Genomic DNA, 97,072 nt, shown 5'->3' with positions numbered 1-97,072 from the left:
CTGTCAGCGGCCATGAAAAGCTGCCCATAGGTGGCCAGGGAATGACCCGCTGACGGCCACAAGGACTGCCCAGTGATGGCCACCGGCTCTGCCCGGTGCTGGCCATCTGGTTTGCCCGCGCTACTCGTTGCCCGCCGCGTCGTGAGACGGCGGGGGCCCCTTCCCCGGGTTGGATATCGGTGTCGAATCGAATCCAGCGAGGAAGAGGCCCTGAATGAAGGATGCCGTAGAAACCATGAGAATACTCAGTGCCTATGACCTGACCAGGTCATTGCGGGGTGCCGCCGAGTTGACCGGTTGCTCCCACCACACCGTGGCCCGGCTGGTGCAGGCCCGCGATGCCGGCCAGGCCCCTGGAGCCGGAGCCAGTCGCCCGAGGGTCACCGACGCGTGGCTGCCCAAGATCGAGGAATGGGTCGAGGCCTCCACCGGGCGGATCCGCGCCGATGTCGTGCACGACAAGCTCACCGTGATGGGCTACACCGGCTCGGAGCGTTCCACCCGCCGGGCGGTGGCGGAGGTGAAGGCCGCCTGGCGGGCTGGGAGGCGGCGGGTGCACCGGCCCTGGATCACCGAGCCCGGGGGCTGGTTGCAGTACGACTTCGGCGATGGGCCGGTGATTGACGGGGCCAAGACGGTGCTGTTCGTGGCCTGGCTGGCCTGGTCTCGCTTTCGGATCGTCATCGCCCTGCGTGATAGGACGGCTCCGAGCGTGTTCGCTGCCCTGGACCGGTGTTTCCGGCTGATCGGGGGTGCCCCGACGTATGTGCTCACGGACAACGAGAAGACGGTGACGGTCTCCCATGTGGCCGGGGTGCCGGTGCGCAACCAGGCCACCGTGGCGTTCGCGGCGCACTACGGGGTGGAGGTGCTGACCTGCCGGCCGGCGGACCCGGCTGCCAAGGGCGGGGTGGAGAACGCGGTGAAACTGGCCAAGGCCGATCTGGTTCCGAAGGACACCAACCTGCGGACCGAGTACACCTCGTTCGCCGAGCTCGAAGAGGCATGTCAGTCGTTCATGGCCCTGGTCAACGCCCGGGAGCACCGGGTGACCCGCCGCCGCCCGGCCGACATGCTCGCCGAGGAGGCTGGCGCGCTGCACCGCATCCCCGCCACGGCGCACACCGTCTCCTACGGGGTCGGACGCAGGGTGCCGGAGAACACGCCGATGGTCTCCTTCGAGAACGCCCAGTACTCGGTGCCGGCGCACCTGCTCGGGGCCGAGGTCTTCGTCCGCCATCACGGCACCGGCCCGGACTCGCAGGTGGTCATCATGCACGCCGGTGCCGATGGTCCGGTGGAGGTCGCCCGGCATCAGCTGGCCCGGCCCGGGTCTCCGGCCATCGACGACGCGCACTTCCCCGGCCACCAGGCGGACAAGGTGCCCGGGGACTACACCCCGACGCCTCGTTCGGCGGCGGAAGCGGAGTTCCTGGGCATCGGGGCCGGGGCGAGGACCTGGCTGGTGGAGGCCGCCGCGGCCGGCACGGCGCGGATCGGCCAGAAGATGGCCGAGGCCGTCACCCTGGCCAAGCTGACCGGCACCGACCAGGTCGACAAGGCCCTCGGGGTCGCCGCCGTGCACCACCGCTTCGCCCACGGGGACCTGTCCTCCCTGCTCACCGCCGCCGGCCACCGCACCGGGACTCACGCCGCGACGGAGGAACGGTCCCTGACGCAGGGCACCGCCGGCTGGGCCGGCCTCGGCACCACCAGCACCGAGGGGGCAGCCCGATGAGCATCACGACCCCGAACACCACCGCACCGGCGCTGCCGGCCGAGCTCGAGGCGCTGATGCGGCAGCTGAAGATGCCCCACGCCCGAGGGATCGCCGCCGAGGTCCTGGCCACCGCCCGGGCCCAACGCTGGGAACCGGCCGAAGTCCTCAAGGCTCTCTTGACGGAGGAGACCGCCGGGCGGGCCCGGTCCATGCTCGCCGCCCGGCGCAAGGCCGCCGGATTCCCCACCGGCAAGACCTTCACCACCTGGGATGAACAGGCCTCCTCGATCCTGGCCCCCACCCAGCAGTCCCTGCGCACCCTGGAATGGCTCTCACGCAGGGAGAACCTCGTGGTCTGCGGGCCCTCCGGCACCGGCAAGACCTTCTTCCTCGAGGCCCTGGGCCAGCAAGCCGTCGAGGAGGGCCGACGGGTGGCCTGGTTCACCCTTGAGGACCTCGGGGCGATGATCCGAGCTCATCGGCCCGATGACACCATCACCAAGGCCGTGGCCCGGATCCTGCGCGCCGACCTGGTCATCATCGATGACATCGGGCTGCTGCCGGTCGCCGACGATGCCGCCGAGGGCCTCTACCGGATCGTGGACGCCGCCTACGAGAAACGCTCCGTGGCCATCAGCTCCAACCTGCACCCAGCCGGTTTCGACGAACTGATGCCCAAGACCCTGGCCACCGCCACCGTGGACCGGCTCCTGCACCACGCCCACGTCTGCCAGACCACCGGAGACTCCGTGCGGATGACCCAGGCGATGGCCGGGAAGGGAGTCATGCCACTGAACTGATCCCATCACGGTGGCCAGCATCACCACCCAAGCGGGCAAACCAGCTGGCCACCAGTGGGCAGTTCTGATGGCCACCAGCGGGACGAAACACTGACCGCCTATGGGCAGAACTCAACGGCCCTTGACACTCGCCCGCAGGCCCTCCGCGAGCGAGGCGGCGAGGGTCGACTTGCCCGCGCCGGGAGCGCCGGTGATGCCGAGGATCGGGCGGGGCGAGCGTGCGCGTGAGCCGGCGGGCGTCACGGTGTCGTTCACGCGGGCCAGCTGCGCCGCCAGCCCGACAAGGTCGGCGGGCGCGGAGAGGTCGTTCACCGGGCCATCCTCGCTGATCGGTGGGACTCCCCGCGCGGCGAGGTCTCACTCGAGCCACCGAGGTTGCGCGGTATCGACCGTCCCGAGTCTCCTGGACGGCTCACGAGTGCCCTGGGGCCCGCGTGCGCACCGGTAGCGCCCGTCGGGCCAGCCGCGCCAGTGGCGACGGCTCCTGGTTCCACGACGTCGCGTCGGTGGGGTCCCACGCATACGCGGGCACGTCGTCGTCCAGCAGGTCCATCAGGCGGGGCGCTGCGAGCTCGGTCGCGGACCACCGGAACAGCGCAGGGATGCGCGGACGGATCACGCCGACGTCGAGGAGCCGACCGAACCCGTGCTCGATGGCGACCACTGATTCCACGTCGTCCCCCAGCGGGTAGGAGTCGGGCAGGACGCGCGAGAGCGACATGAAGATCCCGGTCATGCCGAGGCGTGGATCACCGAGCAGGCGGGCCACCGGCGCCGACCATGACAGGGCGAGGCGCGGAGCGGCGACGAGCGCGTGCGCGTAGAGCACGCGCACCAGCACGAGGTTGAGGAAGAAGCGCTCGATCCGGTCCTCGTCCTCGGCGAGCTCCCGGTGCTCGAGGTAGCCGGCGACGACAGACGCGTTGTGGGCCCGGTACCAGTTCCGGGCCGAGGGACGACGCGCGAACGCGGCAGCCAGGGCCGCGCTCGACGTCGACGGGCGAGACCCCGGGTAGGTGATCATCGCCCGCCCCTCGGCGGTGTCCAGCAGCAGGCGCTCGTTCACCGCCCGCCACCACGGGCTGCCCGGCTGTGTCGGCATGCCCGCGAGGCGTGGTTCTCCCGGGCCCGGGGTGGCGCCCTCGGTCGGATTGAGAAGACCGCGGCCCACCTGCCACCCCATGAAGGCCAGCGCGGCACGCCGGAACGGCAGGTGCCTCGGCCTCGCCGCGCCAGCGGGTTCGTACAGCGACGCCATCAGGCGCAGGCGCTCCGACGGTTCGTCACGAACCGCCTCCACTCGCTCGCGGGCCCAGTCCGCTGCTGGAGCTGCCACCGGTGCCTGCTCTCAGTCGACTCGTTGCGGGGGTCGGGCGCCGAGTCCTACGCGGCACACACCGCTCCCCCTGCCGTCACGTGCCCCTCGCTCAGCTCGGACGTGCCCGCGAGGGTACGCCGACGACGACGAACCCCTGCGCGCGGTGCGCGACCCACCCGGGCGAGGCGACGCCGTCGGACGCTCCTGGTGAACGACCGAGCGCTCCCCCACCCGGATCGGGTGGAGGAGCGCTCGGTGTGTGTCGGACCGGAATCCGCTCACTCGTCAGGAGGAGATCCGCTCACTCGCCATGTGAGTGAGGCGGGCGCATCCCTCCTGGATCAGCGGCGGACACCCAGGGTGTCCGTGCCGTCGCCGTCCCAGTCGCCGACGAAGACCTCGTCGCCGGAGCGGCCGTAGTTCTGCTCGATCTCGGCCCAGCCACCCTGGAGGGCGTTGGACATGAGGTAGAGGTTGCCGCGACGCGAGGCGAACGTGTCGTTGCCGTCGCCGTCCCAGTCACCCACGAGCACCTCGTCGCCCGCGCGGCCGTAGCCGAACTCCGCGTCGGCCCAGCCGGACTCGAGCGCGTTGGAGACGAAGTAGGTGTTGCCACGACGAACCGCGAAGGTGTCCACGGCGTCGCCGTCGTAGTCACCGACGAGGACCTGGTCGTTCGCACGGCCGTAGTCCAGCTCGGTCTCCGCCCAGCCCGACTCGTGCGAGTTCGAGAGGAAGTAGCCGTTGCCGCGGCGCACGGCGAAGGTGTCCACGCTGTCGCCGTCCCAGTCACCCACGAGGACGTCGTCGGACGCACGGCCGTAGGTCAGCTCGACGTCGGCGTCGCCACCGAACAGCGAGTTGGTGAGGAAGTAGGCGTTCCCGCGACGCACGGCCAGGGTGTCCTGCCCGTCGCCGTCCCAGTCGCCCGCGAGGACGTCGTCACCGACGCGGCCGAAGGAGAACTCGTGCTCGGCGTTCGCGTCCCAGCCGTTGTTGAGGTAGAAGCCGCGGCCGGCCGAGGGGGGCGTCGGCTCGGGCTCCTCGACGCCGGCAGTAACCTCGAAGGGCACCTGGGCGACGGTGGGCTCGGCGTTGACGGTCAGCGACTGCTCGCCGGCCTCGGCGCCCTCGGGGATCGTGATCTCGACCGTGGAGGTACCGGTCGTGTTGTAGCCGTCCGACGGGTCGTTGTTGACCTCGCCCGAACCGATGACCTCCTCGCCGAGGAGGACCTCGACCTCGAAGGGCTTGGCGTCGGGCTCGGTGGTGAAGGACAGGCCCGAGAGGTCGACCGAGACGGTCTCGCCGGCCGCGGCCGTGGTCGGACCGGTCCAGCCGATCGACGCCTGGTCGTAGCTCGGGGCCAGCTGCTCGTTGGCCGCGAGGTAGTCGTTGAGCGCCTGCACGTCCTGGACGCCGGTGTCGACGAAGTTGCTCGCGTTGTCCGTGAAGCCGGTGAAAGCGTCCCCGCCGGCGAGGAGGAAGGTGTTGCCCGCGATGCGGACCTCCTGGTCGTCGGCCACGGGCTCGCCGTCGATCGTCAGGGAGAGGATCTCGTTGCTCTCCGGGTCCCACACGTAGTCGAGGTTCTCGGACCAGCCGAGCGCGAGGTACGGGTGCGAGTCGGTCGCGGTGCGCAGCTGCTGCTCGAGGAGGAGCCGCAGGTCCGCGCCCGGGATCGTCACGGCGCCGATCGTGTTGCCGAAGGGCTGGACGTCGAAGGCCTCCGCGTAGGTGACCGTGCCGTCGCCGTTCGGGTCGAGGTCCGCGCGGATGCCGCCCGGGTTGATGACGCCGATGTCGGCGTTGAGATTGAACTCGTTCGCCGACGCGAGCGCGGCGTCGCCGAGGAGGTTGCCGAGCGTGGACTCGGCGCCACGGTTCGTGCCGTCCGGGGCGCCGGTGCGCGAGCCACGGTTGAAGGCGGCGATGACGGTGCCGACCTCCTCCTGGCCGAGCACCTCGCTCTCGGCGAGGGCCTCCTGGTAGAGCGCCTCGATCTCCTCGTTGCGCGCCGTCTCCTCGGTGATCTCGATGTTCTCGGCCGTGTCGACCGTGATCTCACCCGACTCCGGGTTGACGGTCAGCTGCGTGTTGGCCACGTGGCTGCCGAAGTTGCCCGGCTGCAGCAGCGGGGCGCCCGCGCCGGTCTCGCCGGCCTTGACGAGGTGCGAGTGACCACCGAACGCGGCGTCGACGTCCTCGGAGAGGCCGGGGCCGATGATGTCGGCGTCCTCGTGGATGACCGCGACGACGACGTCCGCCTCGCCGTTCGCGTCGTCACCGTCGGACAGGGCGGCGGCGCGCTCGTTGGCGACCTCGACCTCGTCCTGGAACTCGAGGCCCTCGATGCCGGCCGGCGACACGACGTTCGGGGTGTCGGAGGTGACCGTGCCGATGATGCCGACGCGCACGCCGTCGATCTCCTCGACGACGAAGCCCGGGTCCGCGATCTCCGGCGCACCGGCGACGTTGGCGCCGAGGTGCGAGAACTCCGACGCGGGGATGACGCGGTCGCGCAGGTCCTCGTAGCCCTGGTCGAACTCGTGGTTGCCGACGGCCGTGTGGTCGAGGCCCATCGCGTTGAGGATGTCGATCGTCGGCTGGTCGTTGGCGATGGCCGACACGAACGCGGAGCCGCCGATGTTGTCACCGGCGCTGAGGAACAGCGTGCCGGTCTCGTTCTCGGCGCGGATGCCGTCGACGACGGTCTGCACCTGGGCGGCCGTCTCGATGTGGCCGTGGAAGTCGGTGATGACGGCGAGGTCGATGGTGACCGTGCCGTCCTCGTTCTCGACCGCGAAGGCCGGGGCCGCAGCAGCGACCGATCCGATGAGCGCGAGGACGCCGGCGCTGGCCGTGATCCTGACGCGGGAGGGGCGTGACATAGGAGGGTGACCTCAGTCTTTCGTCGGGCCGACAGGGGTAAGGCTCAGCCAGGTTATCCCCGGGGTGAAGGCCGAACTATAGGATCGTTCGCCGGTCTCCAAGAGTTCACCCGCGGTTGGTCGGGCGCCGGCGAGGTGCCCGATGTGTCGCGACTGCGCTGACGCCACTTCTCTCGCCGAGAGTGCGGTTGGGGCCCCAACGGCACTCTCGACGAGGACGCGGAATCCCGGGAGCGGGCGAGTCGTTCGTCGTCGTCGATCGTGGCCGCTACGCGGCCCTCCGCGACGCACGCGAGGTGAGCTTCGGCGTCGGGCATCGTCCTTACGCGGAGGGGCCGGAACCCGACTCGCTCGAGGTCTCCCCGCCCGGCGTGACACCCGCGGCGACGCCCTCGACGGCGAGCCGCAGCGTCTCCGCGTCCTGCAGGCCGACCATGACGAACCCGCCGACCACGGTGGTCGGCGTGCCGCTGAGGTCGATGTCCATCGCGAGCTGGGCGTTGGCGCTGATCTGGGCGGCGGTGTCGGCGGCGGCGAGGTCGGTGCCGAACTGCTCGGCCTCGAGGCCGGCCTCGACGGCACGCTCGGTCAGCGTCTCCGCCGTGACGTCCTCGGCCGCCGGCGGGTCGGCCATGAGCGACTCGTGGTACGCGGCGTAGCCGTCCTGCTGCGCGGCCGCCCACGCCGCCTGCGCGAGGGTGACGGACTGGGGGGCGAGCACGCCGACGTCGCGGTACTCGATGCGCAGCGTGCCGTCGTCGACGAGGTCCTGCAGCTCCGGCAGCGCCTGCGTGGACATGGCCTGGCAGTAGTGGCACAGGTAGTCCTCGAAGACGACCATCGTCACCTCGGCGTCCGGGGCGCCGACGGCGGTGAGGTAGTTCTCGTCGGGGCTGACGTCGACGTCCGTGGTCGGCAGGTCCGCGAGCGTGGCCGCGGCCTCCTCGGCGCGCTGGTCGGCCTCGGCGGCGGAGGTGTCGGACTCCGGCGGGGTCTCGGCGGCGGGGCTGGGGGTGGACGAGTCGTCACCCGTGCAGGCCGCGAGCGCGAGGGCCGCGCCGAGGATGCCGGCGGCGAGCGCCGGACGAACCGTGCGGGTCATGTCTCCTCCGAGGGGTGTTGCCGAGGGGAATTCGTCGAGATTGCGGTTGGTGCTCGTCGAGATTGCGGTTGGGAGCCTCCGTCTGTCCAGCGTGAGAGCGCCCTTGTGCGTGGGGGGTTGGGTGGGGAGTTGTTTTGTTAGGTTTCGCGCCCCTCCCCCTTCGTCGAGATTGCGGTTGGGCCCCCAACCGCAATCTCGACGACGACAAACCGCAATCTCGGTGACGACGAACCGCAATCTCGACGAAGGAAGTTGCGAGCCAACCCGCACTCTCGACAAGAAGTGGTCAGACGACGCCGTGCGCCAGGAGCGCGTCCGCCACCTTGGCGTAGCCGGCGACGTTCGCACCGAGGACATAGTTCCCCGGGGCGTCGTGCCGCTCGGCCGTGCGCGCCACGGTGTCGTGGATCTGGGTCATGACGACCTCGAGCCGCGCCACCGTCTTGTCGAAGTTCCACTGCTCGCGCGAGGCGTTCTGCTCCATCTCGAGCGCGGACGTCGCCACGCCACCGGCGTTCGCGGCCTTGCCCGGGCCGAACGCGGTGCCGGCGGCCTGGAAGATGTCGACGGCCTCGGGCGTCGAGGGCATGTTCGCGCCCTCGGCCACGGCGATCACCCCGTTGTCCACGAGCGTGCGGGCGTGGTTCTCGTCGAGCTCGTTCTGCGTGGCGCAGGGCAGCGCGATCGTGCACGGCAGGTCCCAGACGGAGCCCTCGGTCCGGAGCTCGGCTCCGGGACGCCCCTCGACGTAGTCGGCCACGCGGCCGCGACGGACCTCCTTGACCTCGCGGAGGAGCTCGACGTCGACGCCCTGCTCGTCGAGCACGTAGCCCGAGGAGTCGGAGAACGCCACGACGTGCGCGCCCAGCTGCTGGGCCTTCTGGATCGCGTAGATCGCCACGTTGCCGGAGCCGGAGACCACGACGCGCTGGCCGTCGAGCGACTTGCCCTGGCGGCTGAGCATGCGCTCGGTGAAGAAGACGGTGCCGTAGCCGGTGGCCTCGGTGCGGCCGAACGAGCCGCCCCAGCCGGTGCCCTTGCCGGTCAGCACGCCGGCCTCGAAGCGGTTGGTGATGCGCTTGTACTGGCCGAACATGTAGCCGATCTCGCGGCCGCCCACGCCGATGTCGCCGGCGGGGACGTCGGTGTACTCGCCGATGTGGCGGTACAGCTCGGTCATGAACGACTGGCAGAAGCGCATGACCTCGCTGTCGGACTTGCCGTGCGGGTCGAAGTCGGACCCGCCCTTGCCGCCGCCGATGCCCTGACCGGTGAGCGCGTTCTTGAAGATCTGCTCGAAGCCGAGGAACTTGATGACGCCGAGGTTGACCGACGGGTGGAACCGCAGCCCGCCCTTGTACGGGCCGAGCGCGGAGGAGAACTCCACGCGGTAGCCGCGGTTGACCTGGGTGCGGCCGGCGTCGTCGACCCACGGCACGCGGAACATGATCTGGCGGTCCGGCTCGACGATGCGGCGCAGGATCGCGGCCCGCTCGTAGTCCTCGCGCAGGGCGATGTCGCCGATCGAGCCGAGCACCTCGTGCACGGCCTGGTGGAACTCGGGCTGGCCCGGGTCGCGGGTGACGACCTCGTCGTACACCGCCTGCAGCTCGTCGATCATGCGGCTCCTGACATCGGGCCCGGCTCACGCCGGGCGGGTGGTCCGTTCGGTACTCGCGACAGTCGTTCGGGGCTGCTCGCGTTCGGTGGTGCTCGCGCGGCTCACGCGTGGTGCGTCGGCCGTGGTGCACGGGACGCACCAGTCACCGTCCACGATTGTCTCAGCAACGTGCCAACGGCGGGTCGTGGGTTCCCCCACGATGCCGCGTCGACCACCTCGCGTCGAGATCAGTCCCAGAGTGCGGGCAGCACGGCCGCCGAGTCCTCGGCAAGTCCGACGACGTCGATCCCCGTGACTCCGCCGACCGCGAGGGTGGTCCCGCCGGTGGTTCCGACCGTCGCGCACGGTACGCCCTGCGCGGCGGCGAGCGCCTCCACCCGGGCAACGTCCCCCGGCGCGACGACGACGAGCGCCCGCGCCTGCGACTCGCTGAACAGGGCCGTCGCGAGGTCGATCCCGTCGCGCTCGGTCACCGGCGTGAGATCGATCTCCGCCCCGACGCCGTAGCGGGTCGACGCGTCGACGAGCGCCTGGGCGAGGCCGCCGGTCGCGAGGTCGTGGGCGGCCGTGGCGAGCCCCTCGCCGTGGATGGCGAGCAGGGTCTCGACAAGGGCCTTCTCCGCCGCGACGTCGACCCGCGGCGGCGTGCCGCCGAGGTGGCTGTGCACGGTCTGCGCCCAGGCGGAGCCGTCGAGCTCGAGCGCGGTGGCGCCGAGGAGGACGATGGTCTCCCCCTGCCCACGCCAGCCGGACGGCGTGGCGCGCGTGACGTCGTCGTGCAGGCCGAGGACGCCCACCACGGGGGTGGGATGGATCGAGGAGGTCGCCGTGCCCGGCTCGCCGGTCGAGTTGTAGAGCGAGACGTTGCCGCCGGTGACGGGGATGCCGTACGCGAGGCAGGCGTCCGCGAGGCCCGTGACCGTCTCGACGAGCTGCCACATCGCGCCCGGGTCCTCGGGGTTGCCGAGGTTGAGGCAGTCGGTGACGGCCATCGGGCGGGCGCCGACGGTGGCGACGTTGCGGGCCGCCTCCACCAGGGCCTGGGCGGCGCCGGTACGCGGGTCGAGGAACGCGTAGCGGTGGTTGGCGTCGGTCGCGAGCGCCACGCCGCGGTTGGTCGACTCGTCGATGCGCAGGACGCCGGCGTCGTCGGGCTGGGCGAGGGCCGTGCGGCCCTGGACGAAGCGGTCGTACTGGTCGGTCACCCAGCCCTTGGACGCCTGGTTGGGGTCGAGGGCGACCGCGCGGATGTCGGCCGCGAGGGTGTCCGGCGTCGTCGGGCGTGAAAGATCTGCGGCGGTGTCCGCGACGATCGGGTCGAGCCAGTCCGGCCGCGCGTAGGGGCGGTCGTAGACGGGGCCGTCGTGGGCGACGGTGCGCGGGTCGACGTCGACGATCCGGCTGCCGTGGTGGTCGATCGTCAGGCGACCGGTGCCGGTGACCTCGCCGATGACCGAGGTCTCGACCTCCCACCGCTCGGTCACGGCGAGGAAGGCGTCGAGCTTGTCCGGCGCGACGACGGCCATCATCCGCTCCTGCGACTCGCTCATGAGGATCTCGCCGGCGGTGAGGCTGGGGTCGCGCAGGAGGACGGTCTCGAGGTCGACGTGCATGCCGCCGTCGCCGTTGGACGCGAGCTCGGAGGTGGCGCAGGAGATGCCGGCCGCGCCGAGGTCCTGGATGCCCTCGACGAGCTCGTCCGCGAAGAGCTCGAGGCAGCACTCGATGAGCACCTTCTCCATGAACGGGTCCCCGACCTGCACCGACGGGCGCTTGACCGGCCCGCCCTCGTCGAAGGTCTCCGACGCGAGGATCGACGCGCCGCCGATGCCGTCGCCGCCCGTGCGCGCGCCGAACAGGACCACCTTGTTGCCGGCGCCGGACGCGTTGGCCAGGTGGATGTCCTCGTGGCGCAGCACGCCGATCGCGAGGGCGTTGACGAGCGGGTTGCCCTGGTAGACCGGGTCGAGGTCGAGCTCGCCGCCGATGTTCGGCAGGCCCAGGCTGTTGCCGTACGAGCTGATACCCGCGACGACGCCGTGCGCGACACGTGACGTGTCCTGGTGGTCCGGCGCGCCGAACCGCAGCTGGTCCATGACGGCAATCGGGCGGGCGCCCATGGCGATGATGTCGCGGACGATGCCGCCCACGCCGGTCGCCGCGCCCTGGAACGGCTCCACGTAGCTGGGGTGGTTGTGGGACTCGACCTTGAAGGTCACCGCCCAGCCGTCGCCGACGTCGACGACGCCCGCGTTCTCCCCGATGCCGACGAGGAGGTTCTCCTTCATCGCGTCCGTGGTCTTGCTGCCGAACTGGCGCAGGTGGCGCTTGGAGGACTTGTAGCTGCAGTGCTCCGACCACATGACGGAGTACATGGCGAGCTCGGCGGAGGTGGGGCGGCGGCCGAGCAGCTCGACGATGCGCGCGTACTCGTTGTCCTTGAGGCCGAGCTCCGCGAAGGGCATCGGGGTGGCCGGGGTCGCGGCGGCGTCGTCGACGGTCTCGTCGTGCCGCGGGGCCGGGGTGGTGGAGCTGCTCGTCGAGATTGCGGTTGGTGCAGGCGCGGCGTCGTCGTTCGTCGTCGAGATTGCGGTTTGTGCAGGCGCAGGCGAGCCGTGCGTCTCGTCGGGCGCTCCGGCGCCGGATGCGGGGGTGTCTGCGGACATGCTGGCGACCTCACGGACTCGCGGGCGGACTGACGTGCGGGCCTGTGACTACGGCCTGGCTGGGTCGAATCTACCTGGGCGGCAAAAGGGCGGTTCTCGTGACCGGGGAGCGGTACCGACCGGGACGGGGGCCGGAATCCGTGAGCGAGGAGCGGTACCCCCGGGGAGTGGGCACCGGGTGACGCAGGATGAGACCGTGCACAACGAGCGGGCCGACCGCCCCCGTTCCACGCTGAAGGTCCTGCAGAACTTCCTCCTCCCCCTGGCCGCGTCGGTCTGCTTCGTCCTCATCGCCGTGGTCCCGATGCTGATCCTCGCGTGGGGTGTCTGGCCGACGCACATCAACTACTTCCCCGACCAGCTGTTCTGCCCCGACGGCTACGCACGCGCCAACGAGTTCAGGCGCACGTACTCCGAGGTGGGCGAGGATCCGATCATCGACACGAGGGAGCTGTGCCGGAGCGCCTCCGGCGCCGTGCACGACCCCGGCTGGTGGAGCGTGATCTGGCGCGAGACGGTGATGATCGGACTGGTGGTTGTCACGGTCGTCGTGCTCATCGCCGTGCTGCCGTCGCGGAGAGGCTCGTCGTCCGGCCCGACCGCCCCACAGCCCCCGGTCACCCAGGCGGCCGGCAACCCCACGTCTGCCGGCCCGACCACCTCGAGCTACCCGACAGCACCGGCCGGCCCGGCCACCCCCACCTCAGGCGGCTGGGCGAGCGGCCCGGTCGACGACCTCTGGGGCAAGCGCTGACGCACCCCGCGCCACCCTGTTGATAACGCGAGCAACGCCGGATCCCGAGTGCGAGAATCCGGTCATGACAGCCTCCCTGCTCGACCGAGCGCTCTACTCCTACGCGGACGTAGACCGACTGGTCGCGCTCCAGCCGGGGACCGGGCGTCGGTGGCTCGAGGGCTACACACGGCGCGAGACCTTCTACGAACCGGTCCTTCGAGAGGAACCCACGGGCTCCGACGAGGTCACCTGGGGCGAGATGGTCGAGGCCCGACTCCTGGCCGAGTTCCGGGCACGTGACGTGGCCGTCGCGCGCATGCGCCCGGCGATCGAGAAGCTCCGGGAGACCTTCGGGCGCTATCCGCTCGCGCACGCGCGCCCGTTCCTCGACGTCGAGGGCCGAGAGCTGGTCCAACTGGTCCAGGACGACGTGGGCCTGGATCGGCCGTTACGCATGGTCGTCGTCCGAGACGGACAGTTCGTGCTCACCGAGGCCGCCGAACGATTCCATCGGTCGATCGACTACGAGGGCGCGGTCGCGGGCCGCCTCCGACTCCACCGATACGCCCCCGAGGTCGTGATGGACCCCCGCCATGCCTTCGGCCAGCCTGCGGTCCGCAACGTGAGGACCGAGGTTCTTGCTGAGGCCTACCGTGCGGGCTCCAACCGCGAGGAGCTCGCTGACCTTTACTCACTCAGCCCCGACCAGGTGGACTCCGCGCTGAGGTTCGAGATGATCGCGAGCACCGACCGGGTCGCCTGACATGGAGGTGCCGCCGGCCCCGAGGTACTTCACCGACGAGAACGCACTCGGACTGGGCCTGCTCCTTCATCGCGCGGGACGGATCGACATTCTCTTCCCCGACCACCCGGACCTCCCCGAGGTCCCTCTCGGCACCCCTGACACCGAGTGGATGCCTGTGATCGCTCACCGCGACCCGATCGTGCTCAGTCGCGACCGCCGGATTCGCACGCGCCCAGCCGAGCTGCGCGTCTATTGGGAGCACGGCATCCGATCCGTGTGGATCGGCGCCAAGCGCGACCTCTCGCCGTCCGATCAGGTCGATCTCTTCCTCAGGCATGAACAACGACTTCAGCGACAGGCGGTCAAGCTCGGGCCGGGCCCATGGGCGCTGTCGCTCGGCGCGACCGGTCCACGACCGATCCGACTTCGGGAGCCGGACTGACGACGACCACGACATCGCAGCGCCACCCGCATGGGCACCGCTCCCCCCGGCCGCCGGGTCCCGCCACCTGTGATCACGCTTACCTTGGCCTCGTGAGAGACCCTCTCCCCACTCCCCCGGGCTCGACCACGACGCAGGGGAGGCGGAGGCACGAGGTGCGCTCCGCCGTCGGGCTCGTGATCGTCACCGCCGCGCTCGCCACCACGCTCACCGCCTGCGTCGGCGCCGAGCCGTACCACGAGGTCCTCGACGAGGCCGCCCGCCGCGGTCCGAGCGCCGACCGCGAGCGCTTCGAGTCCGCCCGGGACGCCGTCGCCGGAGCCCTCGAGATCAGCCCCGGCGAGCTCGCCATCAACCGCATGAACGCGTCCCCCGAGCACGTCACCGTCCTCGCCTCGCCGGCCACCGAGCCTCTGTGGGACCAGTGGAACGTGCGCGGCCTCGACGACGCGTCGAACATCGGCCCCTACCCGACCGACGCCGTCGACGGCTGGTTCGTCCTCTCCGACGTCCCCGCGCTCGACCGGATCGGCGAGCTCTACGACGAGGCCCTCGCGCTCCGCGGCGTCGCCCCCGGCGAGATGGCCGTCGACCTCGCCGTCAGCTGCGCCCCTCCACGCGCCACCGACGCCCACGCGATGTCCCCCACCGGCGACCCACCCGGCATGCCACCGCACTGCGCGCCCGAGATCGCGTTCACGTTCAGCGATCCACGGCGCACGGTCGAGCGCGTCACCTTCGACGCCGACGGGGAGCTCGTCCAATGACCATGCCCGACGCCGGACACCCCTCCACGCCCCCGCACTCGCGCACGGCCCCGGCCCGGTCCGCCCCGGCAACCGCGACCGCACCTGCGACCGCGACCGCACCCGACCCCGGCGGCAGCGCGCTCGCCGTCCCCCTCCTCGCCGTGCTCATCGCGGCGCCGATCGTCCCGTTCGTGCTCATGGCGCTGTGGTTCATCTGGCCGGGGCACGTCGAGCTGCTGCAGCCCCTCGGCTTCATCTGCCCGCCCGGCTACGAGGACGTCCGCGCGATCTCGACGACCACCTCCCTCGCCGACGGCGGACAAGGCGTCTCGACCAGCTTCGTCTGCCTCGCGGACAACGGGGCGATCCTGCGCCCCGGGATCTGGTCGGTCCTGTGGAAGGAGGCCATCGGCGTGCTGATCCTCCTCACGCTGCTGCTCCTGCCCGCGGCCACGCGGGTGAACTCGCCCGCACGCAGGGCAGCGACCGCCCGCCGCCTCGCCGAGCACGTCATGCAGGAGCGGGACCGCGCGGAGGGTGCGGGGACGACCACCGCTCCCGACGACGACCGGCACCGCCCGGCCCCCCACCGCACTGCCGGACCTGCCGCTTCGCCGTCTCCCTCCGCAACCGCCAGCCCCGCAACCGCCAAGACCACGCCCGACGGCGCACATCCCCGCCCGGCCACCGCGCGCCCGAGCGCACCGGCCGACCGGCCCTGGGCCACCCCGCCCGACCAGGACCTCTGGCGGCGCTGAGCGACCGCGCGGGTGGGACCGACGTCGGCGGCGCTGGATAGCCTGACGCCGTGAGTGCAGGGGCGGATCAGGCGGGCGACGGTCGACCATCGGGGCGGCGCCCCGCGACCGACCCGACCCTCGCTCCGGGCGAGCCGGAATACGCGGGCGAGGCTTCGGCGTCGGGCGCGGTGTCGCGGGTGACGTACCTGTACCTGCGGCTCATGCTCATGACGCTGCCGGCGCTGCTGCTGCTCGGGTCCGTGCTCGCGTTCTTCTGGCTTGGCGCGATCGAGGAGTCGATCAGCGCGTACTACCTGGGGCCGATCCGGGACATGTTCGTCGGCGTGATGATGGCGATCGCGGCGTGCCTGGTGGCGTACCGCGGCGCGTCGGCGCTGGAGGACTTCAGCCTCGACGTCGCGGGGTTCTTCGCGATCTTCGTGGCGCTCGTGCCGACCTCGATCGGGCCCACGCTTGACGCCCTCGACGACGCCGCACGCCACGAGATGGTCACCGCCCTGCGGGCCACCTGCGTGACGGTGCTGGTGATGTCGGTGGTGTTCGTCGTGCTGGAGCTGCGGTTCTCGCCGTCGCGGCCCGCGCCGATCGAGCGGCACCGGCTCACGCGGGTAGCCGCGAACGCGATGAACGTGGTGCTGGTGGCATTCGTCGGCCTCGTGGTCTGGCGGGTGGTCGAGGGCGGCGACTTCGCGGGAATCCACGTGGCAGCCGCGGTGCTGCTCATCGTCAACCTCGCGATCGCGGTGGCGAGTCACGCGTGGCCGGAGCTGGCCGGGCGGCCGCACGCCTCGCTCGACTCGGGGCGCCGCGACCTGCGCCGCCGCTACCAGTTGATCTTCTGGCTGATGGCGGCGGGGGCGCCGATCTTCGGGGTGCTGGACCTGATCGGGTGGGAGTACCGGCTGCTCGCCGTCGAGTGGTACGAGATCGCGCTGTTCGTGTGGTTCTGGGCGCTGGAGACGCAACGGACGTGGGGCGCGGCGCGGGTGCGGGCGTCCGGCGCCCGGGTCGCTGGTCCGACATAGGAGTGGAGCGCCGAACCCGCAGTCCCTCGCCGAACCCACGCGGCCCCGCCGACCTCAGACATTGACTGCCGAGCCAGGGGCTTAGCGCCGAGCCTGAGGGTTGAGTGCCGAGACAGGGGCTTAACGCCGAGCCAAGTGGTTGAGTGCCGAGCCAGGTCACGGCGTAGGTGGGTTCGGCACATATCTACGTGGGTCGGCGCATACCTACCTGGCTCGGCACATACCTACCTGGCTCGGCACATAACTCCCTGGGTCGGCGCACAACTCCCTGGGTCAGCGGAAATGCACGAGGTCGACGGAGCGCCGGGCAGCAGTCCGCTCAGTCGCCGACCAAGGCCGCCGCCCCGCTCACCCGCCAGGCAGCAGTCCCCTCGCTCGTCGGCAGAAATCCTCCCCTCACTCGCCGAGGAAACTCCCCGCGCTCGCCAACGGACGAGCCCCCCGACTACGCAGGCGCGCCGGGCTGCTCCGCCCTCGCGTCCTGGGACTCCTGCTTCGCCCGCGCCCGCATCGTCTTCTCGTCCACGGGCGCCTCGCCGGAAGCGCGCAGCCGCCGCTGGTACTCCCGCGTCGCGCGCTGCCGCTCCCCCTCCCCCGGGCCGGCGATCGTCGCGCCGAGGTGCTCGGGCGAGTACCCGAACCCGTCGACCAGCGCCTTCGCGTGCGGCCGCAGCCGCGCCAGCAGCCGCTCGACGTAGCTGGTCACGGTCTTCGCGCGCTGCATGGTCATCCGGCCGTTGACGAGGTACCAGGCGAGGTCGGCCTCGATGACGGTGAGGCCGTAGAGGTCGCGCACGGTCCGCAGCACCTCGAAGGTCTCCTTGTCCCGCACCCGCGACAGGGCGTCGGTGAACGCCTCCCACGCGAGCAGCTCACCGTGCGCACGCGCCGCGGCGATGATCCGGTCCTGGTGGGAGTTGAAGACCTCGAAGGCCTTCTCGTCGGACTCGCCGCGGGCGGCGCGCATCCCGAGGACGATCTCCTCGACCATCGTCTCCACGCGCTCCTCGAGGAGCTCGCGCTGGACGTCGGCGGAGCGCAGGTGCCCGGCGGAGCGGGCCTTCGAACCGGAGTCCCGGATCGACTGCGCCGCCCGGCGCAGCGGCGTGCGGTGCAGGGCCGTGTCGGCGGCGCGCGCGGCGACCCACCGCACGGTGCCCGCCACGTCCATCTGCATCATCTCCCTGCCGGCGTCGGTCATCAGCCGCTTCCCGACGAGCTGGAGGAGCACGTTGTTGTCCCCCTCGAACGTGGCGTACACGTCGAGGTCCTGGTGCAGGCCGGTCAGCCGGTTCTCCGCCATGTAGCCGGCGCCGCCGCAGGCCTCGCGCGCCTCCTGGATCGTGTCGAGCGCGTTCCACGTGGCCAGCGGCTTCGTGGCGGCGGCGAGGGTCTCGAGGTCCTGGCGGTCCTCGTCGGTGTCGTGCCGGCCGGAGAAGACGTCGTCGAACCGCTCGAGCAGCTCGGCCCCGAGGAAGGACAGCGCGTACGTGCGGGCGATCCTCGGCAGCAGCCGGCGCTGGTGGCGCTGGTAGTCGAGGAGGACGACCTCCTCCTGCGGGTCGCCGCCGGTGAACTGGCGCCGCTGCTCCGCGTGGGTCACCGCGATCGCGAGCGCCATCCGCGCGGAGCCGGACGCCGCGTTCGACAGCGACACCCGCCCCTGCACGAGCGTGGAGAGCATCGTGAAGAACCGGCGCCCGGGCGACTCGATCGGCGAGGAGTAGGTCCCGTCCTCGTCGATCGATCCGTACCGGGGCAGGAGGTTGACGCGCGGGATGCGCACGTGGTCGAACCACAGGCGCCCGTTGTCGATGCCGTTGAGGCCGCCCTTGACGCCGTCGTCCGCGCTGCCCACGCCGGGCAGGAGCACGAGCGAGCCGTCGGGCCGCTGCTCGCGCACGGGCACGTACATCGCATGCACGCCGTGGTTGACGCCGCCGACGATCAGCTGCGCGAACACGACCGCCGCGACCCCGTGCAGGGCGGCGTTGCCGAGGTACTCCTTCTGCGCGGCCTCGACCGGGGTGTGCACGACGATCTCGTCCGTGTCGGCGTCGTAGGTGGCCGTGGTGAGCACGCCGGAGACGTCGGACCCGTGCCCGCGCTCGGTCATCGCGAAGGCGCCGGGGACCGTGAGGTCCATGGCGCCGGGCAGGAAGCGGTCGTGCTGCTCGGCGGTGCCGAGGTGGAGGATCGCCGACGCGAACAGCCCCCACTGCACGCCCGCCTTGATCTGCAACGACGGGTCGGCGACGACGAGCTCCTCGAACGTCGCGAGCGAGCCGCCGTGGTCGTCCTTCCCGCCCAGGCGCGTGGGGAAGGCGCGCAGCGGGTCGCCGATCTCGGTGAGCAGGTGGAGCTGCTCGAGCACACGCTCGCGGTGCTCGTGGTGGCTCAGGCCCTCGATCTTGCGCATGCGCGGGTCGAGCGCGAGGTCGCGCGCGCCCTGGCGCAGGTGCCACCAGCGGCCGCCGACCAGGCGGGTGAGCTCGGCGACGTCGATGCGCAGGTCGGGCCGGTCGACCGAGGCCGGTGTGTGGGCCGACGGCGTGGTCGTCGGGGTGCTGTCCGTCGGGCGGATGGGGGTCTGGGTCACGAGACGTCCTTGTCGGTCTTGGTGGTCGGGACGGTGCGGGGTCTGGTGTCGGTCCGGGCGCGGCGCAGCACGCCGACGGCCCCGTCCCACAGCCACGAGGCGATGAAGGCGGCGAGCTCGTCCCGCTCGATGCCGGCGACGGCATCGTCGATCTCGCTGTGGGGCAGTCCCCCGACGACGCCGCCTCGCTGCGTCGTCGGGTCCCCCTGGTCGGGGGACGGACCGGGCACGACGGCGGAGCCTCGCCCCGCGGGCACGTCCCCCTGGTCGGTGGTCGTCCCGGGCACGACGGCGGAGCCTCGCCCCGCGGTTGCGTCCGCCTCGTCGGGGGTCGTCCCGGGGACGGAGGCCGCGGCGGGCCGTTCGGCGTCGTCGGACCGTGACTCGATCTCGGCGCGCGCGGCGAGCCACCTGTCCGCGACGGAGCGCACCGTGCCGGTGACCCCGGACGCCCACAGGGTGGCCCGCGTGGCCGTCGCGGGCGAGATGCGGTCGACCTGACTGTCGTCGTCGAGCCCGAGGACCGCGGGCACGAGCGTGCGCGCGACGATGACGTCGACCTCGGCGACGAACCCGCGGACGTCGCCCGAGGCCTCGGCCGTGGGCGAGGTGACGAACGCGTAGACGTGCGGGGCGTCGTCGACGAGGCGCAGGTAGGCGGCCACCATCGCGTGGATGCGCTCGCGCGGACCGCCGGAGTGGCCGGCGGCCTCGGTCAGCTCGCGCAGGATGCGCTGGAGGACGTGCTGGCCGACGGCCCGCTGCAGCCCGGCCTTGTCCGTGAAGTAGCGGTAGAGGATCGACTTCGAGGTGCCCATGTGGGCGGCGAGGTCGTCCATCGAGACGTCGGGGCCCCGCTCGTGGACGCAGCGGCGGGCGGCGCGCACGAGCTCGAGCGTGCGGGTGGCGCGGTGGTCCGCCCACCTCGTCGTGCGGCCGTCGGCGCGCGGCGCCCCGCTCACGGGACGCCCGGCCACGGGCGCGGCAGCGCTTGGCGCGGCGGCGGGCACCACGGTGCTCGCGACATCCTCGCTCTCGGGCTGTACCATGGACTCAAAGTATCAGGTACTTTCGGTACCGGCCAGTTTTCTGCGTGCCGTCCGACCGGCTGCCTACCGTTCCGACCGTCCGTCCCAGCGAAGCGAGGACCCCACGTGATTCCCATGCCCACCCCACGCCGCGCCGCCGTCGTGGCCGCGAACCGCACCCCGTTCGGCAAGGCCGGCTCGGCCTACAACTCCCTGAGCCCGAAGGACCTGCTCACGGCCGCGATCGAGGGCCTCGTGGCCCGCACCGGCCTCGCGGGCGAGCGCCTGGACGAGGTCGCCGCGGGCGCCGTGCTCAAGCAGCCCAAGGACTTCAACCTCACCCGCGAGTCGGTCCTCGGCACCGCGCTCGACCCCACCACGCCGGCCTACGACGTCCAGCGCGCGTGCGCCACGGGCATGGAGGCCGCGGTCGGGGTGGCGAACAAGATCGCGCTCGGGCAGATCGAGGTCGGCGTCGCGGGTGGGACCGACTCGGCGTCGGACGCCCCGATCGTCGTCAGCGAGAAGCTGCGCCGGATCCTGCTCACGGCCTCGCGCGCCCGTTCCACCACCGACCGCCTCAAGGCGTTCGCAAAGATCCGGCCGGGCGACCTCGCGCCCGTCGCGCCCGACGTCAACGAGCCCCGGACCGGCCTGTCGATGGGTGAGCACCAGGCCCTGACGACCGCCGCGTGGGGGATCAGCCGGGAGGCGCAGGACGAGCTCGCGCTCGCCTCGCACCACAACCTCGCCGCCGCCTACGAGCGCGGGTTCTTCGACGACCTGCTCACCCCGTTGCGGGGCCTGACGAAGGACGAGGCGCTGCGCCCGGACACGTCGCTCGAGAAGCTGGGCAAGCTCAAGCCGGTCTTCGGCACGAAGAACCTGCCCGAGGGCGCGCCGCCGGCCACGATGACCGCCGGCAACTCGACCCCGCTGTCCGACGGCGCCTCCGCGGTCCTGCTCTCCTCCGACGAGTGGGCCACCGAGCGTGGCCTGCCCGTCCTCGCGCACGTGGTCGACGCGCAGCCCGGCGCGGTCTCCTTCGTCGACGGCGCGCAGGGCCTGCTCATGGGCGGCGCGTTCGCGATCCCTGCCCTGCTCGAGCGCACCGGCCTCACGCTCGCCGACTTCGACCTCGTCGAGATCCACGAGGCCTTCGCGTCCACCGTGCTCTCCACCCTGGCGGCGCTCGAGGACGAGACGTTCGCGCGCGAGCGCCTCGGCCGCAGCGAGCCGGTGGGCACCGTGGACCGCAGCCGCCTCAACGTGGCGGGCTCCTCGCTCGCCGCCGGGCACCCGTTCGCCGCGACCGGCGGCCGGATCGTCGGCACGCTGTCCAAGCTCCTCGCCGAGCGTGGCGAGTCCCAGGTCCGCCCCGGCGAGAAGGCCCTCGGCCTCATCTCGGTGTGCGCGGCCGGCGGCCAGGCCGTCGCCATGATCTTGGAGGCGGCGTGAACGACTCCTACCTCTCCTTCGTCAACGGCGGTGCCGGCCAGGCGGTCGCCAAGCAGCTCGGCCTGCCCCGGCCCGCCGTGCTGCGCCGCACCGACGACCTCACGGCGGTCGACTCCCCGCTGACGCCGGGGCCGGTTCTCGTCCTCACCGACGGGTCCGACGCCGCGCGGGTCGACTCCGAGGCACTGGTGGAGCACCTGCTCGCCTGGGGCGCCGACGTCCGCCGCGACGCCGGTCCGGGGGCCTCGCGGAAGCTCGGCGCCGTCGTGCTCGTGGCGACCGGGCTCGAGCGGAGCGCCGACCTCACCGACCCGGCGCTCGAGGTGGGCGGGACGCTGCGCGACCTCGCGCCGAACGGGCGGGTGCTCGTCATCTCGCGGGCCGCCGAGGAGGGGGACGCGCCGCGACTCGCGGCCGCCCGAGCCGGAGTGGACGGATTCGTCCGCTCGCTCGCCAAGGAGCTGCGCGCCGGGGCGACCGGGAACGCGATCGCCCTGGTCGGAGGCGCGTCTGCGGGCGATCCGTCGCCGGCCGGTGCCGCACGGTTCCTGCTGTCCGCGCGCTCGGCGTTCGTCGACGGTCAGATCCTCAGCGCCGGTCCCGGCGGGGAGGCGCCCGCGGACTGGGCGCGCCCGCTCACGGGTCTCGTCGTCGCGGTGACCGGTGCCGCGCGCGGCATCGGCGCGGAGATCGCCCGCGTGGCCGCCCGGGACGGCGCCCACGTCGTCGGCATCGACGTGCCCTCCGCCGGGGAGGCCCTCGCCTCCACGGTCAACAAGGCCGGCGGTATCGCCGTGCAGCTCGACGTCACGCGCGAGGACGCCGCGGAGAAGATCCTCGCCGCCGCCCACGCGCGGTACGGCCGGCTCGACGTGGTGGTGCACAACGCCGGGATCCTGCGGGACAAGCTTCTGGCCAACATGACCGAGGACCGGTTCGCCGACCTGCTCGCGGTCAACATCGCCGCTCCCGTGACGATGAACGAGACGTTCGCGGAGCCCGGCGTGCTCGGCGACGCCACGCACGCGCCGCGGATCATCTCGCTGGCCTCGACCTCCGGCATCGCCGGCAACCGCGGCCAGACGAACTACGGGTACGCGAAGTCCGGGATCATCGGGATGACCCGCGCGCTGGCGCCGCTCATGGCGGCCTCCGGCGGGACGGCCAACGCCGTGGCCCCGGGGTTCATCGAGACGGACATGACGGCGAAGATCCCGCCGGTGCCGCGGCAGATGTCAAGGCGCATGTCGTCGCTGCAGCAGGGCGGGCTCCCGGTCGACGTGGCCGAGGCGATCGCGTTCCTCGCCTCCCCGCAGGCCGGGGGCATCAACGGTGAGGTGCTGCGCGTGTGCGGCCAGCTCCTCGTGGGGAAGTGATCCCGCGATGACCAACGGGACGTACCACCCGGAGCCGTCGGGCGACCTCCCCGGTGCGACGAACAAGGGGATGTCCGCCGGTGATCGGTCCGGCTCCCTCCCCCGTTCGGCGAGCGAGCAGACCTCTCCGCGGCACGCGAGCGCATCGCCGTACACGCGCGAGGGGACGCTGGACTCCGACCGGAACAGCGGAGAAACCTCCGACGACGACGGTGCGTTCTTCGGTCCTCCGTCGTCGTTCCGGGTCGAGGAGGTCGGGGACGTCCCGCCGCTCGGGGCCACCTACCGGACCGTGCTCGGGCGCTCGGCGCAGGCCGTCCTCGCCTCGCGGCCGGCGGCGGGGCTGCCCGAGGTGGCGCTGGCTGCCGGTCCCGTCCGGGCCGACGCCGCGCACCTCACCGCGTACCAGCACCTCGTGGGCGCGCCCGTGGACGACACGCTGCCCCCGGGCTTCGTGCACGTCCTCGCGTTCCCGTTGGCCGTGGCACTCATGGCGCGGGCGGACTTCCCGTTCTCGCCGCTCGGCATGATCCACGTGTCCAACCGGATCACGCAGACGCGGCCGGTGCGCCTCGGCGAGGAGCTCACCGTGACCGCCTGGGCGCACGACGCGCGGGAGCACAAGCGGGGGACGACGGTCGATCTGTCGGTCCTCGCACGCACCTCGAAGGGCGAGCCCGTGTGGTCCGGACGAGCGACGTACCTGGCCAAGGGCTCGGCTCCGACCGGACTCGACCGCGGGCCGGCAGCCGAGGAGCGGCCGCGCGTCGAGATCCCGCACCGTCCGCAGGCGCTGTGGGCGGTCTCCGAGAGCGACATCCACACCTATGCACAGGTCTCGGGGGATCGCAATCCGATCCACACCTCCCGTTTGGGAGCTCGCGCCTTCGGGTTCCCGCGGCGCATCGCGCACGGCATGTACACCGCCGCGCGAGCGCTCCACGCGGCCGGTCGCCCCGGGTCCACCACGTGGGAGGTCGAGTTCGGATCGCCGGTGATTCTTCCGGCGAAGGTGGCGTATGCGCAGGTCAACGATGTGATGCGGGCATCAGGGACGCCCCACGCGGGGGCTGTCGAGCATCGCGAGGCTGATAACGGGCCGATCACAACCCGGAGCGTGGTATGGGACCCCAAGCGCGGCAAGGTCCACGCGACGACCGTCGTGACGACCGCGGGGAGCTGACCGACCGCCGGCTTGTCCACAGGCTGTGTCCACACCCGTGTGCACACACCCGTGGACAAGCCGAACATCCTGTGGAGCACGGCCCGACACCGGTCCGTCACCCACCGGACACCTGGTCGTTCGGCCCCGTTATGGCTGCGTGCGGGGTGCGGGAACACCACTGCTGATCAGGGCAGTCACACCAGCATCCCGCACCACTGGAGCACCTCACGACACGTCCGTGAGAGCCGAGTCGCTCCCCACCGGAATGAGTTCGGCCACCGGCAGGGCCCGACCTACGCTGGCGCCCATGTCTGCCACCCTGCGCGCGATCGGGCTGCGCGCCCTCCGGGGCCCACGCGAGCTGTTCTCGGACCTCGACCTGACCGTCGCACCGGGCGAGGTGTGGGGCCTCGCGGGTCCCAACGGCGCGGGCAAGTCGACCTTGCTCGAGATTCTTGCCGCGGCCGACACGCGTTCGCTGGACCACACTCTCGACCATGGGGGCGGACAGGCCGATACGACCGGACGAGCCCCCAACCGCAATCTCGACGAGAGCGCCGGCACGCGGGCCACCAACCGCAATCTCGACGACAGCACGGCCGGGTCGGGTGCTCCCAACCGCAATCTCGACGACGGGGGGCCGGAGGTCAGCGGGCAGGTGGTGCTCGCACCCCCGACGGCGACCGTCGGGCTTCTCGCCCAGGAGCCCGACCGCCGGCCCGGCGAGACGCTCCCGGCGATGATCGGGCGCCGCACGGGCGTCGCGGCGGCAGAGGCCGAGATGAACGACGCCGCGGCCGCGCTCGCCACCACCGATCCGGGCCGCGCTGCCGAGGACCGGTACGCGACCGCGCTCGACAGATGGCTCGCCCTCGGTGGCGCCGACCTGGCCGAACGCACGGCGGAGGTCGTCTCCCGGCTCGGGCTGGCCGCCGAGCTCGACGCCGCGACCACCACGCTCTCGGGCGGCGAGGCGGCCCGCGCGTCGCTCGCCGTGCTCCTCCTCCAGCGCTACGACATCCTCCTGCTCGACGAGCCCACCAACGACCTCGACCTCGCCGGGCTCGAGCAGCTCGAGACGTTCGTGGCGGGGGCGCGGCAGGGCATCGTCGTCGTCAGCCACGACCGCGAGTTCCTCGCGCGCACGACCACCGGCATCGTCGAGATCGACTCCGCGCAGCACCAGGTGTCCGTCTACGACGGCGGCTACGAGTCCTACCTGGCCGAACGCGCCGTGGCCCGCCGCCGGGCCCGCGAGGCCTACGACGCCTACGCCGACAAGGTCTCCGGCCTCAAGGCCCGCCACCAGCAGCAGAAGGAGTGGACCTCCACGGGCATCCGGAACGCCCGCAAGAAGGCCACCGACGGCGACAAGCACATCATCCACGCAGCCAAGGCCCGCACCGAGAAGCTCGCGGCGAAGATCTCCCAGACCGAGCGCGCGATCGAACGCCTCGAGGAGGTCCCCGAGCCCCGCAAGGAGTGGCAGCTGCGGATGACGGTGGCCGAGGCGCCGCGCTCGGGCACGGTCGTCGCCACGCTCGACGACGCCGTCGTCACCCTCGGCTCCGCAGCCACCTCACCGCTCGCCGGCGCCGCAGGCTCCGCTCGCCCCACGGACACGCCCCACGACGCCGCAGCTCACCAGCCCTTCGCGGGCACCTTCACGCTCGGGCCGGTCACCGCCGAGATCTCGTGGGGCGACCGCGTGGTGCTCACGGGCGCGAACGGCTCGGGGAAGTCGACCCTGCTCGCGCTCCTGCTCGGGCGGCTCGCCCCCGACGAGGGCCGGGCATCGCTCGGGTCGGGCGTCGTCGTCGGGGAGGTGGATCAGGCCCGCGACACCTTCGACGGCAACGAGCCTCTGACCAGGACGTTCACCGACGCCTCCGGCCTCTCTCCCGAAGATTCCCGCACGCTGCTCGCCAAGTTCGGGCTCGCCGGCGACCGCGCGACGCGACCGTCAGGCTCCCTCTCCCCCGGCGAGCGCACCCGCGCCGCGCTCGCGCTCCTCCAGGCGCGCGGGGTCAACTTCCTCGTGCTCGACGAGCCGACGAACCACCTCGACCTGCCCGCCGTCGAGCAGCTCGAGCAGGCCGTCGACTCGTTCGGCGGCACCGTCCTGCTGGTGACGCACGACCGCCGGATGCTCGGCGGCGTGCGTGCGACGCGGCGTTGGCACATGGACGCCGGCCGGCTCACCGAGACGGACTGAACCTAGGGGCGCCGGGCCGAGCGACACGGGGCAGACGCAGATCGCCCCCGCTGCTCACCGGGAGGCGGTGCGCAGTGGGGGCGACCAGAGACGATCGACCTCCAGACGCCCCTCAGACCTGCGGAGGCGCCCCGAGCTTCTCGCGGCGCATCCGGTGGAGGATCGGCTCGGTGTACCCGTTGGGCTGGTCCGCACCCTCGACGATCAGGGCCCGCGCGGCCCGGAAGGCCACACCGGGACCGTCGGCACCGATGAGCGCCTCGTAGTTCGGGTCGCCGGCGTTCTGCTCGTCGACCACGGGGGCGAGGCGCTGCAGGGCGTCGTCGACGTCGGCCACCGTGATCACGCCGTGGTGCAGCCAGTTCGCCAGGAGCTGCGAGGAGATCCGCAGAGTGGCGCGGTCCTCCATGAGCGCGATGCCGTTGATGTCCGGGACCTTCGAGCAGCCGACGCCCTGGTCGATCCAGCGCACCACGTAGCCGAGGATCGACTGGACGTTGTCGTCGAGCGACGAGCGCACGTCGTCGTCGGAGAGGTCCTGGTCCGTCAGCGGCGGGACGAGGATCGGGTCGACGCTCTGCGGCTCGCGGCCGGTGATCTCGGCGCGCACGGCGTCGACGTCGACCTCGAGGTAGTGCAGCGCGTGGAGCGTGGCGGCCGTCGGCGAGGGGACCCAGGCGGTGTTCGCGCCCGTGCGGGGGTGGGCGCCCTTCTGCTCGAGCATGTCCGCCATGAGGTCGGGCGCCGCCCACATCCCCTTGCCGATCTGCGCCTTGCCGGAGAACCCGGCACGCAGGCCCGCGTCGACGTTGGCCGTCTCGTAGGCGGCCATGAGCTCGAGGCCCTTGATCTGACCCTTGGGCAGGACGACGCCGGCGTGCAGGGAGGTGTGGATCTCGTCGCCCGTGCGGTCGAGGAAGCCGGTGTTGATGAACGCCACGCGGTCCGCGGCCTCGGCGATCGCGGCACGGAGGTTGACGGTGGTGCGCCGCTCCTCGTCCATGATGCCCATCTTGATCGTGCCGTGCTCGAGGCCGAGGAGCGCCTCGACGCGGGAGAAGAGCTCGGCCGCGAACGCGACCTCCGCCGGCCCGTGCATCTTGGGCTTGACGACGTAGATCGAGCCCTCGCGCGAGTTCGTGCCCGCGCGCTCGCCGGACAGGTCCGGGAGGGTACCGAGCGCGGTGATCGCGGCGTCGAGGATGCCTTCGAACACGTCCTGCCCCTCGGCGTCCTTCACCGCGTCCGTGCGCATGAGGTGGCCGACGTTGCGGATCCACAGCAGGGAGCGGCCCGGGAGCACCACGGGCGAGCCGTCGGCGCCGGTGTACTCGCGGTCGGGGTTGAGGGAACGGGTGAAGGTGCGGCCGTTCTTCGTCACCTCCTCCGTCAGCGTGCCGCTGACGAGCTCGCGCCAGTTGCGGTAGCCGAGGACCTTGTCCGCCGGCACGACGGCGGCCACCGAGTCCTCGAGGTCCATGATCGTGGAGATCGCGGACTCGATGACGATGTCCTGCACGCCCGCCGAGTCGGTGGCGCCGATCGCGCCCGAGTGGTCGACGACGAGCTCGAGGTGCAGCTTGTTGTGGACGAGGAGCACGGTGGCCGGGGCGGCGGCGTCGCCCGTGTAGCCGACGAAGGCACTCGGGTCGGCGAGGCCGGTGGTCGAACCGGCGTCGCCGGAGCCGGCGAGGTCGACGCGCAGCACGCCGTCCTCGACCCGGTAGGCGGTGGCGTCGGCGTGCGAGCCGCTCTCCAGCGGGACGGCCTGGTCGAGGATCTCGCGGCCGCGGCGCACGACCTCCGCCGCGCGGACGGTGTTGAACTCCGCGCCGCGGGCGAGCTCGCCCTCGTCGGCGATCGCGTCCGTGCCGTAGAGCGCGTCGTAGAGCGAGCCCCATCGGGCGTTCGCGGCGTTGATGGCGAAGCGGGCGTTGAGGAGGGGCACCACGAGCTGCGGGCCGGCGACGTCGGCGACCTCGGTGTCGACCTTCGTCGTCGTGATGGTGAAGTCCGCCGGCTCCTCGACGAGGTAGCCGATCTCCCGCAGGAACTCCGTGTACTTCGCGGGGTCCGGCAGGCCGGGCTGGTCCTTGTGGTACTGGTCGATCGCGGCCTGGAGCTCGTCGCGCACGCCGAGCAGGCGGCGGTTCTCCGGCGTGAGGTCGGCGATGATCGAGGCGAGGCCGCCCCAGAAGGCGTCGGCGTCGATGCCGGTGCCGGGCAGGGCCTCGTCCTCGACGAAGGCGGCCAGCGGCGCGTAGACGTCCAGGCCTGCGCGCTCGACCCGATCGTCGGCCCCTGGCGCGCCGGCGGACTGTGCGGTCGTCATCTCGTGGACTCCTTGGCTCGAGGTGCGGTCACGGCGGTCCGGCACCACCTCGCGGCGGCCGCCATGGGGCCAGCCTACGGACTGCCGGAAATCCTCATACGAGGGTAATCCACTGAGCGGAAAGCCGGTTCCGAATCGTGGGGACAACGGGGGTCAGGCACGTCCGAAGACCTCGTCGGCGCAGGTCATGACGCCACCGGGGCGGAGCGACGACGGGTCGGGGATCTGGTCCAGCACCCGACACGCCCTTGCCAGTGAGGCGAGCCTTACCTGACTCGTCGGTCATGTGCCTCTGCGACGCCGGCCCCCACCCGCACGTCCTCCTGGTCGGCGAGCAGGGCGACATCCCCTATATCCGCTCGGTCCTCGACCGCCTGCCCGAGAATGCGTACGGCCAGGTCTACCTCGAGGTCGACACCGACGAGCACGTCGCAGCGCTCGACGCGCCCGTCCGGGTCGGCGTCCGGTGGCTGACCCGGGCCCGGGTCGGCGACGAGGCACGTCTCCTACCCCGCGGCGCGCGGGTGGAACGTGCCGTGCGCGCGTGGCTGTCCGAGTGGCTGTGCGACGCGCCCGACGAGGGGCCGATCGTCGTGTGGGTCGGCGGGGCGGACAACCTGCGGCTCGCCGAGCTCCACCTCGAGCTGCACGCCCGGATCCACGAGCACCACCACGCGCAGGCCCACCGGCGCCACCCCTGACTCAGAAGGCGAGGACGATGCGCCCGCGCACGCCGCCGGCCTCGAGCCTGCGGTGCGCCTCGGGCGCCTCCTCCTTCGACAGCACTGCGGCCACCCGCAGCGTGACGGTGCCGGACTCGGCCTGCTTGCGCAGCTGGTCGAGCTTCGCCCGCTCCTGGGCGTAGTCGCCGACGAAGATCGGGGCGAACGTGACGCCTCGGTCGGCCTTCTCGTCGTAGCCGCGCACCGTGACGATCGTGGCGCCGTCCTTCACCGCCGGCACGAGGGCCGCGTCGAGCAGCGCACCGTCGACGGCGCCGTCGACGCCCTCCGGGTACCGCTCGCGGACGCGGTCGGCGAAGTCGTTCCCGCGGGGCAGCACGACGTCGGCGCCGAGCTCCCGCACGAGCTCCTCGTCCTTGTCGGCGGCGTCGGCGACGACCGTGAGGCCGTCGGCCCTCGCCAGCTGCACGACGTAGCCGCCCATCGCTCCGGCCGCACCGGAGACGGCCAGGACGCCGCCGCGCGGCAGGGCGAGCGTGTCGAGGGCGAGGCGCGCGGTGAGGCCGTTCATCGGGAGCGAGGCGGCCAGCGCGTGGCTGGTCTCGCGGGGAGCCGCCACGACCGAGTCCGCGGGGAGCACGACCTTCTCCGCGTAGGCGCCGTGCGTGCCGCTGGGCACGACGATGCCCATCACGCGGTCCCCGACCTTCAGCGTGGTCTGCGTGTCCGGCCCGATCTCCTCGAGGACGCCGGCGACGTCCATGCCCGGCACGAGGGGCATGTCCCCGGCGGCGCGCCGGGACGTGCCGGCGCGACGGGTCGTGTCCGTGGGGTTGACCGCCGCCGCATGGACGCGGACGAGGAGCTCGCCCTCGCCCGGCGTCGGGTCGGGCAGGTCGAGGACCTCGAGCACGTCGGGTCCGCCGGTCGTTGTCAGTCCGATGGCCTTCATACCGCCGCCAACAGGGGTGGCGCGCGAGACATTCCAGGGTGGGGCGTGAGGCGGGCGGGTTTCGTCGTCGTTCATCGTCGAGATTGCGGTTCGTGCACGTCGAGATTGCGGTTGGGAGCCCGAGGCTGGTCGAGAGTGAGGCTCAGGCCGCGCGGCGCCCGTCTCCGGCGTGTCGAGAGTGCGGCTCAGACCGCGCGCATGTGCAGGTTCTTGGGCGCCCTCCCGCGATTCAGGGCCTGATCCCCCGGCGTTCGCGTCCGCTTCACCTCGCCGGGGCAGAGTCCGGCCCCATGGCATCCACCTCCCGCATCCGGGCCCTCGTCACCATTCCCGCCCTCGCCCTTCTCCTCGCCGCGTGCGGGGAGGGCACCGACGACGGCGCCCTCGAGGACGACGGCGCGAACGAGTCGGAGGCCGGCAGCGAGGAGACCGCGTCCGACGAATCCCCGTCCGACGACGCCGATCCCGGCACCGAACCCGGGTCGACCGACGCCGCCGGGCTGCGGGTCGCCGTGGCCACGAACGAGCCGTGGGGCGCCTACCACGTCGAGCACGTCGCCGACGAGATCGAGGCCCAGGGCGGCACGATCGAGCTGATCGTCCCCGACATGTCCGAGGTGGACGAGGAGGCCGCGGTCGCCTCCGTCCCGCTGGACGACGCCGATCCCGCCGACTACGACCTGCTGGTGGTCAACGGTGCCGAAGAGTGGCCGGCCGAGGTGGTCGAGGCGTTCGAGGACCTGCCGGTCGTGGCCAGCAGCACCGCTTACCTCGAGGCCGAGGAGGCCCCCTTCGCCGACGACATCCGGCCGCGACTCACCGCGGTGACGGCCGGCTCCCCCGCCGAGCAGGAGACCTTCGCGGTGTACCTCGGCGTCGACGAGGAGGACATCGAGGTGGTCGGCGGCCCGGAGCTGGACGAGACACCCGAGTGGCAGCCGGAGCCGGACACCGTCCTCATCCTCACCAGCGTCACGCACCCGGACGAGACCGGTGGAGCCGCGCCGGGCGCCGAGCTCCTGCTGGACACCGCGCACGCGCTGAGCGACGAGGGGTACGAGATCCTCGTCGGGATGCACCCGCGCGAGGACGCGTCCCTGTGGGAGGAGTTCGAGATCGCCGAGGAGGGTTCGGTGGAGGCGGCGGCGCGCGCCGAGGTCGCCGTCGGCATCCCCGGGAGCGTGTTCCCCAAGATCGCGGCGATCGGGACGCCGCTGGTCGGGACGGTCGACGCGGAGCTCGAGGTCCCCGAGTACCTCACCACCACCGGCGCGATGGTCGACACCGTGGAGGACGCACTGGCCGCCGTGGAGGACGCGGAGCCGCTCACGGGCGACGAGCTCGAGTTCGTCGTCGGCCCGCTCGGTCAGGCCGGCCCGGACCTCGTCGACGCCTGGGCGGAGGGCTCCCGGCTGACCCCCGAGGACGCCGACCTCTGACTCGAGGGTTCGCGGCCGGTGCGGTTCGTGCACGTCGAGATTGCGGTTCGTCGTCGTCGAGATTGCGGTTGGGAGCCCGACACCAGTCGAGAGTGGGGTTCGTCGTCGTGCTCGTTCCGACGACGCGCCCCTACGCGCGGCCGTGGAAGACGTCGTAGCGCAGGCGCACGGTCCCGTTGCCGAACCGCCGCTCGCTCGTCAGCCGCAGGTCGAGCGCCACGTCGTCGGGCAGGAACCGCAGTCCCCCGCCGAGGGCGACCGGCCAGAGGTACATCCCCACCTCGTCGACGAGGCCGGCACGCAGCGCCTGAGCGGCGAGGGTGGGCCCGTTGACGGTGATGTTCGTCGTCGTCGAGTCCTTGAGCTCGCGGACCCGGGCCGGGTCGAAGGTCCGCTCGACGCGCGTGCGCCGCGTGGGGACGACTCCGAGGGTCGCGGAGTGCACGACCTTCTCCGCGGCCTGCCAGAGACGGGCGAACTCGGCGTTCCCGGCGGACTCGGCGGCGATCGCGGGATCCGTCTCCCACACGCTCATCAGCTAGTAGATGCGGCGGCCGTAGAGGTAGGTGCCGACCTCGGCCGTGTCGGCGTTGAACGCGGCCATCACCTCGGCGCTCGGCTCGGCCCACCCGGGGCTGCCGTCCGGGCCGGCGACGTAGCCGTCGAGCGAGACGTTCATCCAGTAGATCAGGCGGCCCATCGTGGTGACTCCGTCGTGGCGGCGGTGGGGTGGCGGGGGTTCGTCGTCGGGCTCGTTCCCGGGTGTCCGGGGTGTCCCCGGGGTGAGCCGTGCTCAGTCGCGGGCGTGGACGACGTCGTACTCGAGGAACACGATCCCTCGCCCGACCACGCGGTCGCGGCGCAGCGTGAGGTCGAGGCGCAGGTCGTCGGGGAGGAAGCGGAGGCCGCCGCCGATCGAGACGGGGTAGATCACGGGCATGACGGCGTCGACGAGGCCGTGCCGCAGCGCGTGGGCGGCAAGCGTGGGGCCGTCGATCGTGAGGTCCTCGTCGGAAGCGTCCTTGAGCGCGCGGATCTCGGCGGGGTCGAACGTGCGGCGCAGCTCGGTGCGCGCCGTGATGGGGTCGGAGAGCGTGGTCGAGAAGACGACCTTGTCGGCGCGCTGCCAGATCTGCGCGAACTCCGCGGCCTCGGGGCCCTGCTCGGCGATCGACGGGTCCGTCTCCCAGACGTGCATCATCTCGTACATGCGGCGGCCCATGAGGTACGTCCCGACGTCGGACATCGCGTCGTTCATCGCCTGGTGGTCGCCGGCCTCGGGGGCGGCCCAGGAGAAGTCGCCGGCCGGGTCCTGCACGTAGCCGTCGAGGGAGACCTGCATCGAGTAGAGGAGCCGTCCCATGGCCGTTCCGATCGTCGTCGAGTGGGGGGCTACGTTCGCGCGTGGTCCCGTGCGGAGGAACGTACTCCTCGTGCGCGGGTCGCGCAGGGGGAAACTCGCACGACGACGAGCTTCCCGCGCGCTACGTCATCGAGATTGCGGTTGGGAGCTCGAACCCAAGTCGCCGTGAGGTCCGCGCGCTACGTCATCGAGATTGCGGTTGGGAGCCCGAACCCGGTCCGCTTGACGCGTGGCGGCAGACCTACACCGCACTCTCGACCATTGGCGCCCGGCTAAGCCGCACTCTCGACCACTGGCGCGCAGCTCCCAACCGCAATCTCGACGTGCACCAACCGCAATCTCGATGAAAGACGCGGGGGTCAGGCGGGGATGAGCGACTCGATCGCGCTGCGGAAGAGCTCGAGGCCGTCGGTGCCCGCGCGCACACCCGCGGCCGTGTCCGGCCCGAAGCCCTTCTCCACGGCGTGCTCCGGGTGCGGCATCAGCCCCACCACGCGGCCGGACGCGTCGGACACGCCGGCGATGTCGCAGAACGACCCGTTGGGGTTGACCCCGACGTACTCGAAGACGACGCGCCCCTCGGCGGCGAGCTCATCGAGCGTCTCGTCGGTGGCGACGTACCGACCCTCACCGTTCTTCAGCGGGACGACGATCTCCTGGCCCGCCTCGAACAGATTCGTCCACGCGGTCCGGTCCGACACGACGCGCAGCCGCTGCTCCCGGCACACGAACCGCTGCCGGTCGTTGCGCACGAGCGCCCCGGGCAGCAGGTGCGCCTCGCACAGCACCTGGAAGCCGTTGCAGATGCCGAGCACCGGCGTGCCCGCGCGGGCGGCGTCCACGACCGAGCGGATGACCGGCGCAAGGGCCGCGATCGCCCCGGCGCGCAGGTAGTCGCCGTAGGAGAACCCGCCGGGCAGGACCACGGCGTCGACCCCCTGGAGGTCCGCCTCCGCGTGCCACAGGGCCACCGGCTCCGCACCGGCGAGGCGCACCGCGCGGGCGGCGTCGACGTCGTCGAGGGTGCCGGGGAAGGTGACCACCCCGATGCGAGCGGTCACTGCGCGACCTGGGTGCCGGCGTCGGGCGTGGTGGTACCGGCCGTCCCGGCCGGGACGGTGCCCGACGCCGCAGCCTCCTCCGCGCGCACGCTCACCACGTCCTCGATCACCGGGTTGGACAGCACGTCCGCGGCGGCCCGACGGGCGGCCTCGAGGTGGGCATCGGTGACGTCCCCCTCGACGGTCAGCTCGAACCGCTTGCCCTGACGCACGGCGACGCCGGCGATCCCCTGGTGCTCGAGCGCGCGGGCGACGGCCTTGCCCTGCGGGTCGAGGATCTCCGGCTTCGGCATGACGTCGACGACGATGCGGCCCATGTGGTGTCCTTCCTGACGGCTGGCCCCAGCGTAGGCCGGGGCGCGGGATCAGACGTCGGCCGTCCGCCCCGTGAGGGTCTCGAACGCGGTGACGTAGCGCTCGCGCGTGCGCTCGACGACCTCGTTCGGCAGCGGGGGCGGCGGCGCGTCGGAGGTGCGTTCCCAGCCCGCGGCCGGCGAGGTGAGCCAGTCGCGGACGAACTGCTTGTCGATGCTCGGCGGCGTCACGCCGGGGGCAAGGTCCTCGGCCCGCCAGAAGCGCGAGGAGTCGGGCGTGAGGACCTCGTCGGCGAGGACGAGCTCGGCGTCCCCGGGCCGGTTCTCCCGGCCGAACTCGAACTTGGTGTCGGCGAGGACCAGGCCGCGCTCCGCCGCGATCTCGGAGGCGCGGGCGAACACGGCGAGCGAGCGATCCCGCAGCCGACGCGCGGCCACGACCCCGACCGCCTCGACGGACTGCTCGAACGTGATGTTCTCGTCGTGGTCCCCGACCGCCGCCTTCGACGCCGGCGTGTAGATCGGTGGCTCGATGCGGTCGCCCTCGGCCATCCCCTGCGGCAGCGCGATCCCGCAGACCTCGCCCGTGGCCCGGTACTCCGCCAGCGCGGAGCCCGTGAGGTACCCACGGACCACGCACTCGAGCGGGAACATCTGCAGGCGGCGGCAGATCATCGCGCGCCCCTCGACCTCGGGCGGCACCTCGAGGGAGACGACGTGGTTGGTCACGAGGTCGGCCAGCTGCTCGAACCACCACAGCGTGAGCTGCGTGAGGACGACGCCCTTGCCGGGGATCGTCGTCGGCAGCACGTGGTCGTACGCGCTGATCCGGTCCGAGGCCACCATCAGCACGACGTCCCCGCCGCGCCCCGACTCCTGGTCCGCCGGGACGTACATGTCCCGCACCTTGCCGCTGTAGACGTGGGTCCAGCCGCGCAGGTGCGGCGCCTCACCGACCAGGATGCTCATGCCGCCATCCTCCCACCGGCGGGGGTGCGGGAGTAGGGCTGTCCGTCCGGGGTCCGAGGGGTGGGCGGCCTGACACACACGTGCCCGACGACGACGAACGGCGGGTCCGACGACGACGAACCCCGGTCAGCCCGGCAGCGGCACCGAGATGCGCCCCTCGACGGCCGCGAGCGCGATGTCGGTGCGGTGCTGCGAGCCCTCGAGGCGCACCTCGGCCACGCCGGCATAGGCGGCGTCGCGCGCGGCGGCGAGGTCCGCGCCCCGTCCGACCACCGTCAGCACCCGCCCGCCGTCCGAGACCACCGCGCGGGAGGCGGCGTCGTCGTCGGCCCCGGTTCCGGACCCGCTCCCGGCCCCGCCACCGGACCCGCCACCGGACCCGCCACCGGCCTCGGCGGTGCCCGCCTGGACCACGTGCACGCCGTCGATCGCCTCGCACTCCGTCAGCCCATCGACCCGGTCGCCGGTGCGAACCTTGCCGGGGTACCCGGACGACGCCACGACGACCCCGACCACGGCCCCCTCGTCCCACTCGAGGACGCCACCGGCGGGCAGGCTCCCCGTGGCGGCGGCGTGCAGGAGCCCGGCGAGCGGCGTGCGCAGGCGCGGGAGGACGACCTGGACCTCGGGGTCGCCGAAGCGGACGTTGAACTCGATGACCCGCAGGCCGCGCGAGGTCAGCGCGAGCCCGCAGTACAGGAGGCCGACGAACGGGGTCCCCCGCCGCGCGAGCTCGTCGATGACGGGCTGCGCGACGCGCTCGACGACCTGCTCGGTGAGGTCGGCCGGTGCCCACGGCAGCGGCGAGTAGGCGCCCATGCCGCCGGTGTTGGGGCCGGTGTCGCCGTCGCCGATGCGCTTGAAGTCCTGGGCGGGGGCGAGCGGAAGGACACGTTCGCCGTCGGACAGGCAGAACAGGGAGACCTCGGGGCCGTCGAGGAACTCCTCGACGACGACGGCGGCGCGCCCCCCGGTCGACTCGTCCCCGCCGACGGCCGGCGCGAGGCAGGCGACCGCGTGGTTCAGCGCGGCGTCGCGGTCCTCGGTGACGACGACGCCCTTGCCGGCGGCGAGCCCGTCGTCCTTGACCACGTACGGCGGGCCGAAGGCGTCGAGCGCGGCCTCGACCTCCTCGCGCGTGACGCAGACGTGCGCCATCGCCGTGGGGACCTCGGCGAGCGCCATGATCTCCTTGGCGTAGGCCTTCGAGCCCTCGAGGCGCGCGGCGGCGCCGCTGGGGCCGAACACGGGGATCCCGGCGGCGCGCACCGGGTCGGCGACGCCCGCCACGAGCGGGGCCTCCGGGCCCACGACGACGAGGTCCACCCCCTTGTCCATGGCCAGGCGGACCACGGCGGCGCCGTCGAGGATGTCGATGTCGACCCGCTCGCCGAGGTCGGCGCACCCCGGGTTGCCGGGGGCGAGGACGAGGGACTCGGTGGCGGGGTCGGCGGCGAGGGCGCGCGCGAGGGCGTGCTCGCGCGCGCCGGAGCCGAGCAGGAGGATCTTCACCCGCGCAAGGGTACGGGGCGCGTGCCGCACCCCCGCCACCCGCCCGGCGTGCTCACTCGTCCGCAGGAAAGCCGCTCGCTCGCCAGACGGAGGGGTCAGTCGCCGGCGGCCGCGATGCGCTCCCTCAGCCTGGCCAGCTGCTCGCGCACCGCCGCCGGCACCTTGTCCCCGAACTGCTCGAGGTAGGCCTCGGTGGCGTCGGACTCGGCCACCCACGCGTCCGGGTCCACGCGGAAGATCTCCTCGAGCACCTCCGGGGCGAGGTCGAGCCCGCCCAGCTCGAGGTCCCCGACCCGCGGCATCCGCCCGGTGATCCCGTCCACGGCGTCGACCTCACCACTCACGCGGCGGATGATCCAGTCGAGCACGCGGGAGTTGTCGCCGAAGCCGGGCCACATGAAGCGCCCGTCGGCGTCCTTGCGGAACCAGTTGACCGTGTAGATGCGGGGCGCGTGCTCGCCGAGCTTCTCCCCCATCGCCAGCCAGTGGCCCCAGTAGTCGGCCATGTCGTACCCGCAGAACGGGAGCATGGCGAACGGGTCGCGGCGCAGCGCCCCCACGGTGCCCTCGGCGGCGGCCGTCTGCTCGGAGGCCACCGTCGCGCCCATGAACACGCCGTGCTCCCAGTCGTAGGCCTCGGACACGAGCGGCACGTTGGACGCGCGCCGGCCGCCGAAGAGGATCGCGTCGATCGGCACGCCGCGCGGATCCTCCCAGTCGTCCGCGATCGTCGGGGCCTGCGCGGCGGGGGCGGTGAAGCGGCTGTTCGGGTGGGCGGCCGGCGTGGGCGAGTCCGGCGTCCAGTCGTTGCCCTGCCAGTCGACGAGGTGCGCCGGCTTCTCCTTGGTCAGGCCCTCCCACCACACGTCGCCGTCGTCGGTCAGGGCCACGTTCGTGAAGAGGATGTTCTCGCCCAGCGTGTCGATCGCGACGGGGTTGGTCGAGCGCCCCGTCCCCGGTGCCACGCCGAAGAAGCCGGCCTCGGGGTTGATCGCGTACAGCCGCCCGTCCGCGCCCTGGCGCATCCACGCGATGTCGTCCCCGACGGTCTCGACCCGCCACCCCGGGATCGTGGGCTGGAGCATCGCGAGGTTCGTCTTGCCGGTGGCCGAGGGGAACGCGCCGGTCACGTGGTACGCCTTCCCGGTCCGCTCGTCGGTGAGCTTGAGGATGAGCATGTGCTCGGCCATCCACCCCTCGTCGCGGGCGATGACCGACGCGATGCGCAGGGCGTAGCACTTCTTGCCGAGCAGGGCGTTGCCGCCGTAGCCGGAGCCGTAGGACCAGATCTCGCGGGTCTCGGGGAAGTGGGTGATGTACTTGTCCTCCGAGCACGGCCAGGGGACGTCCGCACGCTCGTTCCCCGCGGCGTCGACCAGCGGGTAGCCCACCGAGTGCACCGCCGGCACCCAGTACTCGCCGCCCTTGATGAGCTCGAGCGCCGGCGCCCCCATCCGCGTCATGATCCGCATGTTCGCCACGACGTAGGGCGAGTCCGTGATCTCGACGCCGAGCTTGGAGATGTCGCCGCCGAGCGGGCCCATGCTGAACGGGACCACGTACATCGTGCGGCCGGCCATCGCGCCGTCGAACACCCCGCGCAGGGTCTCGCGCATGGCGGCGGGCTCGGCCCAGTTGTTCGTCGGCCCGGCGTCGGACTCCTTCTCCGAGCAGATGAACGTGCGCGACTCGACCCGCGCCACGTCCGAGGGCTCCGACCGCGCGAGGAAGCTGTTCGGGCGCAGCTCCTCGTTCAGCCTGATGAGCGTGCCGGTCTCGACCATCTCGCCGGTCAGCCGGTCCCACTCCTCCTGCGAGCCGTCGGCCCACAGCACGCGCGCCGGCCTGGTCAGGGCCGCGATCCCGGCGACCCACTCGAGCAGGTCCTCCGGGACGCCTCCGGGCGCCGTTTCTCGGGCCAGCTCGATCGCCGGGGTCTGGGTGGTCATCGCTGATCGTCCTCCTCGCTACCGGGGGTCCGCTCCCCCGTGGCCTCGTCGCCCGTGCCGCTCGACCGGTGCCGCGCCACCGGACCCGATCTCGCGGCCGTCCACTCCCGGTACCGCTCCCCCGGCGCCGCTCTGCACCGGGTCCTGCCGACGGAGACATCCGTGGGTGATCTACCCACGTCCGACCCGCCCGTGGACCGCTACCGTGACGCCATGAGACGTCACCCCCAGCCTAGTGGCCTGCGCCGCCGCATCACGGCCCTTCTGTCCCTCCCTGTCCTCCTCCTCGTGCTCACCGGGTGCTTCCGCGCCGAGACGACCTACGAGATCGGGACCGACGGCAACACGACGATCCACGCGCAGGGCGTGGCGACCATGCCGGGCATCACCCGGGAGGACGTCGACTGCTCCACGCTCGCGGAGGGCGGTGACTCCCCCGTCGAGGGCGGCAACATCACGGCGGAGGACTACGAGGAGAACGGGATGCCGGGCTGCACGATCGAGGGGTCCGGGCCCACGAACGAGATGATCAACGAGGACGACGGCAGCTACGTCGTCACCCAGGAGGGCGACACCCTCACGTTCGACCTGCACGGCGACCCGACGCTCAACCCCGACGAGATGGCGGCCCTCGGCGGCGCCCCCGAGCTCACCACGACCGTCGTCTTCCCGGGCGGGGTCATCGACGGCGGCGGCGGCGAGGTCAACGGCAACGAGGTGACCTTCGAGGGCATCGAGTGGATGCGCGACGGCATCACCGCCACCGGCTCCGCCTCCCCGGGCCTCCTCGACAGCCTGCCGGGCTGGGCGCTGTGGGTCGGCATCGGCGTCGTCGTGGCGATCCTCGCCCTCATCATCGTGCTCGTCGTGCGCAGCGGCTCGAAGAAGAAGCGCGCGGCCGCGCAGCAGTCCGGCGGCTACGGCGGCGGTCCGGGTGGCTACGGCGGTGGCGGCTACGGCGGTCAGCCGCAGTGGGACCAGGGCCAGCAGTGGGGCGGCGCCCAGCAGGGCCAGCCGCAGCAGTGGGGCGCCGGCGGCCAGCAGGGCTGGGGCGCCGACCAGGGCCAGCAGTGGGGCGCCGGTGGCCAGCAGGGCTGGGGCGCGCAGAGCCCTGGCCAGGGTCAGCAGGGCTGGGGCCCGGGCGGTCAGCAGCCCCCGCCGCAGCAGCAGGGCTGGTCATAAGGCCCCGCCCGACGCCGGAGCTCACCCCGGGCGGCCCACCTCGCCCGGGCGCAGCACCTCTCACGTAGCAGCGACGGCCGCCTCCTTCGGGAGGCGGCCGTCGTCGCGTGCGGGTGGGGTCGGCGGGGAGGGGCGTGGCGGGCAGGGCGGTCGCGCGCCGGGCGGTGCCCCGTCGTCGTGCGGGGTTGTGTCCTCAGTCGATGAGGTCGTGGCGGACGATCGTCGCCTCGCGGTCCGGGCCCACGCCGATCGCGGAGATCCGTGTCCCGGACATCTCCTCGAGCGCGAGCACGTAGTCGCGCGCGTTCTGCGGCAGGTCGTCGAACTCGCGGACGTGGCTGATGTCCTCCCACCAGCCGGGCAGCTCCTCGTAGATCGGCCGCGCGTGGTGGAACGCGGACTGGTCGGCGGGCATCTCGTCGAGCCGTTCGCCGTCGACCTCGTACGCGACGCACACGGGGACCTTCTCCAGGCCGGTGAGCACGTCGAGCTTGGTGAGGACGAGGTCGGTGAGCCCGTTGACGCGGGAGGCGTAGCGGGCGATGACGGCGTCGTACCAGCCCGTGCGGCGCGGGCGGCCGGTGGTCACGCCGAACTCGCCGCCGGTCTTGCGCAGGTGCTCGCCCATGTCGTCGTGCAGCTCGGTGGGGAACGGGCCCTCGCCCACGCGGGTCGTGTAGGCCTTGATGACGCCGACCACGCGATCGATGCGCGTGGGGCCGATGCCCGAGCCGGTGCTCGCGCCGCCCGCCGTCGCCGAGGAGGACGTGACGAACGGGTAGGTGCCGTGGTCCACGTCGAGCATCGCGGCCTGACCGGCCTCGAACAGGACGATCTTCCCGGCGTCGAGAGCCTGGTTGAGCTCGAGCGAGACGTCGCCGACCATCGGGCGCAGCCGCTCGGCGTGGGTGAGCAGCTCGTCGACCACCACGTCGACCTCCGCCGCCCGCCGGTTGTAGATCTTGACGAGGACCTGGTTCTTGAAGTCGAGCGCGGCCTCGACCTTCTGGCGCAGGATCGACTCGTCGAACAGGTCCTGGACGCGCAGGCCGACGCGGCTCATCTTGTCCGCGTAGGTGGGGCCGATGCCGCGGCCGGTGGTGCCGATCTGGCGCTTGCCGAGGAAGCGCTCCGTCACCTTGTCGAGCGTGCGGTTGTAGCTGGGGATGAGGTGGGCGTTCGCGGAGACCCGGAGCTTGCTCACGTCGACGCCGCGGGCCTCGAGGGCGTCGAGCTCCTCGAACAGCACGTCGACGTCGACGACCACGCCGTTGCCGATCACCGGGATCACTCCCGGGCTGAGGATGCCGGACGGGAGCAGGTGGAGGGCGTACTTCTCGTCGCCGACGACGACCGTGTGGCCCGCGTTGTTGCCGCCGTTGAACTTGACGACGTAGTCGACCCGGCTGCCGAGCTGGTCGGTGGCCTTGCCCTTGCCCTCGTCGCCCCACTGGGCCCCGACGACCACGACTGCCGGCATGTGCTGCTCCCTCTGCTCGCTGGCGCCGGGTGCCCCGACGACCGCTCGAGCGTACCCGCGGGGCGACGGGGTCGGGCTGCCCCTCGGAGCGCGGGCTCGTCGAGAGTCACGGTCCGGCGTCGGCGTCGGCGTCGGCGTCGGCGTCGGCGTCGAGGATGTCGAGGAAGAGCTCGAAGGCCTCGTCGACCCCGCTCCGGTCGCCGGTGACGAGAAGGTCGAACAGCAGGCCCCGGACGACCGCCGTGCCGAGGCGGGCCCGGGTGCGGGCGCGGGCCGCGTCCACCCCGAGGTGGACCTGCTCCTCGGCGACCACCTCGATCCACGGCTCGACGAGATGCGCCGCGAGGTCGGCCGCGTACGGTCGCCGCTGCATCGCGTGCGCGGACATCTCGAAGAACAGCGGCCCGTACCGCATCGCCGGCCCGACGACCCGCGCCCAGAACTGCGTGGCCACCTCACGGGTCGAGGCCGTCGGCAAGGTGCCGTCGGCGGGGCCCGCGCCGCCGATGCCACCCTCCGCGACCACGGTGAACGCGTCGCGCTGCATCTGCTCGACCGCGGCCGCGACCTCGACGAGGAGTCCTTCCCTCGAGCCGAAGTGGTAGATGAGCATCCGATGACTCGTCCCGACCGCCGCGGCGATGCCACGCAGGCTCTGGTTGTCCACGCGGCCGTCCGCGAGGTGCTCGATGACGGCTCGGAGCAGCTCGTCCCGTCCGGAGGGTGGTGCCGTCGTCGCCATGTACCGTATGGTACACGCGGGATGTACCGGACGGTACAGATCGGTCGAGGACGGAGGCCCTGAGCCATGGAGACCGAGACACGAACCGCGACGTCGATCGAGGCCACGAGCGCCGCCGTGTGGGAGGTCCTCGCCATCCCGGAGGAGTGGCCCCGGTGGACGTCGTCGATGCGTACCGTCGAGCTCCTCGACGGAACGTTCAAGGCGGGGTCACGCCTGCGGATCAGGCAGCCCGGGCTCCCGCCGGCAGTCTGGACCGTGACCGACCATCGGCCGCCCGCCGCGTTCACCATGGTCTCGCGGGCACCGGCGGTCGTGACGACGGCCGAGCACGTCGTTCATCGGGTCACCCGCGACCGCACCCGCCTCGCCCTCCGGTTGTCACACTCCGGCCCGCTGGCGCGGGCCGCGCACGTCCTGCTCGGCGGCCGGACGCGACGGCTCGTCGAGCTCGAGGCGGCGGGAATGCGGCGCGCCGCCGAGCACCGGGAGGCACGCGCACTGGACGCGGACGACCGCACCCGGCCCACGCAAGGATCGTGACAGCAGCCGACCACCCGTGCGCGGACGCCCGCTGATACGTTCGCGGCATGCGGCGCCACGAGGGTTCGATCCGGTTCCTCGCCGCAGTGGTGGTCGCGTTCGTCGTCAATCTCGTCCTCGACGTCACCCTCGACCCGCCCAGGCTGGTCCGCTGGATCGTCGTGCTGGCGGTGGTCCTGATCCTGACCGCCGTCTTCGAGGTGCTGCGCCGGCGGCGCGCGGCCGCGCGGCGCTCCGAGGAGCCTGCGAGCGACCGGGCGTAGGGGACCTGGAGGCCGTTCGAGCACACCCGCGGGATGGCCCGTGGATCCAACTACTTCCGCGAGGCGGCGACCTCATCGGCGACTCGGCGCGCGATGGCCTCGACCTGGTCCACCGTCAGCACGGGCGTCGTATCCTCCTGGACCGACCGCGTGAGGAGGCGTCGCACCAGCGCGGAAGTCGGGATCTGCTCCACGGCGGCACGCCGACGAAGTTCCACATCCAGACCACGGGTGATTCGAATGTTGAGCGCGACGTCGAGTGCTGCCCCACTCTCGGCGACCTCGATCTCCGCAGCCTCGGCTTCTTCTTCCGCATACTCGTCGCGAATCGCCTGCCGGCGCGCACGTGCCTGCTCGTCAGCGGTCATCATGTCCTCCCTCGTATGAACGAAGATCAGCTCCGTTGGTCTTCCACGCGGTGATTCCTGCCCCGTCGACGGGGTCGACGATCACCGTGACCACGAAGCCGGCACTTCGCGAGTAACCGATGATCCGCACGGCACCCATTCGGCTTGCGGGGTCTGGGTCGCGCACGACCGCAGACGGATCGCCGGCGGCCTCCAACGTCCATCGAGGTTCGATCCCAAGCGCACCCGGATAGCGGTCACCGCGAGCACGGATGTATCGGGCCTGCTCCTCTGGCCACCACAGCCCGCGATACACAGAGGAAGCGTATCGCAATGTGTGACAATGCGGGAGGTTGGGCGGTCGCGCCCCACGTCATGTGGCCCCCGACCGGTGCATACCGGTCGGGGGCCACAGCGTCGAGCGCCCTCAGCCTCAGGTCAGGAGATCTTCTTGCCCGCCGAGCCGAGCCACTCGCAGGCCTCGACGATGCGCGCGGCCATGCCGGCCTCGGCCGCCTTGCCCCACGCGCGCGGGTCGTACTGCTTCTTGTTGCCGACCTCGCCGTCGATCTTCAGCATGCCGTCGTAGTTGCGGAACATGTGCTCGACGACGGGGCGCGAGAACGCGTACTGCGTGTCGGTGTCGATGTTCATCTTGATGACGCCGTTGCGCACCGCGGTGGCGACCTCCTCCGAGGTGGAGCCGGAGCCGCCGTGGAACACGAGGTCGAACGGGTTCTCCTTGCCGACCTCGGCGCCGACGGCCTTCTGGATGTCACCGAGGAGCTCCGGGCGCAGCTTGACGGCGCCGGGCTTGTACACACCGTGCACGTTGCCGAAGGTCAGGGCCGTGAGGTAGCGGCCCTTCTCGCCGGTGCCGAGGGCGCGGGCCGTGGCCAGGCCGTCCTCCGCGGTCGTGTACAGCTTCTCGTTGATCTCGGCCTCGTGGCCGTCCTCCTCGCCGCCGACGACGCCGATCTCGATCTCCAGCAGCGTGCGGGCCGCGACGGACTTCTCGAGGAGCTCCTCGGCGATCCGCAGGTTCGTCTCGAGGTCGACCGTCGAGCCGTCCCACATGTGCGACTGGAACGCGGGCAGGCGGCCGGCGTCGACCTCGGCCTTGGCGATCTCGAGCAGCGGGCGGACCCAGGAGTCGAGGTTGGACTCGGCGCAGTGGTCGGTGTGCAGGGCGACGGTCACCGGGTAGCCCTTGGCGACCTCCTTCGCGTACGCGGCCAGCGCGAGGGAGCCGGCGATGCGGTCCTTGACCGTGGAGCCGGACGCGTACTCGGCGCCACCGACGGAGACCTGGATGATGCCGTCGGACTCGGCCTCGGCGAACCCGCGCAGCGCAGCCGTCAGGGTCTGCGAGGACGTGACGTTGATGGCCGGGTAGGCGAACTTGCCCGCCTTGGCCCGGTCGATCATGTCGACGTACACCTCGGGGGTGGCGATGGGCATCGTGGACCTCCTGGAGCTGGGACGTGGTGCTGTCCTCCCGATCATCCCACCGATCGGGGTGCCGCGTCCGGGCCTTCCGTCCCTCAGCGACGAGAGGTCCGACGGCGGGCCCCTCGTCGTCGTGCTCCGCGCCGTCTGGTCACCGGAGCGCCGACGGCGGCGCCGCGTGCTGGGACATCCACGCGTGCATGGCGATCGCCCCGGCGGCGGCCACGTTGAGGGACCGGGTCGAGCCGTGCTGGCTGATCTCGAGCAGCAGGTCGCAGCCGGCGAGCAGCTCGGCGGGCAGCCCCGCCGACTCCTCGCCGAGCACGAGCACCGCCTCCCGCGGTAGCGCCCGGCCCTCGAGCGGCACCGCGCCGGGCAGGTTGTCGAGGCCGAGCACCGCGAGCCCCCGGTCGCGCGCCCAGGTCAGCAGCGCGGCGGCGTCGGGGCGGTGCTCGACAGTGAGGTAGCGGTCGGTGACCATCGCGCCGCGGCGGTTCCACCGGCGCCGCCCGACGATCTGCACCGACGCCAGGTTGAACGCGTTCGCCGTGCGCACGAGCGAGCCGATGTTGAGGTCGCGGCCGGTGTTGAGCAGCGCGAGGTGGAGCGGGTGGGCGCGGGCGGCGAGGTCGGCGCGGATCGCCTCGACGCTCCAGTAGCGGTAGTGGTCGGCGACGTTGCGCCGGTCCCCCGCCGCGAGCAGCTCCGGGTCCAGCCGCGGGTCGTCCGGCGGCTCGCCCTCCCACGGCCCGACGCCGACAATCCGCTCGTCGTCGTCGCCGGTGTCGTCAGTCAAGTCCGACGTCGGCGAGCTCGAGCGCGTTGAGGTACCGGTGGCCCTGCGCCTCGACGGCCTCGCGCGCGCCGGTCGCCCGGTCGAGGACCACGAGGACGGCCGCGATCTCGGCCCCCGCCTCGAGCACCGCGTGCGCAGCGGTCAGCGCAGACCCGCCCGTGGTCGACGTGTCCTCGACGACGACGACCCGCCGCCCCGTGATGTCCGGCCCCTCGATCCGCCGCTGCATGCCGTGCGCCTTGGCCTCCTTGCGCACGACGAACGCGTCGAGCGCCTGCCCCCGCGACGCCGCCGCGTGCATGATCGCGAGCGCCACCGGGTCCGCGCCGAGGGTGAGCCCGCCGACCGCGTCGATCTCGCCGACCCCGAACCCCTCCTCCTCGAGCAGGTCGAGCAGGACGTGCCCGAGCAGCGGCCCCGCCTCGTGGTGGAGCGTCACGCGGCGCATGTCGACGTAGTAGTCGGACTCCTTGCCCGAGGACAGCACGACGCGCCCGCGCACGACACCGAGGTCGGCGACGTAGGAGGCGAGGCGGGCGCGCTGGGGGTCGTTCGCGGCGGGGGCGGGCGTCGAGGTCACGCGCCGAGGGTATCCGGCCCGCGCCCGACGCCGATGCTCACCCCGCGGTGGTGCCCGCACCGGGCGTCAGGGGCGGGTCGGGTGCCCGCCCCCGACGCCGGGACTCAGCCCGCGGTCGCCGCTGCCCCCACGCGCGACGCGTCGTCCACGCCGAGCGCCTCGGCCTCGGCGTCCGTGAACAGGCGCGAGCGGATGAGGAACCGCACGCCGTCGGGTGCCTCGAGGGAGAAGCCCGCGCCTCGGCCGGCCACGACGTCGATCGTCAGGTGCGTGTGCCGCCACACCTCGAACTGGTTGCGGCTCATCCACACGGGCACGGTGAACACATCGCCCGACCCGCCGCCGGCCCCCTCGTCCGCGGGCACGCTGAGGTCGCCGAGGTGGACGTCGGCGTCGCCGGTGAGGAAGTCGCCCTGCGCGAAGCACATGGGCGACGACCCGTCGCAGCAGCCGCCGGACTGGTGGAACATCAGCTCGCCGTGCGTGGCGCGCAGCCGCCGCAGCAGCGCCGCCGCGTCGTCGGTGAGCGCGACCCGCTCCGTCGTCGTCATGTCAGGTCCTTCCCGGGGTGCCCGGCCCGCCCGGGCCGGGCACCCGCCGTCGGGCGGCTCAGAAGAAGCCGAGCCGCTTCGGTGCGTAGCTGACCAGGAGGTTCTTGGTCTGCTGGTAGTGGCTGAGCATCATCTGGTGGTTCTCACGCCCGATGCCCGAGCCCTTGTAGCCGCCGAACGCCGCGCCGGCCGGGTACTGGTGGTAGGTGTTCGTCCACACGCGGCCCGCCTGGATCGCGCGGCCCGCCCGGTAGCAGGTCGTCGCCTCGCGGGACCAGACGCCGGCGCCGAGGCCGTAGAGCGTGTCGTTGGCGATGGAGATCGCGTCGTCGAAGCCGTCGAACCTGGCCACGGACACGACCGGGCCGAAGATCTCCTCCTGGAAGATGCGCATGGAGTTCTGGCCCTCGAAGATCGTCGGGGCCACGTAGTAGCCGCCGCCGAGCTCGCCGTCGTGCTCGAGCCGCTCGCCGCCGAGGAGCACCTTGGCGCCCTCCTGCTTGCCGATGTCGATGTAGGACAGGATCTTCTCGAGCTGGTCGTTGCTGGCCTGGGCGCCGACCATCGTCTCGGTGTCGAGCGGGTTGCCGGCCTTGACAGCGCGGGTGCGCTCGATGGCGTCGGCCATGAAAGAGTCGTAGATGTCCCCCGAGACGAGCGCGCGCGACGGGCACGTGCAGACCTCGCCCTGGTTGAGGGCGAACATCGTGAAGCCCTCGAGCGCCTTGTCGTAGAAGTCGTCCTTCGCCTGGGCGATGTCGGAGAAGAAGATGTTCGGGCTCTTGCCGCCGAGCTCGAGGGTGACCGGGATGATGTTCTGGCTGGCGTACTGCATGATCAGCCGGCCGGTCGTGGTCTCGCCGGTGAAGGCGATCTTGCGGATGCGGGGGTTCGAGGCGAGCGGCTTGCCGGCCTCGGCGCCGAACCCGTTGACGACGTTGAGGACGCCCGGGGGCAGCAGGTCGGCGATCTTCTCGACCAGGTAGAGGATCGACGTCGGCGTCTGCTCGGCCGGCTTGAGCACGATCGCGTTGCCGGCAGCGAGCGCCGGGGCGAGCTTCCACACCGCCATGAGGATGGGGAAGTTCCAGGGGATGATCTGCCCGACGACGCCGAGCGGCTCGTTGAAGTGGTACGCGATCGTGTCGCCGTCGATCTCGGTGATGCTGCCCTCCTGGGCGCGGATCGCCCCGGCGAAGTAGCGGAAGTGGTCGATCGCGAGCGGGATGTCGGCGACGAGGGTCTCGCGGACGGGCTTGCCGTTCTCCCAGGTCTCCGCGACGGCGATCTCCTCGAGGTTCTCCTCGATGCGGTCGGCGATCTTGTTGAGGATGATCGCGCGCTCCGTGGCCGACGTCTTGCCCCAGGCGGGGGCGGCGGCGTGCGCGGCGTCGAGGGCGGCCTCGATGTCGTCCGCGTCGCCGCGGGCGACCTCCGTGAAGGTCTTGCCCGTCAGCGGGCTCGGGTTCTCGAAGTAGCGCCCGTTGACCGGGGCGCGGTACTCGCCGTTGATCCAGTGGTCGTACCGCGTGCGGTAGTTGACGATGCTCGACTCGGTGCCCGGGTTGGCGTAGACGGTCATTCGGGTCACGACTCCTTCGGCGTCAGTGCCACGTCGGTGTGGCGGGTCCCTCGAGCATAGGGAGGTCGGGCGGCCGGTGGCAGGTCGGGTCGGCAGGTCGCGCAGATGTGCGAGGTGGGTGTGGGCGGGTGTCGGGGTTGTCCGGGTTGTCGGAGTTGTGATGGGGGGTGAGCGCTGCGGCGCGGGGTGATGCGCGTCGGTGGGTGAGGGGTGCTGCGCGGGGTGATGCGCGTCGGCGGGCGCGGCTAGCGTGGTGCCATGCGCATCGCCACCTGGAACGTCAACTCCATCCGGACACGCATCGACCGCGTCGTCGCGTTCCTCGAGCGGTGGGACGTCGACGTCCTGGCCATGCAGGAGCTCAAGTGCAAGCCCGAGCAGTTCCCGATGGCGGCGTTCGAGGAGGCCGGCTACGAGGTGGCGCTGCACGGGCTCAACCAGTGGAACGGCGTGGCGATCGCGTCGCGGGTGGGGCTCAACGACGTGGCCGTGGGGTTCCCCGGCATGCCCGAGTTCGGCGACCCGCCCGTGGCCGAGGCCCGAGCGATCGGCGCGCTGTGCGGCGGGGTGAAGGTGTGGAGCCTCTACGTGCCCAACGGCCGGGAGATCGACCACCCGCACTACGCGTACAAGCTCGAGTGGCTGGGCACGCTCAAGGACGTCGCCCGGGGGTGGCTCGAGGACGACGGCGACAGGCGCATCGCCCTCATGGGTGACTGGAACGTGGCCCCGCTCGACGAGGACGTGTGGAGCATGGAGTTCTTCGAGGGCAAGACCCACGTGACGGAGCCCGAGCGGGCGGCGTTCGGGGCGTTCGAGGATGCCGGCTACGCCGAGGTCACGCGCCCGCACACCCCCGGCGTCTACACGTACTGGGACTACCAGCAGCTGCGGTTCCCCAAGGGCGAGGGGATGCGGATCGACTTCGTCTACGCCTCCCCAGAGCTGTCGACGATGGTCACCGACGCGCACGTCGACCGCGAGGAGCGCAAGGGCAAGGGGGCGTCCGACCACGCGCCGGTGATCGTCGACGTCGACCTGTCGTTGTGAGGCCGTAGGGGCGGCTGCTCCGGCGCCGTCGGCGCGGCCGCTGACTATGGTGAGGCCGAACCTGTCGCCTGCACGAACGGAGTCCCGCGTGGGTCGCGTCGAGCGCAAGCACACCGGCGCCTCGCCGGCCGCCTGGGCGATCCCGTCCGCGCTGTTCTGCGTCATCGCGGGGCTCACCCTCCTCAGTCAGATCTTCGGCCCCTTCGACATCCTCTGGCAGCCGGTCGACAACGTGCTGGAGCAGTTCCAGCACGTCGAGCCGCGGTGGCAGGCAGCGGCCTTCCTGCTGCCGCTCGGGCTCCTCCTCCCGATGGTCGGACTGCGCATGCGCGGCCTCCTGCGGGCGTTTGGGGAGCACGACTCCCTGCCCGACCTGGCAGCCGTCGGCGGACTGCTCGCCGGCGGCGCGGCCGCGGTGGCCGCCGTGGTGTCCTGGGTCGCCCACCTGGTGGACCGCACGGTGCACATCGACGCGGCGCAGGATGCCCTCGCACCCTCGATGCTCGTCCTGCTGGCGCTCGGCCTGTGGCTGTACCCGGTGACGGTCGGACTGGGGGTCGTCACGGCCGCGGCCGCCTGGCGCCTCCGGGACGAGAACCTCATTGACGGTGTGCGATCAGGGCTCGGTGGTGCCGCGGCCGTGGTCGCCCTCGTCAGCCCGGTCTCCATCATCCTCGGCCACCTCGTGGCGCTGGCGGTGATCGGTCAGCTGGCGACGCTCGCCTGGCTCGTCGTGGTGCCGCGGGACCTCTGACGCCGTCGGCTAGGGCGCGTCCGACGGCGCGGCGAGCGACTCAGCGCGCGTCGAGCACGGCGACGACCTGCTCGTTGAGCTCCGGCCAGATAGCTCCGTGGACCTCGGTGTCGAAGCCCTTGTCCCCGAGGAACGCCGCCGCAGCGCGCCGTGTCGGGTCGACCCACAGGAACGAGCCGGACTGCCCGAAGTGGCCGAACGTCGTCGGGGCCACGCCCGGTCCGGTCCAGTGCGGGTCCTTGTCGGCGCGGACCTCGAAACCGAGGCCCCAGTCGTTGTGGGTCTGCCGGCCGAACCCAGGCAGCACGCCGGACAAACGTGGGAACACGGTGGCGGTGGCCTCGGCGTGGAGCTCGGACGAGATCAGAGCGGGGTCGAGCAGCTCGAACCCGTAGGTCAGCAGGTCGGCGGTCGAGCCCGAGTAGCCGTGCGCGCAGCTGCCCTCGGTCACCACGGACGTCAGTCCGAGCGGCTCGACGACCTGCGAGCGGACCCAGTCGTTGATCGACATGCCCACGCGGGCACCGACGAGCTCCCCGAGCGTCTCGAACCCGAGGTTGGAGTAGACGCGGCGCTTCTCCGGTGCCTGCTCCGGGCCGCCGGCGTCCATCGGCAGGCCGGAGGCGTGCGCGAGGAGGTGCCGGACCGTCGAGCCCTCGGGGCCGGCGGGCTCGTCGAGCGTGAGGTGCCCGGCCTCGACGGCGATCAGTGTCGCGGTCGCGGTGAGCAGCTTCGTCACCGACTTCCAGGGGAAGACCCTCGCGACGTCGCCGTCGGACGAGATCACGCCGTCGTCGTGCGTGGCGACGAGCAGCGCCACGTCGAAGTCGAACCGGTCCAGTGCCGCGTAGGTAGCCACGCACCCAGGATGACGCATCGGCCACGCCCGGGCGACGCGTCACCCTTACCCCGTATGCCGAGAGTGCGGTTGGGAGACCCCCATCGAGATTGCGGTTTGTCGGACTGCTTCCCGTCGAGAGTGCGGTGGGGAGGCGACGATGCCCACCGGGCGAGCCGGATCACCCGCGCTCTCGACACGGTGGCGGGTGCCTCACCCCGGCGCCCCCGGGCTACACGAGCGGCCAGGGGAAGGCCATCCCGGTGAGGTCGACGGGCAGGCGTCCGTCGGTCACCAGCCGCAGCGCACGACGACGCAGAGCAACAACCTCCTCGTCGTCGAGGAGCGCGGCGATCTCTTCGTCGACCTCGCTGACGACCGGCGCGACCGCGGCCAGCAGGTCGGCGTCGATACGTTCGCCCGCGAAGTCCCAGATCACGGTCCGCAGCTTGGGTGTTGCCGAGAAGCACAGCCCGTGGTCGATGCCCCACACGCGCCCGTCGACGCCGTGGAGCACATGGCCCGACTTCCGGTCGGTGTTGTTGGTCAGCGCGTCGAACACGGCGATCCGCCGCAGGTCGTCGTGGGTCTCGGGCTCGTCGTCGACGAGGGTGAAGTAGTGGGCGGACCGGTCGTGCTCGACGAAGCGTTGGAGGGAACCGACCCCGAACGGCGCGTCCTCGCGGATCACGGTGGTCGGGACGAGGTGCCAGCCGAGCGCCTCGCTCAGCAGGTAGGCCGCGCGCTCGCGCCGGTAGAGGCCCGGGGGGAAGTCCCGCAGCGGCGCCTCGCCGAGCTCCGGCTTGTAGATGGCCCAGACCGGGTCACCTGCGCCGGCGACCTCGACGAGGAACGTCTCGTTGCTCGAGTCCGCCAGCTGTCCGAGCAGGGAGATCTCGCCGTCCAGGAGGAGGTCGGTCGCGGCGGACCGATCCGGCGAAGCCGGCAGGTCGGCGGCTCCCGACGCGGGCTTCCCCGCCGCCGTCAGGCCGACGGCTCTGGGCGAGCCCGACTGCGCGGCCTCGTCGGCCGTCGGACACTCCCCCGCCGCCTCGCCCATCGCGCGCTCCGCCTCCACCGGGACGTCCTCAGGAGATCCGCAGGTCGGCGAGCGACTCGAGCGTCGAGTTGACGGTGAGAACCACCGGGTCGCCGTGGACACCGTCACCCGCGGCGCGGTACGCGATCGCGGAGACGGAGCACGGGGAGACCGTGAGGCGCTGGAACCGGTCGAGGGACAGGTCGAACGCGTAGGAGAGCGCCGCCTTGATCGGGTCGGCGTGCGAGAAGCACACGACGGTCGTCCCCTCGTGCGCCGCCCGAATCCGATCGAGGGTGGCCGCCATCCGCTCCTGCATCTCGACGAGGCTCTCGCCGCCGGGGAACCGGAAGGCGGCGGGACGCTCCTGCACCGTGCGCCACTCGGGCAGCCGCGCGAGATCGGTGAGCGGCACACCCGTCCAGTCGCCGACGTCCGACTCGAGCAGCCCCGGCTCCTCGACGACCGCCAGCCCGGTGCGGCGGACCAGCGGCTCGGCCGTCTCCCGCGCGCGCTCGAGCGGGGAGGAGTAGATCGCCGACGGCGAGGCCGCTGCCACCCGCTCGCCGACGCGATCGGCCTGGTCGCGACCCCGATCGGACAGGTTCAGTCCGGGGGCGCGGCCGGGCATCACGCGTCCGGTCGTCGGCGTCGTGCCGTGTCGTACCAGCAGGACCAGCGTGGGCGGGGGCGCCTTCTCCTCGGTCATCGACGCCAGCGTAGGCGCGACGTACGTTGGGGTCGTGAGCGATCGCCCCGACATCAGCACCGTGGGGGAGCTCCGCTCCTCCGGCCACACCTTCCGCACCCTGCGCGACGAGATCCGCGAGAACCTGCTCGCCGCCCTCGGAGCCGGGGAGAACCCCTGGCCCGGCCTGCACGGGTTCTCGTCCACCGTGCTGCCGCAGGTCGAGCGCGCCCTCCTCGCGGGGCATGACATCGCGCTGCTCGGCGAGCGCGGCCAGGGCAAGACCCGCCTGCTGCGCACCCTCGCCGGTCTCCTCGACGAGTGGGCCCCCGTCATCGAGGGCTCCGAGCTCGGCGAGCACCCGTTCGACCCGATCACCGACGCCTCGCGCGCGCGGGCCGCGGAGCTCGGCGACAACCTGCCGGTGGCCTGGCGGCACCGCGACGAGCGGTACGTCGAGAAGCTCGCGACCCCGGACACCTCGGTCGCGGACCTCATCGGCGACGTCGACCCGATGCGCGTGGCCGAGGGACGACGGCTCGGCGACCCGGAGACCATCCACTACGGACTGGTCCCGCGCTCGCACCGCGGCATCGTCGCCATCAACGAGCTCCCCGACCTGGCCGAACGCATCCAGGTGTCGCTGCTCAACGTGATGGAGGAGCGCGACGTCCAGATCCGCGGCTACGTGCTGCGGCTCCCGCTGGACGTCCTCGTCGTCGCGACGGCGAACCCCGAGGACTACACGAACCGCGGGCGGATCATCACGCCGCTCAAGGACCGGTTCGGCGCCGAGATCCGCACGCACTACCCGATCGAGCTCGACGACGAGATCGCCATCATCACCCAGGAGGCGCACCTCGGCGCCGACGTGCCGCCGGCCGTCCTCGAGATCCTCGCCCGGTTCGCGCGGAACCTGCGCGAGTCCCCCGCCGTCGACCAGTCCTCCGGCGTCTCGGCGCGGTTCGCGATCGCCGGCGCCGAGACCGTGGCGGCCGCCGCCCTGCACCGCGCCACGGTCCGCGGGGAGGACCGGGCGGTCGCGCGCGTCGTCGACGGCCGCACCGCCGTCGACGTCCTCGGCGGCAAGGTCGAGTTCGAGGTCGGCGAGGAGGGCCGCGAGGACGAGCTGCTCGAGCACGTCCTGCGCACGGCCACCGCGGAGACGGTGCGCGCCCACCTCGCAGGCATCGACCTGGGGCCGCTGGTCGCGGCGATCGAGGCCGCCGACGAGGTCGTCACCACCGGCGAGCGGGTGACCGCCGCCGAGTTCCTCGCCCTGCTGCCGGAGGTTCCGGGTCGTGCGGGCGGCGAGTCGGCGGAAGGCGACGGACCCGGTGACGATGAGTCGGCGGCCGACGTCTACGACCAGGTGGCCGCCCGGCTCGGCGCCACGGACGACGGTTCGCGAGCCTCGGCCATCGAGCTCGCGCTCGAGGGCCTCTTCCTCGCCCGTCGGATCTCGAAGGAGACCGGCGACGGCGAGACCGTCTACGGATGACCGGAGCGAGACCATGACCCCGCAGCCCCGCTCGCCGCGACCCGCGCGGTACGGCCGCTACGCCGGCGGCCCGGACCCGCTCGCGCCCCCGGTCGACCTCGGGGCGGCGCTCGACGAGATCGCCGATGACGTCATGTCCGGGTACAGCCCCGACCAGGCACTGCGCGAGCTCCTGCGCCGCGGGACCCGTGACGCGCGCGGCCTCGACGACCTCGCCGGGCGCGTCCAGCAGCGTCGCCGGGACATCCTGGGCCGGCACCGGCTCGACGGCACGCTGCAGGAGGTGAAGCAGCTCCTCGACTCCGCCGTGCTCGCCGAGCGCGGCCAGCTCGCGCGCGACATCGCGATGGACGACACCGACCGCACGTTCCGCGAGATGGTCCTCGAGAACCTCCCGACCTCGACGGCCGCCGCCGTCAGCGAGCTCGCCACCTACGACTGGGCGTCCGACGAGGCGCGCCAGGCGTACGAGCAGATCAAGGACCTGCTCGGCCGCGAGGTGCTCGAGCAGCGTTTCGCCGGGATGAAGCAGGCGCTCGAGGGCGCCACCGACGAGGACCGGGCGGCGATCAGCGAGATGCTGTCCGACCTCGGTGACCTGCTCGAGAAGCACGCGCGCGGCGAGGACACGGACGCGGACTTCGATCAGTTCATGGCGAAGCACGGCGACCAGTTCCCGGAGAACCCGCGCGACGTCGACGAGCTCATCGACACGCTCGCGAAACGCTCGGCCGCGGCACGCCGGATGCTCAACTCGATGACGCCGGAGCAGCGCGCCGAGCTCTTGCAGCTCTCCCAGCAGGCCTTCGGCTCGCCGCAGCTGATGGAGCGGCTCGCCCGCGTCGACGCCGGCCTGCAGGCCCTGCGTCCCGGTGAGGACTGGACGGGCTCCGAGCAGTTCGACGGCGACCAGGGGCTGGGGCTCGGCGACGGCACCGGGGCGCTGCAGGAGCTCGCGGACCTCGACCGCCTCGCCGAGCAGATCGAGCAGGCGTCGTCGGGGTCCCCGCTCTCGGACCTCGACCTCGAGGCGCTCGGCCGTCACCTCGGCGACGACGCCGCCGTGTCCGCGCGGACCCTCGCCGAGCTCGAGCGCGCGCTGCGGGAGTCCGACTACCTCCACCGCGGCTCCGACGGCGACCTGCGGCTGTCCCCTCGTGGCATGCGCCGGCTCGGCCGGTCGTTGCTCCAGGACGCCGCGGGCCGGCTGTCGGGGCGCAGCGGCTCGCGGGACACCCGGCAGGCGGGTGCGGCCGGCGAGCAGACCGGATCGAGCCGGGCCTGGGCCTTCGGCGACACCGAGCCGTGGGACGTCACCCGGTCGCTGACGAACGCGTCCCTGCGCACCGCGCGCGAGGGCGGCGACCCGAGCCGGGGGCTGCGGCTGGACGTGGCGGACGTCGAGATCGCCGAGACGGAGGCGCGGACGCAGGCGGCGGTGGCGCTGCTCGTCGACACGTCGTTCTCGATGGCCGCCGAGGGGCGGTGGCTGCCGATGAAGCGGACCGCGCTCGCCCTGCACCAGCTGTTGTCCACGCGCTTCCGCGGCGACCGGCTCGAGCTCGTCCAGTTCGGCCGGTACGCCCAGCGGGTCGACCTCGCCGAGCTCACCGCCCTGCCGCCGTTCCGCGAGCAGGGCACGAACCTGCACCACGGGCTCATGCTCGCGACCCGGTTCTTCCGGCAGCACCCGACGATGCAGCCCGTGCTGCTCGTGGTCACCGACGGCGAGCCCACCGCCCACCTCGAGCCCGGCGGCGAGTCGTGGTTCGACTACCCGCCGATGCCGCGGACGCTGCAGCTCACCGTCGCCGAGCTCGACCGCGTGGTGCGACTCGGCGCCGAGATCACGTTCTTCCGGCTCGGTGACGACCCCGGGCTCGCCCGGTTCCTCGACGCGATGGCCCGCCGGGCCCGCGGCCGCGTGGTGGCGCCGGACCTCGACGACCTCGGCGCCGCCGTCGTGGGCGAGTACATGCACGCCCGCTCCCTCTGGGACCTCTGAGCCCGGCGGCGAGTCGTCGAGATTGCGGTTCGTCGGCCCCGCCCCCGGTCGAAAGTGCGGGCGGGAGGGGCCGGGGCACGCGGCTGCGGGCCTCTCACCCGCACTCTCGACACGGCGCTACACCCCTCACCCGCACTTTCGACAGAGAGTTCCGCTCCCAACCGCAGTTTCGACGTGCACCAACCGCAATCTCGGCGGGCACCAACCGCAATCTCGACGAGAGGGCGGGTCAGGCGGGGGGCGCCTCCGTCGTCGTGACGTCGAGCGTCTCGGCGCCGACCGGATGGTCGACGACGACGTGCCCGCCGTCCGCCGCGTCGCCGCCGAGCAGCAGCCGGGCCAGGCGGTCGCCGATCTCCCGCTGGACCAGGCGGCGCAGCGGCCGCGCCCCGTACGCCGGGTCGAAGCCCTCGAACGCCAGCCACTCCCGCGCGGCACCGGTGACCTCGAGCGTGATCCGCCGCGGCGCGAGCCGCTCGGCGAACCGCTCGATCTGCAGGTCGACGATCCGACCCAGCTCGTCGAGGCCGAGCGCGTCGAACATGACGACGTCGTCGAGCCGGTTGAGGAACTCGGGCTTGAACGACGCGCGCACGACCTCCATCACCTTCTCGCGCCGCGCCTCCTCGGCCACCGTCTGGTCGACGAGGAACTGCGACCCGAGGTTCGACGTCAGCACGAGGATGACGTTGCGGAAGTCGACCGTTCGGCCCTGGCCGTCGGTGAGCCGGCCGTCGTCGAGCACCTGGAGCAGGATGTCGAAGACCTCGGGATGGGCCTTCTCCACCTCGTCGAGCAGGACCACCGTGTACGGCCGACGACGAACGGCCTCGGTCAGCTGCCCGCCCTCCTCGTACCCGACGTACCCGGGCGGGGCCCCGACCAGGCGCGATACCGCGTGCTTCTCGGAGTACTCGGACATGTCGATGCGGACCATCGCCCGCTCGTCGTCGAAGAGGAAGTCCGCGAGCGACTTGGCGAGCTCGGTCTTGCCGACGCCCGTGGGGCCGAGGAAGAGGAACGAGCCGGTGGGACGGTCCGGGTCGGCGATGCCGGCGCGCGAGCGGCGCACCGCGTCGGAGACCGCACGCACCGCCGCGGTCTGGCCGATGAGCCGGCGCCCGATCTCGTCCTCCATCGTCAGGAGCTTCTCGGACTCGCCCTGGAGCAGGCGGCCCACCGGGATCCCCGTCCACGCCCCGACGACCTCGGCGATCTCCTCGGCGGAGACCTTGTCGGCGATCATCGGGTCCGACGACGAAGTGTCGGCGGACTCGGCCTCCTCGCTCGCCACGGCCGCGTCGAGCTCGGACTGCAGCTGCGGGATCTCGCCGTAGCGCAGTCGGCCGGCGTCCTCGTAGCGGGACTCACGCTCGGCGAGCTCGGCCTTGGTCGTGAGCTCGTCGAGGCGGGCACGCAGGTCACCGACCCGGTTGTGGCCGGCCTTCTCCGACTCCCAGCGCGCGGTAAGACCGTCGAGTTCCTCGCGCCGGTCCGCGAGCTCGGCCCGCAGGGCGTCCAGCCGCTCGGCCGTGGCGGCGTCGTCGTCGTCGATGTTCTCCGCGAGGTACGCCTCCTCCATGCCGAGCCGGTCCACCTGGCGGCGCAGGACGTCGACCTCCTCCGGGGAGGAGTCGAGCTCCATGCGCAGTCGGGACGCGGCCTCGTCGACGAGGTCGATGGCCTTGTCCGGGAGGCGGCGGCCGGTGATGTAGCGGTCGGAGAGGGTGGCGGCGGCGACGAGGGCGCCGTCGGAGATCGTCACCTGGTGGTGCGCCTCGTACTTCGGGGCGATGCCGCGCAGGATCGTCACCGTGTCCTCGACCGACGGCTCGCCGACGAGGACCTGCTGGAAGCGCCGCTCGAGCGCGGGGTCCTTCTCGATGTGCTCGCGGTACTCGTCGAGCGTGGTGGCGCCGACGAGGCGGAGCTCGCCGCGCGCGAGCATCGGCTTGAGCATGTTGGCGGCATCCATGGAGGAGTCGCCGCCGGCGCCCGCGCCGACCACGGTGTGCAGCTCGTCGATGAACGTGACGACCTGGCCGTCGGAGTCCGCGATCTCCTGGAGGACCGCCTTGAGGCGCTCCTCGAACTCGCCGCGGTACTTCGCGCCCGCGACCATGCCGGCCATGTCGAGCGCGACGAGGGTCTTGCCGCGCAGGGACTCGGGGACGTCGCCGTCGACGATGCGCTGGGCGAGGCCCTCGACGACGGCGGTCTTGCCGACGCCGGGCTCGCCGATGAGGACGGGGTTGTTCTTGGTCCGCCGGGAGAGGACCTGGACGACGCGGCGGATCTCGGCGTCACGGCCGACGACCGGGTCGAGCTTGCCCTCGCGCGCGGCGGCCGTGAGGTCCTGGCCGTACTTCTCGAGCGCCTCGAAGGTGCTCTCGGGGTCGGGGCTCGTGACGGGGCGGTTGCCGCGGACGGACGGGACGGCGGCGCGCAGGGCGTCCGCGGTGGCGCCGGCGTGGCCGAGGACCTGGTCCGTGCCGGGCGCGGCGGCCAGGCCGAGGAGGAGGTGCTCGGTGGAGACGTACTCGTCCCCGAGCGCGCGGGCCTCGTCGGTGGCGCCGCTGATGACGGTGAGGAAGGCGCGCGAGGTCTGCGGCTGCGCGACGGATCCTCCGGAGGCCCCGGGCAGGGCGGCGAGCGCCGCGTCGGTGCGGCGGGTGAGGTCCGCGCGGTCGGCGCCGGCGGCGTCGAGCAGGGCGAGCGCGATGCCCTCGCCCTGCTCGAGGAGCGCCTTGAGCAGGTGGCTGGGCTCGATCTGCGGGTTGCCGCCGGTGGTGGCGAGCTGGAGAGCGGAGGCGACGGCCTCCTGCGAGCGGGTGGTGAGCTTCGTGTCCATCGGTCTCCTCGATGCGGTGTGTGCGGTCGCTGATGATGGAACGCACGCAAAGTTGAGTCTATTCCGCTCAAGGTTGGGGCGCCAGGGGTGGTGGTGGAGTGGCGCGAGGAAGGCGCCGCTCAACCGCACTCTCGGCACAGGACGCGGCTGGCCGACGCGCTCCAGGCAGGCACTACCATCATCCGCCGTGACCACACCCTCGACCCCGCGCCCGACCACCGACGCGATGGCCGCCTTCCGCCGGTTCCCCGTCGGCATCACCGTCTTCCTCGGCCTCTTCGTCGCGGCCGGCCTGTACCTCGCCTCCCGCCACCTCGGGGCCGAGGCCGTGGCCATGTGCGGCGACGACACGATGGCCGAAGGCGACATGTGCACCATGTCGTCGGGCCGGCGCCGGAGGCGTGCCGGCGGCGGCACCTCCACCTACACGTACGAGGAGCGGCTCGAGGCGGCCGCCCGCGGCCACGAGGCATGGGTGTGGGCGGGGATCGCGGTCGCGGTCATCGCCGTCATCTTCATCGTGCTGGTCGTCATCCGATGGCGCCGCGACACCGCGCTCGCCCGCACCCTCGACGGCCAGCAGGCCCCGGTGACCTCGTACTCCACCACCACCAGCATCGGCGCCGGCATGGGCTTCCTCGGGGCGGCCGCGGTGGGCGCCGGCGGCCTCGGCGTGGGGGTCTGGCTGCGCGGGGTCTCGGACCTCAATCCGATCGGGCTCGCGATCATGGCGGCGGGCGCCGTCAGCGGCCTCGTCATCCTGTGGATGGCCCGGCCAAAGGGCAGCACGCTCGTGTGGGCCTACGACTCGCACGTCCGCATCGTCACGCAGAGCCGGTCGCACGACGTGGCATGGGAGGACATGCAGTACTTCGTCGACCTCCAGTCGTCGTCGTTCATGGAGCTCGGCTGGACGGGGTCCAAGCGCCAGCTCTCGATCGACGACGAGGAGTTCTTCGCGACGATGCGCGCCCGCATCAACACCCTCACCCGCGCGCGGGTCGAGCGCAGCGCCGAGACCGGCGAGCCCGTCGACTTCCGTGCGGTCACGCTCGCGGGCCGCACGGTGACGTTCAGGAAGAAGAAGCTCGACGCCGGGTCGCTGGCCGCGATCAACCTCGTCAAGGAGAAGGACAACCTCTCGCTGCACGTGCGCGACCGGGAGGGCGCCACCCAGGTGATCATCAACCCCGCCGAGATCGCCAACCTCGACGTGCTCCTCCACGTCCTCTCGCAGACCTACGGGGTGGTCGTCCCCGGTCGCTGACCGAGAGCGCGCCGTCGCGCCCAGGGGTCGCCCCGTCCGGTCCGAGTCCGGTCACCACCGGCGTCGGCAAGGGGTCGACGACGACGCCCGGCGCATCCCGGCGTCACCCCTCGTGCGTCAGCGCCGCGCCGCGAGCCCCACGACGACGAACGGCACCGCACTGCCGACCGCTCCCCCGATCCACCAGGCCAGGGTGTCGAGCAGGATCGACCCGACGACGAGGGTCACCGTCACCAGACCGAAGGCGGCGGCGGGCGTCGTCAGCAGGACGTGGCGGCGCGGGTGGTTCTTCGGCGGGTTGCCGACGGCGAGCGCGAGCATGAGCGGCGGGATGTACACGGGAACCAGCGAGAGCAGGTTCGTGCTCCCACCGTCGCGCGCCGGATCGAGGCCGGTGAGGACGAGCGCCCCCGCGGCGAGGAACCCGAGCAGCGGGCCGATGTAGACGAGTCGGGCGGTCCGGTCGTGGACGGAGCGAGGGGTCGTCGGTGCAGTCATCGGGGAACCTCCATGGCCTCGGGCGCTGCGGTAGGGGCGAGCCTGGGGCGATCACGGTCCGGACGGTGGGGACGCCTGCCGTCACCCCGACGCTATCGATCGGCGATCCCACCCGCAACGACGCCGCCGTCGTCACGCGCCCGACCGCTCAGTCGACCTGCACCTGGTCGGCGGCCTCGCGCACCAGCTCGAGGCCGCGCGGGAGCGGCACCTCACCGTGGGCCTCGACGAGGACGGTCACGCCGTCCCGCACCTCCTGGCACATCGAGACGACCACGTTCTCGACATCGCGTGACGGCGTCTCGCCCTCCTGGAGCAACGGGCCGAACTCGCGCTGTCGCACGAGGCACTGCGCCTCCCCGTCCGTCTCCACCCACGCCATCGGGGTGGCGATCCCCATCGTCTCCGCCGCGGCGAGCGAGTCCTCCGACGACCACAGACCCGGCGCCTCGGCAGCGACCGCGTAGACGGTGACGGTCTCCGCCAGATCGTCGGACATGTAGACCTGGCCGGCAGCGGCGGCGCCGTCGTGCGCCGCGGACAGGCCGTCGGCCACCTCGGCGACCGCCTCCTCGCGCAACGCCGCGAACTCGGCGGGTCCGTCCTGGTCGGCGGCGACCTCGGAGTGGGGCCGCATCCCGCCGAGCGTGGCGGGCAGCGTCACCCCGTCCGGCTCCGAGCTCAGCAGCCCGCCCGTCACGGCGAGGGTCCCGCCCACACCGAGGGCGGCGCCCACGAGCAGCCCGACGACGAGAAGCACCGGTGACGACCGTCGCCGGCTCCCCGCCTGCCCACCCGGGGCACCACCCTGTGCCCCGCCGACGTCGCTCACATCCGGTCTCCTGTCAGTCCGCCTGCTTGACGAGCCGCCAGCGCGCGACGATCGCGTAGACGATCGCCCACACGATCAGCATGCCGAGCCCGAGCAACCACATGCTCGGCTCCTGCGCCCACAGCGGGTCGTCCTGGTACGGGTGCCAGTCGGTGATGCCGACGCTCGACATCGCCATGCTGAAGCCCCAGCGCGCCGGCATCAGCCAGGCGATCTGCTCGAACACGGGCTGGCCGGCCACGTCGATGACGCCGCCGGAGAGCACGAGCTGGAGCATGACGGCCACGACGAGCAGCGGCATGATCTGCTCGGAGTTCGAGGCGATCGCGGACAGCATGAGCCCCATGACCATGCAGGTGAAGGCCAGCACGACGGCGGCCACGACGATCTCGATGCTTCCGTCGGGCAGGAGCGCGGAGTTCGTCGGCGGGTCGTGGAGCATGAGCGTGATGATCGATGCGACGAGCCCCTGGTACACCGCGAAGGCGCCGAGCACGACCATCTTCGCGGTGAGGTAGGCGTCCGGTCTGAGCCCGACCGCCGACTCCCGCTTGTAGATGTGCCGTTCGCCGACGAGATCTCGGACCGAGACGGCGAGGCCGCCGAACGCGAGCCCCACCATGAGCACGGTGAGGATCTGCATCGACTCCCCGGTGATGGTCTCGCCGGGATCGGGCTGCCGCAGGCCCAGCTCACCCCCGACCGCGACCGTGAGCAGGCCGAACAGCACCGGCAGCACGAGCAGGAAGAACAGGTACTTCCCGTCGGCGAACATCAGGCTGAGCTGGCGGCGCGCGAGCGTGGAGACCTGCTTGCCCACCGACTGCTTGCTGCGGCGGTCGAGCTGTTGGGGCCGGGCCACGTTGACGCGGCGCACGTGCGGCCGCGCGGACGCGCCCTCGAACATCTGCTTGGACCGGGTCGGGTCCTCCTTGATGAACGCGTAGATCTGCGCGTAGGTGAGGTCGTCGGGGTCCTTGACCTCGCGGCCGAGGTAGCGCATCGCCTTGGCGAAGTACGGCTTGACCTCGTGGGGCGCCCCGTAGAAGGCGGTCTTGCCGCCGGGCGCGAGCAGGAGGATCTTGTCGCACTGGGCGAGGTTGACCTCGTTGTGCGTGATGACGACGACCGTGCGGCCGCGCACGCCCCGGGAGTCGTCGCCGTGGGCGATCTCCGCGAGCAGGTGCATGACCTCGGCGTCGAGGGAGGGGTCGAGCCCCGACGTCGGCTCGTCGAGGAAGAGCAGGTCCGGCTGGGTGAGCATCTCGAGCGCGACGGACACGCGCTTGCGCTGACCGCCGGAGAGCCGGTCGATCCGGGTCGAGGAGTGCTCGGTGAGCCCGAGCTGGCTCATCACACGCTCGACGGCCTGCTCGCGGTCGCGCCGCTGCACCGACTCGTCGAACCGGAGCTCGGCGCCGTAGTCGAGGGCCTTGCGGACGGTGAGCGTGCGGTGCACGACGTCGTCCTGCGGGACCACGCCCATGCGGTTGCGCATCGTGGCCTCGTGCTCGTACACGTCGAGGCCGGAGAAGCGGACGATGCCCTCGTCGGCGGGCGGGCGGCCCACGAGCGAGCGCAGCAGCGTGGACTTGCCGGCGCCCGAGGGGCCGATGACGGCGAGCAGCGAGCGCCCGGGCAGCGAAAAGGTGACGTCGTCGAGAATCGTCTTCTTCGACGGGTCCTTCGCGCCCTGCGCCTTGAGCTTCTTCCGCTCCTCCGAGGATGCGTCGACCCGCACCGTGAGGTCCTCAGCCTCGAGGCTGCCCTCGCCGCCGGAGATGTCGATCGGCACGAGGCCGCCGGGCACGAGCTGGAGGAACGAGCCGCCGACGCCGAGGATCCCGCCCATCTGGAGCATCCCCTGGGTGACCCGGGCGCCGTTGACGAACGTACCGTTGAGCGAGCCGCGGTCGATGACGCGGAAGCCACCCTGGGTGGGGACGAGGTCGACGTGCCGGCCGGAGACCAGCGGGTCGTCGAGCGTGATGTCGGCGCTGCGGGCGCGGCCGACGGTCAGCGTGCCGGGCGGTCGGCCCGCAGCGGCGGACGCGGGTGAGCCGGCCGCCGGGCTGCCGGACGGGGCGGGCGCGAGCGGCGCGCCGACCGTCAGCTCCTGGGTGGACGGCCGGCGGGCGCCGGGGGCATCGGGGCCGCTCGCGCCGCTGAAGGGCTCCGCGTTCGAGGGCGTGGGTGCGGGACGGGACGGGCCCGACGCCGGAGCTCCCGTCGGGGGGCCGGCCGGCGGTCGGGAGTCGGCCGGCCGGGCGCCCGACGCCGCAGGGGCACCCTGCGGGGAGGGGGGCGCCTGCGTGGAGCGCGGGTTGGCAGGCGTGGGGACCGACGAGGCCGGCGGGCCGGCGCTCGCGGCCGACGCCGCGGACGGCCCTGCGGAGTGGGCGGACGCGGCGGAGGGGCCCGCGGAGTGGGCCGATGCCGCGGACGGGCCGGCGGAGTGGGCCGAGGCGGCTGACGGGCCGGCTGTCGGGCCACCCGCACCGGCGGGCGCGCCGACGGGACGGATCCGGATCTCCGGGCCCTGCGCCGGGTGCCCGAGCCGCACGACGACGCCCTGCCCGATCGCGGCCGGCGCGGTGAGCTGGCGGCCGCCGACGAACGCGGCGCCGCCGACGACGCGCATCATCCAGCCGTTCGGTGTCTCGGCGATCTCGAGGTTCTGTGGCGCCACCGCGGGGTGGCCGATGATGAGGTCGGCCGGCGGGGCGCTGCCGACCAGTGCCCGTCCGCCCGGGGGCCGCGTGGCGGTCCCCATCGGCGAGGCGATCTCGATGCCCGTCCGCATGCAGTGGTTCCTCTCGAAAAGCGTGGGTCGTGCGACCGCCGGGCGCAGTCCTGCGGGGCGCCGCCCCACGGCATGCTAATGGCCACGGGACGCCGAGGACGCGTCAGAGGTCCCCGGGCCGGGTCGTCCGCGTCACCCGGTCCCGTCGACGGCCGGCGCGCCGGAAGGTCCGGGCACGTGCGTCGGACCGGTTCGCCGCTCCCCCGCGGGACGCGTCACGCCTCCCAGGCGGGTGCGACGTGCGGCCACGGGTCCGCCGCCTCGAGCGCCGCGGCGAGGCCGAGGAGGAGCGCCTCCGACCCGACCTTCCCGCCGAGGTGGACGCCGAACGGGAGCTCGGGTCCGGCGTCGTCCACCCGTGCGCGGTGCAGCGGCACGGAGATCGCCGCGGCGCCGGTGATGTTCCAGGTGGAGGTCCACGGCGTGTACGCGCGCTGGTCGAGGAAGTCCTGCTGCGGGTCGTCGTCGTCGCGCATCGACCCCACCGGCGCCGGCGGGCCGGACAGGGTGGGGCTGAGCACCACGTCGACGTCGGCCCAGACCTGTGCGGTGCGGCGGGTGAGCAGGTGCATCGCCGTCACCGCGTTCGAGTACTCGACCCCGGTGACCGACGCACCCTGCTCCCGCAGGAACCGGGTGAGTGGGACGAGCAGCTCCTCCTGCTCCGGCTCGAGCGGCGCGGCCGCCGCGCCGGTGGCCCACACCGGCTGGAACGCCTCCCACTCCGCCACCCCGAACGGCACGCCGACGTCGACGACCTCGTGCCCCATCGCCTCGAGCAGCGCGATCGCGCGGTCGACCCCGGCGAGCGCCTCGCGGTGCACCTCGGTCGCGATCGAGATCGGCTCGCGCAGCACGCCGATGCGCAGCCGCTCCGGCGGGGTGTCGCAGGCGGCGAGGAAGGTACCGGCCTGCTCGGGCGCGCGATAGACATCGCCGGGCCGGGGAACGGCGAGGACATCGAGCAGCGCCGCCGTGTCGCGCACCGTGCGGGTGAGGACGCCGCTGCGGGTGAGCCCCACGCCGTCGGTCTGGTGCGGGCCGGACGAGATGCGACCCCGGGTCGGCAGCAGCCCGACCAGTCCGCAGGCGGCGGCCGGGATCCGGATCGACCCGCCGCCGTCGGAGCCCTGGGCCGCGGGGACGAGACCCGCCGCGACCGCCGCCCCGGCGCCGCCGGAGGAGCCGCCCGCCGACCGGGTCGTGTCCCAGGGCGTGCGGGCGGTCGGTCCGACGTCCGGCTCCGTGTACGGCGGCATGCCGAACTCGGGGGTGGTCGTCTTGCCGACCATCGTCGTGCCGGCGTCGGAGAGCAGGGTGACGATGCCGTCGTCGAGCGTGGCCACGTTGTCCGCGAACGCGGCCGAGCCCAGGCGCAAGGGCAGGCCGGCGACCTGGTTGAGGTCCTTGATGGGCACGGGGACGCCGAGGAACGGGGGCAGCGAGTCGGCGTCGGGCGAGCCGCCGGGTCCGGGCGAGGCCGAGGCGAGGACCTGCTCCGCGGCCGTCGCGTCCGCGAGCGCGCGGTCGGCGGCGACGTGGACGAACGCCCCCACCCGATGGTCGAGGGCCTCGATGCGGCGCAACGTGTGCTCGGCGACCTCGGTCGGCGAGACGTCGCCGGACCGGATCGCGGCGGCCAGGTCGAGGGCGGTCAGCTCGTGGATCTGGGCCATGACCCGAGACTACGGGCCGGGCAGAGGGACCGGTCGGGGCGGTCGGGTCGAGGGACCGACCGGGTCGTCCCAGGCCCCTTCTGTCGTGGGCCCACGGGGCGGTCGCCCGTCTCGGCAGGGAGGGCCCACGCGCCGTTCGTCGTCGTCGATCGCGCTTGACCCGGGCCCCCCGGGATGCGCAAGGATGGAGATCGGCCGTGCCACCCGGACGGTTGACGCGACTGGAAGGAGAGCACGTATGGGCATCTTCGACAAGGCCAAGGACGCAGTCTCCAGCGACAAGGGTGAGGAGTTCTCCGACAAGGGGCTCGACGCCGCAGGCAACGCCGCGGACAACGCCACCGGTGGGAAGTACTCCGACAAGATCGACAGCGCTCGCGAGGGCGCCGACGGCCGCATCGGCAACGAGGGCGCCGGCGAGAACTGAGCGCGACCGATCAGCACACTCTCGGGGAGCTAGCCCCCGACGCTCGACGGCCGGTCCCCCAGTCCGGGGGCCGGCCGTCGCTCTGTCTGCCGTGCGATCGCTCGGACCGCCGTCCGCGCGCCGACCCCGCCGTCCGCGCGCCGACCCCGCCGTCCGCGCGCCGACCGCACAGTGACACGCCGACCCGGTGAGGCGGCCCGGGCGACATCTCCGGCAGCGGTACCCATGTGACCTGCATGACGACGTGGTGGAATGTGCGCATGACTTCGACGGCCCAGGCCCAGCCCGACGACGCCCACGAGTGGCTCGAGGAGGTCGAGGGGGCCGACGCCCTCGCCTGGGTCGAGGAACGCAACGCCGAGGTCACCGAGGAGATCGCTTCGACGACGCGGTTCGACGAGATCCGGTCCGAGATCCTCGAGGTCCTCGACTCGACCGAGAAGATCCCGGCCGTGGTCCAGCGCGGCGAGCACCTCTACAACTACTGGATCGACGCCGAGCACCCCCGCGGCCTGTGGCGCCGCACCACCTGGGAGTCCTACCGCACGCGCGAGCCCGAGTGGGACGTCCTGCTCGACGTCGACGCACTCGGCGAGGCCGAGGGCGAGCAGTGGGTGTGGCACGGCGCGCGGGTGCGGCGCCCCGACTTCGACCGGGCCCTCGTCTCGCTCTCGAGGGGCGGCTCGGACGCTGACGTCGTGCGCGAGTTCGACCTCACCACCCGCGAGTTCGTCGAGGACGGCTTCCGGCTCGAGGAGTCCAAGGGCTTCGCCGCGTGGGGCGACGCGAGCGGGGACGTGCTGCTCGTCGGCCGCGACCTCGGCGAGGGCTCCCTCACCGAGTCCGGCTACCCCCGCACGGTGCGCCGCTGGGCGCGCGGCACCGACCTCGCGGACGCGCCCGAGCTGTTCGCCGGCGAGGTCTCGGACGTGGCCGTCGCGGCCTCGTACGACTCGACGCCCGGCTTCGAGCGCACCTTCGTCAGCCGCGCGGTCGGCTTCTTCGACGAGGAGATCCACCTCGAGCGCGAGGACGGCTCGCTCGTGCGCATCGACGTCCCGACCACCGCGTCCGTCGACGTCCACCGCGAGTGGCTGACGATCCTCCTGCGCGAGACCGGCAAGCTGCGCGGCACGATGTACCGCGCGGGCACGCTCCTCGGGGTCGACCTCGAGGAGTTCCTCGCCGGCGAGGGCACGATCTCCACGCTGTTCGTGCCGACGCCGACCACGGCGTTGTCGAGCTACGCCTGGACCCGGCACCACCTCGTGCTCAACGTCCTCGAGGACGTGACGAACCGACTCGAGCTGCGCACGCCGCCGCCCACCTCCGACGGCGAGTGGCTCGAGCGTCCGCTCGCCCTGTCCGCCGCCGGGTCGCCGCGCCTGGCCGTGTCCCGGATGGCGTCGATGTCGGTGGCCGCCGTCGACGAGCTCGAGTCCGACGACGTGTGGCTGACGACCGCCGACTTCCTCCAGCCCAGCTCGCTCAACCTCGTGCGGCTCTCCGGCGCGGGCCAGACCAAGGCCGTCGAGCCGTTGAAGATGATGCCGCAGTTCTTCGACGACGAGGACCTCGTCGTCGAGCAGTTCTTCGCCACCTCCGACGACGGCACCCAGGTCCCGTACTTCCAGGTCGGCAAGGCCGGGGTCGGCACGGCGGAGTGGCGGCGCGACGGCGGGAAGCCGCAGCCCACCCTGCTCTACGGGTACGGCGGCTTCGAGATCTCCCTGCTGCCGTCCTACTCGGGCTCCGTGGGTCGGGCCTGGCTCGAGCGCGGCGGCGTGTACGTCGTGGCCAACATCCGCGGCGGCGGCGAGTACGGGCCGCGCTGGCACCGCACCGCCCTCACCCACCGGCGACACCGCGCATACCAGGACTTCGCCGCCGTGGCCGACGACCTCGTCAACCGCCAGGTCACCGACCCCGCGCACCTGGGCATCCAGGGCGGGTCGAACGGCGGCCTGCTCATGGGCGTCATGCTCACTCTCTACCCGGAGAAGTTCGGCGCCGTCGTCGCGCAGGTCCCGCTCCTCGACATGAAGCGGTTCTCGCACCTGCTCGCCGGCGCCTCGTGGGTGGCCGAGTACGGCGACCCCGACGACCCGCAGCAGTGGTCCTTCATCAAGACCTTCTCGCCGTACCACCTGTTCGACGCCGACAAGGACTACCCCCCGCTGCTGCTGACGACCTCGACCCGCGACGACCGCGTGCACCCCGGCCACGCCCGCAAGATGGCGGCCCAGATGCTCGAGGCCGGCAAGGACGTCCGCTCCTACGAGAACATCGAGGGCGGCCACGGGGGCGCAGCGACGAACGCCCAGCGCGCCTACCTCCAGGCGCTGGCGTACGAGTTCCTCTGGCAGCAGCTCGGCGACTGACCGCGCAGCTTCCTTCGTCTCCTTCGTCGAGATTGCGGTTCGTCGTCGTCGAGATTGCGGTTCGTCGTCGTCGAGACTGCGGTTTGTCGTCGTCGAGATTGCGGTTTGTCGTCGTCGAGATTGCGGTTCGTCGTCGTCGAGATTGCGGTTGGGAGCTCCGCCTCGCTCGTGTCGAGAGTGCGGCTCAGCACCGCCGGACAGGTCGGCACACGGTCGAGGTTGCGGTTCGTCGGCGTCGTCGCCGAGGTTGGGTTGCGTCGCACCAACCGCAATCTCGGCGTGCACCAACCGCAATCTCGATGAACGGTGCGCTGCGCAGATCAGCGGTTCCAGCGGTTCTGCCGCGCCTTGATCCAGGCGAAGAGGCCGGTGAGACCGATCGCGAACCCCGCGAGGAGGCCGAGGATCCCGACGACGAGGGGCGCCCCCATCACCGACCAGCCGCCGAGCGACGGTGACTGCGTGATGCCGAGGTCCGCGCCGCCGGCGTCGCAGTCGACGTCGTAGGTCCCGTCCGAGCCCGCGGCGAAGCTGCCGAGGCTGACCTCGCGCGAGCCCCCGCCGGCCTGGAAGACCTCCTCGAGCTCGATGTCGAGCGAGGAGCCGTCGGGGCCGGTGACGACGCACTGCCCCGTCGTGCCCCGCTCGCCGACGATGAGATACGTGCTCTCCCCCGCCAGCTCGTGGCGGCCGGTGCCGACGGGCGACGCCGCGTCGACGGCCTCGCGCACGACGCCCGTCGCCGAGTTCGTCCCCCAGGCCAGGGCGAACGCCGGGACGAGCGCGCCGACGAGGACGCCGACGATCATCCAGAGGACCGCCGCGCGGGTCGTGGTCGGGCGAATCCGCCTCGGCGCGGGGCCGGTGCCGCGGTCGTCGGCGGACGGGTGTTCGGCGTCGTCGGGGACTCGCGCAGCTTCGAGGGACTGGTCTGGCTCCGGCTCGGCGTCGTCGGGGCCTCGCGCGTCGTCGAGGGACTGGTCTGGCTCCGGCTCGGCGTCGTCGGGGCCTCGCGCGTCGTCGCGGGACGGGTCGGGCTCCGGCTCGGGGTCGCGGACCGGCTCGGCGTCGGGGTCCGGCTGCTCACCGGGCGCGGATGTCACCCGCCCAGTGTGCCAAGGGTTCGGACCGCCGACGCCGACCGGCCGTCCTCAGCCGCACTCTCGACGACGAACGGCCGCCTCAGCCTCACTCTCGACCGTTGGTGGGGCTCCCAACCGCAATCTCGACGACAACGAACCGCAATCTCGACGGAAGGGGGTGGGGCTAGGCCGCACTCCCGACGTCGTGGAGGTGGTGGCGGATGTCGTGCAGCAGGTACTGGGCGAGGGTGCGCACGGTGAACGCGGCGCCGTCGGAGCGGTAGCCGGGGCGCTCCCACGCGGCCTCGGGCACGGCGCCGAACACGATGCCGGTCTCCTCCGCCCGCTCGGCGAACGTGCGCGCGACCTCGCCCGGGTCGCGCGCGAGGTAGTTGCCGTCGACGGCAGCGCGGTCCTGGTCCCAGTCGGCGAACGTCGGGCCGTCGCCGCCGCGGATGAGCGCGAGCCGGGTCGACATGACGTCGAGGACGTCGGCCGAGTGGGCGCCGTACTCGAGGGGCGACCAGGTCGAGTCGTCCGGGCGGTCGGCGACGGCGTCGCGACGCAGCACCTCGGCCCAGCGACGGGCGGCGTCGGCGAGCTCGGACGCGACGTCGGCGGGCGTGAACGCGGAGGACTCCGTCCCGCACTCCTCGCAGCGCCTCGTGAGGACCCAGGTCCAGTCCTTCGTCTCCGGCTCGATCACGGTGATCCTCCCTCTCGCGGCGCGGTCACCGGCCACGCTACGCCGCACGCCCCGACGAGAGGAGGGGAAGGTGCACGAGACCAGGTGACACCACCCCTGGTCTCGCCACCCTCACCTGATCTCGAGCCGGTGAGGAGCGCCGCACCATCGCCGGACCAGGATCTGAGACCGAGTCCGGGAGCCGCACGGGACCAGACACACGTTCCTAGGGTCGGAGCATGTCCGAATCACCGCGTCCCGACGCGAGCGAGCCGACCACCACCACCGAGCGCCGCCGTCGGGAGTTCCCGCACGTCCTCGTGGTCCTCGTGGCCCTGGGTCTCCTCGCGGCGATCCTCAGCTACCTCGTCCCGGCCGGCCTCTACGACCGCGTGCCCGGGCCGGACGGGCGGGAGGTCGTCGACCCGGACAGCTTCCGGCGGGTCGACGCGGACCCCGTCTCGGCGATGCAGCTCCTCACGGCGTTCCCGCGCGGCCTCATCGACGCGGGGCAGATCGTCTTCTTCGTGTTCACCGTCGGCGGCATGTTCGAGGTGGTCCGCCGGACCGGGCTCATCGACACGGTGCTCTCGTGGGTGGCCCGCGTGTTCGCGAACCGCGGGGCGCTCGTCATCCCGGCGCTCATGGTGCCGTTCTCGCTGGTGGCCAGCTTCATCGGCGTCCCCGAGCTCAGCCTCGTCTACATCCCCGCGATCCTCCCGCTCATGCTCGCGCTCGGGTACGACCGCATCGTGGCCGCCGCCGTCGCCCTGCTCGGGACCGGCGCCGGTTTCGCCGCGGGCTTCCTCAACCCGATCAACACCGGGCTCGGCCAGCAGATCACCGGCCTCGAGCCGTTCTCCGGCATCGGGCTGCGCATCGTCCTCTACGTCGTCCTCATCACGACGGCCTGCCTCTACGTCACCTGGTACGCGCGCCGGGTGGCGAAGGACCCGAGCCGCTCGCTGCTGACCGCGGAGCAGCGCGCCGACGGCAAGGACGTCGTCCTCGACACGACCCAGCACCACGCCTTCACCGGCCGCCAGGTCGCTGCCGGCATCGCGTTCCTCGCGCTGGCCGGCCTGCTGATCTGGGGGATCATCGCGCAGGGCTGGTTCTTCCCCGAGATGGCGGGCATGTGGATCGTCATCGCCCTCGTGGTCGGGCTGGTCGGCGGGCTACGTCCGAGCGAGGTCGCGAACGGGTTCGAGCAGGGGATGCGGGACGTGCTCTCGGGGGCGATCGTCGTCGGCGTCGCGCGCGGTGTGGCGATCCTGCTCGAGGACGGTCAGATCCTCGACTCGATCGTCCACGGGCTCGAGGTGGTCGGCGTCCTGCCGCCCGTGCTGTTCGTCGTCGGCATGTTCGTCGTCCAGGCGTTCTTCAACCTCATCGTGCCCTCGGGCTCGGGGCAGGCGCTCGTCACGCTGCCGGTCCTCGGACCGCTGTCCGACATCCTCGGCGTCTCGCGGCAGAGCGCGGTGCTCGCGTACCAGCTCGGCGACGGCCTGACCAACGTGGTCTACCCGATGTCCGGCTACTTCATGGCCTCGCTCGTGGTGGCCCGCGTGCCGTACAACAAGTGGCTGCGCTTCTACGCGCCGCTGCTGGGGATCTGGGCGCTCGTCGCCGTCGGGTTCCTCGTCTACGCCCAGCTCACCGGCTGGAGCTGACGCAGGTCACGGCGTCAGCGCCCGTACCGGGAGCCCTGCCACAGGACGAGCGCCCCGGTCTCGCGCCGTTCCCCGCGCACGCGCCTCCCGCGCGGACCCGCCACGACGACGCCGGTCGGGCTCGCCGTGAACACCCGGCTGCCGGGCTCGACGCGCGCGCGGAGCGACTCCAGCTCGGCGGTCACGCGGTCGAGCTCGTCGCGCAGGCGGAGGACCTGCTGGATGCCCGCGAGGTTGACGCCCTCGTCCTGGGACAGCCGCTGGACCTCCCGCAGCCGCGCGACGTCCCGCAGCGAGTAGCGGCGCCCGCGCCCCGGGGTGCGGTGCGGCTCGACGAGCCCGAGCCGGTCGTACTGGCGCAACGTCTGCGGGTGCATGCCGGCGAGCTCGGCCGCGACCGAGATGGTGAGGACGGCGGAGTCGGGCCCGATCTGGTCCTCCGCCCGCACCCGGGCACGGCCGCGCCCGCGACCCGCCCCTGCCCGGGCCGCGCTCATCGGGCGGCCTGCTCGAAGAGGAACTCGCGCGGGCTCGCGTCACCGTTCGCGGCGGCGAACTCCTCGACCGCCTTCCGCGCCGCTGCGCTCAGCCGCGAGGGGACCACCACGTTGACCGTGACCATGAGGTCGCCCGGCGCACCCTTGGCGCGCTGGACGCCGTGCTTGCGCACGCGCAGCGTCCGGCCCGACGGCGTCCCCGCCGGCACCTTGACGCGCACCGGGTCGCCGTCGAGCGTCGGCACCTCGATCGTGGCCCCGAGCGCGGCCTCGTCGAACGTCACGGGCACCGTCACGCGGAGGTTGGCGCCGTCGAGCGTGAACACCGGGTGCGGCGTGACCTCGACCGTGATGATGAGGTCGCCCGCGGGAGCCCCGCCGGAGCCGGGGCGCCCCTTGCCGGAGATCTTGATCTTCTGGCCGTCGCGCACGCCCGGCGGGATGCGGGTGGTGACGCTGCGCCCGTCCACGGTCAGCTCGACCGTCGACCCGTCGACCGCCTGCCGGAACGGCAGCGTGGTGGTGGCAAGGACGTCCTGGCCGCGCTGCGCCCGACGCCGCGAGCCGAAGCCCGACGGCGCCGCCGACCCGAACATCGAGCTGAGGATGTCGTCGAACCCGGGGGCGTCCCCCGCCGACGCGTAGGACTGCCCGCGCCCGCCGGCACCGAAGCCGGAGGAGAAGACGTCCTCGAAGCCCGAGGCCCCCGCGCTCCCGCCGGGGCCGCCGGAGAACCGGGGCCGCCCGCCGGCCATGGCCCGCAGCGCGTCGTACTCGCTGCGGTCCTTGGGGTCCGAGAGCACGTCGTAGGCCTCGCCGACCTTCTTGAAGGTCTCCTCGGCCTTGGTGTCACCGGGGTTCTGGTCGGGGTGGTACTTCCGCGCGAGCTTCCGGTACGCCTTCTTGATCGTGTCGGCGTCGGCGTCCTTGGACACGCCGAGCACCTGGTAGAAGTCCTTCTCCAGCCAGTCCTGCCCTGCCATCACTCACCACCTCCCTCGTCCCAGCTCCACCTGTGGTCCTCCCGCCGCGGGTTCGCACGCATCCGCGGGTTCGTTGCGCTCCGCGAGCGCGTGCCCGTGGGCGGGTACATGCCCCGCCGCGAGCGCGTGCCCGTGGGCGCCACATCGCTGCGGCGCCCACGGGCATCGTCGGCCGTCCTCACGCGGGCGAGTGCACCGCCACGCGGGCGGCCCGCACGACCTTCTCGCCGATGCGGTAGCCCGGCTGGAGGACCTGGTCGATCGTCGTGACCTCGACCTCCGCGCTGTCGGTGCTCATGAGCGCCTCGTGCACGGTGGGGTCGAACTCCTCCCCGACGGCGCCGAACCGCTCGAGCCCGAACCGCTGCTGGAGCGTCTGCTCGAGCTTGTCGGCGATCGAGGCGAACGGCCCGGTGAGGTCGTCGTGCTGCCGCGCGAGCGCGACGTCGTCGAGGACGCCGAACAGCGACTCGACGACGGACTCGACGCCGGCCTGCCGGTGGCCCGAGGCCTCCGTGCGGGAGCGCCGCACGAACGCCGCGTACTCCTGCTCGACGTTGTAGAGGTCCGCCTTGCGGCGCGCGACCTGGTCCTGCAGGTCGAGGACCTCGGCCTGCGCCTGGGCCAGCGGGTCGGCGTCACCGGCGGAACCGGCGTCCCCGGCATCGCCGGCGCCATCAGGCGAGCCGGCGGCACCTGCCGCCCCGGCGTCGGGCCCGCCTGCGCCCTGCGCGGCCGGAGCCTCCCCCGGGACCTGGCCCGCGCCGTCGGGCCCCGGGACGCTCGCCGCGTCGTCGGGACCGGCAGCCGCACCCGGACCGGAACCCGGCTCGGGCGCCGCACCGGCGCCGCCCGCCGCGGGCGGACGCACCCGGCCGGTCTCGGGGTCGATGCGCCGACGGTCGTTGACCACCGGCTCCTCCCGCGGTCGGTCGGGCTGCTCGGTCACTTCTTGTCCTCCTCGTCGTCGACGATCTCGGCGTCGACCACGTCCTCGTCGGAACCGGACCCGGAACCCTCGCCGGCCCCGGCATCGGTCGCACCGGCGTCACCGAAGTTCGGCTGGTCCTGCGCGCCGACGTCCTCGGCGCCCTGCGCGGCGTAGAGCGCCTCGCCGATCTTCATGGCCTTCGTGTTGAGGTCGTTCTGGGCCGTCTTGATGGCCTCGACGTCCTCACCCTCGAGCGCCTTCTTCAGCTCGTCGACGGACGCCTGGATCTCGGAGGAGACGTCCTCGGGGAGCTTGTCGGCGTTGTCGGTCAGCTGCTTCTCCACCGAGTAGACCTGCTGCTCGGCGGTGTTGCGGGTGTCGGCCTCCTCGCGACGCTTGGCGTCGTCGGCGGCGTGGGCCTCGGCCTCCTTGATCATGCGGTCGATCTCGTCCTTGGGCAGGGCGGAGCCGCCGGTGATCGTCATCGACTGCTCGGTGCCGGTGCCCTTGTCCTTGGCGGACACGTGAACGATGCCGTTGGCGTCGATGTCGAACGCGACCTCGACCTGCGGCATGCCGCGGGGCGCCGGCGCGATGCCGGTGAGCTCGAACGTGCCGAGCGGCTTGTTGTCCCGCGCGAACTCGCGCTCGCCCTGGAAGACCTGGATGAGCACCGAGGGCTGGTTGTCCTCGGCCGTGGAGAAGACCTCGGACCGCTTGGTCGGGATCGCCGTGTTGCGCTCGATGAGCTTGGTCATCACGCCACCCTTGGTCTCGATGCCGAGGGAGAGCGGGGTGACGTCGATGAGCAGGACGTCCTTGCGGTCGCCCTTGATGACACCGGCCTGGAGGGCGGCGCCGACGGCGACGACCTCGTCCGGGTTGACGCCCTTGTTGGGCTCGCGGCCACCGGTGAGCGACTTGACGACCTCGGTGACGGCCGGCATGCGGGTCGAGCCGCCGACGAGAACCACGTGGTCGATCTCGGAGAGCTGGATCCCGGCGTCGCGGATGACGTTCTCGAACGGCGCCTTGGTGCGGTCGAGGAGGTCCTTGGTCATGTCCTCGAACTTGGCGCGCGTGAGCTGCTCGTCGAGGTGGATCGGCCCCTCGGGGGTCATCGACAGGTACTGCAGCGAGATGTTCGTCGACGTGGCCGAGGAGAGCTCCTTCTTGGCCTGCTCCGCGGCGTCCTTGAGGCGCTGGAGCGCGATCTTGTCCTTGGACAGGTCGGGGCCGCCGCGGCCCTTGACCGTGTCGACGAGCCAGCTGACGACGCGCTGGTCCCAGTCGTCGCCGCCGAGGCGGTTGTCGCCGGAGGTCGCGCGGACCTGGATCGTGGAGAAGTCGTCCTCGTCCTTGCCCACCTCGAGCAGGGAGACGTCGAACGTGCCGCCGCCGAGGTCGAAGACGAGGATGAGCTCGTCCTCCTTGCCCTTCTCCAGGCCGTAGGCGAGGGCGGCCGCGGTGGGCTCGTTGACGATGCGCAGGACGTTGAGGCCGGCGATCTGGCCGGCGTCCTTCGTGGCCTGGCGCTCGGCGTCGTTGAAGTACGCCGGCACGGTGACGACCGCGTCGGTGACGGGCTCGCCGAGGTAGGACTCGGCGTCCTTCTTCAGCTTGCCGAGGATGCGCGCCGAGATCTCGGGCGCCGAGTAGGACTTGTCCTCGATGTCGACCGACCAGTCGGTGCCCATGTGGCGCTTGACCGACGAGATCGTGCGGTCGACGTTGGTGACGGCCTGACGCTTGGCGATCTCGCCGACGAGGACCTCGCCGGACTTGCTGAACGCGACGACGGACGGCGTGGTGCGCGCGCCCTCGGCGTTCGCGATGACGGTGGGCTCGCCGCCCTCGAGGACGGAGACGACGGAGTTCGTGGTGCCGAGGTCGATCCCGACTGCTCGTGCCATAAGAGGTGCTCCTTGGTGGTCACGCCGGCGACGCGACCGGGGCGGCCGCGACTCCCGACTGGGTCTTGAGTCGTATGCACTCAACCTTGCACCGTGCGCGGTTCCGCTGTCCAGCCGCGCGGGTGTGAAGTTGAGTCTGCATGGCTCAACCTTGGCGCTGCGGGATCTATTCCCTCGCCCGCCCCTCGGTGTCGAGATTGCGGTTCGTCGTCGTCGAGATTGCGGTTCGTCGTCGTCGAGATTGCGGTTCGTCGTCGAGATCGCAGGTGAGGCCCACCGCGCCCAGGACCGGGAGCCGCCGCAGCCTCGCCACACACGAGCATCAGCCGAGTCGCCCCGTCGCAGCGCTACTGTCAGTGCCTACGGATACCGTCGGCCCTTCCATCCCCGAAGGAGCCCACGCCATGACCCAGGTCGTCGTCAGCCACCTGAATGCCGTCGAGGCGAACGCGCGGCGCGACGCGATCCTCAGCCGTGTCGGCGAGGACGAGGACGCGTTCCGGACGCGCGCGTCCGAGTACCTCCTCTCGGCCGAGGAGCTGGCGCTGTTCGACGAGCTCGAGAGCCTCGACTTCCTCCTGTCGAGGTGACGTCCGACGACCTGGTCCGCCAGGCCCAGGCGTTCGCCACAGACATCTCCGACACCGTCCGGTCGCTCGCACCGGACGCCGCACCCTTCACCGCCGTGGCCCTCGAGAACCGGGTGACCGTTGAACAGGCTCCCGCGACCGGGATACCGCTGAACGTCGACGGCGGTCGCCTCCTCACCCTCAAGGTGAAGTTCCACTGCGAGCTCGACTCGTCAGCGACGTTCCTCGCGGTCGAGCATTCGAGCTTCGCGGTATACGCCGGTGAGCGGGCCTCCGGCGAGCCCCTGTTCCGCTAAGACTACGTCCGTCATCCGAAGTCCGAGATGCCGGGCGCCCACCTGCAGGTGCACGCCCATCGCGACGCTGCTACCTACGTCATGTCCCAGGCCGGGACGTCCACGATGCGCGGCAAACGTCGCGCCGCGGCCACCGAGGTCCCGAAGCTCGCGGAGCTGCACTTTCCACTCGGCGGTCACCGCTTCCGCCCGTGCCTCCAGGACCTGCTCGAGATGCTCGTCTCGGAGCTCGGCGTCGACGTGTCCCCCGAGGGGCGCGAGTCTCTTCGCCGAGGTCGCGAACGTTGGCGACGCCAGCAGACTCGTTCCGTCGTCCGCGACGCCCCGGACGAGGCCGTGGCGATCCTCGACGAGCTGGGCTATCGCATCACCGCACCCGATCCTGCGCCACCGACGAACACGTCGCGGCTTCAAGCACTGTGACCAACGGCGGGTCGAGCAAGCACACCGACACCTTCGGGTAGGGCGACAATCGCCCGACGACGACGAACCCCGCGTCGACCACCCTGGAGGCAACGTGCAGCACGTGCTGGCGGCGACGGTGCCGGTGTTCCTCGTCGTCGCGCTCGGTTACGTGCTCACGCGCATCGGGATGTTCCGGCGCGAGGACGCGAGCGTGCTCTCGCGGTTCGTCGTCAAGGTGGCGCTCCCGCTGCTCATCTTCGCCAACCTCGCCGGCCGCTCCCCCGCCGAGGTCTTCCACGCCGCCTACCTGCTCACCTACGCCCTCGCCGCGCTGGTGATGTTCGGCCTCGCGGCCCTCTACGGCCGTGCCCGCGGTCGCGACCGGGTGCGCACGGTGTTCATGGGCACCGGGATGGCAGGGACGAACAACGGGTTCATCGGGTTCCCCGTCTTCCTCCTGCTGTTCACGGAGCAGGCGGGAGCCGCCGTCGGGATGGGGATGATCGTCGACAACGCGCTCATCATCCCGCTCACCCTCCTCCTGGCCGAGCGGGCCACGGGCACGGGCACGGTGAGGGACCGGCTCGTCGCGACCGTCCGCGGCGTCCTCCTGCACCCGATGGTCGTCGCGATCGTCGCCGCGCTCGCGCTCAGCGCCGCCGGGCTCGAGGTGCCGTCCGCGCTGGGCAACGGCGTCGACCTCCTCGCGGGGGCGTCGACCGGGGTGGCGCTGTTCGCCGTCGGCGGGATGTTCGTCGGCCTACGGATCCGCGGGGCGCTCGGCGACGTGCTCGCCACCGTGGTCGGGAAGCTCGCGGTGATGCCGGCGATCGCCGTCGGGCTGCTCCTGGCGTTCGACGCCGCCGGACTGCCCTCGCTGCCGGACGAACTGCGGGCCGCCGCCGTGCTCATGTGCGCGCTGCCGACCTACTCGGTGCTGCCGGCGCTCGCCGAGCAGTACGGGGAGACCGACGTGCCGACGGCGACGATGATGCTCCAGACCGCGTGCTCGTTCCTCACGCTGACGGGCTGGATGCTCGCCCTGTCCGCTGCCGGGTGGATGTAGCCGGCTGTACGCAGGCGAGCGGAGGGCCGATCAGGTGCCGGGTGCGACGACGGCAAGACCGGCAGCCCCGGCGGCATCGACAAGTCGGTGGTCGTAGGCGACGAACGAGCCGAGCGCATTCCCGAGCACCAGTGCTGACGCGAGGTGCAGGGCGTCGAGCGTGCGCAGCATCGGCACACCGAGGTCGCACGCGAGATCCTGAACGTCACGGCCGAGAGGGACCAGATCGAGGTCACCGACCACGAGCCGGGCCTCGGCGAGGGCCAGATCGCCCGCCCTCCGCGCCGCCCTGAGGACCTCGACCCTTCCCAGCTCGCTCGTCACCAGGAGGTCGTCCGGACGCGCGCCCATCCATTCGACCAGAGCATCGGTCTCGGCCTCACGACGCACGAGCTTCATGAGCGCCGACGAGTCGAGGTAGATCACAGGAGCTCCTGCCGTTCGACGTCGAGCAGCTCCTGGTTCGTCGGCCCGCCGTTCGCGATCGACAAGGGCCGGGGGGTTCGCGCACGACCGCTCGGGCTGCCTGCCGGCCGGAGGTGGCCGGAGGCCACCAGTCGATCCCGTGCGGTCACGGCTCCAGACGGCGGGGTGAGGAGCGCGACAAGCTCGCCTCGTTCGGTGACCTCGACCGTCGATCCGGACTTGACGAGCGCCAGGTAGCGCGACGCGTTCTGTCGCAGCTCGCGGACACCGATACGTTCCATCCCCACACGGTAGCACTTCATGTGCTACACGTCGACCGGCAGGCGCGGCCCTCGCGGCGACACGACCGCGACCATGAGTGCGTCAGATGCTGCCGTCAGGGACCGACGAGCTCGAGGAACGCCGTCGTCGCCGGGGCGGGGTTGAAGTCGCTCCACGCGAGGTGCTCGACCCGGACCGGGCCGTCCGTCACCTCGACCGTGACCGTGCGCCGATCGGCCGGGACGACGGCGGGCGGGAGCAGCGCCACCGCGAGCCCCTCCGCCACGAGCCCGAGGATGAGCTCCGAGCCCATCGACTCGAAGGTCACCGACCGCGCGAGGCCGGCCGCCTCGAACGCCAGGTCGCTCTGGGCCCGCCCGGGCGAGCCCTCGCCGAAGTCGGCGAACGTCTCGCCCTCGAGGTCCGCCAGTCGGATCCGACGACGACGAGCGAGGCGATGCGTCGCCGGCAGGACGGCGACGAGCCGGTCCCGCGTGAGCTCGCGCGAGGCGACCCCGGCCGGCGGCGTCCGCTCGGACAGGCCGAGGACGGCGACGTCGAGCTCCCCGGCCCGGATCGCCGCGACGTGCCGGTCACTGTCCCCGCCCCGCACCGTGACCCGGACGGCGGGGTGCGCGTCGTGAAGGCGGCGCAGCGTGGCGGGCACGTCGAGGGCGGTGACGGTGGGGATGAGGCCGATCCGCAGCGTGCCCCGCACCTCCCCGGCGGCCGCCGAAGCCTGCGCCGCCGCACGCTCGGCCGCCTCGAGGCTCGCCCGGGCGGCGGGGAGGAATGCCTCGCCGGCGGCCGTGAGCTCGACCCGGCGGCTCGTGCGGGCGAACAGCCGGACGCCGAGCTCCTTCTCGAGCGCGGCCACCTGGTGGCTGAGCGCCGACTGGACGACGAAGCACTGCGCCGCCGCGCGCGTGAAGTTCCGCGTCTCGGCGACGGCGAGGACGTAGCGCAGCTGCTGGAGCTCCATCCATCCATCATGCTGCGCGATCGTTCCCATGACAACGATGTGTTGGACCGATCGCCGGTCGGAGGCGGAAGGTAAGGACATGACGATCCAGCCGACGACGACGCCCACCCGCGGCGTCACCCCACCGGTGTCCGCGCCGGCCACGACCTCTCCTCCGGCACCGCACGGCGCCCGGCGCGCGGGCCTCCTGCTCGCGACCGCCGTCGCGCCCGCCGTCTGGGGGACCACGTACATCGTGACGACCGAGCTGCTGCCGCCGGACCACCCGGTCTTCGCCGGCCTCATGCGCGCCCTGCCCGCGGGACTCCTCGGCCTGCTCGTCGCGCGGCAGCTCCCCAGCGGCGACTGGTGGTGGCGCGCCGCGGTCCTCGGCACGCTCAACATCGGGATCTTCTTCCCGCTCCTGTTCGTCGCGGCCGAGCGGCTGCCGGGCGGCGTCGCCGCGACACTCGGGGCCACGCAACCCCTGCTCGTCGCCCTCCTTGCGGCTGCGCTGCTTCCCGAGCGGCTCTCCGCATGGCGGCTCACATGGGGCGTGACCGGCGTCGTCGGGGTGGGTCTCGTCGTCCTCGGACCGGGAGCAGGGCTGGATCTCGTCGGGGTGGTCGCCGGGATCGCGGGCGCCGCCTCGATGGGCACCGGGGTCGTGCTCACCAAGCGGTGGGGGCGGCCGGCGGGGGTGAGCGCGGTTGGCCTCGCGTCGTGGCAGCTGACCGCCGGCGGGCTCGTGCTCCTCGTCCCCGCGCTGGTGATCGACGGCGTTCCCACCCACGTCGACGCCGGGGGCGTGGCGGGCTACCTCTGGCTCGGCCTCGTCGGCGGGCTGCTCGCCTACACGCTGTGGTTCCGCGGCATCGGGCGGCTCCCGGTCGCTCCGACCGCCCTGCTCGGGCTGCTCTCACCGCTCGTCGCGGCCTCGCTCGGCGCGCTCCTCGCGGGCGAGTCGCTGAACGGGGTCCAGCTCGTCGGGTTCGCCGTGGCTCTCGCTGCCCTGGCGACGGGGCAGCTCTCGCCGCGGACACGTCGTGGCCGGCCGGGGCCGGAGGCGCCGGAGCCTCCGCAACAGCCGGAGCCGCCGGAGCACCCACACGCGGACGCGGACCGCGAGGAGGTGGTCGCGCCGTGAGGATCCTCGTCATCGGCGCTACCGGCATGGTGGGCACGCGGATCGTCGCCGAGGCCGCCGCGCGTGGGCATCACGTCACCGCGGCCGCCCGGACGCCGGGCCGGCACCGCCACACCCACGGCGCGCACGTTCCCGGCGCGGACGTCCTCGGCACGCACGTCCACGCTGCACTCGATCCCGGCACGCACGTCCACCAACCGACAGGAACCGTCGAGCCCCTCGCGCTCGACGCCGCCGCGACCGACCAGGTGGCGGACGCCCTCGGCGGGGCGGACGCGGCGGTCCTAACCGTGCGCGCTCCCGCGGGCCGACCCGGCGCGATCGTGCCCGTGACCGAGGCCGTGCTCGACGCCGCAGGGCGCCGGGGCGCGCGACTCCTCGTCGTCGGCGGGGCGGGTCCGCTGCGATCACCCCGCGGCGCGGACCGGGTCGTGGTCGACGACCCCGCGTACGTCCCGGCGCAGTGGCGCGAGATCGCCGGCGCGAGCGTCACCCAGCTCGATATCTGCGAGCGGCACGCGAACCGCGACTGGGTCTACCTCAGCCCCCCGGCCGTCCTCGAGCCCGGCGAGCGCACCGGCTCCTACCGTCGCGGCACGACGACACTGCTCACCGATGCCGACGGCGTCTCCCGGATCTCCGCCGAGGACCTCGCCGCGGCAGTTGTCGACGAGCTCGAACACCCGGGCCACGACAGGCACGTCACGGTCGCCGAGACCTGAGCGGCCAACCACCGTCAGCCGTCAGCCATCAACCGTCAGCCGTCAGTCCCTGACAGGCTCCCCCACCCGGATGCCCTCGTCGGCGAGAACCGCCCGCGCACGGCCGATCCGCCGGTCCTCGGAGAACGCCATCCAGCGCTCGACCAGTCCCTCCTTCTCGATGAGGTCCCGGAACCGGCGGAAGGCACCGGACCCGTCGATCGCCCGCTCGAGCCGATCCTGAACCTCGGACCCGCCCTCGCGCCCCGCCTGCGCCTCGGCGAAGGCCGCCATGTCCTGCCAGGCGGCCCGCTTCTCGACCGGCTCGACCTCGAGGTACCGGTCCGGGTCGGACTCGACGTCGATCGCCACGTCGTCGCCGACGACTCCGTCGTCCGCCTCGAAGGCGTGGAACACCGCGCCGGTCTCCAGGTCGACGTAACCGGCCTCGGAGGACTCGGGGTCCTCGTGCATGACCTCGGCCAGCGTCGCGAGGTCGACCGGGAGTAGTCGGTCACCCAGCGGCTCCTGCCTCAGCAGGGCGAGCAGGTCGTCCGCCAGCACGCGGTCCCCCTCGAAGTCACGCACGCCGAGCCGGTTGACGATCGCCAGCGCGAGCCCCTCCACGGCCCCGCGATCATCGACGAGCGCCCACGGGAGTCCGGCGCCCACCTGCTGGAGCGCGTCGTCGACGTCGCGGCCGAGGACCGCGTCGAGGAACCACTGCGCATCCCGCGCCGCGACGGCTGCACGCACCTCGCGGAGATCGAGCCCCGGCGCCCGGTCCGCCGGCGGCCACTCCCCCGCGAGCATCGGGTCCGCCTGCGGCGGTCGCCGCGGCACCCGGCCCTCACCGTCGTCGCCCCACCACCGGCGGCCGTGCTGGTCCGGGAGCGTGCCCCAGCCCCGGAACGCCACGGGGCGCTTCGGCCGCAGCCCGAGCACCTCGTCGGGATCGACCTTCACCCCCACCACGCACCGGTGCACCCAGCCGTCGCCGAGGTCGAACTCGAACCTCATCTCGTCGCCCGTGCCCACGACCTTCGCCACCTTGGTGGCACCGGAGTCGAGCCCGCCGACGAGCGGCCCCGCCATCGAGCTCACCGCCTCGTCGACGGTCTCCGGGTCGGAGACCACCCGCCCGTCCTCGAGCGTGAAGACCGACAGGTGCGCGAGGTCCCAGCGCCCGAAGGCGTCGTTGATCGCGTCGGCGAGCGCCTCGAACGTGTGGGACGGCCCGACGGCGAACACCCGCCCCGGCTGTGGCCAGAGCTCCTCCCACCGCCCGCCGAGGAGCTCGACCGTCACCGTCAGCCATGTGCGCGCCATGGCTCCAGCGTGGCACGGGCCGGTGCACAGCAGTCGCGAAAACCCCTTGCCACCCGACTGAACACGCGTATAGCGTGCTGAACATGAGTTCAACGTCCGAGGATCTCAGCACCCGGGCCCGCCTCCGGGACACCGCGATCCGGCGGTTCGCCGCCCACGGCTTCGACGCGTCCCTGCGCAGCATCGCGGCCGACGCCGGCGTCAGCGCGGGCCTGATCCTCCACCACTTCGGCTCGCGGGCCGGCCTGCGCGAGGCGTGCGACGACCACGTCCTGGCGCGGATCCGGGACAGCAAGACCGAGATCCTCCGGGGCGACGTCGGGTTCGCGACCGCGCTCGCCCAGATGGCCGAGCTCGACGGCTATCTCGAGCTCGTCGCCTACGTCCTCCGCGCCATGCAGACCGGCGGAGCCCTCACCGACCACTTCCTCGACGCCCTCGTGACCAGCTCCGAGACGTACCTCGCCGACGCCGTCCGGGACGGGATCGCGCGGCCGAGCCGGAGCCCGAGCCGTCGCGCGCGCGCCCTGTCCGTCATGTCCCTCGGCGCCCTGCTCCTCGAGCTGCCCGGGCACCGTGACGAGTGGGACCTCGACGAGATGCCCGACATGCTGCGCAGCTACACCGACCGGATGGTCCTCCCGCTGCTCGAGATCTACACCGAGCCGCTGCTCACCAACTCCACCCTGCTCGACGCGTACCTCGACTCCCCGGAGGGCAGGCGTGCCGTCGCCGACGACGCGCCACCTCCACCCCCGCACGACGACGCCACCCCCGGCGCCCCACCCACCGGCGCACCCGACACACCGGCCGGCGACGCCGACCCCTCCGACACCGCACCTCCCACCTCCGACCACAGGAGCACCGCATGACCACGCACGCGATCGAGGTCGCCGACCTCGTCAAGACCTTCGGCCCCACCCGCGCGCTCGACGGCTTCGAGCTCACCGTCCCGACGGGCCAGGTCACCGGCTTCCTCGGCCCGAACGGCGCCGGGAAGTCCACCACCATCCGCGTCCTGCTCGGCATGCTGCGCGCCGACTCGGGCCGAGCGACCGTCCTCGGGCAGGACCCCTGGACCGACTCCGTCGCCGTCCACCGCCGCCTCGCCTACGTCCCCGGCGACACGAGCCTGTGGCCGAACCTCACCGGCGGCGAGGCGATCGACGTCTTCACCCGCCTGCACGGCGGGACCGCCGACCGGAGGCGCCGCGACGAGCTCATCGAGCGCTTCGAGCTCGACCCCACGAAGAAGTCCCGCACCTACTCCAAGGGCAACCGGCAGAAGGTCGCCCTCGTCTCGGCCCTCGCCTCCGACTCCGAGCTCTTCCTCCTCGACGAGCCGACCTCCGGCCTCGACCCCCTGATGGAGGCCGTCTTCACCGACGAGGTGCGCAAGCTCCGCGAGGACGGCCGCACCGTCCTGCTCTCGAGCCACATCCTCGGCGAGGTCGAGAAGCTGTGCGACACGGTGACGATCATCCGGGCCGGCCGCGCGGTCGAGTCCGGGACGCTCGCCGAGATGCGCCACCTCACGCGCTCGACCGTCTCCGCGACCACCGCCCACCCGGCCGAGGCGTTCGCGCGCATCGACGGCGTCCACGACCTCGTCGCCGAGGACGGCCGGCTCACGTTCGACATCGACAACACTCGCATCAACGAGGTCCTGCGCGTGCTCGCGGACGCCGGCGTCGAGAACCTCACCATCACCCCGCCCTCGCTGGAGGAGCTCTTCATGCGGCACTACGGCGACGACGTGAGCGAGGCCGCCTGATGACCACCACCGCCCCGGCCCGCACCGACGCGCCCCGCCCTCACCCACGGACCGACCACCCGCCCGACGGCGGCTCGCACCTCACGGGGACGGGCACCCTCGTCCGGCTCAACCTGCGACTCGACCGCGTCCGCATCGCGGTGTGGACGTTCGCCGTCGGGCTCGTCGTCCTCGGCTCGATCTACTCCCTGGAGGAGGCCTTCCCCACCCAGGAGTCCCTCCAGGGCCGCGCCGATCTCATGTCGAGCCCGGCCGCGGTCATCATGAGCGGCCCGGCGTTCGCGCTCGACAACTACACGTTCGGCGCGATGGTCGCGAACGAGCTCGTCCTGTACGTGCTCCTCGCGGCGAGCATCATGTCGATCCTCCTCGCGGTGCGGCACACCCGCGCCGAGGAGGAGTCGGGCCGGCTCGAGCTCGTCCGCTCGCTGCCCGTGGGCCGGTTCGCCGCCCCGACGGCGTCGGTCGTCACGGTCGCGATCGCCAACGTCCTCGTCGGCGCCGCCGTGACGGTCGGGCTGCTCGTGCCCGGCATGGCCGTCGCCGACTCGGTCGCGCTCGGGGTCGCCACCGCCCTGACCGGCATGGTCTTCGCGGCGATCGCCACCGTCATCGCCCAGACCACCGAGCACGCCGCCGGCGCGAGCGGGCTCTCCTCCGCCGTCCTCGCGGTCGCGTTCCTCGTCCGCGGCATCGGCGACGTCATCGAGCCCACCGGCTCGTGGCTCTCGTGGTTCTCGCCGCTCGCGTGGGCGCAGCAGACCCGCCTGTTCGTCGACCTGCGCTGGTGGCCGCTCGCGGTCTCCGCGGCCGCCGTCGTCGTCCTCTACGTCGTTGCGGTCGGCCTCGCGAGGCGCCGCGACCTCGGTGCCGGGCTGCGCCGCCCCTCCCCCGGTCCCGCCACCGCGGCGCGCTCCCTGCTCTCCCCCGCCGGCCTCGCCGAGCGGCTCGGGCGCGGCTCGGTCGTCGCGTGGGGCGTGGGGACGTTCCTCTTCGCCGTCGCCATGGGGTCCCTCGCCGGATCCATCGACGGGATGCTGGACGACAACCCCACCCTGCAGAGCTGGATCGAGATGGAGGGCACGGACATGACCGCGCAGTTCGCGGGCATCGTCCTCACGATCACGCTCGTCGCCCCGATGGTCCTCGCCGTCTCGGGCGTGCTCAGGCTCAAGGCCGAGGAGTCCTCGGGCCGGGCCGAGCAGGTGATCGTCACCGGCAGCTCGCGCACCGGGTTCCTCGCGGGCTGGCTCACGACGGTGGCGCTGCAGACCGTCCTGCTCACGCTGGTCGCGGGCCTCGGCACGGGGATCGGCGTGGCACTCGGCGTCGGCGAGGCCGGCCGGGTCGGCGAGCTCGTCATCGCCGCGCTCGTCTACCTGCCGGCGATCGCCGTCATCGCGGGACTCGCGGTCGCCACCTACGGCCTCGCGCCGCGGCTCACGGTGCTCGCGTGGCTGCTCGTCGTGTGGACGTCGCTCGTGCTCTTCCTCGGCGGGCTGCTCGACATCCCGGACTGGGCGCTCGCGATCTCGCCGTTCGACAGCACGCCGGCCCTCCCGGCGGAGGACCTCGAGATCGTCCCGCTCGTCGCGCTGTCGGTCATCGCGGCGGTGCTCGTCGTCGTCGGGCTCCTCGGTTTCCGACGCCGGGACATCGCCTCGCGCTGACCCGACCGGCGTGACGAATGGGGGGATTGCGGCGCCTCTGGGCCCCGAAACAGGCCGCTTTCCCCCCAACGGTGGCGCGCTCAGCCGTTGCCCCGCCGCACGGACGACGCTCGCCCGCGGCAGCCGCCCCCTAGGCTGCGGCCATGGACACGGAGCGGCTGAGCTTCACCACCACCATCGGGGTCGACGTCAAGGGCGAGACGTGGAGCTGCGTCGAGATCCCGGGCTCGGCGGAGTTCTTCGGCACCGGCCGGACGGTCCGGGTGGACGCCACGGTCGACGACGTCGTGCTGGAGAACGTGGGCGCGATGGTCACCGGGACCGGCGGCCACATGGTCTCCCTCAACGCCAAGGTCCGGAAGGCCCTCGGCAAGGGCGTCGGCGACGAGGTCGCGGTCACCGTCACGAAGCGGTAGCGGGCCGCCCCGGCCCCGCCTACGCGGCCGTCTCCGGCTCGAGCGCCCTTGCGAGGTCCGCCCAGATGTCCTCGACGTCCTCCACGCCCACGCTCATCCGCACGAGCCCGGTGCGGGTGCCCTCGTTCCACCGGTTGCGCCGCTCGGCGGTGGTCTCGACGCCGCCGAGCGAGGTCGCCATGACGACGAGCTCGGTGCGCGCGAGCACCCGGTCGGCCGCGTCCTCGCTCGCCAGGCAGAACGACACGACGGCGCCGAACCCGCCCATCGTGCGGGCGGCGAGCGCGTGTCCGGGGTCGTCAGGCAGCCCGGGGTAGGCGACCGACGTGACCGCGGGGTGGGCCGCGAGCCGCTCCGCGACGACCTGGGCGTTGGCCTCCGCCTGGTCGAGCCGCAGGGCGAGCGTGCGCAGCCCCCGCAGGGCGAGGAACGTCTCCATGCCGCCGGGGAAGCCGCCGTGCAGCGACCGCTGCCGGACGATCGGGGCGAGCGCGTCGGCGTCGCGCGCGACCACCGCGCCCATCATGAGGTCGGAGTGCCCGCCGATGTACTTGGTCGCCGAGTGCAGCACGTAGGTGGCGCCGAGCTCGAGGGGGCGCAGGCGCAGCGGGGTGGCGAAGGTCGAGTCGACGGCGACCGGTACGCCGCGCTCGGCGGCGATCGCGGCGAGGGCCTCGACGTCGAGGATCTCGAGCAGCGGGTTGCTCGGGGTCTCGAGCCACAGCAGCGCCGGCGCTCCGTCGGAAGCCGCGGCGTCGAGGGCGGCGGCGACGGCCCCGTGGTCGGTCGCGTCGACGCGGACGTCGCGCAGGCGGCCGAGCGCCGTGAGGTCGGCGAGCAGGGACCGGACGCCGTGGTAGATCGTCGAGCCGCTGACGACGTGGGTGCCGACGGGCATCGTCTCGACGATCGCCGCCGCCGCGGCCATGCCGGTGGCGAAGGTGACGGCGTGGCCGCCGTCGAGTGAGCCGAGGGCCGTCTCGAGGGCGACGGTGCCGTCCGTGCCGAACCGCGCGTAGTCGGTGCCGCCCTCCTGGAACGTCGAGGCCAGCGACGGCGGGACGTTGAGCGGGGCGCCGGTGCCGGAGGGGCGGCCGAGCGCGACGGCGCGGGTGCGGGCGGACCAGGTGTCGTTCACCCGGCCAGGTTAGGTCGGGAGGAACGACGGACACTCGGCTGTCTCCCCGATGGTCCGGATGTCGGCGCCGGACCGTACCCCGCGACGACGCACACCGACGACCGCAGAGACGCCGAGCCGCGCTCGACCCGAAGCCGGACGGCAACCGTCACCGCATGCGCGCGGGGAGCAGCTTCTCCAGCGGGAAGTAGGGCAGGTAGAGCACGCCGGAGAGGTTGTGGCGGAACGTGATGCCCATGATCGCCTTGATCCCCCAGTGCATCGAGAACGCGCTGACCGCCCACAGCCGGGCGAGCCGCCGGTCGAGCAGCGCGAGCGGCGCGGCGAGCTCGAGGACGAGCGACCCGGCCGCCGACACCTTGAACAGGAACGTCTGGTCGTACAGCCGGATACCGAGCCCCGCGGCCTCGCTCCCGAGCAGCTCCTTGCGCAGGCCGTCGGCGGCGATCTGGCGACGCAGCACCTCGCCGTCGGCCCACCTCCAGCCGAGCGGGCCGGTGACCTTGGCGTAGCCGGCGAGGAAGTAGTTGACCGCCGTCACCGCCTGCATCCCCCGGACCGGGGCCGCGTACCGCCACGACGGCGCCGGCGCGGTCGAGACTGCCGGGCGGGGTCGAGCCGGGACCATCCGCTCGGGCAGCACACGCGCCGGGATCACCCGGGCAGGAAGGGCCCGGACCGACGGCGACGGAACCACCGACGCCGACCGTCGCGCCAGCAGGGCGTCCACGGAGACGGCGTCGGCCGAGGGCGTCGCGCCCAGCACGATCGTGTGCAGGACGAGGTTGTTGTCGCTGTGGAAGATCATCGACCACGAGTTGCGGTAGGACAGCGACCACGTGAGCAGGGCGGCGTGCAGCGGACCGGTGACCTTGTGCTTCACGCCGAGGGTGAAGGCGACGTCGCTGGCGATCGTCGCGTACATCAGCGCGTCGGCCACGGGGGCGGGCAGCGGCCGCTTGAGCACCTTGACCGGGCCGACCGGCTGGAACAGGCCCGGGTCGGTGCGGTGGATGCGGCGGAACATCTTGATCCGCCGACCGAGGTAGTAGGCCGTGTAGGCGCCGGTGGCGACGCGGTTGAGGGCGGGGCGGGCGGCCGAGGTCGCGGGCAGGATACGACTGTCGACGGCGGACGCGAGGCGGCGGGCGCCGTCGCGGATCCGGCTGAGCATGAGGGACTCCAGGTGGGCTGGGGTACGGGTGGGGATGCCCGGCGGTGGGTACGGGTCACCGGGCGGTGGGGACGAGCTCAGGGGCGCGACGGCCTCGTCAGATCATCGTGCGCGGGACCGGGACGTCGGCGAGGACGGTGCGGCGCCGGGGGGCCCGGTCGCCGGCGAAGAAGTCGTCGAACCGGTGCACCGACGTGACGACCTGGACGCGCTCGACGGCGGCGTCCTGCTCCGCCGACGACGCCGCGACCGAGGCCGCGACGAGCCGCGCGACCTCCTCGGCCCGCCCCTCGCGCACGCGCCGGTTGATCTGGCGGCGCACCTGGTTGAGCCCGCCGGTCCCGGCGTGGCCGAAGTGGAGGATCCGCTCGGTGCCGTCGTCGTCGATGCCGAGCAGGTGGTGGACGGTGCCGTTCCTCGTGCGTCGGACGGAGAACATCGGGTAGTAGGACAGGGGGAACCCGTCGACCTTCTCGTCGTCGGGCCGGTGGTTCTGCCGGATCGGCGCGGCCACGACCGCGGTGAGCGCGATCCCCGCGAGGTAGGTCAGGGTCTTCGCGCGCCCGCCCGCGGTCACGGGGGGCCTCGTCGTCGTGCTCATGTCGTCTCCTTCGTGCTGGTCATGACCACTCCTTCGTGCGGTAGCTGCTGCGTCCGGCGCGTCCGCGGGTCTCCGTGCGGCGCAGGTGGGTCAGGGCCGCGCGGGCGGCGTGGTAGCCGTTCATGCCGTGGACGCCGCCGCCGGGGGGCGTGGAGGCGGAGCACATGAACAGGCCGGACGCCCCGAGGCCGTAGGGGCGCAGCGTCGCCCGCGGCCGCAGGAGGAGCTGCGTGCCACCCATGGATCCCCCGACGACGTCGCCGCCCACGAGGTTGGGGTTCCACGCGGCGAGGTCCGCGGGCGCGGACTCGACGCGGCGGAGCACGCGGTCGCGGAAGCCGGGGGCGAAGCGCTCGAGCTGGGCGTCGATCCGGTCCCCCACGGGGGCGGTCGAGCCGTGCGGGGTGTGGGCGTAGGCGTAGAGGACCTGCTGCCCGGCGGGCGCGCGGCCGGGGTCGAGCGCGCTCTGCTGGGCGACGAGGACGTAGGGCCGCTCGGGGTGGCGGCCGCGGTGGACGTCGCGCTCGGCGGCCGCGATCTCGTCGAGGGTGCCGCCGAGGTGGACGGTGCCGGCGCGGCCCAGGCGGTCGTCGTTCCACGGCACGGGGCCGTCGAGGAGGTAGTCGACCTTGTGGGTGGCGGTGCCGTAGCGCCAGCGGCGCAGCCCGCGGGTCACGCCGGCGGGCAGCTCGTCGCCGGCGAGCTCGGCGACGGCGTGGGGGCCGAGATCGAGCAGGATGGCGTCGGCGGGCCGGACCTGGTCGAGGTCGGTGATCTCGGAGTCGGTGACGACCCGGCCGCCGTGGGCCTCGAGCTCGGCGACGAGCGCGGCCGAGATCGCGCGCGAGCCGCCGCGGGCCACCGGCCAGCCGGTCGCGTGCGCGGCGGCGCCGAAGAGCACGCCGAACGCCGCGGTCAGGGGGTGGGTCAGCGGCATGACGGAGTGCGCGGAGGTGCCGGCGAACAGGGCGCGCGCCCGCTCGTCGCGGAAGAGGGCCTTCGCCACGGCGGTCGCGGGCAGGGCGCCCCGGAGGCCGAGCCGGGCCAGGGCCACCGGCTCGCGCGGGACGCGCAGCAGCGGGCCGAGGAATCCCGCCGTCGTCGCCTCCCAGTCGGAGACGACCGGGGCGTAGAGGCGCTGCCAGGCCGCCCCGTCGCGCCCGAGGTCGGCGGCCGTGTAGCGCAGCGAGCGATACTGGACGGCGGCCGGGCCGTCGTCGAGCGGGTGGCCCACGGGGATGTCGGGCTGGACCCACTCGAGCCCGTGACGGCCGAGGTCGAGGGTGGCGAGGAACGGGCTCGCGATCCCGAACGGGTGGACGGCGGAGCCGAGGTCGACGGTCGTCCCCTCGCCGAGGACCGGGCCCGAGCGGGTGGCCCCGCCCGCCTCCGGCCCGGCCTCGTGGACGGTGACGGCCACGCCGGCGCGGGCGAGCGCGACGGCGGCGGCCAGGCCGTTGGGCCCCGACCCGACCACGGCGGCGGTCCGGCCGGCGACCAGGGGGTCGTGGCCGACCGCGAACGGCGAGCGGCTCATGCCGGCACCGCCTCGGCGAGCAGCGCGGTGGCGGCCTCGTCGTCGTCGGAGAGGAGCTCCGCCGGCGTCGCGACGCGGACGAGACGGCCGTCCTCGAGGCACCACACGACGTCGGAGGACGCCATGAGCTCGTGCCGGTGCGTGACCACGAGCGCGGTGCCGCGGTGGTCGGCGAGGACCCGGTCGACCACCTTGGAGTTCTCGGGGTCGAGGTGCGCCTCGGCCTCGTCGAGGACGAGGAGCGCGGGGCGGCCCAGGGCGGCGCGCGCGATGCTGATGCGCGCCTGCTGGCCGGCGGAGAGCTGGCCGCCGCCGGGGCCGACGTTCGTGTCCCAGCCGTCGGGCAGGGAGGCGACGAGCTCGTCGAGCCCGCACAGGCGGCTCACGCGCTCGAGCTCGGCCTCGTCGACCTTGGGGATCCGGTAGGTGACGTTGCGGCGGACGCTGCCCGAGAGCAGCGGCATGCTCGGCGAGGAGATGCCGATCGACCGGCGCACCGACCGCAGCGAGTGGGTGGCGACGTCCTGGCCGTCGATGCGCACCGTGCCCGAGTCGGGGTCGACGAGGCGGGCGATGACCGAGGTGAGCGTGGACTTGCCCGCCCCGTTGGGGCCGACGACGGCGACCCGCGTGCCGGGCTCGGCGCGCACCGTCACGTCCTGCAGGGCGGTGCCGAGGTGGACGGAGTCGACCTCGACGAGGCCGCGCTCGACCTCGATGTCCGGCGCGCCGGGCAGGACGGGCAGCGGCGGGATGTCGAGGAACCGGCGGACGGCGGCGCGGGCCACCGTGGCGCGGGAGGCGTACTCGGCGACCCGGCCGAGGTCGCGCAGGTAGCCGGCGAGCATGCCGGCCACGGACACGCCGGCGACGATCGTGCCGGGCGAGGCGCGGCCCGCGGTGACCTCGATGCCGCCGACGACGAGCGCAGCGGCGCTCGCGGCCACGGCGGTGCCCTCGGCGATGGCGCGCGCGGCGCCGGAGGCCCGGGCCTGGTCGACCATCGCGGCCGCGACCTTGTCGCTGTGCCGGCCCACGCGCTTGCTCTCGCGGCGCTCCTGGCCGGCGGCCTGGAGGACGGCGACCTGGGTGAGCCGCTCGGTGACCTCGCCGGTCAGGCGGGAGCGCCGGCGGCGCGAGACCTTGGCCGTCCGCATCATCCACGGCGTGATCGCGAGGGTGAGGAGGGCCCCGATCACCAGGACCGCCCCGACGGCGAGGCCGAGCGTGAGGTTCATCCACGCGACGGCCGCGATCGCGAGGACGATCGCGACGCCGGCGACGGTGAGGCGGGCGAGGCCGCGGCTCACCCACAGGCGCAGGGCCGAGAGGTCGCCGACGAACTTCATCAGCATGTCCCCGCGGCCGCGCCGGCCGAGCTCGCGGGCCGGGACACGGGTGAGGTGGCGGAAGAGGACCGCGCGGACCTCGGTGACGTAGTGCTGGCCGAGCTTCTCCGACTCCGTGCGCTCGGCGCCGCGCATCCAGGCGCTGATGAGCACGCAGGCGAGGAGGCCGAGGACGAGGACGGTGAGGCTCATGGCGCCGGCCCCCGCCGCGCCGCCCTGGCCGGTCGCGCTGCCGAGGAGGGTGTCGAAGCCGCGCTGGGTGAGCATCGCGACGCCGACCGCGGCGACTGCCTGGCCCACGCCGATGCCGATGAGCAGGACGAACCGGAGTCGGCGGCCGTGGCCGATCGGCTTCGGGGTCTCGGGGGCGGGGCTCGGGGCGGAGGTGCTCGGTGCGGCGGTGGCCGGCGCGTCGTCGGAGCTCGTCCGGGTGTCGACGATCGCGGTCCGCGTGTCGTCGTCGGAGGTCGTCCGCTCGTTCGCGGCCGAGGCCGCGGCCGACGCCGGTGCGCCGGGCCGCGCCCACACGTGAGGGAGGTCGTCGTGCTCCGCCGGGGTCGGCGCCGTGTGCGGGGTGGGGGCGCCCGTCGGGAGGGGAACCGAACGGGTCATGGTCAGACCGCCTTCGCGTCCTCGGCGATCGCCGCGAGACCCGGGACGTGACGGGTGCGGGCGGCGAGGGCGGCGTCGCGCACCTCGAGAGCGCGGTCCGCCTGCTCGAGCACCATCGTGTCGACCACGGGCAGCTCGCCGTCGAGGCGCTCGAGCTCGCGCATCGCGAGCGGGGACGCGGTGAGGACGCCGCTGACCGCGAGGAGCGGCAGGCCGGCGTCGGCGAGCCAGTCCACGCCCGCGACGGCACCGAGCGCGTCACGCGCGGCGAAGACGACGCCGTCGACCTGGTCGCGGAACAGCTCGTGCGTGATGAGCGCGGCCGTCTCCTCGTGGTACAGCCCGTCCGCCACCTCGATGACGTTGACGTCCGTGCGGTCGACGGCCAGCTGCGTGGTGAGGGTCCGGAAGATCTCGCGGATCGTCTCGTCGTCGAGCCCGAAGGTCGAGGGTGCGCCGGCGGCGGTGAAGTCGTAGACGACGTCGGCGCCGGAGTCCGTGAAGAGCCAGACGTCGCCGCCCGCGCCGGTCCCGGTCACCTTGGCGGCCCCGACCCGCAGGCCGGCGGCGCGCAGGCCGCGGACGAGCTCGGCGGCCGTCGTCGTCTTGCCGGCGTTCATCGAGGAGCCGACGACCGCGATCGTCGGTGCCCGGTGCGAGCTGAGCGGCGAGACCGGGGCGATGGCGGCGTCGCGCAGGTTGAGGCGGCGGCCCTCGGAGTCGGCCAGCAGACCGATCGGCTCGATCGCCGTCGCGGCACCCATGGCGGAGTGCGCGAGCTCGACCTGCGCGGCGATCCCGCCGGCGGCGGCCATGTGGCACGGCCCGATGTCCGCGGGGATCTCGGCGAGGAACTGGTCCGGGGCGTAGCGGCTGCCGTAGCAGAGCCCGACGACGTCGCCCGGGTAGAGCGTGGCGCGGCGGCCGGTCTGGAGCTCGATGCGCTTGTGCTGGCCGACCGCGGTGATGCGGGCGAGGACGACGTCGCCGATCCGCGGGGCCGTGGTCGGGTCGGTGATCAGCTGCGCGCCCCGGTCGAGGTCGATGCGGCGGGTCGTGTAGGCCCACTTCGCGGAGGCCACGAGGGCGCGGGCGTCGAGCTCGGAACGGGTCTCGGCCTGGGGAAGGTCGAACGTGGTCATGGTGACTCCTCGTGCGTCTGGGAAGGCCGCTGGGCCGTGCCGTCGATGTGTCGGTGTGCTGTCCGTGCCGCAGCACCCGATGTGTGCGACTGACCAGGACGCTAGAAAGCCCAGGTGAGCGCGACTCGTTACCGAGATGAGACCGTCCTCAGAACTCTCACGACGACGCTCACCCCGCCGCCCGACCCGCCGGTTTCCCGCCGAGTTCGCGGTTGGCCACTCCTCACCGAGACTGCGGTTCGTCGTCGTCGAGATTGATCCTTCTATGTTTCGTCAAGCGGCCATGGTGGGTTCGGGGGTGCTGTTGAGGGTGCGGAAGATGCGGCGGGCGAGGTAGCGCTTGAGGCAGCGGCGGATCTCGGCCTTGGTGCGGTGCTCGCCGGCGCGGCGTTCGACGTAGGCGCGGGTCTCGGGGTCGTGACTCATCCGGGTCACGACCGCGGTATGCAGGACCCTGTTCAGTTGCCGGTCGCCCCCGCGGTTGAGGCGGTGTCGCACGGTGTTGCCCGAGGAGGCCGGGATCGGACTGACCCCGGCCAGGGCCGCGAACGCGGCCTCGGAACGCAACCGGCCCGGGTGGGAGAACACGGTCAGTGACACGGCCGCGGTGATCGGCCCGACACCATGCATCTCGAGCAGCGGCGCGGCCAGGCTGGACTTGACCAGAACGGTGATGCGCTTCTTGTTCGTGGCGAGCTCGACGTCCAGGGCCAGGATCTGGGCGGCCAGGCGGACGGCCTCGCTGCGGGCGGTCGCGGTCGCGATGTCCTCATCGCGCTCGCGCCACCGGCTGATCATGGCGATCACCTTCTTGCCCGGGGCCCGGCGCGCATCGATACCCAGGTCGCTGACGCGCAGCAGCGCGGTCAGCGCGTTCGTGGCCGCGGTACGTTCGCTGTTCATCTGCTCGCGGGCGGTGAGCAGGACCCGCAGCGCGGCCCGTACCCCACTAGCGGCGCGGAGGTGACGCAGCCGGCTGACCTGAAGCGGGAGGACGGCGGCCGCGATGCGGTAGGCATCCAGGGCATCGGACTTACCCACGCCCCGGTTCCCGCGCGGGTTCATCCGCGCGGCCTCCACGACCTGATAGCCGGCGTCCTGGACAACGCCGGCCAGGGTCGCGCCGTAGGACGCGGCGCCCTCGATGACCCACAACGCGGCCATATCGGCCCCGGTGCGGCGAGCGGCCCAGGCGATCGCGCGGGCCATGCCCGCAGGCGTGGTCGGGAACTGGGCAGAATCGATCAGCTCGCCGCGGGCGGCCAGCACCGCCAACGAATGGGTCTGGGCGTGGGTGTCGACCCCGATGACGAACGGATGGGAGTGCGCGACGATAGCCATAGCGGCCTGGTGTCCTTCCTACCAATGAGTGGATGGTCTGGTCGCTGGTGGCCGGTGCCGTTCTGGGTAGGAGTCACCTCGGGACAACACTGTGACGAGTCACGCCACACCAGTGGCGGACAACCTTCTGATCAGGTCTCCGAGATGGGCCAGGACGGTGCCGGCCACCCCACCCATGGGCGGACAGATCAATCTCCAGACACCCCCAACAAGGGGTCTGCGGTTCGCCGAGTCACACCCACGAGCGGAACGACCA

General features: G+C 72.6%; 87 protein-coding genes. 35 read left to right on the top strand and 52 right to left on the bottom strand.

Translation table 11 applies throughout. The features are described from left to right. Positions 1–214 precede the first annotated feature (214 nt). Positions 215–1,738: an IS21 family transposase gene (gene istA / locus ACZLMO_RS13740; RefSeq protein WP_463654081.1), complete on the top strand. Its 1,524-nt coding sequence runs from the start codon at positions 215–217 to the stop codon at positions 1,736–1,738. After that, the gene (gene istB / locus ACZLMO_RS13735; RefSeq protein ID WP_463654080.1) at positions 1,735–2,520 is read left to right on the top strand and encodes an IS21-like element helper ATPase IstB; all 786 of its coding nucleotides are present in this window, start codon (positions 1,735–1,737) and stop codon (positions 2,518–2,520) included. Before istA ends, istB begins: the two co-directional genes overlap by 4 nt. Positions 2,521–2,631: 111 nt before the next feature. On the opposite strand, the gene ACZLMO_RS13730 is transcribed toward istB, so the two are convergent. The 6 genes from ACZLMO_RS13730 to purL all read right to left on the bottom strand — a co-directional run bounded on the left by ACZLMO_RS13730 (position 2,632) and on the right by purL (position 12,118). Continuing rightward, complete coding sequence (locus ACZLMO_RS13730) at positions 2,632–2,832, bottom strand: hypothetical protein (RefSeq protein ID WP_463654079.1); 201 nt, start codon at positions 2,830–2,832, stop codon at positions 2,632–2,634. A gap of 100 nt (positions 2,833–2,932) precedes the next feature. Further along, positions 2,933–3,586 (bottom strand): hypothetical protein, encoded by a 654-nt coding sequence (locus ACZLMO_RS13725; RefSeq protein WP_463654078.1) that lies wholly within the window; start codon positions 3,584–3,586, stop codon positions 2,933–2,935. A 593-nt stretch (positions 3,587–4,179) separates the two neighbouring features. Beyond that, entirely contained in the window at positions 4,180–6,729 is a 2,550-nt protein-coding gene (locus ACZLMO_RS13720) for a bifunctional metallophosphatase/5'-nucleotidase (RefSeq protein ID WP_463654077.1), read from the bottom strand. 322 nt (positions 6,730–7,051) lie between these two features. Continuing rightward, positions 7,052–7,831 carry a thioredoxin domain-containing protein gene (locus tag ACZLMO_RS13715; protein ID WP_463654076.1) on the bottom strand — a complete coding sequence of 260 codons (780 nt, stop codon included), beginning with the start codon at positions 7,829–7,831 and terminating at the stop codon, positions 7,052–7,054. Between the two features lie 286 nt (positions 7,832–8,117). Further along, positions 8,118–9,452 carry an NADP-specific glutamate dehydrogenase gene (gene gdhA, locus ACZLMO_RS13710; RefSeq protein WP_425715409.1) on the bottom strand — a complete coding sequence of 445 codons (1,335 nt, stop codon included), beginning with the start codon at positions 9,450–9,452 and terminating at the stop codon, positions 8,118–8,120. Between the two features lie 227 nt (positions 9,453–9,679). Next, on the bottom strand, positions 9,680–12,118 hold the full coding sequence (gene purL, locus ACZLMO_RS13705) for a phosphoribosylformylglycinamidine synthase subunit PurL (protein WP_463654075.1): 2,439 nt from the start codon (positions 12,116–12,118) through the stop codon (positions 9,680–9,682). Between the two features lie 178 nt (positions 12,119–12,296). Between purL and ACZLMO_RS13700 the strand changes: the two genes are divergently transcribed. The 6 genes from ACZLMO_RS13700 to ACZLMO_RS13675 all read left to right on the top strand — a co-directional run bounded on the left by ACZLMO_RS13700 (position 12,297) and on the right by ACZLMO_RS13675 (position 16,576). Then, positions 12,297–12,872 (top strand): hypothetical protein, encoded by a 576-nt coding sequence (locus ACZLMO_RS13700; protein ID WP_463654074.1) that lies wholly within the window; start codon positions 12,297–12,299, stop codon positions 12,870–12,872. Positions 12,873–12,936: 64 nt separating this feature from the next. Next, positions 12,937–13,617 carry a DUF433 domain-containing protein gene (locus tag ACZLMO_RS13695; protein WP_463654073.1) on the top strand — a complete coding sequence of 227 codons (681 nt, stop codon included), beginning with the start codon at positions 12,937–12,939 and terminating at the stop codon, positions 13,615–13,617. Between the two features lies 1 nt (position 13,618). Continuing rightward, positions 13,619–14,041, top strand: coding sequence for a PIN-like domain-containing protein (locus tag ACZLMO_RS13690; RefSeq protein ID WP_463654072.1), 423 nt, complete (start codon positions 13,619–13,621; stop codon positions 14,039–14,041). Between the two features lie 155 nt (positions 14,042–14,196). Continuing rightward, positions 14,197–14,808, top strand: coding sequence for a hypothetical protein (locus tag ACZLMO_RS13685; RefSeq protein WP_463654071.1), 612 nt, complete (start codon positions 14,197–14,199; stop codon positions 14,806–14,808). Then, entirely contained in the window at positions 14,805–15,548 is a 744-nt protein-coding gene (locus ACZLMO_RS13680) for a hypothetical protein (RefSeq protein WP_463654070.1), read from the top strand. Before ACZLMO_RS13685 ends, ACZLMO_RS13680 begins: the two co-directional genes overlap by 4 nt. A 179-nt stretch (positions 15,549–15,727) precedes the next feature. Further along, positions 15,728–16,576, top strand: a complete 849-nt coding sequence (locus ACZLMO_RS13675; protein WP_463654069.1) for a hypothetical protein — start codon at positions 15,728–15,730, stop codon at positions 16,574–16,576. 445 nt (positions 16,577–17,021) lie between these two features. Here ACZLMO_RS13675 and ACZLMO_RS13670 read toward each other — a convergent pair whose 3' ends face one another. Both ACZLMO_RS13670 and ACZLMO_RS13665 read right to left on the bottom strand, forming a co-directional pair. Continuing rightward, positions 17,022–19,175, bottom strand: coding sequence for an acyl-CoA dehydrogenase family protein (locus ACZLMO_RS13670; RefSeq protein ID WP_463654068.1), 2,154 nt, complete (start codon positions 19,173–19,175; stop codon positions 17,022–17,024). Then, on the bottom strand, positions 19,172–20,224 hold the full coding sequence (locus ACZLMO_RS13665; RefSeq protein WP_463654067.1) for a TetR/AcrR family transcriptional regulator: 1,053 nt from the start codon (positions 20,222–20,224) through the stop codon (positions 19,172–19,174). Before ACZLMO_RS13665 ends, ACZLMO_RS13670 begins: the two co-directional genes overlap by 4 nt. Before the next feature lie 114 nt (positions 20,225–20,338). On the opposite strand from ACZLMO_RS13665, the gene ACZLMO_RS13660 reads away from it, so the two are divergent. The 4 genes from ACZLMO_RS13660 to ACZLMO_RS13645 all read left to right on the top strand — a co-directional run bounded on the left by ACZLMO_RS13660 (position 20,339) and on the right by ACZLMO_RS13645 (position 26,417). Then, positions 20,339–21,661, top strand: coding sequence for an acetyl-CoA C-acetyltransferase (locus ACZLMO_RS13660; RefSeq protein ID WP_463654066.1), 1,323 nt, complete (start codon positions 20,339–20,341; stop codon positions 21,659–21,661). Further along, positions 21,658–23,037: a 3-oxoacyl-ACP reductase gene (locus ACZLMO_RS13655; protein WP_463654065.1), complete on the top strand. Its 1,380-nt coding sequence runs from the start codon at positions 21,658–21,660 to the stop codon at positions 23,035–23,037. The genes ACZLMO_RS13660 and ACZLMO_RS13655 overlap by 4 nt, the downstream gene beginning before the upstream one ends. A gap of 7 nt (positions 23,038–23,044) precedes the next feature. Next, positions 23,045–24,220, top strand: a complete 1,176-nt coding sequence (locus ACZLMO_RS13650) for a MaoC/PaaZ C-terminal domain-containing protein (RefSeq protein WP_463654064.1) — start codon at positions 23,045–23,047, stop codon at positions 24,218–24,220. A 289-nt stretch (positions 24,221–24,509) separates the two neighbouring features. After that, positions 24,510–26,417, top strand: coding sequence for an ABC-F family ATP-binding cassette domain-containing protein (locus ACZLMO_RS13645; RefSeq protein WP_463654063.1), 1,908 nt, complete (start codon positions 24,510–24,512; stop codon positions 26,415–26,417). A gap of 112 nt (positions 26,418–26,529) precedes the next feature. Here the strand turns inward: ACZLMO_RS13645 and ACZLMO_RS13640 are convergent, their stop codons facing one another. Continuing rightward, complete coding sequence (locus tag ACZLMO_RS13640; protein WP_463654062.1) at positions 26,530–28,749, bottom strand: malate synthase G; 2,220 nt, start codon at positions 28,747–28,749, stop codon at positions 26,530–26,532. Positions 28,750–29,033: 284 nt separating this feature from the next. Here ACZLMO_RS13640 and ACZLMO_RS13635 point away from each other — a divergent pair, with 284 nt between their 5' ends. Continuing rightward, the gene (locus tag ACZLMO_RS13635; protein WP_463654061.1) at positions 29,034–29,450 is read left to right on the top strand and encodes an SIP domain-containing protein; all 417 of its coding nucleotides are present in this window, start codon (positions 29,034–29,036) and stop codon (positions 29,448–29,450) included. A gap of 1 nt (position 29,451) precedes the next feature. On the opposite strand, the gene ACZLMO_RS13630 is transcribed toward ACZLMO_RS13635, so the two are convergent. After that, positions 29,452–30,384 carry an NADP-dependent oxidoreductase gene (locus ACZLMO_RS13630; protein WP_463654060.1) on the bottom strand — a complete coding sequence of 311 codons (933 nt, stop codon included), beginning with the start codon at positions 30,382–30,384 and terminating at the stop codon, positions 29,452–29,454. A 290-nt stretch (positions 30,385–30,674) separates the two neighbouring features. Between ACZLMO_RS13630 and ACZLMO_RS13625 the strand changes: the two genes are divergently transcribed. Then, positions 30,675–31,823: a hypothetical protein gene (locus ACZLMO_RS13625; RefSeq protein WP_463654059.1), complete on the top strand. Its 1,149-nt coding sequence runs from the start codon at positions 30,675–30,677 to the stop codon at positions 31,821–31,823. A 130-nt stretch (positions 31,824–31,953) separates the two neighbouring features. Here ACZLMO_RS13625 and ACZLMO_RS13620 read toward each other — a convergent pair whose 3' ends face one another. The 8 genes from ACZLMO_RS13620 to ACZLMO_RS13585 form a co-directional block, all read right to left on the bottom strand. Next, on the bottom strand, positions 31,954–32,358 hold the full coding sequence (locus ACZLMO_RS13620) for a dihydrofolate reductase family protein (RefSeq protein ID WP_463654058.1): 405 nt from the start codon (positions 32,356–32,358) through the stop codon (positions 31,954–31,956). A gap of 3 nt (positions 32,359–32,361) precedes the next feature. Next, the gene (locus ACZLMO_RS13615) at positions 32,362–32,523 is read right to left on the bottom strand and encodes a dihydrofolate reductase family protein (protein WP_463654057.1); all 162 of its coding nucleotides are present in this window, start codon (positions 32,521–32,523) and stop codon (positions 32,362–32,364) included. Positions 32,524–32,616: 93 nt separating this feature from the next. Continuing rightward, complete coding sequence (locus ACZLMO_RS13610) at positions 32,617–33,186, bottom strand: dihydrofolate reductase family protein (protein WP_463654056.1); 570 nt, start codon at positions 33,184–33,186, stop codon at positions 32,617–32,619. Between the two features lie 359 nt (positions 33,187–33,545). Next, the gene (purQ, locus tag ACZLMO_RS13605) at positions 33,546–34,247 is read right to left on the bottom strand and encodes a phosphoribosylformylglycinamidine synthase subunit PurQ (RefSeq protein ID WP_463654055.1); all 702 of its coding nucleotides are present in this window, start codon (positions 34,245–34,247) and stop codon (positions 33,546–33,548) included. Beyond that, on the bottom strand, positions 34,244–34,564 hold the full coding sequence (locus ACZLMO_RS13600; RefSeq protein ID WP_425715385.1) for a phosphoribosylformylglycinamidine synthase subunit PurS: 321 nt from the start codon (positions 34,562–34,564) through the stop codon (positions 34,244–34,246). Before ACZLMO_RS13600 ends, purQ begins: the two co-directional genes overlap by 4 nt. Positions 34,565–34,612: 48 nt before the next feature. Then, positions 34,613–35,530 (bottom strand): phosphoribosylaminoimidazolesuccinocarboxamide synthase, encoded by a 918-nt coding sequence (locus ACZLMO_RS13595; protein WP_463654054.1) that lies wholly within the window; start codon positions 35,528–35,530, stop codon positions 34,613–34,615. Between the two features lie 126 nt (positions 35,531–35,656). Next, positions 35,657–37,042 (bottom strand): phosphoribosylamine--glycine ligase, encoded by a 1,386-nt coding sequence (gene purD, locus ACZLMO_RS13590; RefSeq protein WP_463654053.1) that lies wholly within the window; start codon positions 37,040–37,042, stop codon positions 35,657–35,659. 95 nt (positions 37,043–37,137) lie between these two features. Next, entirely contained in the window at positions 37,138–38,991 is a 1,854-nt protein-coding gene (locus ACZLMO_RS13585; protein WP_463654052.1) for a phosphoenolpyruvate carboxykinase (GTP), read from the bottom strand. A gap of 213 nt (positions 38,992–39,204) precedes the next feature. Here ACZLMO_RS13585 and ACZLMO_RS13580 point away from each other — a divergent pair, with 213 nt between their 5' ends. After that, positions 39,205–40,173 (top strand): hypothetical protein, encoded by a 969-nt coding sequence (locus tag ACZLMO_RS13580; RefSeq protein ID WP_425715381.1) that lies wholly within the window; start codon positions 39,205–39,207, stop codon positions 40,171–40,173. Positions 40,174–40,366: 193 nt separating this feature from the next. Here ACZLMO_RS13580 and ACZLMO_RS13575 read toward each other — a convergent pair whose 3' ends face one another. After that, complete coding sequence (locus tag ACZLMO_RS13575; RefSeq protein ID WP_425715379.1) at positions 40,367–41,653, bottom strand: adenylosuccinate synthase; 1,287 nt, start codon at positions 41,651–41,653, stop codon at positions 40,367–40,369. Between the two features lie 106 nt (positions 41,654–41,759). Then, entirely contained in the window at positions 41,760–42,395 is a 636-nt protein-coding gene (locus ACZLMO_RS13570) for a TetR/AcrR family transcriptional regulator (protein WP_463654051.1), read from the bottom strand. A gap of 66 nt (positions 42,396–42,461) precedes the next feature. Between ACZLMO_RS13570 and ACZLMO_RS13565 the strand changes: the two genes are divergently transcribed. Next, a complete protein-coding gene (locus ACZLMO_RS13565; protein ID WP_425715377.1) occupies positions 42,462–42,938 on the top strand; it encodes an SRPBCC family protein in 477 nt (158 codons plus the stop codon). 47 nt (positions 42,939–42,985) lie between these two features. Continuing rightward, positions 42,986–43,201 carry a hypothetical protein gene (locus tag ACZLMO_RS13560; protein ID WP_425715376.1) on the top strand — a complete coding sequence of 72 codons (216 nt, stop codon included), beginning with the start codon at positions 42,986–42,988 and terminating at the stop codon, positions 43,199–43,201. A gap of 50 nt (positions 43,202–43,251) precedes the next feature. Here the strand turns inward: ACZLMO_RS13560 and ACZLMO_RS13555 are convergent, their stop codons facing one another. The 7 genes from ACZLMO_RS13555 to exaC all read right to left on the bottom strand — a co-directional run bounded on the left by ACZLMO_RS13555 (position 43,252) and on the right by exaC (position 48,506). Beyond that, positions 43,252–43,572 carry a hypothetical protein gene (locus tag ACZLMO_RS13555; protein ID WP_463654050.1) on the bottom strand — a complete coding sequence of 107 codons (321 nt, stop codon included), beginning with the start codon at positions 43,570–43,572 and terminating at the stop codon, positions 43,252–43,254. Beyond that, positions 43,559–43,864 carry a hypothetical protein gene (locus tag ACZLMO_RS13550; RefSeq protein WP_425715374.1) on the bottom strand — a complete coding sequence of 102 codons (306 nt, stop codon included), beginning with the start codon at positions 43,862–43,864 and terminating at the stop codon, positions 43,559–43,561. The genes ACZLMO_RS13555 and ACZLMO_RS13550 overlap by 14 nt, the downstream gene beginning before the upstream one ends. 122 nt (positions 43,865–43,986) lie before the next feature. Further along, on the bottom strand, positions 43,987–45,009 hold the full coding sequence (gene fbaA / locus ACZLMO_RS13545) for a class II fructose-bisphosphate aldolase (RefSeq protein WP_425715373.1): 1,023 nt from the start codon (positions 45,007–45,009) through the stop codon (positions 43,987–43,989). A gap of 139 nt (positions 45,010–45,148) precedes the next feature. Continuing rightward, entirely contained in the window at positions 45,149–45,793 is a 645-nt protein-coding gene (locus ACZLMO_RS13540; protein WP_463654049.1) for a TrmH family RNA methyltransferase, read from the bottom strand. Beyond that, entirely contained in the window at positions 45,786–46,373 is a 588-nt protein-coding gene (pyrE, locus tag ACZLMO_RS13535) for an orotate phosphoribosyltransferase (protein ID WP_463654048.1), read from the bottom strand. The genes ACZLMO_RS13540 and pyrE overlap by 8 nt, the downstream gene beginning before the upstream one ends. A gap of 104 nt (positions 46,374–46,477) precedes the next feature. Continuing rightward, positions 46,478–46,924: a DUF779 domain-containing protein gene (locus tag ACZLMO_RS13530; RefSeq protein ID WP_463654047.1), complete on the bottom strand. Its 447-nt coding sequence runs from the start codon at positions 46,922–46,924 to the stop codon at positions 46,478–46,480. A gap of 58 nt (positions 46,925–46,982) precedes the next feature. Continuing rightward, positions 46,983–48,506, bottom strand: a complete 1,524-nt coding sequence (gene exaC / locus ACZLMO_RS13525; protein WP_425715415.1) for an acetaldehyde dehydrogenase ExaC — start codon at positions 48,504–48,506, stop codon at positions 46,983–46,985. A 258-nt stretch (positions 48,507–48,764) separates the two neighbouring features. On the opposite strand from exaC, the gene ACZLMO_RS13520 reads away from it, so the two are divergent. After that, positions 48,765–49,556 (top strand): exodeoxyribonuclease III, encoded by a 792-nt coding sequence (locus tag ACZLMO_RS13520; protein ID WP_463654046.1) that lies wholly within the window; start codon positions 48,765–48,767, stop codon positions 49,554–49,556. A gap of 88 nt (positions 49,557–49,644) precedes the next feature. Then, positions 49,645–50,310, top strand: coding sequence for a hypothetical protein (locus ACZLMO_RS13515; RefSeq protein ID WP_463654045.1), 666 nt, complete (start codon positions 49,645–49,647; stop codon positions 50,308–50,310). A 40-nt stretch (positions 50,311–50,350) separates the two neighbouring features. Here ACZLMO_RS13515 and ACZLMO_RS13510 read toward each other — a convergent pair whose 3' ends face one another. The 3 genes from ACZLMO_RS13510 to ACZLMO_RS13500 form a co-directional block, all read right to left on the bottom strand. Continuing rightward, positions 50,351–51,169 (bottom strand): serine hydrolase domain-containing protein, encoded by an 819-nt coding sequence (locus tag ACZLMO_RS13510; RefSeq protein WP_463654044.1) that lies wholly within the window; start codon positions 51,167–51,169, stop codon positions 50,351–50,353. Positions 51,170–51,380: 211 nt separating this feature from the next. Further along, entirely contained in the window at positions 51,381–52,226 is an 846-nt protein-coding gene (locus ACZLMO_RS13505; RefSeq protein WP_463654043.1) for an SCO1664 family protein, read from the bottom strand. A 10-nt stretch (positions 52,227–52,236) separates the two neighbouring features. Further along, complete coding sequence (locus ACZLMO_RS13500) at positions 52,237–52,896, bottom strand: histidine phosphatase family protein (protein WP_463654042.1); 660 nt, start codon at positions 52,894–52,896, stop codon at positions 52,237–52,239. Between the two features lie 34 nt (positions 52,897–52,930). Between ACZLMO_RS13500 and ACZLMO_RS13495 the strand changes: the two genes are divergently transcribed. Together ACZLMO_RS13495 and ACZLMO_RS13490 are read left to right on the top strand one after the other, a co-directional pair. Beyond that, a complete protein-coding gene (locus tag ACZLMO_RS13495; RefSeq protein WP_463654041.1) occupies positions 52,931–54,376 on the top strand; it encodes a sigma 54-interacting transcriptional regulator in 1,446 nt (481 codons plus the stop codon). A 13-nt stretch (positions 54,377–54,389) separates the two neighbouring features. After that, the gene (locus ACZLMO_RS13490; RefSeq protein WP_463654040.1) at positions 54,390–56,381 is read left to right on the top strand and encodes a vWA domain-containing protein; all 1,992 of its coding nucleotides are present in this window, start codon (positions 54,390–54,392) and stop codon (positions 56,379–56,381) included. Positions 56,382–56,610: 229 nt separating this feature from the next. Here ACZLMO_RS13490 and clpB read toward each other — a convergent pair whose 3' ends face one another. After that, entirely contained in the window at positions 56,611–59,232 is a 2,622-nt protein-coding gene (clpB, locus tag ACZLMO_RS13485) for an ATP-dependent chaperone ClpB (RefSeq protein ID WP_463654039.1), read from the bottom strand. A gap of 187 nt (positions 59,233–59,419) precedes the next feature. Between clpB and ACZLMO_RS13480 the strand changes: the two genes are divergently transcribed. Then, positions 59,420–60,499 (top strand): hypothetical protein, encoded by a 1,080-nt coding sequence (locus ACZLMO_RS13480; protein ID WP_463654038.1) that lies wholly within the window; start codon positions 59,420–59,422, stop codon positions 60,497–60,499. A gap of 117 nt (positions 60,500–60,616) precedes the next feature. Here ACZLMO_RS13480 and ACZLMO_RS13475 read toward each other — a convergent pair whose 3' ends face one another. The 4 genes from ACZLMO_RS13475 to ACZLMO_RS13460 all read right to left on the bottom strand — a co-directional run bounded on the left by ACZLMO_RS13475 (position 60,617) and on the right by ACZLMO_RS13460 (position 66,308). After that, positions 60,617–60,997, bottom strand: coding sequence for a hypothetical protein (locus ACZLMO_RS13475; RefSeq protein WP_425715356.1), 381 nt, complete (start codon positions 60,995–60,997; stop codon positions 60,617–60,619). Between the two features lie 148 nt (positions 60,998–61,145). Then, positions 61,146–61,757 (bottom strand): hypothetical protein, encoded by a 612-nt coding sequence (locus ACZLMO_RS13470; RefSeq protein ID WP_425715355.1) that lies wholly within the window; start codon positions 61,755–61,757, stop codon positions 61,146–61,148. 85 nt (positions 61,758–61,842) lie between these two features. Further along, positions 61,843–64,632, bottom strand: coding sequence for an ATP-binding cassette domain-containing protein (locus tag ACZLMO_RS13465; RefSeq protein WP_425715353.1), 2,790 nt, complete (start codon positions 64,630–64,632; stop codon positions 61,843–61,845). Positions 64,633–64,847: 215 nt separating this feature from the next. After that, positions 64,848–66,308 carry an amidase gene (locus ACZLMO_RS13460; protein WP_425715352.1) on the bottom strand — a complete coding sequence of 487 codons (1,461 nt, stop codon included), beginning with the start codon at positions 66,306–66,308 and terminating at the stop codon, positions 64,848–64,850. Between the two features lie 238 nt (positions 66,309–66,546). Between ACZLMO_RS13460 and ACZLMO_RS13455 the strand changes: the two genes are divergently transcribed. Continuing rightward, positions 66,547–66,735: an antitoxin gene (locus ACZLMO_RS13455; RefSeq protein WP_425715351.1), complete on the top strand. Its 189-nt coding sequence runs from the start codon at positions 66,547–66,549 to the stop codon at positions 66,733–66,735. A 260-nt stretch (positions 66,736–66,995) separates the two neighbouring features. Continuing rightward, the gene (locus ACZLMO_RS13450) at positions 66,996–69,116 is read left to right on the top strand and encodes a prolyl oligopeptidase family serine peptidase (RefSeq protein ID WP_425715350.1); all 2,121 of its coding nucleotides are present in this window, start codon (positions 66,996–66,998) and stop codon (positions 69,114–69,116) included. A 320-nt stretch (positions 69,117–69,436) separates the two neighbouring features. On the opposite strand, the gene ACZLMO_RS13445 is transcribed toward ACZLMO_RS13450, so the two are convergent. Together ACZLMO_RS13445 and ACZLMO_RS13440 are read right to left on the bottom strand one after the other, a co-directional pair. Continuing rightward, on the bottom strand, positions 69,437–70,219 hold the full coding sequence (locus ACZLMO_RS13445; protein ID WP_425715349.1) for a hypothetical protein: 783 nt from the start codon (positions 70,217–70,219) through the stop codon (positions 69,437–69,439). A gap of 163 nt (positions 70,220–70,382) precedes the next feature. After that, the gene (locus tag ACZLMO_RS13440; protein WP_425715348.1) at positions 70,383–70,904 is read right to left on the bottom strand and encodes a DinB family protein; all 522 of its coding nucleotides are present in this window, start codon (positions 70,902–70,904) and stop codon (positions 70,383–70,385) included. 218 nt (positions 70,905–71,122) lie between these two features. Between ACZLMO_RS13440 and ACZLMO_RS13435 the strand changes: the two genes are divergently transcribed. After that, positions 71,123–72,556: a YfcC family protein gene (locus ACZLMO_RS13435; RefSeq protein WP_425715347.1), complete on the top strand. Its 1,434-nt coding sequence runs from the start codon at positions 71,123–71,125 to the stop codon at positions 72,554–72,556. 14 nt (positions 72,557–72,570) lie between these two features. Here ACZLMO_RS13435 and ACZLMO_RS13430 read toward each other — a convergent pair whose 3' ends face one another. The 4 genes from ACZLMO_RS13430 to dnaK all read right to left on the bottom strand — a co-directional run bounded on the left by ACZLMO_RS13430 (position 72,571) and on the right by dnaK (position 76,880). Further along, entirely contained in the window at positions 72,571–73,053 is a 483-nt protein-coding gene (locus tag ACZLMO_RS13430; RefSeq protein WP_425715346.1) for a heat shock protein transcriptional repressor HspR, read from the bottom strand. After that, a complete protein-coding gene (locus tag ACZLMO_RS13425; protein WP_425715345.1) occupies positions 73,050–74,036 on the bottom strand; it encodes a DnaJ C-terminal domain-containing protein in 987 nt (328 codons plus the stop codon). The genes ACZLMO_RS13430 and ACZLMO_RS13425 overlap by 4 nt, the downstream gene beginning before the upstream one ends. 178 nt (positions 74,037–74,214) lie before the next feature. Beyond that, complete coding sequence (locus ACZLMO_RS13420; RefSeq protein ID WP_425715344.1) at positions 74,215–74,985, bottom strand: nucleotide exchange factor GrpE; 771 nt, start codon at positions 74,983–74,985, stop codon at positions 74,215–74,217. Then, positions 74,982–76,880, bottom strand: a complete 1,899-nt coding sequence (gene dnaK / locus ACZLMO_RS13415) for a molecular chaperone DnaK (protein WP_425715343.1) — start codon at positions 76,878–76,880, stop codon at positions 74,982–74,984. The genes ACZLMO_RS13420 and dnaK overlap by 4 nt, the downstream gene beginning before the upstream one ends. Positions 76,881–77,284: 404 nt before the next feature. On the opposite strand from dnaK, the gene ACZLMO_RS13410 reads away from it, so the two are divergent. The 4 genes from ACZLMO_RS13410 to ACZLMO_RS13395 all read left to right on the top strand — a co-directional run bounded on the left by ACZLMO_RS13410 (position 77,285) and on the right by ACZLMO_RS13395 (position 79,237). Beyond that, positions 77,285–77,470, top strand: coding sequence for a hypothetical protein (locus ACZLMO_RS13410; RefSeq protein WP_425715342.1), 186 nt, complete (start codon positions 77,285–77,287; stop codon positions 77,468–77,470). Beyond that, positions 77,467–77,766, top strand: a complete 300-nt coding sequence (locus ACZLMO_RS13405; RefSeq protein WP_425715341.1) for a hypothetical protein — start codon at positions 77,467–77,469, stop codon at positions 77,764–77,766. Before ACZLMO_RS13410 ends, ACZLMO_RS13405 begins: the two co-directional genes overlap by 4 nt. Positions 77,767–77,793: 27 nt before the next feature. Beyond that, positions 77,794–78,189, top strand: coding sequence for a hypothetical protein (locus ACZLMO_RS13400; protein WP_425715340.1), 396 nt, complete (start codon positions 77,794–77,796; stop codon positions 78,187–78,189). 94 nt (positions 78,190–78,283) lie between these two features. Next, on the top strand, positions 78,284–79,237 hold the full coding sequence (locus ACZLMO_RS13395; protein WP_425715339.1) for an AEC family transporter: 954 nt from the start codon (positions 78,284–78,286) through the stop codon (positions 79,235–79,237). A 30-nt stretch (positions 79,238–79,267) separates the two neighbouring features. On the opposite strand, the gene ACZLMO_RS13390 is transcribed toward ACZLMO_RS13395, so the two are convergent. From ACZLMO_RS13390 to ACZLMO_RS13380, 3 genes are all read right to left on the bottom strand, one after another. Next, positions 79,268–79,663: a type II toxin-antitoxin system VapC family toxin gene (locus ACZLMO_RS13390; protein ID WP_425715338.1), complete on the bottom strand. Its 396-nt coding sequence runs from the start codon at positions 79,661–79,663 to the stop codon at positions 79,268–79,270. After that, positions 79,660–79,944: a type II toxin-antitoxin system Phd/YefM family antitoxin gene (locus ACZLMO_RS13385; protein WP_425715337.1), complete on the bottom strand. Its 285-nt coding sequence runs from the start codon at positions 79,942–79,944 to the stop codon at positions 79,660–79,662. The genes ACZLMO_RS13390 and ACZLMO_RS13385 overlap by 4 nt, the downstream gene beginning before the upstream one ends. Before the next feature lie 95 nt (positions 79,945–80,039). Next, positions 80,040–80,906 (bottom strand): LysR family transcriptional regulator, encoded by an 867-nt coding sequence (locus ACZLMO_RS13380; protein WP_425715336.1) that lies wholly within the window; start codon positions 80,904–80,906, stop codon positions 80,040–80,042. A gap of 79 nt (positions 80,907–80,985) precedes the next feature. Here ACZLMO_RS13380 and ACZLMO_RS13375 point away from each other — a divergent pair, with 79 nt between their 5' ends. Continuing rightward, a complete protein-coding gene (locus ACZLMO_RS13375; RefSeq protein WP_425715335.1) occupies positions 80,986–82,032 on the top strand; it encodes an EamA family transporter in 1,047 nt (348 codons plus the stop codon). Beyond that, positions 82,029–82,754, top strand: a complete 726-nt coding sequence (locus ACZLMO_RS13370) for an NAD(P)-dependent oxidoreductase (RefSeq protein ID WP_425715334.1) — start codon at positions 82,029–82,031, stop codon at positions 82,752–82,754. The genes ACZLMO_RS13375 and ACZLMO_RS13370 overlap by 4 nt, the downstream gene beginning before the upstream one ends. 42 nt (positions 82,755–82,796) lie before the next feature. Here ACZLMO_RS13370 and ACZLMO_RS13365 read toward each other — a convergent pair whose 3' ends face one another. After that, positions 82,797–84,062, bottom strand: a complete 1,266-nt coding sequence (locus ACZLMO_RS13365) for an IS1096 element passenger TnpR family protein (RefSeq protein WP_425715333.1) — start codon at positions 84,060–84,062, stop codon at positions 82,797–82,799. An 83-nt stretch (positions 84,063–84,145) separates the two neighbouring features. Here ACZLMO_RS13365 and ACZLMO_RS13360 point away from each other — a divergent pair, with 83 nt between their 5' ends. From ACZLMO_RS13360 to ACZLMO_RS13345, 4 genes are all read left to right on the top strand, one after another. Then, positions 84,146–84,934 (top strand): TetR/AcrR family transcriptional regulator, encoded by a 789-nt coding sequence (locus ACZLMO_RS13360; protein WP_425715332.1) that lies wholly within the window; start codon positions 84,146–84,148, stop codon positions 84,932–84,934. Further along, positions 84,931–85,836: an ABC transporter ATP-binding protein gene (locus ACZLMO_RS13355; RefSeq protein ID WP_425715331.1), complete on the top strand. Its 906-nt coding sequence runs from the start codon at positions 84,931–84,933 to the stop codon at positions 85,834–85,836. Before ACZLMO_RS13360 ends, ACZLMO_RS13355 begins: the two co-directional genes overlap by 4 nt. Further along, complete coding sequence (locus tag ACZLMO_RS13350) at positions 85,836–87,506, top strand: ABC transporter permease (protein ID WP_425715330.1); 1,671 nt, start codon at positions 85,836–85,838, stop codon at positions 87,504–87,506. The genes ACZLMO_RS13355 and ACZLMO_RS13350 overlap by 1 nt, the downstream gene beginning before the upstream one ends. Before the next feature lie 143 nt (positions 87,507–87,649). Further along, the gene (locus ACZLMO_RS13345) at positions 87,650–87,922 is read left to right on the top strand and encodes a DUF1905 domain-containing protein (RefSeq protein ID WP_425715329.1); all 273 of its coding nucleotides are present in this window, start codon (positions 87,650–87,652) and stop codon (positions 87,920–87,922) included. A 19-nt stretch (positions 87,923–87,941) separates the two neighbouring features. Here ACZLMO_RS13345 and ACZLMO_RS13340 read toward each other — a convergent pair whose 3' ends face one another. From ACZLMO_RS13340 to ACZLMO_RS13310, 7 genes are all read right to left on the bottom strand, one after another. Next, positions 87,942–89,060, bottom strand: a complete 1,119-nt coding sequence (locus ACZLMO_RS13340; protein WP_425715328.1) for a trans-sulfuration enzyme family protein — start codon at positions 89,058–89,060, stop codon at positions 87,942–87,944. A 148-nt stretch (positions 89,061–89,208) separates the two neighbouring features. Then, entirely contained in the window at positions 89,209–90,234 is a 1,026-nt protein-coding gene (locus ACZLMO_RS13335; RefSeq protein ID WP_425715327.1) for a hypothetical protein, read from the bottom strand. Between the two features lie 97 nt (positions 90,235–90,331). Further along, positions 90,332–90,835 (bottom strand): hypothetical protein, encoded by a 504-nt coding sequence (locus ACZLMO_RS13330; RefSeq protein ID WP_425715326.1) that lies wholly within the window; start codon positions 90,833–90,835, stop codon positions 90,332–90,334. A 19-nt stretch (positions 90,836–90,854) separates the two neighbouring features. Beyond that, positions 90,855–92,372, bottom strand: a complete 1,518-nt coding sequence (locus ACZLMO_RS13325) for a phytoene desaturase family protein (RefSeq protein WP_425715325.1) — start codon at positions 92,370–92,372, stop codon at positions 90,855–90,857. Then, a complete protein-coding gene (locus ACZLMO_RS13320) occupies positions 92,369–94,333 on the bottom strand; it encodes an ABC transporter ATP-binding protein (RefSeq protein WP_425715324.1) in 1,965 nt (654 codons plus the stop codon). The genes ACZLMO_RS13325 and ACZLMO_RS13320 overlap by 4 nt, the downstream gene beginning before the upstream one ends. A 2-nt stretch (positions 94,334–94,335) precedes the next feature. Beyond that, positions 94,336–95,475: a DUF1611 domain-containing protein gene (locus ACZLMO_RS13315; protein ID WP_425715323.1), complete on the bottom strand. Its 1,140-nt coding sequence runs from the start codon at positions 95,473–95,475 to the stop codon at positions 94,336–94,338. A 273-nt stretch (positions 95,476–95,748) separates the two neighbouring features. Further along, positions 95,749–96,816 (bottom strand): IS110 family RNA-guided transposase, encoded by a 1,068-nt coding sequence (locus ACZLMO_RS13310; protein ID WP_463653755.1) that lies wholly within the window; start codon positions 96,814–96,816, stop codon positions 95,749–95,751. Positions 96,817–97,072: the final 256 nt, after the last annotated feature.

This window comes from Georgenia sp. G2120 (assembly GCF_055326485.1).
The sequence above is the reverse complement of the archived record's forward strand: the minus strand, read 5'-3'. Positions and strand labels throughout refer to the sequence as shown.

Bases quoted from the DNA above. Each gene is read 5' to 3' on its own strand.
- ACZLMO_RS13610 (WP_463654056.1), bottom strand. From the start codon at position 33,186: ATGGGACGGCTCCTCTACTCGATGCAGGTCTCCCTCGACGGCTACGTG.
- gdhA (WP_425715409.1), bottom strand. From the start codon at position 9,452: ATGATCGACGAGCTGCAGGCGGTGTACGACGAGGTCGTCACCCGCGAC.
- ACZLMO_RS13345 (WP_425715329.1), top strand. From the start codon at position 87,650: ATGGACACGGAGCGGCTGAGCTTCACCACCACCATCGGGGTCGACGTC.
- exaC (WP_425715415.1), bottom strand. From the start codon at position 48,506: ATGACCGTCTACGCCAACCCGGGCACCGAGTCGAGCATCGTCAACTAC.
- ACZLMO_RS13310 (WP_463653755.1), bottom strand. From the start codon at position 96,816: ATGGCTATCGTCGCGCACTCCCATCCGTTCGTCATCGGGGTCGACACC.
- ACZLMO_RS13695 (WP_463654073.1), top strand. From the start codon at position 12,937: ATGACAGCCTCCCTGCTCGACCGAGCGCTCTACTCCTACGCGGACGTA.
- fbaA (WP_425715373.1), bottom strand. From the start codon at position 45,009: ATGCCCATCGCCACCCCCGAGGTGTACGTCGACATGATCGACCGGGCC.
- ACZLMO_RS13690 (WP_463654072.1), top strand. From the start codon at position 13,619: ATGGAGGTGCCGCCGGCCCCGAGGTACTTCACCGACGAGAACGCACTC.
- ACZLMO_RS13620 (WP_463654058.1), bottom strand. From the start codon at position 32,358: ATGAGCGTGTGGGAGACGGATCCCGCGATCGCCGCCGAGTCCGCCGGG.
- ACZLMO_RS13425 (WP_425715345.1), bottom strand. From the start codon at position 74,036: ATGGCAGGGCAGGACTGGCTGGAGAAGGACTTCTACCAGGTGCTCGGC.
- ACZLMO_RS13375 (WP_425715335.1), top strand. From the start codon at position 80,986: ATGACGATCCAGCCGACGACGACGCCCACCCGCGGCGTCACCCCACCG.
- ACZLMO_RS13625 (WP_463654059.1), top strand. From the start codon at position 30,675: ATGGCATCCACCTCCCGCATCCGGGCCCTCGTCACCATTCCCGCCCTC.
- clpB (WP_463654039.1), bottom strand. From the start codon at position 59,232: ATGGACACGAAGCTCACCACCCGCTCGCAGGAGGCCGTCGCCTCCGCT.
- ACZLMO_RS13615 (WP_463654057.1), bottom strand. From the start codon at position 32,523: ATGGGCCGCCTGATCTACTGGATGAACGTCTCGCTCGACGGCTACGTC.
- ACZLMO_RS13400 (WP_425715340.1), top strand. From the start codon at position 77,794: ATGCCGGGCGCCCACCTGCAGGTGCACGCCCATCGCGACGCTGCTACC.
- ACZLMO_RS13650 (WP_463654064.1), top strand. From the start codon at position 23,045: ATGACCAACGGGACGTACCACCCGGAGCCGTCGGGCGACCTCCCCGGT.
- ACZLMO_RS13555 (WP_463654050.1), bottom strand. From the start codon at position 43,572: ATGATGACCGCTGACGAGCAGGCACGTGCGCGCCGGCAGGCGATTCGC.
- ACZLMO_RS13315 (WP_425715323.1), bottom strand. From the start codon at position 95,475: ATGACCACGTTCGACCTTCCCCAGGCCGAGACCCGTTCCGAGCTCGAC.
- ACZLMO_RS13530 (WP_463654047.1), bottom strand. From the start codon at position 46,924: ATGACGACGACGGAGCGGGTCGCGCTCACCGACGACGCGGCGGCGCTG.
- ACZLMO_RS13660 (WP_463654066.1), top strand. From the start codon at position 20,339: ATGCCCACCCCACGCCGCGCCGCCGTCGTGGCCGCGAACCGCACCCCG.
- purL (WP_463654075.1), bottom strand. From the start codon at position 12,118: ATGTCCGCAGACACCCCCGCATCCGGCGCCGGAGCGCCCGACGAGACG.
- istA (WP_463654081.1), top strand. From the start codon at position 215: ATGAAGGATGCCGTAGAAACCATGAGAATACTCAGTGCCTATGACCTG.
- ACZLMO_RS13435 (WP_425715347.1), top strand. From the start codon at position 71,123: ATGTCCGAATCACCGCGTCCCGACGCGAGCGAGCCGACCACCACCACC.
- ACZLMO_RS13565 (WP_425715377.1), top strand. From the start codon at position 42,462: ATGGAGACCGAGACACGAACCGCGACGTCGATCGAGGCCACGAGCGCC.
- ACZLMO_RS13365 (WP_425715333.1), bottom strand. From the start codon at position 84,062: ATGGCGCGCACATGGCTGACGGTGACGGTCGAGCTCCTCGGCGGGCGG.
- ACZLMO_RS13460 (WP_425715352.1), bottom strand. From the start codon at position 66,308: ATGGCCCAGATCCACGAGCTGACCGCCCTCGACCTGGCCGCCGCGATC.
- ACZLMO_RS13380 (WP_425715336.1), bottom strand. From the start codon at position 80,906: ATGGAGCTCCAGCAGCTGCGCTACGTCCTCGCCGTCGCCGAGACGCGG.
- ACZLMO_RS13500 (WP_463654042.1), bottom strand. From the start codon at position 52,896: ATGACCGAGGAGAAGGCGCCCCCGCCCACGCTGGTCCTGCTGGTACGA.
- ACZLMO_RS13350 (WP_425715330.1), top strand. From the start codon at position 85,836: ATGACCACCACCGCCCCGGCCCGCACCGACGCGCCCCGCCCTCACCCA.
- ACZLMO_RS13635 (WP_463654061.1), top strand. From the start codon at position 29,034: ATGTGCCTCTGCGACGCCGGCCCCCACCCGCACGTCCTCCTGGTCGGC.
- ACZLMO_RS13355 (WP_425715331.1), top strand. From the start codon at position 84,931: ATGACCACGCACGCGATCGAGGTCGCCGACCTCGTCAAGACCTTCGGC.
- istB (WP_463654080.1), top strand. From the start codon at position 1,735: ATGAGCATCACGACCCCGAACACCACCGCACCGGCGCTGCCGGCCGAG.
- ACZLMO_RS13360 (WP_425715332.1), top strand. From the start codon at position 84,146: ATGAGTTCAACGTCCGAGGATCTCAGCACCCGGGCCCGCCTCCGGGAC.
- dnaK (WP_425715343.1), bottom strand. From the start codon at position 76,880: ATGGCACGAGCAGTCGGGATCGACCTCGGCACCACGAACTCCGTCGTC.
- ACZLMO_RS13645 (WP_463654063.1), top strand. From the start codon at position 24,510: ATGTCTGCCACCCTGCGCGCGATCGGGCTGCGCGCCCTCCGGGGCCCA.
- ACZLMO_RS13325 (WP_425715325.1), bottom strand. From the start codon at position 92,372: ATGAGCCGCTCGCCGTTCGCGGTCGGCCACGACCCCCTGGTCGCCGGC.
- ACZLMO_RS13455 (WP_425715351.1), top strand. From the start codon at position 66,547: ATGGGCATCTTCGACAAGGCCAAGGACGCAGTCTCCAGCGACAAGGGT.
- ACZLMO_RS13715 (WP_463654076.1), bottom strand. From the start codon at position 7,831: ATGACCCGCACGGTTCGTCCGGCGCTCGCCGCCGGCATCCTCGGCGCG.
- ACZLMO_RS13450 (WP_425715350.1), top strand. From the start codon at position 66,996: ATGACTTCGACGGCCCAGGCCCAGCCCGACGACGCCCACGAGTGGCTC.
- ACZLMO_RS13465 (WP_425715353.1), bottom strand. From the start codon at position 64,632: ATGCGGACGGGCATCGAGATCGCCTCGCCGATGGGGACCGCCACGCGG.
- ACZLMO_RS13630 (WP_463654060.1), bottom strand. From the start codon at position 30,384: ATGAAGGCCATCGGACTGACAACGACCGGCGGACCCGACGTGCTCGAG.
- ACZLMO_RS13490 (WP_463654040.1), top strand. From the start codon at position 54,390: ATGACCCCGCAGCCCCGCTCGCCGCGACCCGCGCGGTACGGCCGCTAC.
- ACZLMO_RS13640 (WP_463654062.1), bottom strand. From the start codon at position 28,749: ATGACGACCGCACAGTCCGCCGGCGCGCCAGGGGCCGACGATCGGGTC.
- ACZLMO_RS13585 (WP_463654052.1), bottom strand. From the start codon at position 38,991: ATGACCACCCAGACCCCGGCGATCGAGCTGGCCCGAGAAACGGCGCCC.
- ACZLMO_RS13430 (WP_425715346.1), bottom strand. From the start codon at position 73,053: ATGAGCGCGGCCCGGGCAGGGGCGGGTCGCGGGCGCGGCCGTGCCCGG.
- ACZLMO_RS13385 (WP_425715337.1), bottom strand. From the start codon at position 79,944: ATGGAACGTATCGGTGTCCGCGAGCTGCGACAGAACGCGTCGCGCTAC.
- ACZLMO_RS13570 (WP_463654051.1), bottom strand. From the start codon at position 42,395: ATGGCGACGACGGCACCACCCTCCGGACGGGACGAGCTGCTCCGAGCC.
- ACZLMO_RS13600 (WP_425715385.1), bottom strand. From the start codon at position 34,564: ATGGGCCGCATCGTCGTCGACGTCATGCCGAAGCCGGAGATCCTCGAC.
- ACZLMO_RS13595 (WP_463654054.1), bottom strand. From the start codon at position 35,530: ATGAGCATCCTGGTCGGTGAGGCGCCGCACCTGCGCGGCTGGACCCAC.
- ACZLMO_RS13580 (WP_425715381.1), top strand. From the start codon at position 39,205: ATGAGACGTCACCCCCAGCCTAGTGGCCTGCGCCGCCGCATCACGGCC.
- ACZLMO_RS13410 (WP_425715342.1), top strand. From the start codon at position 77,285: ATGACCCAGGTCGTCGTCAGCCACCTGAATGCCGTCGAGGCGAACGCG.
- ACZLMO_RS13575 (WP_425715379.1), bottom strand. From the start codon at position 41,653: ATGCCGGCAGTCGTGGTCGTCGGGGCCCAGTGGGGCGACGAGGGCAAG.
- ACZLMO_RS13330 (WP_425715326.1), bottom strand. From the start codon at position 90,835: ATGAGCACGACGACGAGGCCCCCCGTGACCGCGGGCGGGCGCGCGAAG.
- ACZLMO_RS13720 (WP_463654077.1), bottom strand. From the start codon at position 6,729: ATGTCACGCCCCTCCCGCGTCAGGATCACGGCCAGCGCCGGCGTCCTC.
- ACZLMO_RS13665 (WP_463654067.1), bottom strand. From the start codon at position 20,224: ATGGTACAGCCCGAGAGCGAGGATGTCGCGAGCACCGTGGTGCCCGCC.
- ACZLMO_RS13680 (WP_463654070.1), top strand. From the start codon at position 14,805: ATGACCATGCCCGACGCCGGACACCCCTCCACGCCCCCGCACTCGCGC.
- ACZLMO_RS13560 (WP_425715376.1), top strand. From the start codon at position 42,986: ATGCGGCGCCACGAGGGTTCGATCCGGTTCCTCGCCGCAGTGGTGGTC.
- ACZLMO_RS13520 (WP_463654046.1), top strand. From the start codon at position 48,765: ATGCGCATCGCCACCTGGAACGTCAACTCCATCCGGACACGCATCGAC.
- ACZLMO_RS13475 (WP_425715356.1), bottom strand. From the start codon at position 60,997: ATGACTGCACCGACGACCCCTCGCTCCGTCCACGACCGGACCGCCCGA.
- ACZLMO_RS13335 (WP_425715327.1), bottom strand. From the start codon at position 90,234: ATGCTCAGCCGGATCCGCGACGGCGCCCGCCGCCTCGCGTCCGCCGTC.
- ACZLMO_RS13320 (WP_425715324.1), bottom strand. From the start codon at position 94,333: ATGACCCGTTCGGTTCCCCTCCCGACGGGCGCCCCCACCCCGCACACG.